Here is a 113,832-nt window from a genome sequence, read left to right as displayed (position 1 = left end):
CTCCCGAGGCGTTCGCGCGCGAGGCGCGCCCCGAGCGCGGGGCCCGTGCCGTCGTCGACCAGACGCGCGGCCGCCGTGGCGCGCACCCACAGGTCCGCGAGCACGGGAGGCGTCGCGGACCGCCCCAGGGCGCGGTCCGCGGCGACGAGCGCCTGCCGCGCAGCGCGCGCGTGCCCGCGGTCCGCGGCGACGAGCGCCTGCAGCAGCCGCACGGCCGCCTCGGACGCGGGCTCGCGCCCGCCGGCGTCCGCCGCGAGGGCGTGCGCGAGGTGCCGGTCGAGCCCGTCGTCCGACGCCCGGAGGTACCGCACCCACGCGCGCGCAGCGTGCGCGGGCCGCACGTGCGCGTACCCGTCCCAGCCGCGGCGCTCCGCCTCGACGAGCACGGCGCGCGCGGCGCCGTCCCCCTCGTCGAGCCGACCGGCCGCGACGGCGAGGAGCGCCGCGGCGGCGCGCGCCCCGAGGACGTAGAGCTGCGGGGCGCGCCACGACCGGCCACCGGGGGCGGCGAGCGTCCCCGACGTCGTCTCCCCTGCCGGCTCGGGGCCGACCGCGCACCACGCGAGGCCCGCCGCGCGGTGCGCCCGCGCGAGGCCCCGGTACGTCTCGAGGGCGGGGAACGGGTACGGCACCGCGTCCGCCGCGGCGAGCGCGGCGCCCGCGGCCGTCGCGAGGGCGCGCACGTCGCCCGTCGAGCGCGCCGCGGACGCGGCGAGCAGCTCGAGGAGCACCGCGGCGGCAGGGTCCGCGGCAGCGTCGAGGAGGTCGCGCGCCCGCGCGACGTGGAGCCGCACGGCGTCGAACCGCTCGTCGACGGTCGCGAGCGCGCCCGCGCACAGGTGCAGGCGGGCGTCGGGCCGCAGGGTCGCGTACGGCACGCGCCGTAGGACCTGGGCGACGGTCTCGCGGTGCGGCCCGGCGAGCTCCGCCGCCGCCCCCTCGACGAACACCTCGCCGAGCAGCGGCCAGTCCTCCGCGGCCGCCGCGTGCTCGAGCGCGCGCAGCGCCTGCCCGTCCTGCGCGAACCAGCGGGCCGCGGCCTGGTGCGCCTCGCGCAGCCCCGCCGGGTCCTCGGTGCGCAGCTGGTGCAGGAGCATCTCGCGCAGCAGCGGGTGGTAGCGGTACCAGGTGCGCCGGCCACCCGACGTCATGACGAAACCGTCCGCCGCGGCGAGACCGGGGAGCAGCCGGTCCGTCGGCGCCCCCGGGTCGAGGACGGCCGCGAGGTCGGGGCACACCGCCGACGCCACGCTCGTGCGCAGGAGGAAGCGCCGGGCCTCGGGCCCCTGGCTGTCGAGGACCTCGGCGAGGAGGAACTCCGCCGCCGAGCGGGCGGCGCGCGCCCGGCTCGTCGCGTCGTGCTCCTCGACGCGCAGCCGCACCCCGACGGCCCAGCCGCCGGTCTCGCCGACGACCCGCCCGGCGTCGTCCGCGGCCAGGTCGCGTCCCTGCGCCGTCGCCAGCGCCGCGACCGCGGAGGCGTCGAACGCGAGCTCGGCGGCGCCGACCTCCGTCATCTCGCCCTGCGCGCGCAGGCGCTGCAGGCGCAGGAGCGGGTCGACGCGCGTGAGGACCACGAGGTGCAGGGGCAGCCGGTAGCGCAGGAGGTCGTCCACCGTCGCCGCGACCTCGGCGCACGCGGCGTGGTGGAAGTCGTCGAGCACGAGGACCACGGGCTCGGGCAGCGCCTCGATCGCCGCGAGCATGCGGCGCAGGAGGGCGGGCGTGAGGCGCGGCGGCACGACGAGGGTCTCGAGCGGGTGCCCCACGGGCACCGCCCCGGCCGCACGCAGCGCCGCGAGCACGTCGGCCCAGAAGGCCGCCGGCTTGTCGTCGAACGGCTCGAGCGTCAGCCACGCGACCCGCGGGCCGGTGCCGCCGCGCGCCCACCGCGCCGCGACGGTCGTCTTCCCCCAGCCCGGGCCCGCCGACACGAGGGTGAGGCGGCGCGTGGCCGCCGCCGCGACGAGAGCCTCGACCTCCGGGCGGCCCACCGTGGAGGGCGGCAGGTCCGGGACGGTGGTGCGGGCGCGCGAGGTCCCGGAGGCGTCCGTGACGCGCGTGACGTCCTCCGGCTCGGCACGGGGCTCGACCGAGGCCATGGGGGCAGGGTATTCCCGGGGCCCCCGGACCGCAGGGCGAGCGGAGCGCACCCTCGCCACGCGCCTCAGGCCGGCCCGGCGCCGGGCGGCGAGGCGACGACGGCGGGCGGCCGGGCGAGGATCTCCACGACGACGAGCACGAGTCCCGCGACGAGAGCGACCCCGACGACGAGGCCCGGCGTCAGCGTGCCCGCGAGCAGCAGGACGAGCGCAGCCGCCGCCACGACGACGACGCGCACGAACGCCTTGTGCCGGCCGAGCCAGTCGCCGACGGGACCCGTCGAGACGCCCCGGCCCTCGCCCCAGCCGCGCACGGCGGCGCCCGCGCGCCCGAGCCCCGCGCGCAGGCTGCGGGCCGACGCGCTCGGCCCGCCCACGTACGCCGCGAGCGCGACCACGAGGCCCAGCACGCCGACGGTGCGCAGCGTGAGGCGCAGGTAGCCGACGGTCTGGTCGAACACGACCTCCGCGGCGTCGAGCCGCAGCACCTGCCCCGAGAGCGCGCCGAGGTACAGGCCCCGCGCGACGGCGAGCCCGACGCCCAGCGCGACCATCGCCCCCGTGAGGGCGAGCCCCGCCACGACGAGCGCGCGCGAGCGGTGGTTCGCGACGAGGACGCCCGCGGCCAGCAGACCGAGCACGACCCAGGGCAGCCACGTCGTGAGCGTCACGACCTGGGCGTACCGGTTCTGGAGCATGACGAGCTCGGCGGACTGCGCGACGGTGAACGTCGCGTCGACCGACGGGATGCGGGCCGCGACGTCCAGGCCGCGGTCCACGAGGCGTTCCTTGAGCAGGTCGATCAGGCCGGAGAGCTGGATGGACAGGCGGCCGTCGTCGCTCACCTGCAGGACGTCGCCGTCCTCGCCGCGCATCACGGCGACGAGCTGCTCGTGCGCCACCCGGTTCGCCTGGAGCCAGGCGCCCTCGAACGCGTCGCTCTCCACGAGCCGCGTCGCCGTCTCGTGCACGAGCGACTCGACGCCGCTCGTGAGCGGCGCCTCCAGCGCGGCGAGCGCGCGGGTCGCGCGCGGCGGGACGTCGCGCTCCTCGAGCCCGCTGACGAGGTCGTCGACGAGCGCGGCCACGTCGATGCGCGACATGACGACCTCGGTGAGCCGCCCGGCGACCGCGGACTGCACGACCGGGTCGCCCGCGAGCGGTCCGACCGTCGCGACGTAGCGGTCGGTGTCCGTGAGCTCGCGCTGCGCCCACGCCGACACCGCGCCGAGCGGCGCGAGGAGCGCCCCGAGCGTGATGAGGACCGCGCACGCGGCGGCGCGCAGCCCGCGCCGGGGCCGCCGCGCCGCCTCCGGCGCGGTCGCGTCGCCGTCCGGGCCCGCGGGCGCCGCGGCGGCCGGCCGCTCCTCGAGCCGGCGCCGCAGCTCCGCGTTCTCGCGCTCGAGCGCGGCGAGGCGCGCGGCGACGTCGGACGCCTCGCGGCCCGGCGCGGTCTCGTCGGCCATCGCGCGTCCTCAGGCGAGCGCTCGGGCCTTGAGCCGGGCGAACTCGTCGGCGTCGATCGTGCCGGCGTCGTACAGCGCCTTGGCGTCCGCGATCTCGCTCGCGGGCGACCTGCCGGTGCCGGCCGTGGCCCGCACGTAGTCGTCCATGACCTGCCGGCGCGCCTGCTGCTCCTCCGCGTGCCGCTCCGCCATACCCCGCCCGCGCGCGATGACGTAGATCAGCGCGGACAGGTAGGGGACGAAGATCAGCGCGATGATCCACAGCGCCTTCCACCAGCCGCTGAGCGTCTTGTCGCGGAACAGGTCCGCGACGATCTGGAACAGCACGACGAGGTAGGCGATGAAGAAGAACCACCACACCATGAGCCAGAACCAGTCCCAGAATCCGTCCATCGGGCACCCCTCGTGTCGGGTCACGGCGGTCCCGTGACGCTCCCACTGTGGAGCGGCCCCGGCGTCCGCGTGCTCACCCGTCGGGGGTAGTCGGTCGCCCGGCGCTGCGGGCCACCCCCGCCGGGTGATCCGGCCCGGGTCCGTGCCCGCGCATCCTGGACCGACGTGGGCGAGCCGGGAGAAGGACGCATGGACCGCACGACGCTGGTCGAGGTGACGGTGCTGGGGCCGGTGGTGCTGCCCGAGCCCGAACTCGCCGAGCTCGGCGTACGCCGGTCCGTGGAGTGCACGCGGCTGGAAGCGCGGGTCCGCGACCAGGCCGCGCTGTACGGCCTCCTCCAGCGGCTCGCGGCGCTGGGGCTCGACCTCGTCGAGCTGCGCACCGCGGCACCCGACGACCGGCCCGACGTCGAGCTCGTCGTCCGCGGCCCCGTGGGGGCGCTCGTGCAGCAGATGCTGGACGACGTCGGGCGCGCCCACCCGGCGTCGAGCACGACGTGCCGCGTGCAGGACTCCGACCTCGTCGGCGTGCTCGGCGCCGTGACCGGGCTGCCCGACGACGACCGGTCCGGCGCGCACGTCGGGCCGCACGGCGGGGCGCACGACCCCGGGCACGGCGGGACGGCCTCCGGCGGCGCGTCCGCGATGGACGTGCGCATCGCGCAGCTGCGCGACCTCGCCGCGCTGCGGGACCGGGGCGTCCTCACCGACGCCGAGCTCGCGGAGCAGAAGGCGCGCGTCCTCGGGCCGTGACGACGGCAGACCGGGCGGGCGGGCCGCGCACGGCCGGCCGATGCCCCGTTCGGGGTTCTTTCGCGTTACGTCGTCCCACTCAGCGAGACGATGGGGACCACGCTGGGGCCAACTGATGCACTAGCGCATAGTGGCAAGCACATCACGGCGCGCTTGCTCGTGTGTCAGACCCCAGGAGGACTCATGGCCATCTCACGCCGCTCGTCGGTCACCATCTCGCTCGTCGCGGCGGCAGGGATCCTGGCGGGCTGTGCGGGCGGGAGCGACCCGTCCGGCGGCGGGGACGACGCCGCGCCGCAGATCTCGTTCCTCTACTCCCCCTACGCGGACTACGCGCCGTTCTTCCTCGCGGAGGACAAGGGGTACTTCGAGGAGGCGGGCGTCGACGTCGAGCTCCTCGCCAAGGGCGGGACGTCGGGCGAGACCTACCAGCTCGTCAGCACGAACAACGTCACGGCCGGTGGCGCGACGTGGGGCGCGGGCCTGTTCAACGCGACCGAGGCCGGCGCGTCGCTCTCGGTCATCGCGAGCGTCTCGCGCGTGCCGGAGAGCGGGCCGAACCCGGCCCCGTTCGTCGTCGCGGCCGACTCCGGCATCACGTCGATCGAGCAGGTCGCCGGCAGCCGCGTCGGCATCCCCGGCGACGGCGGCTTCGGCATCTACTCGGTGGCCAAGGCGCTGGAGGCCGGCGGCCTCACGCTCGACGACGTCGAGCTCGTCAACGTCGGCCCGCCCGAGACGGGCCCCGCGCTCGTGGGCGGCTCGGTCGACGCCGCCTGGTCGATCGAGCCCATCTCGTCGTCGCTCGAGAGCGAGGGCATCGCGTCCGAGATCCTCCCGATCGACTACCACGCGGGCACCGAGCTCGGCGCCCTGGTGTTCAGCACCGAGTACGTCGACGAGCACCCCGACGCGGTCGTCGCGTTCACGGCCGCGTACCTGCGCGCCGCGGCGGAGCTCGAGGCGGGCGGCTGGGACGACCCGGCGAACCAGGAGATCATCGCGCGGTACACCGAGCTGCCGGTCGAGACGCTCACGTCGCTCGCGCTCACGGAGCAGGACCCGACGGGCGAGATCGACTGGGAGGACGTGCACGCCCAGGAGCAGTTCTTCCGCGACCGCGGCACGCTCGAGTACGAGGGCGAGGCGGACGTCGAGAGCATCTTCCGCGCCGACCTCCTCGAGCAGGCGCGCGAGCGGGCCGCGGAGCTCGGCTCGTGACGGCCGTCTCCGTCGAGGGCCTCTGGAAGGGGTTCCACGACCGTCGCCGGGACGACGTGCTCGTCGCGCTCCAGGACGTGTCGCTCACCATCGAGGACAACGAGTTCGTCTGCGTGCTCGGACCCTCCGGGTGCGGCAAGAGCACCCTCCTGCGCATCCTCGCGGGCCTGGAGGAGGCCGACCGCGGCACCGTGACGATGACCGAGCGCCCGTCCGTCGTCTTCCAGGACCACGGCGTGCTGCCGTGGCTCACGGTCGAGCAGAACGTCGAGTACCCCCTGCGCCTGCGCGGTGTGCGGCGCTCGGCCCGGCGCGAGCGCGTCGCCCCGCTCCTGGACATGGTGGGCCTCACGGAGTTCCGCGGCTTCTACCCGCACCAGCTCTCGGGCGGCATGCGGCAGCGCACGTCGGTCGCGCGGGCGCTGGCCGACGACGGCGCGACCCTCCTCATGGACGAGCCGTTCGGCGCGCTCGACGAGCAGACGCGCGTCGTGCTGCAGCAGGAGCTGCTGAAGATCTGGTCGCAGACCTCGCGGTCGGTGCTCTTCATCACGCACAGCGTCGACGAGGCGCTCGTGCTCGCGGACCGCGTCGTCGTCATGTCCGCCCGGCCCGGGCGCATCCTCGCCGACGTGCGGGTCCCCTTCGACCGCCCGCGCGACATCCTCGAGCTGCGCCGCGACCCGCGCCACGGCGAGATCACGTACGAGCTGTGGCGGCTCCTGCGGGACGCGGAGGCACAGGACGCCGCGGTGCAGGACGCGGCGGGGGCGGACGAGCGCTCCGCCGCGGGCGTCCGGGAGGCGGTCGCATGACGACCCCCACGGACGAGCGCGCCCCCGTCCGCCCGGGCGGCCACGCCGCGCCGGGCGGCGCCCCGGACGCGCCCCACGACGCCGACGACCGCACGGCCGAGATCACGCGCGAGCTGACCGAGGAGCTGCGCCGCCGGCGGACGGGTCGCCTCGTGCGGGTCGTCGGGCCCTTCACGCCGCTCCTGCTCCTCGCGGTGTGGGAGCTCGCGAGCCGGACGAACGTGCTCGACGCGCGGTTCTTCCCGCCGCCGTCGTCGATCGCCGAGACGTTCGCGCAGCTCGTCGGGAGCGGCGAGCTCTTCGAGCACGCGGGCATCACGCTCACGCGCATCGCGATCGGGTTCGTGCTCGGCGCCGTGCCCGGGCTGGTCCTCGGGATCGCGCTCGGGTCGGTCACGACCCTGCGCACGCTCCTCGGGCCGATCTTCGCGAGCCTGCTGCCCGTGCCGAAGGTCGCGATCTTCCCGCTGCTGCTCCTCGTGTTCGGCCTCGGCGAGGCGAGCAAGTACGTGATCGTCGCGATCGGCGTGTTCTTCTACGTCTTCTACAACGCGATGGGCGGCGTGCTCCAGACGCCGCAGATCTACTTCGACGTGGCGACCGCCAACGGCGCGGGCCGGCTCCAGCGCTGGCGCACGGTCGCGCTGCCCGCCGCGCTGCCGAGCATCTTCACCGGGCTCAAGCTCGCGGTGGGCGGCGCGTTCGTCATCATCGCGGCCTCGGAGTTCGTCGGGTCGCGCAACGGCCTGGGCTACCTCATCTGGAGCTCGTGGACGACGTTCGCCGTCGCGAAGATGTACGTGGGCATCGTCACCATCTCCGTGCTGGGCTACCTCTCCACGACCCTGGTCACGGTGCTCGAACGACGTCTCGTGCCCTGGTCCCGTCAGTAGGAGGCAGCATGAACCCACCCCACCACGACCCGTCCCGCGTGCCCGGGGCCGGCGCATGAGCGTCGTCCCGGCCGCGGACCGGATCTACCACGAGCTGCGGCGCCGGATCATCTTCACCGAGCTGCGCCCCGGCGAGGAGATCGACGTCACCGAGACGGCGTCCGAGTTCGGGACGTCGCGCACGCCGGTGCGCGACGCGCTGCACCGCCTCGACCACGACGGCCTCGTGGACGTGCGCCCGCGCGCGCTGTGCCGCGTCGCCCCGGTCACCCTCAAGACGCTCGTCGACGTGCTCGACGTGCGCGAGGCGACGGGGCCGATGGCGACGCGCCTCGCGGCCGCCCACGCGAGCCCGGCCGAGGTCGACGAGCTCGCGGCGATCGCCGAGGGCACGTACCCGCAGGCGCAGGACGTGCAGTCGATCCTCTCGGCGTCGCACCTGTTCCACTGCCGGGTCGCGAAGTACTCGCGCAACCCCCGGCTGCACGCGATCACCGAGCTCGCGCTCGAGGACCTGGAGCGGGCGTTCCGGCTCTGCGGGCGCCAGCCCCTGGAGCCCGGGCCTCCGCTCGACGACCACCGGCTCCTCATCGAGGCGCTCCGCGCGGGCGACGGCGAGCGCGCGGCTCGCCTCGAGCTCGAGCACATCCGCCGCGGTCGCAGCGTCGTCATGGGCCTCGCGATCGACTCCGGGGCGTTCTTCGGCGACGACTGAGCGTCTCTTCCGCGCGACGGCCCGCGCCCCGCCCCGCCCGCACGACCCGACCCATCCCCACCACCCGAGAGGACCGCCGTGCCCGCCACCTCGACCGTGCGCGTCGACGCCGCGGACGCCCGTGCCCGGGCCCGCGCGGCGCTCGCCGCCCACGACCCCGCCGACGCCGACCTCGCGGCCCGCGCCGTCGTCGCGGGGGACGCGTCGGGGTGGCCGGAGTTCGGCCTCGCGCTCCTCGTCCGCGAGCTGCGGGACGCGCGCGAGCGGACGACGACGGGGCGCGCCGGGACCGGGGCGCCGTCCGCCGTCGTGACCGGAGCGACCGCGACGCTGGACGCGTACGACCTCCCCGGGCCGGTCGCGCTCGCCGCGGCGGTCCGCCGGGCCGCAGGGCTCGCCCGCGCGCTCGGCGTCGGCGTGGTCGCCGTGCGCCACGCGGGCGGGACGGGGCGCGTCGGCGCGTACGTCCGCGCGCTCGCCGAGGACGGGCTGGTCGGGGTCGCGCTCGCCCAGTCCCCCGCGACCGTCGCCCCGTACGGCGGGACCGTCCCCGTGGTCGGCACGAACCCGCTCGCCGTGGCGGTGCCGCGGGCCGGGCAGGGTCGTGCGCTCGTCGTGGACGCCGCGACGAGCGCCGTCACGCTCGCCGACGCGCGGCGCCGCGCCCGGGAGGGCACGCCCCTGCCCGACGGCGCGGCGCTCGGCCCCGACGGCGAGGCCACCCGGGACGCGGGCGCCGTCGGCGCGCTGCTCCCGGCGGGGCTGCTCGGGTCCCTCCTCGGTCTCACGGTGGAGGCGCTCGCCGGGCTGCTGACCGGGGCGCGCGGCGACGCCGTGGGGCGCGGGCTCTGGGTGCTCGCGCTGGACCCCCGCGCGTTCGGCGCCGAGGACCTCGCCGACCGGGCCGACCGCCTCGGCGACGACTGGGAGCGCGCCGGGGGCCGTGTCCCGGGTGCCCGGCCGGACGCGGAGACGTTCGTCGTCGACCGCGACGTCTGGGACGCGCTGGCCCCGGCGACGGGAGGCACGCCGTGACGCTCCGGCTCACCGTCAGCCCCGCCGACGACCTGCTCGACGTCGCCCGCCGCATCGAGGTGAGCGGCGCCGCGCCCGGCGCGCTCGTCACGGTCCGCGCGACGACGGACCGCGCCGGGACCGCGTGGTCCGCCCGCGCGACCTACCGCGCGGACCGGTCAGGCACCGTCCGGCTCGACCGCGACCCGCCGATGACCGGCGACTACGGGCGCGTCGACGGGATGGCGCTCCTCACGTCGCAGCGGCCCGACCCGACGCCCGGCACGACGGCCGGCACGACGCCCGGCCGGCCGGCCGCGACCGACGTCTCGCGCCCGCTGCGCACGCGCCTCGAGGCGTGGGACGAGTCCGACGCCACGCAGCGCGCGACGGCCGACCTCGTGCAGCGCTGGACCGGGCCCGGGGTGCGACGGCGCGAGGTCCGCGAGGACGGGCTCGTCGGCACGCTCTTCGTGCCGCAAGGCGACGGTCCGCACCCGACGATCGTCGTGCTCAACGGCTCCGGCGGGGGGATCAACGAGCAGCGGGGCGCGCTCTACGCGTCGCGCGGCGTGCAGGCGCTCGCGCTCGGCTACTTCGGCGTTCCCGGGCTGCCCGACCACATCACCCGCACGCCGCTGGAGTACTTCGAGACCGCGCTGCGCCACGTGCACCGCGAGCTCGCGCCGCGCGCGGGCGTCGTCGTGGTGAGCGGCCAGTCGCGGGGCGGCGAGCTCGCGCTCCTGCTGGGCGCCACCTACCCGGGCCTGGTGGGCGCCGTCGTCGCCTACGTGCCCGGGGCCCACGTGCACGGCTCCCAGGGCGCCGCGGACCCCGCGCAGGGGTGGGACTCCCCCACGTGGACGCTCGACGGCGAGCCGCTCCCGCACCTGTGGCAGGACAACCCCGGCGTGACGTGGCAGCCGTGGACCGGCGGGCCGCCCCCGGACCGGTACCGCGACGTCTACGTCGACGGCCTGCGCGACCGCCGGTTCGCCGCCGCGTCGCGCATCCCCGTCGAGCGCGTCGCGGGCCCCGTCGCGTGCGTCTCCGGCATGGCCGACGGCCTGTGGCCCTCGAGCATGTACGCGCGCCAGGTCGTCGAGACGCTGCGCGCCGCGGGCCACGCCCACGAGACGCTGCTGCTCGACTACCCCGACGCGGGCCACTCGATCGCCCTGCCGCACCTCCCCGTCGCGCAGGGCCCGACGCGCCACCCCGTCTCCGGCATCGAGCTGTCGGCCGGCGGGACCCCCGCGGGCAACGCGTTCGCCGACGCCGACTCGTTCGCGCAGGTGTGCGCGTTCGTGGAGCGCGCGACGCGCGTGCCCTGACCTGCGCCCCGACCCTGTCCCGACCTGTGACCCGACCCGTGACCCGAAACATCGACGAGAGGACCGACATGCCCGCAGTGAGCGCCGAGTACCGCGAGGAGTGGGAGCGGTGGCACCGCGCCCGGATCGACGAGCTGACGAGCCCGTACGGGTGGATGTCCATGGTCAGCCAGGACTGGCTGACGGGCGACGAGCCGCTGCAGGTCGAGGGCGTGCCCGGCACCTGGTCGGTCCAGGACGACGAGGTCGTGTACACGCCCGACGGCAGCGGGGAGACGGTCACGCTCGACGGCGCCCCCGTGACCTCGCCGACGCCCGTGTCGACCGGCCACAAGTATTCCCTCGTGCCCGCGTTCTACGGCGACCTGCGCGTCGAGACCATCCGCCGCACCGACGCGACCGGCCGCCAGATCTTCGGCGTGCGCGTCCGCGACCCGCGCGAGGCGGCCCGCAAGCGCCTCGACGACATCGAGACGTTCCCGCTCGACGAGCGGTGGGTCCTCCCGGCGCGGTTCACGCGGACGGCCGAGCAGGCGTCGGACTACCCGACGGTGGAGCGGGGGGTGTTCGAGGAGCAGCGCGTGATCGGCACCGTGACGTTCACCCTGGACGGGACGGAGCACACGCTCCTCGTCGCCGGGCGCCCGGACGACGACACGGGCATCGAGCGCGGCAACGCGCACTTCACCGACACCACGAGCGGCAAGGAGACCTACGGCAACGGCCGGCTCGTGCGCATCCCCGACACCGAGCGGGACGGCGACACCGTGGTCGACCTCAACCGCGCCTTCTCCTTCCCGTGCGCGTTCACGAACTTCGTCACGTGCCCGCTCGCCCCGGCGCAGAACCGGCTGCCGGTCGCGGTGACCGCGGGCGAGAAGAAGCCGCCGCTCCAGATCGACCGCATCCAGACCTTCGCGCAGGCCTCCTGCCCTGTCCGCGCGACGCCCCCGACGGCGGGCGACCGGCACGTCCGGTCGCCCGCCGTCATCGTCCCGGCGGCCTCCCCGGCGTCAGCCGGCCGTCAGCACCGCCACGCCGCGCCGCAGGGCGAGCACGACCGCGCCCGCGACGAAGTAGTCGCGGTCGTCCTCGCGGCGCGCCGCCCGGACGCCGTCGTGCAGCGCCTGCGTCCGCGCGGAGAGCTCGCGGAGCGCGTCCGTGTCGGCGGGCTCCGTGCCGACGGACCGCAGCGCGCCGGCGTAGGCGTCCAGGGCGCGGGCCGCGAGCGGCCGCAGGCGCGCGCCGAGCGCGAGGTCGTCGCGGTCCTCGCGCTCCCACTCGACGAGCAGCCGTACGAGCGACCCGACGACGTCGGCCGACCCCTCGAGCTCCTGCGCGCGCCGCACCTGCGACGCGGCCCAGTCGCGGTGGCGACGCAGCCGGATGTTGGCGCGCGCGGCCTCCCGGGTCCGCGCGACGGCGTCGCGCGCGCGGGTGAGCGTGGGCTCCACCTCGCGCCGCCGCTCCTCCCACTCCTCCGCCGACGGCGGGCGCTCGCCCGCGAGACCGTCGCCGAGCGCCTCGACCTGGTCGACGAGCGTGTCGCGCAGCCCGTCGAGGGCCTCCTCGGTCGGGGTGAGGGGCAGCGGGGGCACGAGCAGGTTGATGACGACGCCGATGCCCGCACCCACGACGACGAGACCGGCGTACGCGCCGACGAACTCGACCTTCGCGTCGTTGCCGATGATGAGCACGAACAGGGCCGACGTCACCGCCCACGTGCCCATCTCGCCGAACCGCCGCCAGCCCGCGCACAGGAGCGCGAGGCCCACGACGACCGCCACGGACAGCGCGCTCGGGGCGAGGACGAGGTCGACGCCCCGGGCGATCGCGGCGCCGACGAGGATCGCGAGGATCGCCTGGGCCGACTCGCGGACGGAGCGCGCGAGCGTGCTCGTCGTCGCGACGACCGCGCCGAGCGGGGCGTAGTAGGGGTACTCGGAGAACGGGGCCGGGGCGAGCACCCCGACGTACCACGCGACGGCCGCCGCGAGCGCGCCCTTGACCGCCAGCGACCACCGGGGGTGGCGCACCCACTGCCGCTGCGCGGCCGTGACCGCGCGGCGCGCCCGTGTCCCGGCCGCCACCACCCGGGGCGCGGGCGGGGTCCGTCCCGTGCTGGTCTCGTCTCGTGCCACGGCACGAGGGTCCCCCGCCTGGCAGGCGCCCGCACGCGCGCCTGCCGGGCACGCGCCGCGCGCCGGGCGGGAGCAGCGGTTCGACGTGTGAGCGGGCAGAGCCGGTGCTTCACTGGCGGCGTCGGTGCAGCCAGACGCCGACGCCGTCGAGCACCACGGTGGCGTCGCGCACCCCTGCCGTCCGCCCCGTGGCTCCCACGAGGAGGCAGATGATGGTCCGCCGACGCGGCGCGGCAGCCGCAGGAACGAGCATGGTGGTCGCCGCACTGGCCCTGACGGGCTGTGCGCAGGGCACCGGTGACGACGGCTCGGACGTCGACTTCACGGCCGACGGGTCGCCCTCGGGCGAGCTCTCGGTCATGGGCTTCGGGACCGGTGACGAGATCGGCGAGGTCCGCTACGACCGCGCCGTCGAGGGCCTCGACGGCGTCGACGTGCGCCTCTCGGAGGGCGAGCTCGACATCCAGGCCTTCCTCTCGGCGGTCGCGTCGGGCAACCCGCCGGACGTGGTGTACGCGAACCGTGACCAGATCGGCACGTTCGCGTCGCGCGACGCGATCCTCCCGCTCGACGAGTGCGTCGCGGCCGAGGAGATCGACCTGGACGCGTTCGTGGACACCGCCGTCGACCAGGTGACGTTCGACGGCAGCGTGTACGGGATCCCGGAGTTCAACCAGGTCCAGGTGACGATGGCGAACGCCGACCTGCTCTCCGCGGCCGGGCTCACCGTCGAGGACGTCAACGGCTCGGACCGCGAGGCCGTCACGGCGGCGAACGAGGCGCTCCTGCGCACCGACGGCGGGGCGCTGAGCGTCATCGGGTTCGACTCGAAGCTGCCCGAGTTCCTCCCGCTGTGGTCGAAGGCGGTGGGCGCCGACCTCCTCTCCGAGGACGGCCGCACCGCGCAGCTCGACGCCCCCGAGGTCGTCGAGTCGCTCGAGTGGGCGGTGGGGATCTACGACGCCCAGGGCGGGTTCCCCGCGGTCAAGACGTTCCGCGACTCCGCCGACTTCTTCGGCGCCGGGAACCAGTTCGCGACCGACGCCCTCGGCGCGATGCCGATGGAGCAGTGGTACATCAACGTGCTCAACGAGTCGTCCCCGGACGCCCCCATGGCGTTCGACGCCGTGCGCACGCCCGACGGCGACGCGATCGCGTTCGCGTCCGGCTCCGCCTGGGCCGTCCCGCGCGGGAGCGAGAACCCCGCGGCGGCGTGCCGGTTCGCGCGCCTCATGACGGAGAAGGACGCCTGGGTCGAGGCGGCGCAGGCGCGCGCCGACGCGCGTGCGCAGGACGGCCTGGTCTTCACGGGCGTCCTCACCGGCAACGAGGAGGCGGACCAGCAGATCCGCGACGACCTCGTGCCCGACGACGCGCCCCAGCCGTGGCAGGACGCGATCGACGCGATGTACGAGGCGAACGACGCGACCTTCGCGCTCCCGGCGAACCCCGCGGACAACGAGTTCGAGACCGCCTGGCAGGACGCGGTGAACCGCGTCCTCAACGGCCAGCAGGAGCCGGCCGAGGCGCTCGCGCAGGCCCAGGACGAGGCGCAGAAGGCGCTCGACGACGCCTGGGCGCGGTGGGACGAGGAGGACTGAGGTGGCGGCAGCCGACGTCGCGCCGACCCTGCCGACCCCTCCCCCGGCGTCGGACGGCCCGCGCACGGCCCCGGGCGGTCGCCGCCCGCGCCTGAGCGCGTCCGCGCGGCGGGAGCGCAACGCGGCGCTGCGCTTCATCAGCCCGTGGATCGTCGGGTTCCTCGTGTTCACGGCGTGGCCGATCCTCTACAGCGCCTACCTGTCGCTCACGGACTACGACGTCATCAACGACCCGACGTTCGTGGGCCTCGACAACTACCGCGAGATGGCGCAGGACCCGAAGGTCGCGCTGTCGCTGTGGAACACGCTCGTGTACACGGTCGTCCAGGTGCCCCTCTACACGGTCGTCGCGCTCGCGCTCGCGCTGCTCCTCAACCAGGCGGGCTGGTCGGCCGGCTTCTTCCGCACCGCGTTCTTCATCCCCAAGATGACGCCGCCGGTCGCCGTCGGCGTGCTGCTCCTGCTGCTGTTCAACGGCCAGTACGGCGTCGTCAACCAGGTGCTGTCGTGGTTCGGCATCCAGGGACCGTCGTGGACGACCGACCAGGCCTGGATCAAGCCCGGGCTGGTGCTCATCAGCCTCTGGACCGTCGGGTCGGCCGTGATCATCCTGCTCGCGGCCCTGCGCAACGTGCCGAACGACCTGTACGACGCCGCGCGCGTCGACGGGGCGGGGTTCTGGCGCCGCACGCGCGCCGTCACGGTGCCGATGATCAGCGGCGCGCTGTTCTTCGTCGTCGTCATCAACACGATCGCCGGGTTCCAGATGTTCACCGAGGCGTACTCGGCCTACTTCGGCGCCGGCAACTCGACCTACCGCAACGACGCCGCGCTGTTCTACGTGATCTACCTCTTCCAGGAGGGGTTCCAGGAGCTCCACATGGGGTACGCGTCGGCGCTCGCGTGGCTGCTGTTCGTCGTCATCATGCTCGTCACGCTCGTCCAGCTCGTCGTGTCCCGACGGCTCGTCTACTACGAGGGGGAGCAGCGATGACCACCGCGCCCTCGTTCCCCCGCCCCGCCGTGAGCGGCCCGGGCGCCGCGCCGGACCCGGCGACGGGCGCGCCCGAGGCGCAGGGCCCGCCGCCCCCCGCCCGGACGCGCGGCGCCGGGCGCGGGCCGCGCCGCCGGTGGCTGCGCGCCGTCGTGCTCGCCGCCCTCGTGCTCGCCACGGCCGCGTTCGTGTACCCGCTGCTGTGGCTGCTCTCCGCGTCGTTCAAGCCGCGCGCCGAGGTGTTCGACAACCGGCTCGTGCCGCGCACGTTCACGCTCGACAACTACGTGACCGTCTGGCAAGAGGCACCGCTCGCGCTGTGGCTCGGGAACACCGTCGTCGTCACCGTGCTCGCCGCGGGCCTCGTCACGGTGTCGAGCGCGCTCGTCGCGTGGGGCTTCGCGTTCTTCCGCTTCCGCGGCCGCGGCGCCCTGTTCGCGCTCGTGCTCGCGACGATGATGCTGCCGGGCGCCGTGACGATGATCCCCACGTTCCTCATCTGGAACCAGCTCGGGCTCGTGGGGACGAACGTGCCGCTGTGGGCAGGGAACCTGTTCGCGAGCGCGTTCTACGTGTTCCTGCTGCGGCAGTTCTTCCTCGGCCTGCCGCGCGAGCCGTTCGAGGCCGCGCGCCTCGACGGCGCGAACAACTGGCAGATGTTCTGGCGCATCGCGGTGCCGCTGTGCCGGCCCGCCCTCGTCCTGACGCTCCTCTTCGAGGCCCAGGCGGCGTGGACGGACCTCATGCGCCCGCTCATCTACCTGCAGGACTCCTCGACGTTCACCATCCCGCGCGGCCTCAAGGCGCTCATCGACCAGTTCGGCCCCGGCGGCGAGTCGCAGTGGGAGGTCGTCGTCGCGGCCTCCGTCATCACGACCCTCCCGATGATCCTCCTCTTCTTCCTCGGCCAGCGGCACTTCGTCGAGGGGGTGGCGACGACGGGGAGCAAGGGCTGAGCCCGCGGTCCCCACCACGCACGCGCACCACGCACCACGCACACGCACCACCCACGGAAGGACGGCAGCACCATGCGAGCACTGACCTGGCAGGGACGCGAGAAGGTGAGCGTCGAGGACGTGCCCGACCCCCGGATCGAGCAGCCCACGGACGCGATCGTGCGCGTCACGTCGACCGCGATCTGCGGCTCCGACCTCCACCTGTACGGGGTGCTCGGGATGTTCCTCGACTCCGGCGACGTCCTGGGCCACGAGGCCATGGGCGTCGTCGAGGAGGTCGGGCCCGAGGCGGGGAACCTCCGGGTCGGCGACCGCGTCGTCGTCCCGTTCAACATCGCGTGCGGGCACTGCTGGATGTGCGAGCGCGGGCTGCAGACCCAGTGCGAGACGACGCAGGTCCGGTCGCAGGACAAGGGCGCCGCGCTGTTCGGGTACACCAAGCTCTACGGCCAGGTGCCCGGCGGGCAGGCCCAGTACCTGCGCGTGCCGCAGGCCCAGTACGGGCCGGTCGTCGTGCCCGACGACGGCACCCCGGACGAGCGCTACCTCTACCTCTCCGACGTCGTGCCCACCGCGTGGCAGGCCGTCGAGTACGCCGACGTGCCGCCCGGCGGCACGGTCGTGGTGCTGGGGCTCGGCCCGATCGGGCAGATGTCCGCGCGGATCGCGCTGCACCGTGGCGCGTCCCGCGTCGTCGGGATCGAGCGCGTGCCGGAGCGGCGCGCGATGGGCGAGCGTCACGGCGTCGAGACCCTCGACCCGTCGGCGGTCGACGACCTCGTCGGCGCGGTGCGCGACCTCACATCGGGCCGCGGTGCGGACTCCGTCATCGACGCCGTCGGGATGGAGGCGCACGGCTCCCCCGTCGCCGAGGCCACCCAGAAGGTCGTCGGCGTCCTGCCCGACGCGCTCGCCGCGCCCCTCACCGAGCGCGCCGCGACCGACCGCCTCGCGGCCCTGTACACCGCGATCGACCTGGTCCGCCGCGGCGGCACGATCTCGATCTCCGGCGTCTACGGCGGTGCGAAGGACCCGCTGCCCATGATGCAGCTCTTCGACAAGCAGGTGACGCTGCGCATGGGCCAGGCGAACGTGCGCCGCTGGACCGACGACGTCCTCCCCCTCGCCGCCGACGTCTCCGACCCGCTCGGCGTGCTGGACCTGCGCACGCACCGGCTGCCGCTCGAGTCGGCGCCCGACGCGTACCGCACGTTCCAGCGCAAGGAGGACGGCTGCATCAAGGTCGTGCTCGACCCGTGGGCCTGACCACCGTCGACGCCGTCGTGGTCGGGGCGGGGCCCAACGGCCTCGTCGCCGCGAACGCGCTCGCCGACGCCGGGTGGGACGTGCTCGTCCTCGAGGCGCAGGAGACGTACGGCGGCGCGGTCCGCTCCGCCGAGGTCGCGGCGCCGGGGTACGAGACGGACCTCTTCAGCGCGTTCTACCCGCTCGCGGCGGGGTCGCCCGTGATCCGGGGCCTGCACCTCGAGGAGCACGGCCTCACGTGGTCCCGCGCCCCGGACGTCCTGGCGCACGCCCTCGACGACGGCGGTGCCGCCGTCCTGCGCGCCCGCGCCGAGGACACCGCCGCCGGGCTCGACGAGGTCGCGCCCGGCGACGGCGACGCGTGGCTCGAGCTCGTGGCGGGCTGGGACCGCGTGCGCGACCCGCTCCTCGACGCGCTGTTCAGCCCGCTCCCGGCGGCCGGGCCGGTGCTGCGCGTGCTGCGCCGGCTCGGCGCGGCGGGCACGCTCGACCTCGCCCGGCTCGCCGTCCTGCCCGTGCGCCGCCTGGCCGACGAGACGTTCCGCGGGGAGGGGGGCGGCCTGCTGCTCACCGGCAACGCGATGCACGCCGACGTCCCGCCCGACGCCGCGGGCAGCGGCGTGTTCGGCTGGCTGCTCGCCATGCTCGGCCAGGACGTGGGCTTCCCCGTCCCGACCGGGGGTGCCGGACGGCTCCCCGACGCGCTCGTCTCGCGGCTGCGCGCCCGCGGGGGCGACGTCGTCACGGGCGCGCGGGTCGAGCGCGTGCACGTGGTGCGCGGTCGCGCGGTCGGCGTGAGCACGGCCGACGGGCGGCACGTGCGCGCCCGCCACGCCGTGCTCGCCGACGTCAGCGCGCCCGCGCTCTACCTCGACCTCGTCGGCGCCGACCGGCTCCCGGCGCGGCTCGTGCGCGACCTCGGCCGGTTCCAGTGGGACCACCCGACCGTGAAGGTGAGCTGGGCGCTCGACCGGCCCGTCCCGTGGACCGCGCCCGGGGCGCGCGGTGCGGGCACGGTGCACCTCGGCGTCGACCGCGCGGGGTTCGTCGACGTCGCGGCCTCGCTCTCGCGCGGCCACGTCCCCGAGCGGCCCTTCCTCGTCCTCGGGCAGATGACGACGTCGGACCCCACGCGGTCGCCCGCGGGCACCGAGTCGGCGTGGGCCTACACGCACGTGCCGCACGGCGTGCCGTGGACGCGCGAGCGCGTCGCGGACGAGGTGCGCCGCGTGGAGGACGCGGTCGAGCGGGTCGCGCCCGGCTTCGCCGACACGGTCGTGGGTCGCTTCGTGCAGACCCCGGCCGACCTGGAGGCGGCCGACGCGAACCTCGCGGGCGGGGCGATCAACGGCGGCACGTCGGCCGTCCACCAGGAGCTCTTCCTGCGCCCGACCCCCGGCCTCGGCCGCCCCGAGACGCCCGTCGCGTCGCTCTACCTCGCGAGCGCCTCCGCCCATCCCGGCGGCGGGGTCCACGGGGCGTGCGGGTGGAACGCGGCGCGGGCCGCTCTCGCCGCGGCCGGACCGCGCGGGTCGCTGCGCCGCGCGCTCGTGCGCACCGCGTGGGCACGGCTGCTGCGCGACCCCTGACGCGCGGGCGATGGGGGCACGGTGCCGCCGCGCTACGGGGTCCGGCGCTCCGCGAGGTACGCGAGCCGGCGCAGGGCCTCGACGTTCCGGGGGCCGATCACCGCGCTGCGCACCGGTCGGGGCACGAGCGTGCCCGGACCCTTCTCGGCGTCCTCCGTGATCCGCACCGTGCAGCCCTGCTCCGTCGGGCGCACCTCGATCCGCACGCGCGCCTCGCCCGCGGGCCAGCCGCGCGCCTGGAGGTCGATCCCCCGGTCCGGGTCCCAGGCGCGCACGACCGTCTCGTCGTCGAGCAGCGCGGGCCACAGCCCGACCGAGTGCAGGATCCGCGACCCGGGCGCGGGCCACGTGTCGTCGACGGCACGGATGCGGGCCGTCCCGACGACCCACGTCGAGTACGACCAGCCGTCCGCGAGGACGCCGAGCACCGCGTCGGAGGGGCATCGCACGGCCCGAGTGACGGTCACCATGAGGCGACGCTAGTCGCGCGCCCCGCACTGGCAACCGCTCGCGCACCCCGACGCGAGTGCGCGCGAGCGGGGGGCACCCGCCATAGCGTGAGGACCTGCCCGCGACAGCGCGGGCGCCGACCTCCAGGAGGGCACGATGGGCATCGCCAGCTTCCCGCAGGAGCTCGCGGACCGGGCCGCGACGATCCTCGGCCACGGCCTCGAGGTCAGCATCACGATGCGCCAGGCCGGCGTGAGCGTGCGCGCAGGGAGCAGCACCGACGCCGCGGCGCGCTGCGACCAGGCCGAGGCGCTCGACGACGCCGGCCCCTGCATCGACGCGATGGAGGACGGCGGCTCCCGGCTCGTGCCGTCCGTCGAGGAGTCGGCCGGCTGGGAGCGCTGGGCACGACAGTGCACCGAGGAGGGCTTCGTCTCCTCGGTGGCCGTCCCCGCGATCGTCACCGCGGACGTCGCCGTCGCGCTCAACCTGTACTCGCGCGCACCCGACCCGTGGACGCCGGAGCTCCTGACCGCCGCCGACGCGTACGCCCAGCTCGTGGCGTCCGCGGTCGGGCTGCGGCTCGAGCTCGCGGCGCTCGAGGACTCGACCGCGGGCTTCTACCGGGACATGTCCGACGCCGTCGCCACGGAGCGTGCCGTCGGCGCGATCATGCAGACGAACCAGTGCTCCGCCGACGAGGCCCGCCGCATCGTCGACTCGGCGGCCCGGCACCGGAACGTGAGCCCGCGCGAGGTCGCGGAGTCCCTCCTGCGCGCGCTCGTCGTCGAGGACGCGCCGGACGCCGCCGACGACGACCCGGGCCGCTCGTGAGCGGCCCGGCCGACGCGGCGCGCGCGCACGACCGCCGGACCGTCCTGTCGGGCGTCCTGTTCGGTGCCGGGATCGCGGCGTCGATCATCGATCTGTTCGTGTTCCACCTGGGCCTGCAGTGGCACCACTTCTACGACCTGTCGACGACCCAGGTGGCGCTCGCCGCCGACGGCGTCTTCCACGCGGTGGGCTGGTTCGTCACCGTCTGGGGGCTGTTCCTGCTCGCGGACGTGCGCCGCCGCACGGAGGTGTCGTGGTCGCGGTGGGTCGGTGGCGTGGTCGTCGGCGTCGGGGGCTTCCAGCTCCTGGACGGCGTCCTCAACCACAAGATCCTCGGGATCCACCAGATCCGGTACGGCGTCGACCTCCTGGTGTACGACGTCGTGTGGATCGGGACGGCGGTCGTCGCGCTCGTCGTCGGGCTGGTCGTCCTGCGCCGCGCGCGGCCCGCCCGTGCGGACGCCGCCGGGACCGCGTGATGCCCCCGCACCATCACGTCGCGTCCGGCGGGCCCGCCCTGCTGACGGTCGTCGCGGTCGTCGCGCTCGCCCTGGGCGCCGCCGCCTACGCCGCCGGGCTGCGGGCGGCCCGGTCGCGCAGCCCCTGGCCCGTGCGGCGCACGCTGTCCTGGTACGCGGGGCTCGCGTGCGCGGGCGTCGCGACCGTCGGGCCGCTCGCGGAGGCGTCGCGGTCGAGCTTCACGGCCCACATGGCCGGGCACGTCCTGCTGGGCATGCTGGCGCCGCTGCTCCTCGTGCTCGCCGCGCCCGTCTCGCTGCTCCTGCGCGCCCTGCCGCCCGTGCGGGCGCGTCGCGTCAGCGCGGTGCTGCGCTCCCCCGTGCCGCGCGTCGTCGGCCACCCCGTGGTGGCGGGCCTCCTCGACGCGGGCGGGCTCTGGCTCCTGTACACGACAGGGCTCTTCCACCTCGCCCACTCGTCCGCCGTCGTGAGCGTGGTCGTGCACGCGCACGTCCTGCTCTCGGGCTGGTTGTTCACCGCGTCGCTCGTCGGACCGGACCCGCACCCGTCCCGCGCGTCCTTCCGGGTGCGCGCGGGCGTGCTCGTCGCCTTCGTCGCCGCGCACTCCGTGCTCGCGAAGTGGCTCTACGCCCACCCGCCGGCGGGCGTCTCTCCCGCCGACGCGCGCACGGGCGCGCAGCTCATGTACTACGCGGGGGACGTCGTGGACGTCGCGCTCATGGTGCTCCTCGTGGCCGGGTGGTACACGGCGACGCGGCCCCGGGAGATCCCGGCCGCGCGCGTGCGCACGCGACCCGGGCTCGCGTGACGGCGCCGCTCCTCACGTGCCGTCGTCGCCCGCGTCGAACGCCTCCCGGTAGAGCCGGCCCGCCTCCTCGACGACCCGCGGGTCGAGCGACGCGGCCGGCACGACGTCCACGAGGAGCGGCTCGCTGTCCGGGCCGCGCCCCGCGACATCGCCCGTGAGGAGCCACGGGAAGCGCTCCGGCGTCATGAGGTGCGCGTACTGGCAGAGCTGGCGCGCCACCCAGTGCTCCACCGGGCGGTCCCACCACGGCTCGGGCGTCAGCGGGTTGACGCTGAGACCGGGCAGCAGGCACCCGCTCTCGTGGTCGCGGCTCACGCTCTCGGCGTCCTGCTCCGGACCGCCGCTGAACCGCACGTAGAGGGGGCGCACCACCTCCACGAGCTCGGCGACCTCCGCGAGGCTCCGCAGGCGGGGCAGCGTGTCGAGCGTGCTGGGCGCGTCGGGCATCGGGACCTCCTGGACTGGCGTCGTGCCGGCGGGGCCCCTTCTCGACTCTCCGTGACGGACGGGACCTGCCGGTCACGCCGCCGTCCCCAGGCTACGAGCGGGTCGGCGGCCAGGCATCCCCAGGCCTGCGAGCGCCGGGAGGTCGTGCGACGGTGGCAGGACGCGCCGCCCGTCCGGGGCGCGAGACCCGCACGAGAGCCCGACCGAGGAGGCCGACATGAGCGAGAACGACGAGCGCGGCTACGACCCCGCCGAGGACCCGGACGCCGACCCGCGGTCGCTCAACCCCCGCGAGGGGCGCCAGGCGAGCGGGTCGGGGTCGGAGGACGCGGACCCGGACGCCGAGCCGGGGAACGTCAACCCGCGCACGGGCGGGGAGGCGTCGGGCGACGCCTGACGCGCGGCAGCACGAGGGCCCGGGTGCGGCGCACCCGGGCCCTCGTGCTGCCTGGGCAGTGTCTAGGCGGTGTCTAGGCGGCCGCGCTCGGGGCGAGCTCGCCCTCCCGGCGGGCCGTCTCGCCGCGCAGCCCGAACCGCAGGCCGAGGTGGTCCATCGTCGGCGGGAGCGGGTCCCGGGCGAGGTAGCGGCCGCGCGCGACGGCCGGGTCGAGGCGCGCGACGCGCGCGAGCGTGTGCGACGCCAGGAGCAGCACGACGTTGCGGCCGGGGCACGACACGGGACCGCCGCTGAACGGGACGAGGCCCCAGTCGGCGTCGGCCCGGCCGTCGAGCCACGCCTCGGGCGTGAACGCGTCGGCGAACGACAGGCGGTCCGCGTCCCGGTGGAAGAACGCGCTGAGCACGACGAACCCGGTGCCCGCCGGGAAGGTGCGCGCGCCCCAGCGCACGGGGGCCGTCGCGTCGCGCAGGATCGCGAGCGTCGTCGGCCACAGCCGGACGGACTCGAGCACGCACCCGCGGGCGTACGGGAGGACGGCCGGACCCTCCCCGGCGGTCGTCGGCTCCGCGAGCAGCCGGTCGCGCACGGCGGGCCGCGCCGCGGCGACCGCGAGCGCGCGGAACGTCGCGGCGCCCGCCGCGTCGAACGCGAAGAGCCAGTGCGGGATCTGCCGACGCACGGCGTCCGCCCCGCCGGTGTCGCGGCCGCGCGCCGCGAGGGTCCCCGGCTCGGCGACGGCCACGTGCTCGGCGATCCGCCGTTCCAGGGCGGCGCGGAGCCAGGGTCGGCGCGGCCGGAACCACGACCAGTTCCCGTCGCGCCGCAGCGCGTCGAGGATCGCGACGAGGCGCTCGTCGTCGCGCGCCGCCCGGCCGAGGACGACCGTCCGCACGGTGCGCCACCACGACGCGGCGAACGTGTCCCAGTCCAGCCGGCCCGACGCCTCGACGGTCGCGACGAGCGCGCGGGTCTCGCGCTCGACCGCGGCGACGAACGCGTCCCCGTCGCGGTGCACGGGCTCGGACATGTCGAGCGCCGCCTCGTTGTACGGGCGGCGCACCAGCCGCTCCGGGAGCGGCGAGATCAGCACGCCGTCCGGCTGGAAGTGGGCGAGCGCGCCCCGCTTCTCCCAGGACGCCGGCGTGAAGGGATCGGGCGAGCCCGCGAGGACGCGCTCGACGTGCTCGGGCCGCGTGGCGAGCACGAGCCGCCGGCCCCCGAGGCGCACGACGAGCGGCGCGCCGTCGTACCGGGCGCGCAGCCGCTCGAGCACCCGGCGCGACGTGCGGTCGACCTGGCGTCGCTCCGCCCAGGCGGTCGCGCGGGGACGCCGCACGATGGCGCCCTGGGCGACGAGCGGACCGAGCACGTCCCGCAGGACGCGCCCGGTCTCGCTCGCCGTCAGGTCGACCGGGGTGTCGGTCACGCGGCCGTCCTCGTGGTCGGCGTCGCGGGACCGGTCTCCCGGCGCGCCGGCCACAGCGCGATGGCGAGGCCCGCGGCCGCGCTCACCGCGTGCAGCACGTTGTCCGCGCCGTTGATGTTGAGGACGTTCGCCTCCGGGTCGTTCACGACGACCAGCCCGTAGACGAACGCGGCCCCGTAGCCGATCGCGAGGATCCAGCCGTACGTCCGGGCGCTCGACGACCGGCTCCACAGCAGCACGCCGAGGAGGCCGATGACGAGGTGGACGACGTTGTGCAGCGGGTTGATCGCGAAGACCAGCAGGGTCTGCGAGTGGTCGTGCACGGTCCACCCGTCGAACCCCGTGACGGCGAACCCGACGACGCCCACCAGCAGGTAGACGATCCCGATGACGAGCGCCAGGTACTGGTGGACGCCCCGCGCCGGGCGGTCGGCCCGCGCGGCGCCCCGTGGTGCGGATGCGGCGGTCATGTCGGCCTCCCCTCTCAGTCCTTGTGCAGGGCGTCCTTGACGGCGCCCTTCGCCTTCTCGAGCGTCGAGGGCTTCCCGGTCGTGCCGTGGAAGCGCTCGTCCGGCGTCGTGGGCGGCGGCATCGGGACGCCCGCGGGCGGCTCGGCGACGTAGGTGAACTCGCCCTTGCCGTCGGGGGTCGGGCCGCTCGCCCAGCGCCCCTCGGACGCGTGCTCGCCGTCGGAGAAGTTGATGTACTGGTAGGACACGTCGCGGTCCTCCTTCGACAGCGGGAACGTGCTGGGCACCGGGAGCTCCTCGACGCCCTCGTCGCGCAGCTCCTGCGCCGCCGCGAGCCACTGGTTCTGGTGCATCGTGTCGCGCGCGAGCAGGAACGCCAGGAGGTCCTTCACCCCGGCGTCGTCGGTCATGTGGTAGAGCCGCGCCACCTGCACGCGGCCCTGCATCTCGGCGTTGGCGTTGGCCGTGAAGTCGGCGAGCAGGTTCCCGCTCGCGGTCACGTACCCGGCCGACCAGGGGTTGCCGTTCGAGTCGACGGGCCGTGCGCCGGCCCCCGCGACGATCGCGTGCTGCGGGTCCGTGCCGCCGATGATCGCCGCCACGGTGGGGTCGTTCTGGACCGCTCCCTCGACGGCGCCGACGGGCGCCTTCTCGAGGAGCTGCGCGATCATCGTCGCGAGCATCTCGACGTGCCCGAACTCCTCGGCACCGATGCCGTAGAGCAGGTCGCGGTACTTGCCGGGGATGTGGGCGTTCCAGGACTGGAAGCCGTACTGCATGGCCACGGTGATCTCGCCGTACTGCCCGCCCAGCACCTCCTGGAGCTTGCGGGCGTAGACGGCGTCCGGGCGGTCCGGCGTGGCCTGGTGCTGGAGCTCTTGACGGTGGAAGAACATGGTCTCTCCCTCGGGAGGTCGCCTCCCGGGCACGAGCGTGCACGGGAGGACCACGGCACGCGCCCCGTTCTCGACGCGTCGAGCGTCCTCCCACCCTGTGGCCGTCCGCCGCCGGTCGCATCTGGGGCGGCCGGACCACGACACGCCGGATTTCACCCCCGGCGGGGAAGGCCGCCGAGGGAGCCGAGCCCCTAGCGTGGTGCCCGTCGCGGGGCAGCCGGTGAAGAAGACCGCCGCACGCCTGCCCCGCGGCGAACCGCCCTCGTCCGGGCCCGCCGGGACGAGGGCGACGTGCGTCCGGGCCCACGCGCGCGAGCGCGCGCGAACGTGCCTACGGTCGACGCAGCTTCGAGAACGGGAGCTCGACGAGACCTGAGGAGCCACCATGCCCGACGCCCCCGGCACCGCCGCCCGCGACGACGACTCCCCCGTCCTCCTGCGCCTCGCCCGGCGGCTCGAGGACTCCCCCGCGCTCGACGGGCTCTCCGGCACCGTGCGCGGCGTCGCGCTCGCCCTCGTCCCCTCGCACGGACGGCTGCGCGAGGAGCTGCACGGCCGCTCGCTCGGCCACGCCCTGCACGCGACCCTCACCGACGTGCCCGTCGGTCTGTGGACGAGCGCCGCCGTGCTCGACCTCGTCGGGGGCGAGCGCAGCGCGCCCGCGGCGCAGCGCCTCGTCGGGCTCGGCGTGCTCGCGGTCGCGCCGACCGCGCTCACGGGCCTCGCCGACTACCTCGACGTCGACCGCCGCGCGCGCCGTGTCGGCGCGGTCCATGCCGCGCTCAACTCCGGCGTCTCGCTGCTCTACGGCGCGTCGTGGCTGCTGCGCCGCGGCGGCCGGCGCCGGTCGGGCGTCGCCGTGTCGCTCGCCGCCTACGGGCTCGCCGGGGCGAGCGCGTTCCTCGGCGGCCACCTGGCCCAGGCGCTGCGCGAGCCGCCCGCCGAGGTCGCGCTCGGCGACGACGACGTCCCGGACCTCCCGTGACGCCGCGTCCCCCGGCGGTCGTGCGGGACCGCGCGAACGCGCTCGTGACGGGCGCGACGAGCGGCATCGGCCGCGCGCTCGCGCACGAGCTCGCCCGGCGGGGGCACGACGTCCTGGTCGTCGCCGACCGCGACGTCGACGCGACCGTGGGCGATCTGGCCGCGCACGGCGGGACGCACGAGGGCCTCACGGTCGACCTCACGACGCCGCGCGGCGTCGAGGCCACCGCCCGGCGGGCGCGCGAGCTCGGCGTCTCGACCGTCGTCCTCAACGCGGGCGTCGGCGTGCACGGCGCCTACGCCCGCACCCCGCTCGAGGCGCAGCTGCGGCTCGTGGACCTCAACGTGCGCTCGGTCGCGCATCTGACGCACCTGCTGCTGCCCGACCTCCTCGCCGAGGGGCACGGGCGGCTGCTGGTCACGGCGTCCGTCGCCGGCGAGATGCCGGCGCCGCACTTCGCGACCTACGCGGCGTCGAAGGCGTTCCTGCGCTCGTTCGCGTGGTCGCTGCGCGGCGAGCTCGCCGGCACGGGCGTGACCGTCACCGCGCTCCTGCCCGGGCCCACCCGGACGCCGTTCTTCCGGGAGGCCGGCATGGAGCGCACGCACGTGGGGCGCCTGCCGAAGCCGAGCGCCGCCGCGGTGGCGCGGCAGGCCGTGGACGCGCTCGTCCACGGCCGGCCCGAGGTCGTCCACGGTCTCCAGGGCAAGGCCATGCTGGCGGTCGCCCGCGTCCTGCCCCAGCCGGCGCGGGCCGCGTTCCACGGCTGGTTCTACGCGCCCGTCCCGCCGTCGCTGGCGGTCCCGCGCGCCCCGTCGTCGGGCTCGCCGCTGCGGTAGCCGTTCACCTTGTGCGTCCCGTCGCACCACGGCGGGATGGCCGTGCCGCCGCAGCGGCACAGGGCGACCGTCGCGCGGTGCCGCTCGATCTCACGACCCTGCTGGTCGACGAGCCGCGCGGGACCGCGCACGAGGAGCGGCCCGTCCGGGCACGCCGTGACCGTGACCTCCTCCTCGCGCGACCCCGCCCGGGACTGCTCCTCGCGCGACGCGCGCCCGGCGCCCGTCACGCGGCCACCGCCCGCGTCGTCGCGCCGCGCAGCGCGGCCGTCGGGTGTGCGGCCCGGCGGATCCGCGTGCCGGCGTACGGCACGCCGCCGCGGACGCGCCAGACGACCGCGACCCACACGCACACCGCCCGTTCGACCAACCACGCGGGGGCCCACAGCGCCGACGACGCGGGCCACGCCGCGCTGCCCCCGGCACGCCGTCGTCCCGCCTCGGCGAGCGCGACGACGCCCGCGAGCAGCGCCACCAGCGTCCCCAGCCACGCCGCGCGCACCGGCCCGCGGCACCGCACCGCACCCGCGACGCACGCGCCGAGGAGCGGGGCGAGCGCGAGCTCCGCGGCGAGCCGCACGGGCTGCGCGAACGAGTCGTACGCCTGGCGCACGCGCTGCTCGACGAACTTCCGCGTCGGCGGCGGGCGCCGGGCCACGAGGAGGTCGGGACGGTGCACGACCGTCCCGCCGCGGGCGCGCACGGTGCGCTCCAGCTCGAGGTTCTCGAACAGCACGCGGGCGTCGTACCCGTCGGGGCCGAGCGCGTCGCGCCGCAGCACCACCGTGCCCGCCCAGTCGTGACCGAGCGCGCGGTTCACGAGCGAGCGCGCGGTGTCCCAGCGCGCGTGCCACGGCAGCGGGTCGAACACGTTCTGCGGCACGACGGCGTCGGCGTCGTCGAGCGCCGCGAGCGCCCGGTCGAGCGTCGCGGCGTCCCAGCGCACGTCGTCGTCCGCGACGACGACGCGCGGCGCGGTCGTCGCGGCCAGGGCGGCGAGGACGCCGACCACCTTCCCGTTGCAGCCCGGGGGCGGCGGGCCGACGGCGACGGTGCGCGCCGCGCCGCCCCACGCGGCGGCGTGGCGGTCGCGGACGGGACCGGGCGACCCGTCCGCCACGACGACGTCGACGTGGCGCGCGAGGTCGTGCAGGTAGGCGGACAGCTCGGCCGTCGCCGGCTCGTCGGGCTGCTCGCGGCGCAGCGGCAGCACGTAGGTCACGTCAGCCACGCGGCGCGTCGCCCTCCTGCGCCGCGGCGGGGCCGGTGCCCGGCTGCGGCTCGACGGCGGGGGCGAGCGGCACGCGCAGCGCCGACGCGCCCTGCTGCCAGCGCTCGAGCGCGTGGGCGGCCACGTCGCCCTCCACGGCCAGGCACGCGGCCGCGCCGAGCAGGACGTCGTCGCGCAGCGCGGGCTCCTGCTCGACGAGGCGCCCCGCGAGGTCGCGCGCCGCGATCTGCTCGTGCACCGCGTCCGCCTCGACGTGCTCGTCGAAGTACCAGGTGGTGTCCGCGTCGTGCCCGAGGCGGCGGAAGCCGTTGCCGTACAGGCGGCTCGGCACCGACGACGTCATCTCGAACGCGGCGAGGTGGCCGACGATCGCGCCCCGCAGGCGCCGGTGCAGGCCGAAGAGCGACATCGTGTTCAGGGCCGCGAGCACGACCGCGGGCACAGCGTCGACGTAGCGGCCGTACGTGTCGTCGAGCCCGACGCCGCGCATCGCCTGCGCGAACAGCTCGGCGTGCATGCGGCCGGGCCGACCGCCGCCGTACTCGTCCGCCTGGATCTCCACGAGCGCCGCCTTCGGCACGCCCGCGAGCCGCGGGACCGCCCACGTGTGCGGGTCGGCCTCCTTGAGCTGATAGAGGGACTTCAGCGCGAGGAGCTCGCGCGCCTGCCCCGCGTCGGCGCGCTTGGCGACGTACCGCGACAGGCTCGGGCCGTCGTCGGCCGCCGCGAGCTCGAACAGCCGTCGCGCGACGCCCGCCGCGTCGGTCGCGTCGCACGCCGGCCGGCCGGCGCGCCCGCGCACCGCGGCCTCGAACGGGGCCTCGAGACGTGCCCGCACCGCGAGCAGCGCCGGGTCCCACTCCCAGTCGTCGTCGACGCCCTCGACCCCGCGGTAGTGGAGCTCGTAGAGGAGGGTGAGGGTGAGCTGCACGTCCTCGTCGCGCAGGATCGTCCCGGCCGCGGCGTCGAGCGCCGGCCCGACGGCGTCCTCGACCGGCCGCAGGTCGGCCGCACCCGGGGGCTCGACGAGCGCGGCGAGGAGCGCGGCGCTCAACGGGCCCCGCGGACGGGGCCGCGGCAGGCGGCCCGACCCCGGTGCCGGCGAGGCTCCGGGCGCGGGCTCGTCCGCCGGTCCGGTGGTGGTCGCCGACCCGGCGGTGGGGACGTGGGCGGGGAGGGCGGTGGAGGTCATCACGTGTTCCTGACGCTCGCGCGGACGGCGCCCCTGCTCGACGCCACCGCCATGCTCCCCACGGACCGCCCGACTCGCGAGCCGAACCGGCTCCCGAGCGGGCGGCCGGCGGTGCATCAGCCCTGCTGGGAGCCCTGCGGGGACGTCGCGGACGTGCCGTCCTGGGTCAGGTCGGCGAGGAAGCGGTGGCACTGCTGGGCCCGCTCGGAGTCCTCCGCCATCACCTTCTCGAAGAACGCGGCGATCTCCTCCTTGCCCGCGTTCCGGGCGTCGCGCACGTACTGGCCGTAGTCGTGCCCGGCCTTGAGCGAGTGGTACTGCACCGAGATGAGGTCGAACGTGACGTCGTCGAACCCGGTCTCTCCTGTGGCCATGGTCGAAACCTCCTGCGCCCGGGGGCGCCGTCGTGCTGCCGGGCCGGGCCCGGCGGGGGCGGCCGGCTGCTGGACCTCCTCCCACGGTCGCAAGGCCCCGTCCGCTCGCAACCCGCGGGGCGACCCCCGTTCCAGTTGTGTGCGCGCGGCCCGCGCCTAGCGTGGGAGGTGGTCCAGGAGGTGGCCGTACCGGCGGAGCGAGAGCCCGGCACGGCTACCGCTCCGTCGCCAGTCACGCCGCACGAGCGGCGACGACGACGGGAGTCCGACCATGAGCGAGACGAACGTGCCGTACGGCTCGGGGCCCGGTTCGCCGGGTGTCGGGACGGCGCAGGGCACCGGGGACGGCGGCGGCGCCGCGTCCGGGGTGAAGCAGCGCGCGAGCGAGGCCGCGTCCCACGCGGGCGACGCCGGACGCGAGGTCGCGCAGGACGCGAAGGAGAAGGCGCGCGACGTCGCGCACGAGGCCACGGACCGCGCCCGCGGCCTGGTCGACCAGACGAGGACGGAGCTCAGCGACCAGGCGCGCACGCAGCAGGAGCGCCTCGCGAGCGGGCTGCGGTCCCTCGGTGACGAGCTCCGCCAGATGGCGGACGGCACCGAGGACCCGGGCTACGCGACCGACCTCGTGCGGCGCGCCGGGGACGCCACCGGGCAGGTGGCGCAGTGGTTCGAGGACCGCGAGCCCGCGTCGGTGCTGCACGAGGTCGAGGACTTCGCGCGGCGCCGCCCGGGGACGTTCCTCCTCCTCGCCGCCGGGGCCGGCCTGCTGGTCGGGCGCCTCGTGCGCGGGATGAAGGACGCACCGGACACCGGCTCCGACCGCGAGCAGAGCGGCGGCACCGGGTCGACGCCGTCCGCGACGCGCGGCGCGCACGCCGCACCGCTCGGCACGACCACGGGCACGGGCACGACCACCGGCGCGACGACCGGGACCACCGGGACCGTCGGCGGGACCGGCACGACCGGGACCACCGGCGTGCCGGGCACGACCGGCGGCACGGGCACGACGGGCGCGCCGGACATCGGCACGGCGGGCGCGTACCCGGGCCTCGCGAACGACCGCCTGGCGCACGACCCCGACGTCGCGACGTCGGCCGAGGGCGCTCCCCCGGCGCCGTCGTACCCGCCTACGACGCCCGGCTCGGGCGCCCGGCCGGGAGGTGGCCCCGATGTCGTACACCCCTGACCCGTTCGCCGCGGCGGGCACCGGTCGGCACACGACGGGCAGCGGCCCCGACCCGGGCCTCGCGGCCACGCCGCAGCCCGTGCCGACGTCGGCGGACCAGCAGGCCGAGCAGCAGAGCCTCGGCGAGCTCGTCGCCGAGGTGAGCCGCGACCTGTCGACCCTCATGCGTCAGGAGGTCGAGCTCGCCAAGGCGGAGGCCAAGCAGTCCGCGCAGCGCGCCGGGAAGGGCGCCGGGATGCTCGCCGGCGCCGGGGTGGCGGGCCACATGGTCCTGCTGTTCCTCTCCGTGGCGCTGTGGTGGGCGCTCGGCGCCGTCATGGGCCGGGGCTGGTCGGCCGTCGTCGTCGCGGTGCTCTGGGCGATCGTCGCCGCGGTGCTCGCGGCGCGCGGACGCAAGGAGCTGCGCACGGTCGAGGGCATGCCCGAGACCACGGACACCCTCAAGAAGATCCCGAACGCCGTCCGAGGACACGAGGAGAAGAACTCATGAGCACCAGCGATCCGGAGGAGATCCGGGCGGACATCGAGCGCACGCGGACCGAGCTGAGCCGCGACGTCGACGCCCTCGGGGAGAAGGTCAAGCCCGGCAACGTGGCGCGCCGCCAGGTGGACCGCGTGCGGTCGGGCGTGACGAGCGTCAAGGACCGCGTCATGGGCAGCGCGCACGACACGGTCGGCTCGGCCCGGGACACGTCGCACGGCGTCGCCGAGCGCGGGCGCGAGGCGGCCTCCTCGGTCGCCGACTCGGCGCGCAGCACGGCGTCCTCGGTCGCCGACACCGTGGGCTCCGCCCCGCGGGCGGTGCGCGAGCAGACGCAGGGCAACCCGCTCGCCGTCGGCCTCGTGGCCTTCGGCGTGGGCCTCGTCGTCGCCTCCCTCCTCCCGTCGAGCCGCGCCGAGCAGCGCGCCGCCGTCGGGGTCAAGGAGAAGGCGGCCCCGCTCGTCGAGGACGTGAAGTCCACGGCGCAGGAGGTCGTGCAGGACCTCAAGGAGCCCGCCAAGGAGGGCGCCGAGGCCGTCCGCGACGCCGCGAAGGACGCCGCGCAGTCCGTGGGGCAGCACGGCAAGGAGGCCGCGGCGGACGTCCGCGACCAGGTCAAGGAGGGCTGACAGGCCCGCACGACGGCGGCCCGGGTGACGCGTGCGTCACCCGGGCCGCCGTGCGTCCGGAGCGGGTCGGTGCCCGGACGCGCGAGCGCCGGGTGAGGCGGCGTCGGACGTCCGCCTCACCCGGCGCTCCTGCGCGTCAGGCCGGTGTCAGCCGCACGACAGCGCGTCGTGCTCGGCCGTGACCGTGGCCGTCCTCCCCTCGGCGTCGGTGGCGGTGACCGTGGCGGAGCCGGCCTCGACCTCGCCGGAGCGGACCGCGAACGACTGGTAGGCGTTCGCGCCCGGGGCGACGTTCTCGACCGTCTTCGTGCCGTACGGCGTCTCGAGCGTCACCGTGAGCGGGACGTCGTCCTCGTTGAGGGCGCGCACCGCGACGTAGGTCTTGCCCGCGAGGCAGCGCGCCTGCGCGGTCGCCGTGACGTCGGGCCCGGCCTCGCCGGCGGGGACGCCGGTGAGGTACTCGAAGCCGTGGGCCGCGAAGTCCTCGCCGTCGGGCGCCTGGTCCCACTCGAGGACGTAGTACGCGACGCCGGCCTCCTGCGCCGCCGTGAGGATCTCCTGGAGCGGCACCTCGCCCTCGCCCAGGTTGGTGAACGACGGGCGTCCGCCCGCGTTCAGGCCCGTGGCGTCCTTGACGTGGAGCAGCTCGATCCGGTCGCCGTACTGCTCGATGAGCGCCGGGACGTCAACGCCCGCGTGGGCGGCCCACGCCACGTCGAGCTGGAACGTGACGTACTCGGGGTTCGTCTCGCGGACCAGGATCTCCCAGGCCGAGAGCGTCTCCCCCTCGTGCTCGTACGTCGTGCGGAACTCGCCGTCGTGGTTGTGGCCGAAGAACTTCGTGAAGCCGGCGTCGACCGCCCGCTCCCCGAGCCGGTTCATGGCCTCGGCCGTCGCGAGCGTGTTCTCGTAGGTGCCGATCCCCGGTGCGGGCCAGCCGCCCGAGCCGACGTACTCCTGGCCGAGCGTCCCCACGTAGTCCAGGGTCGCGTCGAACGTGGCCTCGTCGACGTTGTAGTGCGACGACTTCACGCTCAGGCCGTAGGAGTCGGCCAGCGCACGGAACTCCTCGGCGGTGTATCCGGAGAAGTTGCCGCCGAAGGGCTCGATGTTCTTGAAGCCGATCTCCGACAGGCGCTCGAGGACGGCCGGGAGGCCCGCCTCGTTGACCCACGGGATGAGCGAGAACATCTGGATGGACACCTGCTCGGCCGGCACGACGACCGGCTCGGTGCCGCCCTCGCCCACGGCGAACGTCACCGTGTCGACGTCCACGCCGCCGGTGGTCGTCACGACGACCGAGCCGGAGCCCTCGGGCACGCTGCTCAGCGTCTGCGTGACGTCCTGCCAGCCCTCGCCCGTGAAGGCGAAGTCGGCCAGCGGCTCGGAGGACACGGCCCCCTCGCCCTGCCAGCTCAGCGTGACAGTGCCCTCGCCGCTGCCGCGGACGGTGACCTCGTCGACGGCCTCGCCCGTCGGGGCGTGCACGAGCGCGAGCGGCCGGTAGGTGAACGAGTCGCCCTCGTCGAACGAGGTGACGTAGCGGCCGGCGTTCGCCGCCGCGTCCTCGACGACCTCGACGCCCTCGGCCGCGTCGAACCACTCGGCCTGCTGCGCCTGGGGCTTGAGGATGTGCGTGGCCTCGCCGGTGATGGCGGGGACGTCACCCTGGGCCTGGTCCGTGTAGGTCACGACGAGCGTGCCGAAGATCTTCTCGCCCTCGCCGTGCTCGACGGCGTCGGGGCTCGTCTGGATCGTGAAGCCGCAGCCGTCCTCGGTGTCGGCGGCGCGACCGCTCACCTCGGGGTGGGCGTGCTCGTTGTGGCCGAGACCGAACGTGTACTGGATGTTCCGGCACACGGGGTCGTCGCCGTCCTCGGCGTCGTGCACCGCGACGGTGTAGGGGACCGCGTCGCCCCAGTCGAAGACCGCGCCGTCCGGCTGGCTCAGCGTGATCTCCGGCGCGGTGTTGCCGACGGTGATCTGCTGGATCGCGAGGCCGAAGTTGCCCTCCGGGTCCGTGACGCGCAGCTGCACGGCGAAGCGGCCGCGCTCGGTGAACGTGTGCGTCACGGTCTCGCCCTGGGCGTCGTACTCGCCGTCGGCGTCGAAGTCCCAGTCGAAGGTCAGGCCCTCGTTCGGGGTCTCCGCGTCCGTGGTGGCCGAGGCGTCGAACGTCACCTCGAGCGGCGCGTCGCTGCCCGAGACCGGGGAGGCGGAGATCGCCGCGCGCGGGGTCTTGTTCTCCGACCCGTAGGTGATGCGGTACAGCCCGGCGTCCGGGTTCTGGCGGAAGAAGCCGTCCCCGTACTCCAGGACGTACATCGAGCCGTCCGGACCGAACTCCATGTCCATGACGTTGTCCCAGATCGGCTGGTTCACCGTCTCCAGGTGCGCGTTCGGCAGGAAGTCCTCGACCGCGGTGACCTCACCGGCGGACGAGAGCTCGTCGAGCGTGAACGCGACGACGTAGTCCTGGGAGAACTCGGCCATGAAGGGCTTGCCGTCCCAGTACGCGGGGAACTTGCCCGGCGCGTCGGGGTAGTCGGCGGAGCGGAAGACCGGGCCGCCCATGGGCGCCTGGCCGGTGCCGCCGAGCTCGACCAGCGGGTCGAGCAGCTCCGGCTGGTCGCCGGGACGGTCGCCGTAGTAGACCTGCGGCGCGGTGGCCGGCGGGAGCACGTCCAGGCCGGTGTTCCACGTGGAGTTGTTCGTCGCGCCGGCCTCGCAGTCGAACCACTCGCCGGGCGTGCCCGTCGCGAAGTCCCACTCGTTGTAGTTCGCGTTGGGGCCGTGGCAGTAGGGCCAGCCACCGTTCATCGGCTCGGTCGTCAGCTGCCACTCGACGAAGCCCATGGGGCCACGGTCGGGGTTGGCGTTGGCCGCGTCGGGACCGTAGTCGCCCCAGACGAGCGCCCCGGACTCGACGTCGTAGTCGATCCGGAAGGGGTTGCGCAGCCCCATCACGTAGATCTCCTCGCGCACCAGGTCCTCCGACCCCGCGTACTGCGGGTCGTCGAAGAGGTTGCCCTCGGGGATCGTGTACGTGGTGCCGGGCCCGACCTCGGTCCCGGGGGCGATGTCCTCGATCGGGTCGATCCGCAGGATCGCGCCGCGCAGGTCGTTCGTGCTGCCCGCGCCACGACGGGCGTCGAACCCGGGGTTCATGCCGGGCGCGTTGTTGTTCGGCGCGTAGCCGTCGGCGCCGGGTGCGCCGGCCGGGGTGTTGTCACCCGTGGACAGGAAGAGGTTGCCCTCGGCGTCCCACGCGATGTCGGCCCCGACGTGGCAGCACTGGCCGCGCTGCGCGTCGACCTTGAGGATCGCGCGCTCGCTGTCCAGGTCGAGCGTGCTGCTCTCCGCGTCCCACGTGAACCGCGAGAGCTGGTTGTAGCCCAGCCATCGGTCCCAGTAGCTCTCGTCCTCGCCCGCGGGGAGCGAGTTCGGCGCGCTGCCCTGCGGCGTCGTCTCGGGGTACTCGACCCCGGTGGGCGAGGTGCCCTCCATGACGCGGGGCGCGTACACGAGGTAGACGAACCCGTTCTCCTCGAAGTCCGGGTCCAGGGAGATGCCCTGCAGCCCGTCCTCGGAGTTCGCGTAGACGTCGAGCTTCGCGATCTGCGTCGTCCGGCCGGTCGCGGTGTCGGTGAGACGGACGACGCCGTCGCGCGCGGTGTGCAGGACCCGCGAGTCCGGCAGCACGGCGAGGTCGATCGGCTCACCGGTGTCCTTGCTCAGCAGGACCTTCTCGTAGTTGTTCCAGTCGGGTGCCGCGTCGTCCTGCGCGGCCTCGGCGGCGGTCTCGCTCTCGTCTCCCCCGTGGCCGGGGTGCGCGCTCGCCCCGCTCATCGCGAGCGGGACGAGCAACGCGGCGGACAGCGCCGCCGCGGCACCTCGGGCGAGCCTGCGTCGGCTCGTGGATGGTCTGTGCACAACGTCCTCCTTGACGTGGATCGAGGAGCCCGTGGTCCCCGACCAGCAGCGCGGCACCTGTGCTCGGTGCCGCTGCTCGACGATCGCCGCTGATCGGTCGACCCGGATGGGTGGACGGCCCCAGGGACCGGGGCCTGCGCGGCGCCGTCCTGGCCCCGCGCTGCGTTCGACCCTAAGCGCGACTTTCGCTGATGCCAAGTCAGAAGTTGAAATATCCAGACGAAAAGTTGGGCCGGACCCCTCACGAAAACCGACCACAAGGTCGCTGTTCGTGGTGGGTCGCCGGGCGGGCCCCCACGGTGGGCATCCGCCCGTCAGTCGACCCGGAGGTCGACCGTCGCGCCCCGCGCCACGGGCCGGATCTCGACCCCGGGCAGCTCTGGCGACCGCGCGAGGAAGTCGCGCAGCGGGCTGCGGAACACGCCGTAGTCGTCGTGGTGGATCGGGACCACGAGCGGCACGCCGACGCGCCGCACGAGGTCCGCCCCCTGCACGTCGTCCATGGTCACGGTCCGGCCGAGGATGCGCGTCCCGCCCAGGTGCGCGACCACCGAGTCCAGGTGCGGGAACGCGTCCGCGACGACGTCCACGTGGTCGCCCGTGAGCGTGTCGCCCGTGACGTAGACCTGGGTCTGGCGGCCGCCGTCCACGCGGTGCGTGTAGACGGTGCCCATGACCTCCGGCAGCAGCGAGCGCATGACGCCGCGCGCATGGATCGCCGGGACCGACTCCACGTCGAGCGTCTCCTTCCCCGAGCGGAACGTCTCGATCGTGCCGGTCGGCATGCCGACCGTCGCGAAGTGGTACCGCGCCAGGCGCCGCGCCGCGGACGGCGTGGTGAGGAGCGGCACCTGTCGCGTCAGGCCGCGCCGCGCGACCCGGTCGAAGTGGTCCCCGTGCAGGTGGGACAGCACGATCGCGTCGAGCGGCGGGAGGCCCGTCGGCCCGAGCGCGGGCTGGGTGCGGCGCCGCGACGCGAGACCCTTGCCGAGGTAGGCCCACTGGCCGCGGTGCAGGAAGTTCGGGTCGGTGAGCACGGTGAAGCGCCCGAACCGCAGGAGCGCCGTCGCCGTCCCGCCGAACGTGAGCGTCGCGCTCGCACGGCGGCTCACGGCTCCCCCAGCGCTTCGAGGTGGACGGCCTTGCGCACGGTCATCTCGTCGAGCAGGTCCGGCCCGTACCCGGCCCCGCCGCCGCTGCCGCGCCGCGGGTCGGCCGACCCGCCCGGCGCGCCCCCGAACACCGCGTTCACCTTGACCGTGCCGACGTCGAGCACGTCCGCCGCGCGCAGCGCGTGGGCGAGCGACGGCGTGAGCACGGTCGCCGCGAGCCCGTACGCCGACGCGGACGCGCGGCGCAGGCCCTCGTCGAAGTCGGCGACGCGCACGACCGGCGCCACGGGGCCGAACGTCTCCGTCGTGAGCAGGTCCACGTCGTCCGGGCACCGGTCGAGGACCGTGGGCGCGTAGTACGACCCGGCCCGGTCGAGCCGCCGGCCGCCGGTCACGACCTCGGCACCCGCCGCGAGCGCCCCCTGCACGTGCTCCTCGACGACGGCGAGCTGCGCGTCGTCGACGAGCGGTCCCATGGTCGTCGCGCCGTCGGCCGGGTCGCCCACCACGACCGCGTCGGCGAGGCACGCGAGCTCGGCGACGACCGCGTCCGCGACCTCCTCGACGACGTACGCCCGCTCGACGGCGGTGCACAGCTGGCCGCCGTTGGTGAACGCGCCGGTCGCGATCTGTCGCGCGGCGAGCACCGGGTCGACGCCCGCGTCCACGACGAGCGGGTCCTTGCCGCCGTTCTCGAGCAGCACCTTCGCCCCGCGCGCGCCCGCGGCGGCGGCGATGCGCCGGCCCGCGGCCGTGGAGCCGACGTGCGCGACCAGGGCGACGTCGTCGTGCGCGACGACGGCCGCGCCCGTCCCGCCGTCGCCGCTGACGACGCGCAGGACGTCCGGCGGGAGCGCGCCCGCCACGATCTCGGCGAGGCGCACGCCGGGGGCGTCGCTGCGCTCGGACGGCTTGTGCACCACGGTGTTGCCGGTGACGAGCGCCGCGGCGAGCAGCCCGGCGGCCGCCGGGTAGGGGTCGTTCCACGGCGTGATCACCGCGACGACGCCGCGCGGCTCGCGGCGCACGACGTCCAGCGCCGCGGGGTCGCCCGCGAGCACACGCCCTGCACGGCCGAGACCCGCGACGGCGGCCTCGTCGAGCAGGTCGGCGGCGACCTCGGCCGACGCGCGCGCCTCGGCCCGCAGCCGTCCGGTGGTCGTGCACAGCAGGTCGCCGAGCTCGTCGACGGCGGCGCGCACCGCGCGGGCGGCGGCGCGCAGGGCACCGGCCCGCTCCCCCGGCGGGGTCGCGCGCCACGCGGGCCAGGCGGTCGCGGCGGCGCGCACGGCGGCGTCGACCTCGTCGGCGCCCGCGCAGCGGACCGGGGCGGCGGGCCGACCCGTGGCCGGGTCGGTCCGGTCGAGGCGGCGCTCGCCCGCGGCCGGCGTGGTCGGGTCGGGGTGGGTGGTGGGTGCGGTGGTCGTGGTCATGCAGGCCTCCCGGGAATCACACGAAGAGAACTACCCATGGGTGCGACGTCGGCGTGCGAGAACCGCTTCTCCGGGTCAGGGTGAAGTCGGGTTGCAGCAGAGCCGACCCGCACGCGTCAGGTCCAGTGCCCCCGGTTTCTCGAGGCGCACCACGAGCCTGACCCGAACGAGGAAGGCTCGCAGCCCATGCGCGTCCTCGGAGTCAACGCCCTGTTCCACGACCCGTCCGCCGCCCTCGTCGTCGACGGCCGGGTGGTCGCCGCCGCGGAGGAGGAACGCTTCTCGCGGCGCAAGCACGGCAAGCGACCGCTGCCGTTCGCGGCGTGGGAGCTCCCCGAGAAAGCCATGGCCTGGTGCCTCGAGGAGGGCGGGCTGCGCCCCCAGGACCTGGACGCCGTCGCGTACTCGTTCGACCCGGCGCTGGCCAAGCCCGCCGAGGAGATGGGCCTGCCGGACCCGTGGGACTGGCTGCGCGTGCAGTACGCCGAGCGCGCGCCGCAGTTCCTCGCCACCGCGCTGCCGGGCCTGTCCCCCTCGACGGTGCGGTTCGTGCCGCACGAGGTCGCGCACGCGGCGTCGGCCGCGCTGGCGTCGCCGTTCCCGGTCGCGAGCGTCCTGTCGCTCGACGGCCGCGGGGAGCGCTCGTCCCACCTCGCGGGCCGGTACGACCACGGCCGCCTCGAGGTGCTCGCGAGCCAGGAGCTGCCGCACTCGCTCGGGCTGGTCTACGAGTCGCTCACCGAGCACCTGGGCTTCCTGCGGTCGAGCGACGAGTACAAGGTCATGGCGCTCGCGTCGTACGGCGAGCCGCGCTTCCTCGACGACCTGCGCGAGGTGCTCTACGCGACCGGCGACGGCGGCTTCGTCGCCGAGGTTCCCGACTGGGAGCGCTGGGCGCCGCGCCGCACGGACGACGGCACCTGGGGCACCGCGCACGGCGGCCGGGCCGAGCACGCCGACCTCGCGGCGTCGGTGCAGGCGCGGCTCGAGGAGGTGCTCGTCGACCTCGCCACGTGGCTCCACGGGCAGACGGGCGACCGCGTGCTGACCATGGCGGGCGGCACGGCGCTGAACTGCGTCGCGAACTCGCGGGTCTGGCGCGAGTCGCCGTTCGAGGAGGTCTGGGTCCAGCCCGCGGCGGGCGACTCCGGCACGGCGCTGGGCGCCGCCCTCCAGCTCGCCGCGGAGGCGGGCGACACCGTCGAGCCGATGGGCTCGGCGGCGCTCGGCCGAGCGTGGGGCGACGAGGCGCTCGCCGGGTGGCTGCGCACCGCGCAGGTGCCGTTCACGACGCCCGACGACCTGCCCGCCGAGGTCGGACGCATCCTCGCCGACAACGGCGTCGTGGCGTGGTTCGACGGCCGCGCCGAGCTCGGACCGCGCGCGCTGGGGCACCGCTCCCTGCTCGCGCACCCGGGACCGGTGGAGAACCTGGAGCGCCTGAACGACGTGAAGGGCCGCGAGCAGTTCCGGCCCGTCGCACCCATGGTCCTGCTCGAGGACGCCGCGGAGATCTTCTCCGGCGGCCCCGTCCCGAGCCCGTACATGCTCTTCGTGCACGAGGTGGCGCCCGCGTGGCGCGACCGGATCGCTGCCGTCGTGCACGTGGACGGCACCGCGCGCATCCAGACCGTCGACGACTCGACCCCGCGCCTGCAGGCGACGATCCGGGCGTTCAAGGAGCTGACCGGGCTGCCGGTCGTCGTCAACACGAGCCTCAACACCGCGGGGCGCCCCATGGTCGACGACCCGCGCGACGCGCTCGAGCTCTTCGGGTCCGCCCCCGTGGACGCGCTCGTGCTCGGCCCGCACCTGGTGCGCCGGACCGACGTGTTCGCCGCTCCGTCCGGGGCGACGGCGTGAGCGCGCCCGCGGGACGCCCCGCTCCCCCGGTGCCGTACGCCGTCGTCGTGCCCTCCATCGGCCGCCCGTCGCTCGACCGGCTCCTGGAGACCCTCGTCGCCCAGGCCGACGGCCCGGGCTCCCCCGGGCCGGCCGAGGTCGTCGTCGCGGACGACCGCCGCCTGCCGCCGCCCGGCTCGACCGACCCGGTGCCCGACCCGCTCGACCTCGGGGACGCCGGCCGTGCGCTCGGCGCACGCGTCGTGCGCACCGGGGGCCGGGGCCCGGCCGCCGCGCGCAACGCCGGGTGGCGCTCGACGACCGCGCCGTGGGTCGTGCTCCTCGACGACGACGTCGAGCTCCCCGCCGGGTGGGCGCGCCTCCTCGCGCACGACCTCGCGGCGGCGACGCCCCGCACCGGCGGCGTGCAGGGCCGCCTGCACGTGCCGCTGCCCGCGCACCGCCGTCCGACGGACTGGGAGCGCGGGACCGCCGGGCTCGAGCGCGCGGCGTGGGCGACCGCCGACATGGCGTACCGGCGCGCCGCGCTCGAGCAGGTCGGCGGGTTCGACGAGCGCTTCCCCCGCGCCTACCGCGAGGACGCCGACCTCGCGCTGCGCGTGCGCGAGGCGGGCTGGGAGCTCGTGCGCGGCTCGCGCACGACGACGCACCCCGTGCGCCCCGCGGACGACGCGGTGAGCCTGCGCGTGCAGGCCGGGACCCGCGACGACGCGACGTTCCGCGCCCTGCACGGGCCGGGGTGGCGCGAGCGTGCCGAGACGGGCCGCGGCCGCCTCGCGTGGCACGTCGCGACCGTCGCGGCCGCCGCGGTCGGCGTCGGCGGGCTCGTCGCGCGGCGCCCGCGCGTCGCGGCGCTCGGCGCGCTCGGGTGGGCGGCCCTCACCGCGCAGTTCCTCGGGCGCCGCCTCGCGCCGGGGCCGCGGCCGGGCGACGACGCGTTCGGGCCCGAGCTGCGGCGCATGGCGTGGACGAGCGCCGCCATCCCGTTGGCCGCGGTGCGGCACCGCGTCGCGGGCACGCTCGCCGCCCGGCGCGGGCTCGAGCCGTGGCCGCCGCCGCTCGCGGCCGTGCTCCTCGACCGCGACGGCACGCTCGTGCACGACGTCCCGTACAACGGCGACCCGGCGGCGGTGCGTACCGTCGAGGGCGCCCGCGCCGTGCTCGACGACCTGCGCGCCCGCGGGGTCCGGCTCGGCGTGGTGTCCAACCAGTCCGGCGTCGGGCGCGGGCTCCTCACACGCGCGCAGGTCGACGCCGTGAACGCGCGCGTCGAGGAGCTGCTGGGCCCGTTCGACACGTGGCAGGTCTGCCCGCACGCGCCGGACGACGCGTGCGCGTGCCGCAAGCCCGGTCCCGGCCTCGTGCTCGCCGCGGCGGCCGACCTCGGCGTCGAGCCGTGGCGGTGCGCCGTCGTGGGCGACATCGGCGCCGACGTGGGCGCCGCGCTCGCCGCGGGCGCGGCCCCGGTCCTCGTGCCGACGCCCGTCACGCGCGCCGAGGAGGTCGCCGCCGCCCCGTGCGTCGTGCCGGACCTCGCCGCGGCGGTCCGCGCGCTCGACGACCGCCTGCCCGGCTCGCCCCGAGGGCACTCCCCCGACGCGTCGGTTCCCGGCGCGTCCGCAGCGGCGCCGGACGAGGAGCGTGCGGCATGAGCGCCGACGTGCTCGCCGTGCGCCTCGACAGCGACGGCGACGTCCTGCTCACGGGCCCCGCGGTGCGGGCGATGGCGCACGCGGCCGCGCGCGACGGCGGCCGCGTGGACGTCCTGGCGGCCCCCGCCGGGCGCGCGGCGGCAGAGCTGCTCCCGGACGTGCGCGACGTGCTCGTCTTCGACGCCCCCTGGTCCGGCTACCGGCCCCCGCCCGTCGACCGCGCGAGCGTGCTCGACCTCGTCGCGACCCTCGCCGAGAGGCGCTACGCCGCCGCGGTCGTCTTCACCTCGTTCCACCAGAGCCCGCTGCCCGCGGCGATGCTGCTCAAGCTTGCGGGCGTCGGGCGCGTCGCCGCCGTGAGCGAGGACTACCCGGGCTCGCTCCTCGACGTGCGGCACACCCGCGCGGACGGCCTGCACGAGGTCGAAGCAGCGCTCGACCTCGTCCGCGCTGCGGGGTTCGGCGCGCCGCCCGACGGCGACCGGCTGCGCGTGCGCGGGCCGCTGCCCGACGTGTCGTCGCTCGTGCCCGCGGGGCCCTACGTCGTCGTGCACCCCGGCGCGTCCGTCCCGGCCCGGGCGCCCGCGCCCGACCACGCGCGCGACCTCGTCGCGGCGCTGGTGCGCGCGGGCCACGAGGTGGTCGTCACGGGCGGGCCCGGCGAGACGGACCTCGCGGCGTACGTCGCCGCCGGGCGCGCGCGGGACCTGTCGGGGCGCACGGACCTCGCGGGCTTGGCCGCGGTGCTCGCCGGCGCCCGGTGCGTCGTCGTCGGCAACACGGGGCCCGCGCACCTGGCCGCCGCGGTGGGCAGGCCCGTCGTGTCCCTCTTCGCCCCCGTGGTCCCCGCGGAGCGCTGGGCGCCGTGGGGCGTGCCGACCGTCCTGCTCGGCGACCAGGAGGCCGCGTGCCGCGGCACGCGCGCCCGGGTGTGCCCGGTGCCCGGCCACCCGTGCCTCGGCGTCGACCCGGACGACGTCGTCGCGGCCGTCGACCGGCTCGTCGTCCCGCACGTCGTGGGGACGCCCGCGCCCCGCGCGACACCGCTCCGGACCGTGGGGGTGACCCGATGAGGATCCTCGTGTGGCACGTGCACGGGTCGTGGGCGACGTCGTTCGTCGCCGGCGGCCACGAGTACCTGGTCCCGGTCGTCCCCGACCGCGGGCCCGACGGCCGCGGCCGCGCGCGCACCTGGGACTGGCCGCCCGGGGCGCGCGAGGTCGCGCCGGACGAGCTCGCCGACCTCGCGGCGGACCGCGCGATCGACGTCGTGGTGCTCCAGCGCCCCGAGGAGGTCGAGCTGCTGCGGCGCTGGACCGGGCTCGTGCCCGGCCGCGACGTCCCGGCCGTCTACGTCGAGCACAACGCCCCCACGGGCCACGCGGCCGCGACCCGGCACCCGCTCGCCGACCTCGACGTCGTCGAGGAGGGCCTCGTGCCGATCGTGCACGTCACGGCGTTCAACGCGCTCATGTGGGACACCGGCGACGCGCGCACGCTCGTCGTCGACCACGGCATCCCCGACCCCGGCCCGCTGTACACCGGGGAGCGGGCGAGCGTCGGGGTCGTCGTCAACGAGCCCGTGCGGCGCTGGCGCGTCGCCGGGACCGACGTGCTCGTCGGGCTGGGGCGGCACGTGCCGCTCGACGTCTACGGCATGGGCGTCGGCAAGCTCGCCGAGCACCTCGCGGCGCCCGGCGCCGCGCCGCACGACCCGCCGCACGACCTGCCGCACGACCTCCCGCACGGCCTGCACGACGACGTCCCTCAGGCCGCGATGCACGCGCGGCTCGCGACGTCGCGCGCCTACCTGCACCCCTACCGCTGGACGAGCCTCGGGCTCTCCCTGCTCGAGGCGATGGCGCTCGGGATGCCCGTCCTCGCGCTGCCGACCACCGAGGCGCCCGTCGCGGTGCCCCCGGCCGCGGGGCTCCTCAGCGCCCGTCCCGACGAGCTCGCCGCGACCGCGCGGCGCTGGCTCGCCGACCCCGACGACGCCCGCGAGCACGGCCGGGCGGCCCGCGCCCACGTGCTCGAGCACTACTCCCACGCCGCGTTCCTGCGGCGCTGGGACACGGTCCTGACGGAGGTGACCTCATGAAGATCGCGATGATCTCGGAGCACGCCAGCCCCCTCGCCGCCCTCGGCGGCGTCGACGCCGGAGGGCAGAACGTGCACGTCGCGTCGCTCGCCACGCGGCTCGGCGCGCAGGGCCACCGCGTGGAGGTGTTCACGCGCCGCGACGACGCGTCCCTCCCGGAGCGCGTCCCGCTCGCGCGGGGCGTCGAGGTCGTGCACGTGGACGCCGGTCCGCCGGTGCCCGTGCCCAAGGACGACCTTCTGCCCCACATGGACGCGTTCGGCGCCGACCTCCTGCGGCGGTGGATCGAGCCCGGGCCCCGGCCCGACGTCGTGCACGCCCACTTCTGGATGTCCGGGATCGCGGGCCTGCTGTCCGCGCCCCCGCTCGGGGTCCCGCTCGTGCAGACCTTCCACGCCCTCGGCTCCGTCAAGCGCCGCCACCAGGGCGCGCACGACACGAGCCCCGCCGAGCGCGTGGCCCGCGAGCGCCTGCTGTGTCGCGCGGTCGACCGGATCGTCGCGACGTGCGCCGACGAGGTCGCCGAGCTCGTCGCGCTCGGCGCCGACCCCGACCGCATCGACGTCGTGCCGTGCGGCGTGGACCTCGGCCGCTTCCTGCCCGACCCGGACCGCACCGAGCACCTGCACCGTGAGCCCGGCCGCCTGCGCCTGCTCTCGGTGGGCCGCCTCGTCGAGCGCAAGGGCGTCGACACCGTCATCGAGGCGCTCGCCGCGCTGCCGGGCGCGGAGCTCGTCGTCGCGGGCGGCCCCGCGCCGGGCGCGCTCGACGACGACCCCGAGGTGCGGCGGCTGCGCGCCGTCGCGCTGGCCTCCGGCGTCGCGGGCCGCGTGCGGTTCGTGGGCAGCGTGACGCAGGACGACGTGCGCGACCTCATGCACGCCGCCGACGCCGTCGTGTGCGACCCCTGGTACGAGCCCTTCGGGATCGTCCCGCTCGAGGCCGCCGCGTGCGGGCGTCCCGTCGTGGGCGCGGCCGTGGGCGGGCTGCTCGACTCGGTCGTCGACGGGCGCACGGGCCTGCTCGTCCCGCCGCGCGACCCCGGGGCGCTCGCCGCCGCGCTGCGCCGGCTCGCCGACGACCCGGCGTTCGCGGAACGCCTCGGCTCGGCCGCGCGGCTGCGCGCCGAGCACCTGTACGGCTGGGTCACGGTCGCGGAGCGCACCGCCGAGTCGTACGAGCGCGTCACCGCGGCCCGCCGAGCCGAGCGCGGTCGCGCCCGGCCGGTGGCGGCCGGGCGCACCGCGCTGCGGGCGGTGAGCGCACCGTGACCGCGCCCCGGACGCCCTACGGCGACACCCCCGGTGCCGGGTCCGGCGACGGCCCGCACGACGCCGCGCGCCGCTGGCTGCGCGCGCACGCCGACGACCTGCACGACGGCCTCGACCTGCTCACCGCCGAGGCGGGCCGAATCGACGCGTGGGGGGCACGGCTCGCCGACACGGTGCTCGCGGGCGGGCGGCTGCTCGTCGCGGGCAACGGGGGCAGCGCCGCCGAGGCGCAGCACCTCACCGCCGAGCTCGTGGGCCGCTTCGACGGCGAGCGCACCCCGCTGTCCGCGATCAGCCTGCACGCGGAGACGTCGAGCCTCACGGCGATCGTCAACGACTACGGCATCGCCGAGATGTACGCGCGACAGGTCGCGGCGCACGGTCGCCCCGGCGACGTGCTCGTGCTCCTGTCGACCTCCGGCGAGAGCGAGAACGTCGTCGCCGCGGCCCGCCGGGCGCGCGAGCTCGGCCTCACGACGTGGGCGCTCACGGGCCCGCGGGACTGCGCGCTCGCCGCCGCGTGCGACGACGTGCTCGCCCTGCGCGGCGCGTCGACCTCGTCCGTCCAGGAGCTGCACCTCGTCGTCGTGCACGCGCTGTGCGCCGCGCTCGACGCGCACGTGCGCCACCGCGAGGCGCACGCCGCGGCAGACCTCCCGGGCGCCGGGTCGGCCGACGACCGGCCGGCCCCGGCACCCCCACCGGCCTCCGCGGCGGCGACCGGACCGCAGGTGGTCGTCGTCGGCGACGTGCTCCTCGACCTTGACGTCGACGGCCAGGTGACCCGCTTCTCCCCCGACGGTCCCGTCCCCGTCGTCGACACGCTCGGCGTGCGGCGCAGCCCCGGCGGCGCGGGGCTGACCGCGCTCCTCGCGACCGACGGCGCGGGCGTGCGCCTCGTCGCGCCGTTCGGCGACGACGACGCGGGCTCCGAGCTGCGGGCCCTGCTGCGCCCGCACCTCGACGTCGTCGCCCTGCCGCAGGTCGGCACGACGCGGCGCAAGACCCGCGTGCGCTCCGGCGGCCAGACCGTCGTGCGCGTCGACGACGGCGGCCCCGCCCGCCCTGGCGACCTGTCGGAGCGCGCGGCGCGGGCGGCGCTCGCGGGCGCGGACGTCGTGCTCGTGTCCGACTACGGCGCGGGGACGACCCACGCCGGGCCGGTCCGCGACGCGCTCGCGCACGCGGCCCGCACCGGGACGCTCGTGTGGGACCCGCACCCGCGCGGCGGCGCCCCGGTGCCCGGGACGGCGCTCGTCACGCCCAACCTCGCGGAGGCGCTCGACGCCGCGGAGGCGCTCGGCCTGGACGCGACGCCCGACGACCCCGGGGGCCTCGCGCGGTCGCTCGCGGCCGCGTGGGACGTGGGGGCGGTGTGCGTCACGGCGGGCGACCGCGGGGCGTTCGTCGCGCGCGCGGGCGGCGAGCCCGCGTACGTGCCCGCGACCGTGGCGCACGGCGACCCGTGCGGCGCGGGCGACCGCTTCGCCTCGACGGCCGCGGTCGCGCTCGCCCGGGGCGAGGGCCTCGTCCCGGCGGTCGTCGCCGCCGTCGCCTCGGCCTCGGCCTGGGTCGCGGCGGGCGGCGCGGAGGGCTACCGGCGCCGGGCCGACTCCCTCGCCGACCGCACGCCGGGCGCGGTACGGGAGCACGCGACGGGTCCCGCGTCAGGGGCCCCTGCGTCCTCCGGCGCGACGCAGGACGCCCCGCCGTCGGACCCCGACGCGCCCGAGGCCGTGGCCGCCCGGCTGCGCGCCGCGGGCGGCACCGTCGTCGCCACGGGCGGCTGCTTCGACATCCTGCACGCCGGGCACGTCGCGACGCTCGAGGCGGCCGCGCGCCTGGGCGACCACCTCGTCGTCCTGCTCAACGGCGACGCGTCGGTGCAGCGGCTCAAGGGGCCGCAGCGCCCCGTCGTCGGGCAGGCCGACCGGGCCCGGGTCCTCGCCGCGCTCGACTGCGTGGCCGCCGTCGTCGTGTTCGACGAGGACGACCCGCGCGCCGCGCTCGACCGCCTGCGCCCCGACGTCTGGGCGAAGGGCGGCGACTACACGGAGGAGACGCTCCCCGAGGCGGAGACGGTCCGGCGCCACGGCGGCCGGGTCGTCGTCCTGCCCTACGTCGACGGCCGTTCCACGACCTCGATCCTCGAACGCTCCGGGCGGTTCGCGCCCGGGGTCCCCACCCTGACGGAGGAGACCACCGCATGACCACCACCACGTCCGCCCAGCGGACCGACGTCCCCGTACCCCGCGAGCTCGGCACCGTCTACGTCACCGGGGGCGCGAGCGGCCTGGGGGCCGCGCTCGTCGAGGCGGTGACGGCGGCGGGCGGCAAGCCGGTCGTCCTGGACCGGGTCGCGCCCGCCGACGGCGTGCCGCACGCGGTCGTCGACCTGTCCGACTCCGCCGCCGCGGCCGCCGCGGTCGAGCGGCTCGCGCTCGAGGTCGGGCCGCCCGACGCCGTCGTCACGGCCGCCGGCACCGATGCGTGCGGGCGCCTCGACGAGATCGACGTCGAGACGTGGGAGCGCGTCGTGCGCGTCAACCTGTTCGGCACGGTCGCCGTCGTGCGCGCCGCGCTGCCGTTCCTCGAGGAGCGCCGCGGCACGGTCGTCACGGTGGCGTCGACGCTCGGCCTCAAGGGGGTCTCGGACGCGACCGCCTACTGCGCGTCGAAGTTCGCGGTGCGCGGGTTCTCCCAGGCGCTCGCCGCGGAGCTCGCGGGCCGCGTCGGCGTCACGTGCCTCGTGCCCGGCGGGATGCGCACCGCGTTCTTCGACGGCCGCACCGAGCAGTACAAGCCGGGGCCGGACGCCGACCTCAACGACCCGCGCGCGACCGCGGCCGCCGTCGTGACGGCGCTGCGCCAGCCGGTGGGCTGCGAGATCCGCGAGATGCTCGTCATGGCGTCCGGCGAGACGTCGTGGCCGTGACGGCGGGCGTGACGGAGCCGGCGCCCGACCTGCCGGGGCTCGCGGGGCAGGACGAGGGGACCGTCCTCGTGCTGCGCGCGCTCGGGCTCGGGGACGCGCTGACGGCCGTGCCCGCGCTGCGGGGCGTGCGGCGCGCGTGGCCCGGCCGGCGCGTGCTCCTCGCCGCGCCAGCGGAGGTCGGCGGCTGGCTCCGCGACCTCGGCCTCGTCGACGGCGTCGTGCCGACCCGCGGCCTGGAGCCGCTCGTCTGGGCGCAGGAGGCGCGGACGCTCACCGGTGCGGACCCCGGGCACGTGGCGGTGAACCTGCACGGCAGCGGCCCCGAGAGCCACCGGGTGCTGCTCGACACCGCCCCGGAGCGGGTCGTCGCGTTCGCGTCGGGCGACGCGGGGGTCGACGGGCCGGACTGGGACCCGGACGAGCACGAGGTCGACCGCTGGTGCCGGCTCGTCACCGCGGCGGGCGGCGCGTGCTCGCGCGAGGACCTGCGGCTCGACCCGCCGGGGTCGCGCGGGCGCCACGTCGTCGTGCACCCCGGCGCGGCGTCCGGCGCGCGCCGCTGGCCCGCGGACCGCTTCGCCGCGGTCGCGCGCGACCTCGCGGCCGCCGGTCACGACGTCGTCGTCACGGGCGGCCCCGACGAGCGCGACCTGTGCGCGCGGGTCGTGGCCGACGCGGACGCCGCCCTCGGCGGCCCCGCGGGGGCGCCGGACGGGACCGGCAGCGTGACCGACACGGCCGGGACGCTCGACCTGCCCGCGCTCGCCGACGTCGTCGCGACGGCCCGGCTCGTCGTCTGCGGGGACACGGGCGTGGCCCACCTGGCGACCGCGTACGGCACCCCGTCGGTGGTGCTGTTCGGCCCGACGCCGCCCGCCACGTGGGGCCCCGCCGTGGACCCGGAGCGGCACGCGGTGCTCTGGCACGGCGACACGGAGCAGAGGCCGGCGCACGCGCCCGACGACGCGGCGCGCGGCTACCGGGGTGACCCGCACGCCGCCGACCTCGACCCGGCGCTCGGCCGCATCACCGTCGCCGAGGTCGTCGCGGCCGCGCGGTCGCTCCTCGCGGGGCCGCAGGACCCCGCCGAGATGCGTGCGGGCGACGAGGCCCTGAGCGTCGAGGCATGACCTCCCCCGATCTCGACCCCCGCACCGACGGAAGGACCGCACCATGACCGGACCCGCCTCCCCCGACCCCGACCCGCTGGACGCCTCGCACCGCTCGTCCGCGGCCGACTTCTCGGCGAGCGGCGACGTGCAGCCCGGCGAGACCCCGCCCGCGGAGGACCAGGTGAGCGCGCCGCAGGGCCACGAGGAGCACGGCCCGCACCGGGCCGTGCCGTGGGTCTGGATCGGGGTCGTCGGCGTGGTCGCCGTCGTGACGGCCCTGTTCTTCGTGGGCTACGCCGTGGGGCTGCTCGGCTGAGGTCGGGCCGCGCGCGGCGCGGCGACCCCGAGCGCGCGCACGTCCCACCCGGCGGCACGCCACCGCGCGCCGTCGACGGCGTTGCGCGCGTCCACGAGGCGCGGCGACCGCACCACGTCGGCCAGAGCGCCGGGGTCGAGGTCGCGGTACTCGTCCCACTCGGTCGCGAGGACCACGACGTCGGCGCCGGTCGCCGCCTCGCGCGCGTCCGTGGCATACCCGAGCTCGGGGGCGGCCGCCTGCGCGAGCGCGAGGGCCTGCGGGTCGGTGACGACGACGTCGGCCCCCTCCGCGGCGAGCGCCCGGGCCAGCGCGAGGGCGGGCGAGCTGCGCACGTCGTCGCTGTCCGGCTTGAACGCGGCGCCGAGCACCGCCACGCGTCGCCCCGCGAGGGAGCCGCCGCACGCGGTGCGCGCGAGCACGACGGCGCGCTCCCGGCAGCGGTCGTTGATGGCGTCGACCTCGTCGAGGAACGACACCGCCGGGCCGACGCCGAGCTCGCGCGCCCGGGCCGCGAACGCGCGGATGTCCTTGGGCAGGCACCCGCCGCCGAACCCCAGGCCCACGCCCAGGTACTCGCCGCCGATGCGGCGGTCGAGCGCCATGGTGCCGACGAGCGCGACCGCGTCGCCGCCCGCGGCCTCGCACACCTCCGCGACCGCGTTGGCGAACGAGATCTTCGTCGCGAGGAACGCGTTGGCGGCCACCTTCGCGAGCTCCGCGGTCGCGAGGTCGGTCACGAGGCGGGGCACGCCGTCGTCGAGCAGCCGCGCGTAGACGGCGTCGAGGCGCTCGACGAGCGCGTCGCCGTCGTCGGGCACGCCGTAGACGAGCCGGTCCGGGTGCAGCGTGTCCGCGACCGCGTGCCCCTCGCGCAGGAACTCGGGGTTCCAGGCGAGCCGGACGCCGTCGGGCAGGTCCGTCGCGAGCCGGGCCGCCGTGCCGACGGGGACGGTCGACTTGCCGACCACCACCGACCCCGGGCGCAGGTGGGGGCGCAGCGCCGCGAGCGCCGCCTCGAGCTGCTGCAGGTCCGCGACACCGCTGCCCGCCGACTGCGGCGTGCCGACGCACAGGAAGTGCACGTCGGCGACGCCCGCGTGCGCGACGTCGGTCGAGAACGTGAGCGACCCCGCCCCGCCCGGGTCGGCCAGGAGCGCGGCGAGACCTGGCTCGAAGAACGGGGCCCTGCCCTCGGCGAGCGCCGCGACGCGCGCCGGGTCGACGTCGATGCCGACGACCTCGTGCCCCAGGCGCGCGAGGGCCGCCGCGTGGACCGCCCCGAGATAGCCGCAGCCGTGCACGGAGACCCTCATGCCGGCTCACCCGCCTCGTCGGTGGCGCCGCCGCGCGCCGCACCGACCGCGACGGGCGTCTCGCCGCCGCCGTCGGAGCGGAACCACTCGATCGTCCGGGCGAGGCCCTCGGCCCACGGCGTGCGGGCCCGCCAGCCGAGCGTGCGCTCGGCGAGGCTCGTGTCCGGTCGACGGCGGCGCGGGTCGTCCTCGGGCAGGTCGACGTGCACGATCCCGGCGTCGCTCCCCGTCGCCGCGAGCACGTCCCGCGCGACGCGCTCCACCGTGAGCTCCGTCGGGTCGCCGAGGTTCACCGGGCCCGGGTGGTCGGTGCGCGCGAACGCGAGGATGCCCTCGACGAGGTCGTCCACGAAGCACACCGACCGGGTCTGCGAGCCGTCACCCGCGACGGTCAGCGGCTCGCCCGCGAGCGCCTGCCGCACGAACGTCGGGACCATGCGGCCGTCGTGCCCCCGCATCCGGGGCCCGTACGTGTTGAAGATCCGCACGATCCCCGTGTCCACGCCGCGGCTGCGGCGGTACGCGGCGGTGGTCGCCTCCGCGAACCGCTTGGACTCGTCGTAGACGCTGCGCGGCCCGACGGGGTTCACGTGGCCCCAGTAGTCCTCGCGCTGCGGGTGCACCTCCGGGTCGCCGTACACCTCGGACGTCGAGGCGAGCACGAACCGCGCCCCGGCACGCTCGGCCAGCTCGAGGCCGTGGCGCGTCCCCGCCGAGCCCACGAGCAGGGTCTCGAGCGGGAGCCGGAGGTAGTCCACGGGCGAGGCGGGCGACGCGAGGTGCAGCACGAGGTCGACCCGCTCGGGGTCGGGCACGTCGATCCCGGCGCCGACGTCTCCCTCGACGAAGCGGAACCGCGGCTCGTCGCGCAGCGCGTCGAGGTTGCGGACCCGCCCGGTCGACAGGTCGTCGACGCACACGACCTCGACGCCCTGTCCCACCAGCGCCTCGCACACGTGGCTGCCCACGAACCCGGCACCGCCCAGCACGACGGCGCGGCGCACGGTGCGGGCCGCGCTCGAGGTCTCCGGGGTGTCGCTCATGCTCGTCTCCTCGCGACGGAGCGCGACGCAGGCACGCGGGGACGTTCCGTCCCGCCGGTCGCGCTCGTGCGGACGGGCTCGTGGCTGGACCCGGGGCTCCCACGCTCACACGCCTCCTGTCGGCTCGCACGGCGGCTCGCACGCCGTGCCCGCGCGGGTTCGTCCGGGCGCACGTGGCGGGCGCACGGTCCGGCACCGGGCGCGAGCGATCCGGGGCCGTGGCACGGTGACGCGATGAGCGCACCGACCGCACCCCAGCAGCAGGCCGCCGACCCGGACACCAAGCTGTCCCGTTCGGTCGGGGGACGGCTCCTGTACCTCTTCATCCTCGGCGACGTGCTCGGCGCGGGCGTCTACGCGCTCGTCGGCGAGATGGCCGGCGAGGTGGGCGGCGCCGTCTGGCTGCCGCTCCTCGTCGCCCTCGGCCTCGCCCTGCTGACCGCCGGGTCGTACGCCGAGCTCGTGACCAAGTACCCGCAGGCCGGCGGCGCGGCCGTGTTCGCGGACCGCGCGTTCCGCAGCCCGCTCGTGTCGTTCCTCGTCGGGTTCTCCATGCTCGCCGCAGGCGTGACGAGCGCCGCGGGCCTCTCCCTGGCCTTCGCCGGCGACTACTTCGCGACGTTCGTCGACGCCCCCGACCGCCTCGTGGCCGTGCTGTTCCTCGCCGTCGTGGCCGCGCTCAACGCGCGCGGCATCAAGGAGTCGCTGCGCGCCAACGTCGCGATGACCGCGATCGAGCTGTCCGGGCTCGTGCTCGTCGTCGTGCTGGCCGCCGTCGTGCTGGGGCGCGGCGAGGGGTCGCCGGGCCGCGTCACGCAGTTCGCGGAGGGCACGACGCCGGCGCTCGCCGTCCTCGCGGCCGCCATCCTCGCGTACTACTCGTTCGTCGGGTTCGAGACGTCGGCGAACCTCGCCGAGGAGGTCCGCGACGTGCGCCGCACCTACCCGCGCGCGCTGTTCGGCGCGCTCGTCACCGCGGGCGTCGTGTACGTCGCGGTGGGCGTCGCCGCGGTCGCGGTCGTCGACCCCGAGACGCTCGCCGGCTCGACCGGGCCCCTGCTCGAGGTCGTCGACGCGGAGGGGTCGGTGCCCGCCTGGGTGTTCTCCCTCGTGGCGCTGATCGCCGTCGCGAACGGGGCGCTGCTCACGATGATCATGGCGAGCCGGCTCGCGTACGGCATGGCCGAGCAGGGCCTGCTCCCCGCCACGCTCGGGCGCGTGCTCCCCCGCCGTCGCACGCCGTGGGTCGCGATCGTCGTGACGACCGTGGTCGCGATGGGGCTCGTGTTCACGGGCGACGTCGCGGGCCTCGCCGAGACCGTCGTGCTGCTCCTGCTGCTCGTGTTCGCCTCGACGAACGTCGCGGTCCTCGTGCTGCGCCGCGACCCCGTCGACGCGCCGCACTTCCGCGTCGCGACGGTCGTGCCGGTGCTGGGCGTGGCGTCGTGCGTCCTGCTCCTGACGCAGCAGGACGCCGTGACCTGGCTGCGCGCGGGTATCCTGCTCGCCGTCGGCGCGGTGCTGTACGTCGTGATGCGCTGGACCCGCCGGGCCGCGGACGCACGCGCGGCGTGACGGCGCGGCGCTCGGCTCGGCTCGGCTCAGAGGAGGACCGTGGACCCGATCGGCCGAGAGCGTCGCCTGGTCCGTGCCGCCCGGCTCCTGGCCGCCGGCGTCGTGCTGCCGCTCCTCGCCTGGTGGCTCACCACCTGGGAGGGGAACTACCACCTCGGCTCGGTCTGGCACTACGTCAACCAGGCGGAGAGCCGGGCCGAGCCGTGGAGCGCGGCGGCGATCGAGTCCAACCGGGAGCACCTGGTGGCCGCCGCCCTCCTGGCCGTCGCCGGCCTCGTGTGCCTCGTCGCCGGCCTGACGGTGGCCGTCCGGGCACGGCGCGTTCCCGCGGAGGACCGCGAGCAGGACCGCTAGGTGAACGGGACGAACGGCGGTTGCTCCGGTCCTGACAGCATCGACTGGAGCACGAGCGCCACGGTGAGCACCGCGACCGGGATCGCCGCACCGACGAGTGCGCACCGAGCCGCGACCGCGGCCGTCAGCCCGCCGCGAGCCCGGGCGCGGACGGCCAGGCCGACGGCGGAGAGCGCGACGACCAGCAACAGGACGGCACCGACCAGCGCGCGGACGACGACCGGCTGGTCGGGCACCCCGTCGAGCAGCTCGCTCGACCCGGCGTCCAGCCACCACAGCTCCCACAGGTACTCGCTGGCCGCCCGGCCCAGCAGCACGGCGGGCACGGCGGCGGCGAGCGCGGCACCTCCCACGACGAGCGCGGCACCCCGCCGACCTCGGCCCGGCCCGTGCTCCGACCCTGCGCGTGACGTCATGGCGGAAAGGTACCAACAGCGCAGAACGGACGAGCCGCGCTGTTCCCGCGACAGCAGACCTCCGTACCCCTGGGTGGCCCGACGTGCCGCCGTCAGAGAGGCGTCGCCCCGCCGACCGCCTTCGACGCGACGAGCTCGGCCTTGAACCCCGCAGAGTTCTCGAGCCATCCGGCGTAGTGGTCGGGACCGCCGGCGTGCGGGTAACGGTCGTGGTAGAGCGGGCGCCACCCGTGGTCGGGCGCGGCGACCATGAGCGCGTCGACCCTCGCGGGAGCACCGGCCCGGAACGCGAGGTGGTTGACCCCCGGGGCCCGGCGGTCGTGCGTCGCCCCGGTGAGGTTCGGGGACGTCGTGAACGTGAGGTAGGCCCCGCCACCGGCCCACGACTCACCGTCCGGCCACTCGCTGCGGCGCGAGAACCCGAGCGCGCCCAGCAGCCAGCCCCACTCGGCTCGGGCCGTCGCGAGGTCCGCGACCCAGATCTCGACGTGGTGCAGCCCGGTCACGGCACGCACTGCCCGCTCCCGGCGAGCACCCCTCAGCCGTCCGCGGGCCGGGCGACCGAGCCGCGCACGACGAGGTGCAGCGGCAGCACGGTGCGCGCGGGCGGGACCGCGGGCGGAGTGCCGGTCATCGAGCGCTCGATCGCGTCCATCGCCGCGAGCGCGAGCGCCGCGACGGGCTGCTCCAGCGTCGTCAGCTTGGGGCGCAGCCACTGGCCGACACGGATGCCGTCGCACCCGACGACCGAGAGGTCCTCGGGGATGGAGATGCCGTGCAGCTCGGCGGCGCCCAGCATCCCGACGGCCACGATGTCGCTGCCGACGAACACGGCCGTCGGCGCGTTCCCGGGCCGCGTGAGGTAGGGGAACGTCGAGGCGCCGAACTGCTCGGTGTACGGCCCGTGGCGCACGAGGTCCGGGTCGACGTCGAGGCCGGCGTCGTGCATCGCGTCGACGTACCCACGCAGGCGGTCCTGGGTCGTGGACAGCTCCGCGGGCCCGGCGACGTGGGCGATGCGCCGGTGCCCCTGCTGCACGAGGTAGCTCGTGGCCTGGTAGGCGCCGCCGTAGTTGTCGACGGTGATGGTCTCGACGGGCAGGTCGAGGTCGACCTCCTCGTCGATGACGACGACGGGCAGCCCGTCCGCGACGGCGCGCGCGAGCCGGTCGTCGGTGCGGGACATCCCCACGTAGACGACGCCGCCGAGCGAGCCGTCGCTCGCGAGGAGCTGCCCCAGTCCGGATTCGGCGTCGCCGTGCCGCGTCGACAGCGCGACGACGAGCGGGACGCGGCGGTCGCCCGCGAGGCGCGCGACCTCCTCGGCGAGAGCGGTGAAGAACGGGTTGACGAAGTCGGGCACGACGAGCGCGACCACCCCGGTGCGACGCTCGTCGTCGCGCGCGGCGGGACCGGGCGCGGGGACGACGTACCCCACCTCGCGGACCGCGGCGTCGATCCGCGCCGCCGTCTCCGGCTGGACGTTGAGCTGCCCGCGCAGGTAGCGCGACGCCGTCGAGGCCGACACGCCGGCACGTTGCGCAACACGCGTGAGCGTCATGGCTCCCCTTCCTCGGGGCGGTCCCCCAGATCCCCTGCACTCTACCGGGAGCGTCGGGCCGCGCACGGGTGTTGACAGCCGCGCCGCTCGCCCCCTACGGTCTTGCGCAACGCTACACAACGTTGCGCAACGTCGTCGAGGACGTCGCCGCGCGACCTGATCGCAAGGAGGCCGGGATGAGCCGGGTTCTGCTCGCCGGGGAGTCGTGGATCAACGCGACCACCGACTACAAGGGGTACGACGCGTTCCCCCACGCCCAGCTCGAGATCGGGTGCGCGCGCCTGCTCGAGGCGCTGGCCGCCGAGGGCCACGAGGTCACGCACCTGCCCTCGCACCTCGTCGCCGAGGACTTCCCCTCCACGCTCGACGAGCTCGACGCCTACGACGTCGTGATCCTGTCCGACATCGGCGCCAACTCGCTCCTGCTCCCGCCGGTCGTGTTCTCCCAGGGGCGCCCGTTCCCGAACCGGCTCAAGCTCCTCGCCGAGTGGGTGCGCCGCGGCGGCGGCCTCATGATGGCCGGCGGCTACCTCAGCTTCCAGGGCTTCCAGGCCAAGGCGAACTACCACGGCACCGCGGTCGAGGCCGTCCTGCCCGTCGACATCCTCCCGTACGACGACCGCGAGGAGACCCCCGAGGGCATCGGCGGCACCCTGACCGACGTCGAGCACCCCGTCACCGCCGGCCTCGACCGCGAGTGGCCGATCCTCCTCGGCTACCAGCGCCTCACCGCCAAGGCCGACGCGACCGTCCTCGCCACCATCGAGGGCCGCCCGCTCGTCGCCGTCCGCACCGAGGGCGAGGGGCGCACGCTCGCGTTCGCCTCCGACATCTCCCCGCACTGGGCCCCGCGCGAGTTCATGGACTGGTCCGGCTACGGCCCGCTGTTCGGCCAGGCCGTCACCTGGCTCGCGGGCTGATGACGCCCGAGGTGGTGGTCGTCGGCAGCCTGAACATGGACCTCAGGCTGACCGTCGAACGCCTGCCCCGCTCGGGCGAGACCGTCTCCGCGACGGGCCTCGTCCGCTCCCCCGGCGGCAAGGGCGCCAACCAGGCGGTCGCCGCCGCCCGGCTCGGCCGCCGCGTCGCCATGGTCGGCGCCGTCGGCGACGACGACGACGGCCGCGCGATCCGCCGCCGCCTCGCCGTCGAGGGCCTCGTCCTCGACGGGCTCGCGACGGCGGACCGCCCCACCGGCGTCGCCGTCGTGCTGTGGGAGCAGCCCGAGTCGACGATCGTCATCGAGCCCGGCGCGAACGCCGTCGTCGACGAGGCGTTCGTCACCGAGCGCGCCGACCTCGTCCGCGACGCGGCCGCCGTCCTGTGCCAGTGCGAGACGCCGCTCGGCGCCCTGCGCGCCGTCGCCGCCACCGCGACGGGCACCACGGTGCTCAACCCGGCGCCCGCCGTCCCGCTGCCCGCCCCCGTGCGCGCCGCGTTCCGCGTGCTCGTGCCCAACCGGTTCGAGCTCGCGACCCTCGTCGGCGCGAGCGACGAGCCCGTCGGCACCGACGCCGTGCTCGCCATGGTCCGCGCGCTCGACCACCCCGGGGACGTCGTCGTCACCCTCGGGGCCGACGGCGCGCTCGTCGTCCCCGCGGGAGGCGCACCCGTCACCGTCCCGGCGGAGCGCGTCGACGCCGTCGACACGACCGCCGCCGGCGACTCGTTCTGCGCGGCGCTCGCGGACGGCCTCCTCCACGGCGGCGACCTCGTCGAGTCCGCCCGCTGGGCGGCGCACGTCGCCGCCTCCACCACCACCCGCCACGGCGCCGTCGACTCCCTGCCGCGCGCCACCGACCTGGCCCCCGAGGGCACCAGGATTCCGCTCCACAGCTAAGTCCGACGTACCGTCGGAGGAAGGCACGGTCACGCAATGAAGCACACCACGCCGGCGACCACCGGTTCCCCGTCCGGCACTCAGGGAGGTGCTGTGAGCCCGTCAGCCCGCCGCAGCAGGGTCAAGGACACCGCGACCGCCCTGCTCGTCGTCGCGACCGTCCTCGCGGGGGCCCTCGGCCCCATGCAGGCGGCCGTCAACGGCCAGCTGGGCAAGACGATCGGCGACGGGCACGCCGCCGCCCTCATCTCGTTCGGGACCGGCCTGGTCCTCATGTTCGTCGTCGTGTTCGCGCGCCCCGCGACCCGGCGCGAGGCGCTCGCGATCCCCGGCCTGATCCGCTCGCGCACCATCCCGTGGTGGAACTACCTCGCGGGCCTGTGCGGGGCCGTCATCGTCCTGTCCGAGGGCGTGACCGTCGGCGTCCTCGGCGTCGCGACGTTCCAGATCTCGCTCATCTCCGGCCTCGTCATCTCGGGCGTCATCTGCGACCGCCTGGGCGTCACGGCGTCCGTCAAGCAGCCGCTCACCACCACGCGCCTGCTGGGCGCGGCGCTCGCCATCGCGGCGACCGTCGTCGTCATCTCGCCGAGCTTCTCCGTGCCGCACACGATCGTGCTCGCGATCATGCCGTTCGTGGGCGGTCTGCTCGCGGGCTGGCAGCCTGCCGGGAACGCGGCCGTCGCCGACGTCACCGGGTCGATGCTCGTCTCGATCGGCTGGAACTTCCTCGTCGGCTTCACCGCCCTGCTGATCGCCTACCTCGTGCGCGCGGCCGTGGGCGGCGTCGACTTCCAGCTCCCGAGCGAGTGGTGGATGTACCTGGGCGGCCCGCTCGGCCTGCTGTCGATCGCGCTCATGGCGCTCCTCGTGCGCGGCCTCGGCCTGCTCCTGCTCGGCCTCGCCTCGGTCGCGGGCCAGCTCGTCGGCTCGCTCGTCCTCGACGCCGCGATCCCGGCGCTCGGCCACACCGTGCACGTCGCGACCGTCGTCGGCACGGTCATCGCGCTCGTCGCCGCCGGGATCGGCATGATCCCGTCCGGCAAGGCGGCGCACTCCGACGGCCCGGACGGACCCGGCCCGGACGGCTCCGACGCGGGCGTCGCGGCGGCCGTCGCGGGCGGCGAGGCCGGCGAGACGAGCGCGCGATGAGCGTCACGCCCGCCGGTCACGTCCAGACGGTCACCGGCCGCGCCGCGGCTGCGGACCTCGGCCTCACGCTCCCCCACGAGCACCTCTTCAACGACCTGTCCGGGGTGCTCGACCCGCCGAGCTACCGCTTCTCCGAGGCGGTCGTCGAGGCACCGGTCTCCGCGTCGGTCGCGTGGGCGCTGCGCCAGGACCCGTACTGCTGCGCGGACAACATCGCGGACAAGCCGGTCGCCGCGGTCGCGGCGGAGCTCGAGAGCTTCGCCGCGCTGGGCGGGCGCACGATCGTCGACGCGACGTCGAGCGCCGCGATCGGGCGCAACCCCGAGCGCCTCGCGGAGGTCGCGCGCCGTACGGGCCTGCACGTGGTCGCGGGCTGCGGTGCGTACCTCGAGAAGTTCGAGGGCGACCGCATCGCCGCCGCGGCCGTGGACGCCCAGGCGTCCGCGATCGTCGCGGAGCTCGCCGACGGGATCGGCGGGACCGGCGTGCGGCCCGGCATCATCGGCGAGATCGGCGTCTCGCCGTCGTTCACGCCGGGCGAGGCGGCGTCGCTGCGCGCCGCGGCCCTCGCGCAGCGCGAGCACCCGCACGTCGCGCTCCAGGTGCACCTGCCCGGCTGGCAGCGCCGCGCGCACGAGGTGCTCGACCTCGTGCTCGACGAGGTGGGCGTGCGCCCGGAGAAGGTCGTGCTGTGCCACATGGACCCGTCCGCCGACGACCCGGGCTACCAGCGGTCCGTGGCCGAGCGCGGCGTCTGGCTCGAGTTCGACATGGTCGGCATGGACATCACCTTCCCGAAGGAGGGCGTGTCCCCCGACCCGCACACGACCGCGACCGCGGTGCAGCGCCTCGTCGAGGCCGGCCACGCGGGCCAGGTGCTGCTCAGCCACGACGTGTTCCTCAAGCAGATGTGGGTGCAGCACGGCGGCAACGGGTTCGCCTACGTCCCGACGGTGTTCACCGAGATGCTCGCCGCGCGCGGGGTGCCGCGCGACGTGCTCGCGCGCCTCACGCACGACAACCCGGTGGCGATGCTCACCGCGTGACGCGACGCCGTCCGCCACCCGCACGGCCGGGGCCCGCCAGGGTCCCGGCCGTCGGCGCGTCCGGGACCTCCGGCCCTGGTCAGGGCGTCGCGCTCTGAGAGGATCGGCGCATGAGACGACGTGCCCTCCCGACCCTCGTGGCCGCCGTGGCCGCCACGGCCCTCGTGCTCGCCGGCTGCTCCGGCGGGTCCCCGGAGCCCTCCGCGCTGGACGCCCTGCTCGACCGCCACGACCTCACCGGGCTCAGCGGCCAGGAGGTCGTCGACCGGCTCGAAGGACTCGAGACGGCCGACCGGCCGACCGACCTCGTGGCCTCCGTCCGCGCAGCGGAGCTCGTGCTCGCCGACGAGTCGTACGAGACCACGGTCCCGCTGCCCGAGGACACGTTCTATCTCTCCGTCGCGCCCTTCGTGGACGAGACGCACGAGTGCTTCTACCACTCGCTCACCACGTGCCAGGGCGAGCTCGCGGGCGAGCCGGTCTCGGTGACCGTGGTCGACGCGGCCACCGGCGACGTGCTCGTCGAGGAGGACACGACGCTCGGGGCCAACGGCTTCGTGGGCTACTGGCTCCCGCGCGACGTCGACGCGGAGCTGCGCGTCGAGCACGACGGCCGGGTCGGCACCACGACCGTCTCGACGCGCGACGACGACCCCACCTGCCTCACGACCCTCCAGCTCGCCTGACGAGGCCCACGCGCCCCCCGCGCCGTCACGGCGAGGCGTGCTCGCCGTGACGCCGCGGGGGCGCCACGGTCGCCTCAGCCGCGGGCGTGGCGCCGCACGACGACGGTGCCGGCCGCCACGAGCAGCGCCGCGAGGAGGACGGCGGCGCCGAGCCCGGCCCCGGTCGTCGCCAGGCCACCGCTCGGTGGCGTCGCCGCGGTGCCCGGCCGCTGCCCCTCGGCACCGGGCCCGTCGGGGACGACGGGCACGTCCGCGGTGTTCGTCAGCACGACCTCGACCGTCGTCCCGTCCCCGACGACGACGCGCGCGGAGCCGTCGTCGAGCACCTCGACCCCGTCGCCCGCGAACGCCGGCGCCCGCCACGCGACGCCGTCGAGGGCCGCGGGAGCCGCCTCGGTGAGCGTCACGACCGTCCCGGCCGGCAGGTCCGGGAGCACCTCGGTGCCACCGTCCGTGAGCACGAGCTCCCCGGTCACCTCGCCCTCGGGCCCGTCGTACGCGTAGCCGACCGGGTACGTGGTCCCCGTCGGCACCCCCGACGCGGCGGGCCCCGTCACGCGCTTGGTCACGGCCACCCCGCCGACGTGCGCGTCGAAGGTGTTCGTCGCGACGACGTCGATCGTCGCGGGCGACGCCGCCGTCACCTCGATCGGCCCCGCGGGGGCGAAGGCCACGCGGTCCGCGCCGCCGTCGTCGATCTCGGTCAGGGAGCACACGGACCCGACCGGCACGCCCGCGAACGTCGTGCTCGCCCCCGCCGAGACGGTGGCCGAGCGCGGGAAGCCGGCGAGCGCCTCGCCCTGCGCGCCCGTGCAGACGAGCTCGAACGCGAACGGTCCCGTCACGCCCTGCGCCGCGTCGCCGTCGACGCGCTTGGCGAGCCGGATCGTGCGCACGCCCTCGCCCCCGCCCGTGCCGCCGGCGCCCGCGTACTCCGCCGACGCCACGACGTCGCCGGACACCAGGCCGGTGACGGTGTTCTCGTAGCGGTCGCCGTCGCGCGCGTCGGCCGGGACCGTCGTCGCGTAGGACAGCACGTAGACGTGGTCGGCGCCGTGGGCGTCCGGCACGCTGAACCGGAACTGGTTCGCGCCCGGCCCCGCCTCGACGACGTAGTCCGCCGGGTCCAGCCAGAATCCCGAGCCCCAGAAGTCGCCGTCGTCCCACCGGTCGACGGGCACCGCGAGCACGCCGACGCTGTCCTCGACGAGCGTCAGGCGGGGGTCGAACGTGTCCGTGAGCACGACGGGCGAACCGTCCGGTCCCGTGAGGAACTGCCCGGGCACGTACACGTCCCAGCGCACGGCGCCCGCGGCGCGGTCGTACCAGCCGCCCTTGACCGGCGAGGTGGGCGGCTGCCAGCCGCCACCGCCCTCGCCCTCCCCGATGCCGCCGGGGACGTCGACGCGGATCTCCACGCCGCCGCCGGTGGTGAACACGAGCACCTCCGCGTCGCTCGTCTCCGTCACCTGGGCCCAGAAGTACACCGTCCCGCCGACGCCCGTGTGGTCGAGGACGTAGTCGCCGAGCGTGCACAGGAACTGCGTCTCGTCGACGGTGCACGTGCCGACCACGGCGCCCGCCGGGTCCGTCAGCTCGAACGTGTCGGCGAACCCGGCGACGCGCGGGCTCGTGGGCAGCGCGAGACGGAACGTGTCGCCCGGGCGCGCGTCGTCGGACACCGCCCACGTGGCGTCGAGACGGATCGAGTCCCCCTGGTGGATCGCACCGGTGGGACGGGTGATCTCGACGCCGGTGATGGCGTCGAGCTCGGCGGCGCTCGCGGTCGTCGGGACGGCGGCGAGGCCGAGCACGGCCAGCAGCAGCGTGACGGCGGCCGCGAGCGCGCGACGCACGGGTCGGCCGCGGTGACGCGGGGGTCGGGCGATGGGGGGCACGGGTTTCTCCTTCACTCCTGGACGGTCGTCCAGGAGTGAGGACGCGGTGCGCCCCGGATCATCACGCGACGTGCGCGAGATCACACCTCGCCCACCGCCCGCCCCGCGCACGACGACGCCCGCCGCACCGGGGTGCGACGGGCGTCGTGCCTGCTGGGCCGGGAGGCGTCAGGCGGTTCCGCTGAAGTCGACCACGAGCTCCTCGGTGACCGTCTCGCCGTCACGCTCGGCGGTGGCGGTGACCGTCACCTGCCCCGCGGGCACCTCGACGAGGCGCGTCGCGAAGGCCTGGTAGGCGTTCTTGGTCGGCGCGACGGCCGCGAACTCCTTGGTCCCGTACGGCGTGGTGACCGTGAGGTCCACGGCCGTGTCGTCCTGGTTGACCACCCGGACCGCGAGGTACTGCTTGCCGCCCATGGTGCGCAGCTCGGCCTCGGCCGAGAGGTCGAGCGCGGGGCCGTCGTCGACGAGCGCCGACTGCCAGTCGACGAGGTCGTCGATCTTCGTGCCGAGCAGCGCGCGGTCGCCCGCCGCCGCCGACAGGTGGTCGACGAGCGACCGCGCGCCGCCGAGCACCTGGACGGCCGTCGCGGGGTCGTCCGCGTCGGCCGCGCTGCGCGCGCTGCCGAGCAGCGACGAGATCGCGCCGGCGATGACGCCGTCGCCCACCGCGGAGGTGTTCAGGCCCGCCACGAGCTCGTCGACCTCGCCGAAGGTGACGCAGTTGCCGCCGCCCTCGACGACGCCCGCGGTCCACTCGACGCCCTTGAGGACGTGCTCGAGGAACAGCGGGTCGGTCCACGAGGCGTCGGTGTGCCCGGCGCCCTCGTACCAGGAGCGACCGCCCTCGAAGTTCTGGCACCACGCGATCGGGTGGTCCTCGCCCATCGCGTTGTTGCCCGGGTTGTACGTCGACTCGTCGAGCGTGATGAGGACGTGGACGTCCTCGCGCGGGTTGGTCGTGTAGTTGTACCACTCGTCGAACCGCTCCCAGACGGCCGGCAGGTGCGCCGTCGAGGGGTGACCCGGGCTCTCGACGCGCATCGTCGCCGTCTGCTGCTGCGGGTGGCTGACGAACCGCGCGCCGCCGCCCGTGAGCTGGCTGTACCAGGGCACGGTGTGCATCGTGTCCGTCGCCGCGTGCAGGCCCACGAACCCGCCGCCGCCCCGGATGTAGCCCTGGAACGCGGCGAGCTCGGCGTCGTCCAGGAGGCGCGGCGTGGCTGGGTTGAGGGAGTTGGTGTTGTCGACCGGCGACGCGAAGACGATGGTCGCGTACTGCGCGAGGTCCTCGGCGCTCGTGAACGGCGAGGAGTCCATCGTCAGGTCGGGCTGGCCGGGCGAACCGCTGCCCCACCACCCCGCCGAGCTGTTCGGCGGGTCCCACACGTCGACCGTGAAGCCGTTGTCGGCGCCGAGCTCGATGAGCGCGCGCGTGGTGTCGTCGATGTGCGAGTGGCGGAAGCCGAGCGTCTCCCCCACGACGAGGATCTTGTAGTCCTCCTCGTCGGCGGCCGCCGGGCCCGCGGTCATGAGCGTGGCACCGCCCACGAGCGGCAGCGCGGCGGCCGCAGCCACCGCCCGCCGGAACGTCATGCCGCTGAACAAATCCATGCGTGCTTCTCCCTCGTCGTCGAGAGCGCGAGCCGGAGGGTCGCCGACGGCGACCCCACGGGGCGACGCGCGCACTCCTGCGTGCGTGGACGTCGGCTGCTGCCGATGCAGCGAGTTTTGACGGCAGGCGCACAAAAGTCAAGGTTTCAACGACTCGCGACTGCGGTTTCTCACCCCGGCCCGCGGCGCGCGTCGGGCGGGCACCGGGCCCGCCTCGGGGCACAGCGAGCGCACAGGGTCACCACAGGCACGCCTCCGCGTCGCGCGCGACCCTGGGAGCATGACCGCAGCCCCCGCCCCCGTCGTCCGCCCGGACCAGCCGCGCCTCACGCGCCCGGACGGCTCCCCCGTCCGCGTGCTCGTGGTCGACGACGAGCCGAACCTCGCCGAGCTGCTCACCTCGGCGCTGCGGTACGAGGGCTGGGACGTCTCCACCGCGCTCGACGGGCACACCGCGATCCGCACCGCGCGGGAGACCGGGCCGGACGTCGTCGTGCTCGACGTCATGCTCCCCGACATGGACGGGCTCACCGTCCTGCGCCGCCTGCGCGAGCGCGGCGCCGACGTGCCCGTGCTGTTCCTCACCGCGCGCGACGCCGTCGAGGACCGCGTCGCCGGGCTCACCGCGGGCGGCGACGACTACGTGACCAAGCCGTTCAGCCTGGAGGAGGTCGTCGCCCGGCTGCGCGGGCTGCTGCGCCGCGGCGGCGCGACCGCCCAGCGCGAGGACTCGGTGCTCGTCGTCGGCGACCTCGAGCTCGACGAGGACGCGCACGAGGTGCGGCGCGGGGGCGAGGAGATCCGGCTCACCGCGACCGAGTTCGAGCTCCTGCGGTACCTCATGCGCAACCCGCGCCGCGTGCTGTCCAAGGCGCAGATCCTCGACCGCGTCTGGAACTACGACTTCGGCGGCCAGGCCAACATCGTCGAGCTCTACGTCTCCTACCTGCGCCGCAAGATCGACAAGGGCCGCGCGCCCATGATCCACACGCTGCGCGGGGTCGGGTACGTGCTCAAGCCCGCCGCCGACGCGGAGAGCGCCCGTGCCTGACCTCGGCACGACCCGCCCGACGGCCACCGGCAGGGAGCGGCGGCCCACCGCGCTGCGCCGGCGCCTCGTGCTCGTGCTCGCGGCCGTCGTGCTGCTCGTCACCGTCGGGCTCGCCGTCGCGTCCGCCGTCGTGCTGCGCACCCAGCTCGTCGCCCAGGTCGACCACGAGCTGCGCCAGGCGAGCGACCGGCTCGCCCGCGGCGACGGCCCCGCGCAGCCCCCGGACGGCACCGGCGACGCGTCCGGGCCGGAGCCCGGCGGGCCCGACGACCCGTCACGCTTCCCCGCGGGCACCGGCCCCGGCAGCGCCGTGCTGCGGTACGACGGCGGCGCGCTCGTCCTCGCGGAGTACGTCACCCCGGACCTCCGGCGCGAGGCGCTCGACGACGCCCAGGTCGCGGCGCTCGAGGCCGTCCCCGTCGACGGCGCCGCGCACGACGTCGACCTCCCCGACCTCGGGTCGTTCCGCGCCGTGCACCGCACCACCGCGGACGGGCAGCCCGTCGTCGTCGCGTCGAGCACCGCCCAGGTCGATGCGACCGTCGAGAGGTACGTGCTCGTCGAGGCCGCGCTCGGCGCGGCCGGAGTCCTCGCGGCCGTGCTCCTCGGCACCTGGCTCGTGCGGCGCTCGCTGCGCCCGCTCGACGACGTCGCCGCCGCCGCGGGCCGCGTCTCCGAGCTCGAGCTCGCGCAGGGCGAGATCGACGCCATCCCGCGCGTCCCGGACGACCTCACCGACGAGCGCACGGAGGTCGGCCAGGTGGGCGCCGCGCTCAACCGGATGCTCGAGAACGTCGAGACCTCGCTCCAGGCGCGCCACGACTCCGAGACCCAGGTGCGGCGGTTCGTCGCCGACGCGAGCCACGAGCTGCGCACGCCGCTCGCCTCCATCCGCGGGTACGCCGAGCTCGTGCGCCGCTCCCCCGACGACGTGCCGCCCGCGACCGCGCGCTCGCTCGACCGCATCGAGGCCGAGGCCGTGCGCATGACCGGCCTCGTCGAGGACCTGCTGCTCCTCGCCCGGCTCGACGCCGGACGCCCGCTCGACCGCGCGCCCGTCGACCTCGCCGTGCTCGCCGTCGACGCCGTCACGGACGCGCACGCCGCGGGACCCGACCACGACTGGGCGCTCGACCTGCCCGGCGCGGACGACCTCGACGTCGACCCGGCGTCCGGCGCCCCGGACCCGGACGACCTGCCGGACGACGCCGTCGACCTCGAGGTGACCGGCGACGAGGCCAGCCTGCGCCAGGTCCTCGCCAACCTCCTCGCCAACGCCCGCACGCACACCCCGCCCGGCACGCACGTGGACGTCCGGCTCACCGCGGACGCCGACGCCGTCGTGCTCGCCGTCGCCGACGACGGGCCCGGCATCCCCGCGCCCCTGCGGCCGACGCTCCTGCGCCGCTTCACGCGCGGCGACGACGCCCGCAACCGCACCGGCGGCTCCACGGGCCTCGGGCTCGCGATCGTCGACGCGATCGTCACCGCCCACGGCGGCACGATCACCGTGACGTCCGCGACGGCGGACGAGCCCGGCCCCACCGGCACCACCGTCGCGGTCCGCCTCCCCCGAACCCGCCTCTGACACCCCTCCGGCGCCGAGCAGGTGGTCCTGGCTCGTCCGGACCTCGGGACGCGCCAGAACCACCTGCTCGCCGCGCCCGGACCGCCTGGTCAGCCCTTGACGCAGAGGAGCGTCGTGAGCCGGGCGACGACCTCGACGAGGTCGGACTGGGCGCGGACGACCTCGTCGAGGTCCTTGTAGGCGGCCGGGATCTCGTCGAGCACCCCGGCGTCCTTGCGGCACTCCACGCCGGTCGTCTGGGCGGCGAGGTCGTCGAGCGTGAAGGTCTTCTTCGCCTTCGTGCGCGACATGCGACGGCCCGCGCCGTGCGACGCCGACCAGTACGACTCCGGGTTCCCGAGCCCGCGCACGATGTACGAGCCGGTGCCCATGGACCCCGGGATGAGCCCGAGGTCGCCCTTCCCGGCCCGGATCGCGCCCTTGCGGGTCACGACGAGCTCCTGGCCGTCGACGTGCTCGACCGCGACGTAGTTGTGGTGGACGTTCACGGCCTCGTCGAACGCGATCTCGCGGCCGGGGAACGACGCGCGCACGGCGTCGACGACGAGCGTCATCATGACCGCTCGCGAGCGCGCCGCGTACTCCTGCGCCCACCACAGGTCGGAGAGGTACGCGTCCATCTCCGGCGTGCCGCCGAGGAACACGGCGAGCTCGCGGTCGACGAGCCCCTGGTTGTGCTCCAGGCGCTTCGCGACCGCGACGTGCTGCTCCGCGAGCGTCTTGCCGATGTTGCGCGACCCCGAGTGCAGCTGGAGCCAGACCTGCCCGTCGGTGTCCGTGCACAGCTCGACGAAGTGATTTCCCCCGCCCAGGGTTCCGAGCTGACGGCGCGCGCGGCCCTCGATGTCCGACACGCGCCCGTGCAGCCCGGAGAACCGCGACCAGAACGCGTCCGCGCCGCGCGCGACCTCGGCCGGGCCGCGGCCGGAGATCGAGCGCAGCCGGTGCGGGTCGACCGGCTCGTCGTGCGCGTGGAAGCCGACGGGGATCGCGGCCTCGATGCGCGCGCGGACCGGTCCGAGGTCGTCGGGCAGGTCCTCCGCCGTGAGGGACGTGCGGACGCCGATCATCCCGCACCCGATGTCGACGCCGACGGCGTTGGGCGACACGGCGTCGCGCATCGCGATGACCGAGCCGACGGTCGCGCCCTTGCCGAGGTGGACGTCGGGCATGACCCGCACGCCCTCGACCCACGGCAGCGCGGCGATGTTGCGCAGCTGCTGCAGCGCGGCCGGCTCGACGGCGTGCTCGTGCGCCCACATGAGGGTGGGTGCCTTCGCGCCCGACAGCGGGACGGGGAACGTGTGGGCCTCGGTGCTCACGATGCTGACCTCCTCGGGTCGTCCTGACGATCATGACGCCGCCCCGGCTGGGGCGACGAGGTGCGCACGGGAGGACTCGAACCCCCGACGCCCGGCTCCGGAAGCCGGCGCTCTGTCCGCTGAGCTACGCGCGCTGGTGCTCCTTAACGTCGAGCAGACGGGACGCGAGCGTCCAGGTGCCCTCGGAGGGAGTCGAACCCCCGTCTCCGCTTCCGTAGAGCGGCGTCGTGTCCGTTGGACCACGAAGGCAGTGCTTTTCACCGCAGGCGCACGATAAATGCGCGCCGACGGCGGAGAGAGCAGAGAGGCAGCACGAGAAATGCACCCCGACCGGGTGCATTCCCGCACAAGAAAAAGGCCGCCCCGGCGATGTCCGGGACGGCCTGTCGTGACGACGCTGTGGTCAGACGACAGGACCGCCGGGGTAGCCGACGAGGAACGAGGACACGCTGAGATACGCCACGGGCAGCACGACGCGCGGCTGCTCGCAGGGCAGGACGGGACGTCGCCGGTCCTGCTGGACGGGTTCGCGCACGGCACTGCTCCTCTCGGTCGTGTCGGGTGGCCCACGCACCGGAATGTGGTCGACCGAGGAAGACCGTACGCGCCTTTCCTGGTCGACACAACCCCATTTCTCGAATTCGTGGAGGAATTCTCCGACCGAGGGCCGCCGCACCGCCCGGAGCGCCCACCGGCCGGCAGTCTTTCCTGCCCCCACGGGCGGCCTTTCCTGCCCGCGGACGAGCTCGCACCCGCGCCGGGCACGTCGGCGCTTGGCACACTTTTCTCCCGGCCGAAGGTCCTGGCTCCCGGCCTTCCGGGCGGTCGACCGGGACTGTCGGCGGCACCGGGTAGGGTTCCGGACGTTCCGGACAGACCTCCCGACGCCGACGAACCGCGCGCGGGCCCGACGACAGGAGATGCGCCGCCATGATGGGTGCCAACCACGCCGCGACGGGTGCGGCGGCGTGGATCGCCGTGACGTCGACGGCCCCGTTCGCCCTCGGCTGGCACCCCGTGTCGTCGGTCGGGGTCATGACGGGTGCGGTCGTGTGCGCCGGGGCCGCGCTCCTCCCCGACGCCGACCATCACAACGGCACGTTCGCGCACTCGCTGCCGCCCGTGAGCGAGTGGGTGTCCGACGCCGTGGAGACGGTCGCGGGCGGGCACCGCCAGGGCACGCACTCGTTCCTCGGCATCGCGGTGTTCACCGCGCTCGCCTGGCTCGCCGGGCTCGTCACGGTCGAGACGGGGAGCTTCGGCACGGTCTACGTCGGCGGCGGTCTGCTCGCCGTGCTGCTCGTCGCGCTCGCGCTCAAGGCGCTCAAGCTCACGCGGCGCGGCAAGCTCGTGCCGTGGGTGACGTCGCTCACCGTCGCCGTGCTCGTCGCCCTGTTCTCCCCGGAGGAGTGGAACTGGCTCCCCGTCGCGGTCGGGCTCGGCGTCACGATCCACATCCTCGGCGACGTGCTCACGACCAACGGCGCGCCCCTGCTGTGGCCGGTGAAGATCCGCTCGCCGCGCTGGGTGCGGCGCTCGCTCGTCGTCGACGACGTGTGGCGCCCGAGCGGGAGCTTCGCCCTCCCCCTGCTCGGCTCCACGGGGTCGGTGCGCGAGTGGACCCTCGCGACGGCCGTCGGGATGTACGCGACGGTCGGGTTCGTGTGGTCGGCGCTCGACCAGATGGGCTTCGACACCCTGGGCACGTACGAGCGCGTGGTGGCGGCGATCCAGGTACTCGCGTCCGGGGCGGCCTGAGCCCGTCCTCAGCCGGCGGCGCGGGCGCGGGGGACGCGCGCCGTCGACCACCGCAGCGCCTCGGTGAGGAGGATCGCGAGCGCGCCGCACGCCAGGCCGACGCCGAGCGTCGCGGGGTCGGAGACGTCGAGCGACAGGAGCTCCCGCGCCGCGGGGACGCTGAAGAGCGCCACGTAGAACACCGCGCAGAGGCCGACCAGGAGCACCTTCCACCCCGTGTACGGGCGCGCCACGACGGCGAGCACCCACAGGGCGCCCACGAGCAGGGTGACCAGGGCCGCGGTCGACGCCCGCACCTCCGCCGGGGCAAGCGTGTCCGTCGGGCCGCCCAACGACGCCCCGCCCGCGCCCGGGTCCACCACGAGGTAGCACAGGAAGGTCATGACGCCGATCGACACGCCCGCGGGCACCGCGAGCCGGAGCACCCTCGGCACGAAGCCCGGGCGCGCCCGCTCGTCGTTCGGCGCCAGGGACATGACGAACGCGGGGACCCCGATGGTGAACCACGCCGCGACGGTCACGTGGATCGGCAGGAACGGGTAGGAGACGGGCGCAGCCCCGAGGAGCCACGCGCCGACCCCGGCGAGGCCGACGAGGACGGCCAGCACCACCGCGTACACGGTCTTGGTGAGGAAGAGGTGCGCGACCCGTTCGATGTTCCCGATCACCCGGCGCCCTTCCCCGACGACGGACGGCAGCGTCGCGAAGCGGTCGTCCAGCAGGACGATCTGCGCCACGGACCGCGCGGCCGGGCTCCCCGACCCCATCGCCACGCCGATGTCCGCGTCCTTGAGAGCCAGCACGTCGTTCACGCCGTCCCCCGTCATGGCGACGGTGTGCCCGCGCGCCTGCAGCGCCCCGACGACGGCCCGCTTCTGGTCCGGTCGCACCCGGCCGAACGTCGTGGCGCCCTCGACGACCGTCGCGAGCTCCTCGCGATCGGCGGGCAGGGTCCGGGCGTCGACCGACGTCTCGGGACCGCCCAGGCCGAGGGACCGCGCGACCGCAGCGACGGACACCGGGTTGTCGCCCGAGACGACCTTCACCGTGACGCCCTGGGTGTCGAAGTAGTCCAGCGTCTGCCGGGCGTCCGCGCGCACCCGCTGCTCGAGCGCGACGAGCGCCCGCGGGGCGAGGTGCCCCGGGGCGCCTCCGTCCGGGGCGGCGGCGTCGACCGGGGCGTCGGTCGACGCGAGGAGCAGCACCCGCAGGCCGTCGGCGCCGAGGGCCGTCGCCTGCTGCGCCACGGCGGACCGGGGGTCCAGCAGCACGTCCGCCGCGCCGAGCACCCAGCTCCCCTGCGGGCCGTCGGCGTCCGCGAAGGACATGCCGGACCACTTCGTGGCCGACGAGAACGGGACGACGGCGGTCGCCCGCCAGCCCGGTGCATCCGGGAACGCCTCCGCGACCGCGGCGACGGACGCGTTGGGCCGCGGGTCGAGGGCGGCGAGCGCCGCCAGGGCGCGCTCCACCTCGTCCCGGGGGCCGTCGAGCACGTCCACCCGGGCGAGGCGCATCCCGTTCTCCGTGAGCGTGCCCGTCTTGTCCGCGCACACCACGTCGACGCGCGCCAGCCCCTCGATGGCCGGCAGCTCCTGGACGAGGCACCGACGCCGGCCGAGCCGGACCACCCCGATCGCGAAGGCGACGGAGGTCAGGAGCACCAGGCCCTCGGGGACCATGGGCACGAGGGCCGCGACCATGCCGAGCACGGACTGCCGGAACCCCTGCCGCGAGATGACGAGCTGGTTCACCACCGTGAGGACGCCCGCGGGCACCAGCAGCCACGTGATGACCCGCAGGATCGAGTCGATGCCGGACCGCAGCTCCGAGCGCACGAGCGTGAACGCGCTCGCCTCGTGCGCGAGCCGCGCGGCGTACGCGGCCGGGCCGACGTCCGTCGCCCGGTAGGCGCCCGAGCCGGCCACCACGAAGCTTCCGGACAGGAGCCGCTCCCCGGGCCTCTTCACGACGGGGTCGGCCTCGCCCGTGAGGAGGGACTCGTCGACCTCGAGCGAGGCGGACTCGACCACCGGGCCGTCGACCACGACCTGGTCCCCGGCGCCGAGCTCGACGACGTCGTCGACGACGACGTCCGCCTGGTCGACCTCCGTCACCGCCCCGTCGCGGCGCACGCGCACGGGCGCCCGCCCCACGATCGCCAGCGCGTCCAGGGTGCGCTTCGCGCGCAGCTCCTGGACGATCCCGATGCCGGCGTTGGCGAGGATCGCGAGACCGAAGAGGCTGTTGATGAGCGAGCCCGTGCTCAGCGCCAGCACGAGGAGCACCCCGAGCAGGGCGTTGATCCGCGTCGCGGTGTTGGCCCGGACGATGTCCCAGGTCGTGCGCCCCGAACGGGGCGGCAACCGGTTGACCCTGCCGTCGGCGACGCGCTCCGCGACGTCCCGCGACGTCAGTCCCGCAGCCCTCGTCGACGGCGCCGTCATGGGCGCGATCGTATCCGCCGTAATTCCGTTGCGCCGGGCCGCGCGGCGATGAGACGGTCGCAGCACGTCGCCCGCGTCGTCGGGCACCGGAGGAGAGGAGGAACGCCATGAGCTGGACGACCCCCGCTCGCGTGTCCACCACCCCCGGGAGCACCCACCGCCGCTGACCGGTCCACGACCGCTCGCGACGACCGTCCCCGACCGCCCACCCGGCGGCCACGGCGACGCGCGCTCCCCTCCCCCGAGGAGCCCCCGTGCCCGAGCACGACCTGCCGTACCCCGACCTCTCCCTCCCGCCCGCCCTGGCGCGCGACCCCCGCACTCCCCCGCCGCGCCGTCTGCGGCGCCTCGCCGACCTGGCCGACGCCGAGGCCGAGGCCGGCGTCCTCGACGCGGCGCTCGGCGACGACCAGCGCTGGTCCACGTGGTCCGCCGTCGAGAAGGGACAGCGCGGGCCGGAGCCGCGCCCCGACTGGGTGGTGACGGCCGACGCGGCCCTCGACACCGAGCTCGGCCTGCTCAAGACCGGCAAGGAGGCGGACGTCTTCCTCCTGGAGCGGGCCGTCCCCGGCGACCCCGCGCGCCGCAGCCTGCTCGCCGCGAAACGCTACCGCGACCTCGACCACCGCTCGTTCCGGCGCGACACCGTCTACACCGAGGACCGCCGCGTGCGCCGGACGCGCGACCGTCGCGCCCTCGACCGCAAGTCGCGCTACGGCCGCCAGGTCGCGGCCGGGCAGTGGGCCGCCGCCGAGTTCGCCGCGCTGTGCGAGCTGTGGTCGGCCGGTGCGCCCGTCCCGTACCCCGTCCAGATCGACGGCGACGAGATCCTCATGGAGTTCGTCGGCACGTCCGACGGCGTCTCGCACGAGGCCGCGCCCCGGCTCGCGCGCACGCGGCCCGACCGCGACCTCCTCGCGTCGTGGTGGGACCAGGTCCGCGACGCCATGGCCGTGCTCGCCCGGCTCGGTTACGCGCACGGCGACCTGTCGCCGTACAACGTCCTGGCGGACGGCGAGCGGATCGTCGTCATCGACCTGCCGCAGGTCGTGGACCTCGTGGCGAACCCGTTCGGCACCGAGCTCCTGCTGCGCGACTGCCGCACCATGGCCGCGTGGTTCGCCTCGCGCGGGCTCGAGACGGACGCCGACGAGCTCTTCGCGGTGCTCCTCGCCCAGGCGTGGTGACGACCGCGCCCGGACCAGCGTGCGACGATCGACCGCGTGCTGCGCCTCGCCCTCGTCGGTCTCGACTCGTCCCACGCCGACCACTACGTGCGGCTCGTGGCCGCCGAGCGGCGCTGGCCGGGCGTGCGGCTCGTGGCGCTCGTCGACGGGGAGCCCGGCCGCCGCGCGGAGCTCGCCGCGGCCGGCGGGCTGCTCCTGGACGCGGGCGACGCCACCGTGCCCGACGTCGTCGGGCGCGTCGACGCCGCGATCGTCGCCCACCGCGCGGGGCGGCGGCACGGCGTCGCGACCCGTGCGCTCCTCGCGGCGGGCGTCCCGGTGCTCGTGGACAAGCCGTTCGCCGCGTCGGTGGCCGACGCGCGGGCGACGCTCGACGTCGCGCACGCGCTCGGCACGGCCGTGACGACGGCGTCCGCGCTGCGGTTCGCGCCCGAGGTCGCGGCGGCGCGCACCGCCCTCGCGACCGTTGCCGAAGATCCCGTCGCGCCGCTCGTCGCCGCGGCACCGGCGTCGCCACCCGGGCCAGCGGCGTCACCGCCCCGGCCCGCCGTCGAGGTGTCCGGCCCGGCGGACCCGCACGACGAGCGCGACGGGCTGTTCTTCCTCGGCATCCACGTCGTCGAGGCGGCGCGCGCCGTCGTCGGTGCGCCGCCCGGGGCGGCGTGGTCGCCGCCCGTCGTGACGCGCTCGGCGGACGGGATCGTCGCCACGACGCGGCTGGGCGGTGTCGACGTCCGCCTGCTCCTCCTGGACCCGGGCACCCACCCCACCGCAGGGTTCGCGGTCGCGGTGCGCACGCCCCGCGGCGTCGAGCGCTCGGAGATCGTGCTCGACGCCGACTACCTCGCCCCGGTGGTCGAGCACGGGCTCGCGGTCCTCGCGCCCGTGACCACCACGACGACGCCTACCGCGGCGCGCACGACGGCGTACCCCGCCGACGACGCGGGCCGGATCGCCGACGAGCACGCGACGATCCTCGCCGACCTCGCGCTCCTCGAGCAGGTCGGGGCGGCCCTGCGGCCCTGACCCCGGGCCCCGGAGCTCCCGCCGCCCGCGCCGGGGCCCCGCGGACGGGGTAGAACGGGACCATGGAGACCTCCACCGAGTCCTTCGACGCCGACGACGTCCGCACGTTCCTCACGACCTACGGCGTCGCGCTCTCGACGGGCGACCTCGACACGATCGGCGAGAGCTACGCCTTCCCGGCGCTCGTCGTCGGCACGACGGGCTCGGTGCTCCTCGGCGACCCCGAGGACGTGCGCGCGTCGACGGCCGAGCTCGCCCGGGGGTTCCGCGAGCGCGGGCTCGTCGGCGTGGTCGCGCACCTCGTCGGGGTCGAGGAGGTCGGCGACGCGCTCGTCTGGGCGCACGCGCGCTGGAGCTACCGCGACGAGTACGCGAACGAGCAGGAGGCGCAGGAGGTGCGGTACCTGCTGCGCCGCGCACGGGACACGTTCGAGGTGTGCGTCGCGGTGCCGGTCGGCCCGTAGGCCGCGCCGACCGCGCCCGCACGACCAGCCCCCGCACGACTGTGCCCGTCCACCGGCCGCGAGCGCCCGGGTCAGGACAGCCGGTTGTCCCGGTCCTCCCACGGCGACGCGGCGGGCGACCGCCCGGGGGAGGCGACGTCGTCGGGCTGGAGCGCCCGCACGACGAACGACCCCGCGGCGAGCCCGACGCCCCCGGTGAACGCGACCTGCAGCACGGTGAGCAGCACGCCCACGAACCAGGTGCCCGCGAACGGGTAGGCGAGGTTCATGAGGCCGACGTTCTGGACGAGCGCGCTCCCGACGGTCAGGCCGAGCCCGGTCCAGAGCATCGTGCGGGCGGTGAGACGGGGCGGCATCACGGGTTCCTCTCGTCGGCGAGACGGTCCGGGCCCGGACGTCGGCGGACGCGCGGCACCCGGTCCGTTCCTACCACGCCGTGCGGGGCGCGGCGGTCCCGCCTCCCGCGTCAGCGGAAGTCGCGCGAGGTCGTGCCGACCTGGAGCGAGAGCGGCGCGAGGTGCTCCGCGACGAGGTTCGTGGCGCCGTCGGCCCGCTCGAGCCGCCCGCGCACGACGAGCGCCGCGGACCCGCGCGCGACCTTCCGGAACCGCTGCCACAGCCCGGGCGAGCACACGACGTTGAGGATGCCCGTCTCGTCCTCGAGCGACAGGAACGTCACGCCCCCGGCGGTCCCGGGCCGTTGCCGGTGCGTGACGACGCCGCCCACGGCGACGCGCGACGGCGGGTGCGGGCGCGTGCCCGGCACCTCGCCCGCCGCGCGCTCCGCCTCGTCGACCTGCTCGATCTCGCGCGACACCGCCACGGCGCCGACGACGGTGAGCACCCCGGCCGCGTTGAGGCCGTCGCGGACGTACTGCGTCGGGTAGGAGTCGGTGGACACGCCCGTGGCCCAGACGTCGGCGACGGCGTTCTCGACGTCGGTCATGCCGGGCAGCGCCGGCGCCTCGACGCCGACGCTCACGCCCGGCAGCGTCCCCGGACCCTCCTGCGCGAGCGCGCCGGCCGCCCACAGCGCCTCGCGTCGCGTCACGCCGAGGCCGTCGGTCGCGCCGGCGGTCGCGAGCCCCTCGAGCTGGGCGGTCGTGAGGTCGACGCGCCGCACGAGGTCGCGCAGGTCGCTGAAGGCCCGCCCCTCCCCCGGTGCCCCGCGCGCCGCGACGACGCGCTCGGCCGCGTCCTTCCCGAGCCCGCGCACGCTCGCGAGCCCGAGCCGCACCGCGAGCCCGAGATCGGGCGCCGGCCCGTATCGGGTGTCGACCCCCACCGCTCCGCCGAGCATGCGGCTGTCGCCCGTCCGGGCGCCATGACGGTCCTCACCCGCATGGTCGGCGGGCGCACCCGTATGGTCGGCGGGCAGCCGCTCGACCGTCGCCTCGACGTCGGACGCGTTGACGTCGGGGCGCAGCACGGTGACGCCGTGGCGGCGCGCGTCCGCCACGAGAGACTGCGGCGAGTAGAACCCCATGGGCTGCGCCGCGAGCAGCCCCGCGTAGAACGCCGCGGGGTGGTGCACCTTGAGCCACGAGCTCGCGTAGACGAGGAACGCGAACGAGTACGCGTGCGACTCGGGGAACCCGAAGTCGGCGAACGCCTTGAGCTTGTCGTAGATCTCCTCGCGCACGGCCGGGTCGGTGACGCCCTTCTCCCGCATCCCGTCCATGAGCCGGCCCCGCAGCTCCTCCATGCGCTCGACCGACCGCTTGGACCCCATCGCGCGCCGGAGCTGGTCGGACTCCTTCGGGGAGAAGCCCGCGACGTCGATCGCCATCTGCATGAGCTGCTCCTGGAACAGCGGCACGCCCTTCGTCTTGCCGAGCGACTTCTCCAGCAGCGGGTGCAGGAACGTCACCTCCTCCCGGCCCCGCGCCCGGTTGATGTACGGGTGCACGGAGCCGCCCTGGATGGGACCCGGGCGGATGAGCGCGACCTCGATGACGATGTCGTAGAACGTCCGGGGCCGCAGGCGCGGGAGCGTCGCCATCTGCGCGCGCGACTCGACCTGGAACACGCCGACGGTGTCGGCCGCGCACAGCAGGTCGTACACCGCCGGGTCGTCCTCGGGCAGCGTGTGCAGCGCGAGGCGCGGGCCGCCCTCGTGCCGTTCCACGAGGTCGAACCCGATGCGCAGCGCCGTGAGCATCCCGAGGCCGAGGAGGTCGAACTTCACGAGCCCCGCGTCCGCGCAGTCCTCCTTGTCCCACTGCAGGACGGTGCGGCCCTCCATGCGCGCCCACTCGACGGGGCACACCTCGATGACGGGGCGGTCGCACATGACCATCCCGCCCGAGTGGATGCCCAGGTGCCGCGGGAGGCGCAGCATCCGGTCGGCGAGGTCGAGCACCGCGTCCGGGATCTCGCCCTCCTGCGCGGCCGACGGCGGCCGGTGCGCGGGCACGACGTCGTGCGTGTCGTCCGCGCGCAGGACGTCGCCCTCGTCCACCGCGAGCGGGTCGACGACGCGCGCGCCCCGGCCGGTGAGGTCGGGCGACCAGTCCCGGCTCCCCCACAGGCGCGACGTCGCGGCGTCCTTCCGGGCGGTGCGCGTCGTGACCCGCGGCGCGGCCGGGCCGGTGGAAACCGGGGTCTTCGCCGCGATCGCCCGCTCCTTCGCCGCCCGGTCGGCCGCGGGCGACGACGGGTCGGGACCGCGCAGCGACCCCCACCGCTCGATCGACTTGCTCCACGCGTCGGCCTGCCCGACGTCGTACCCCAGCGCCCGGGCCGCGTCGCGCACCGCCGACTTCGGCCGGTAGGAGATGACGTTCGCGACCTGCGCGGCGTGCGTGCGCCCGAACGTCTCGTAGACGTGCTGGATGACCTCCTCGCGCCGCGCCGACTCGATGTCGATGTCGATGTCCGGCGGGCCGTCGCGCTCGGGCGCGAGGAAGCGCTCGAACAGCAGGCCGTGCTTCACCGCGTCGACGGCCGTGATGCCGAGCGCGTAGCAGACCGCGGAGTTCGCGGCCGAGCCGCGCCCCTGGGCGAGGATCCCGTTCCTGCGGCAGAACTCGACGAGGTCGTAGACCACGAGGAAGTACCCCGGGAAGTGCAGGTCCTCGATGACGCGCAGCTCGTGGTCGATCTGCGCCCACGCGCCCGTGATCTTCTCCTGGCCGCGCGGCCCGTACCGGTCCTCGCCGCCGCGCCGCACGAGCTCGCGCAGCCAGGTCGCCTCGGTGTGCCCGTCCGGCACCGGGTAGGGCGGCAGGTCGGGTGCGACGAGGTGCAGGTCGAACGCGCACTCGTCCCCCAGCGCGGCCGCGGTCGCGACGGCCTGCGGGTGCCGGGGGTGGCGCGCGAGCATCTCCGCCGCGGAGCGCAGGTGGGTCGTCGGGGCACCGGGCAGCCAGCCGTCGAGGTCGTCGAGCGACGAGCGCGCGCGCACGGCCGCGAGCGCCCCCGCGAGGTCGGCGTCGCGCGGGTGGGCGTAGTGCGCGGCGGTCGTCGCGACGAGCGGCAGCCGGGCGTCGGCGGCGAGGTCGGCGAGCGCCGCGTGGAGGTCGGCGTCGCGCGGGTCGTCGGTCGTGGTGATCTCGACGGCCACGTTGTCGGCGCCGAAGAGGGCGACGAGACGGTCGAGCTCGCGGCGGGCCGCGGCGCGCCCGGACGTGACGAGCGCGCGCCGCACCGCGCCCTTGCGGCACCCGGTGAGCACGAGCCACTGCCCGGCGGCCTCCGCCGCGAGCTGCTCGAGGCGGTAGTCGGCGGCGCCCTTGGTGCCCGTCGCGAGGTGCGCGGTCGCGATCGCGCGCGACAGGTTGCGGTAGCCCTGCGTGCCGCGCGCGAGCACGAGCAGGTGGGTCGAGCGCGGGTCGGGGACGCCGGTGGGCGGGTCGAGCACGGGCGCGCCGGTCGTGGTCGGCGCGGGCAGGTGCAGCTCGGACCCGAAGACGGTGGGGAGATTGACCTTGCGCGCGGCCTCGGCGAAGCGCACGACGCCGTACAGGCCGTCGTGGTCGGTGACGGCGAGCGCCGACAGCCCGAGCCGCGCGCCCTCGGCGGCGAGCTCCTCGGGGTGGGACGCGCCGTCGAGGAAGCTGAACGCGGAGTGCGCGTGGAGCTCGGCGTAGCGCGGGCCGGTGGTCCGGTCAGTCATACAGGCCCTCCACGGTCCACCGCCCGCGCGCGCTCGCGAGGAGCAGGCCGCGGCCGTCGTCGAGCAGGACCTGCACGTGCACGCGGCGCCGGGGCGCGGGCGTCCACCAGCGCTCGGCGAGCGGCCACGGCCCGGCCCAGTCCACGACGGCGCGCGCGGACCCGGGCCCGGGCAGCGCCGTCTCGTCCCGGGGCGGCACCGCACGGCGCGGGCCCTCCTCCGGCGCGGGGGCCGGCCACCGCACGGTCGCGGGCTCGCCGCTCATCGCGAGGCGCGCGTCGACGACGACGGGCCGCCCGGCGTCGTCGAGCACGACGACGTCCTGCGGCTCGACGGGCACAAGCGCGGGGGCCGGGCTCGGCAGCGCGCCGGGCCACGGCAGGGCCGGGTCGCGCGGGCGCACGACGTCCTCCCCGAACGGCACGAGGTGCACGCGGTCGGTCGCGTCGCGGCCGCCCTGGACCTGGACGCGCAGGACGGCGTCGCCGCCGAGGATGCCCTGCACGCGCCCGAGCGCGCGGTGGGCCCGCGCGTCCTCGCCGCTCGACGCGCCCCACAGGCGCGGCTGCTCCGCCCCCGCGGGCACGACCTCCTCGGCCGTGAGGGACAGGCGGGCCAGCGGCGCGACGCCCGGGACGACGTCGGCCCCGCCGGGCGAACCGTGCTCGCCGCCACGACGCCCGGCCCGGGCCGCGCGCCCGGCGCGGACGGACGTGGTGGTGAGCCAGCCCTCGAGCTGCCACCGGACCTTGTCCGTGAGGCGCGCCGGGCTCATCGCGCCCGGCCCGTCGAGCCGCCAGGTGCGCTCGAGGTCGTCGCCCTCGACGGTCCGTGCGGTGATGCGCAGGCGCCCGGCGACGAGCGAGCGCGCGACGAGCTGGTCGTGCAGGTCCTCGGAGAGCCGACGCGCGGCGAAGGTCGCGACGTCGACGCGCTCGGCGGGCGGGTCGAGCTCGGCGCTCACCGCGACGTCGGGCTCGACGCGGCGCCGCGCGGGCGGGCGCAGGTCCTCGCCGCGCGCGAGCCGGTGCGCCCACGCGCCGAGGTCGCCGAAACGCCCCTCGACGGTCGCGGACGGCAGGGCCGCGAGCGCCCCGAGGGTGCGCACGCCGAGCCGGCCCAGGAGGTCCACGAGCTCGTCGACCGCGACGGCGGCGTCCGGCCGGGCGGTGACGTGCACGAGGTCGCGCGCGGGCCGCGGCGCGAGGAACGCGGCGGAGCGGCCGGGCGGGACGACGGCGGCGTCCCGCGCGGCGAGCACGGCGGCGAGGATGCCGTCGGCGACGCCCACCTGGCTCTCGTGGCCGGTGCGCTCGGCGACGCGCGCGACGAGCGCCTCCGCGAGCGCGGCGTCGGACCCGTGGTACCGGCTCGCCCCGGCGGCGGGCAGGAGCAGCAGGCCGGGCCGGGTGATCTCCAGCCCCGCGACGACGGTCTCGGCCGCGAGCGCGACGGGCTCGAACTCGCGGGCGTCGCGCGCGTCGTCGACGTCGAGCAGCTCGAGCTCGGGGCAGCACTCGCGGGCCCGACGGCGGCGCATGCCCCGGCGCACGCCGTGGGCGCGCGCGGTCGCGGAGACGGCGACGACGCGGCGGCCGTCGTGCGTCGCGGCGGGGACGTGCGCGGGGACGTCGCGCACCGCCATCGCCGCGAGCACCGGCCAGTCCGGCACCCACAGGGCCGCCGTGCGGGTCGGGCTCGTGGTCATCCGACGAGCCGGAGCCGGGAGGGCCGGTCGGGGTCGTCGGCCCGGGCGGCCTCGTGGGCGGTCACGGCGGCCCCGGCCACGGTGGCGCCGGTCCCGGCCGCGGGCCGGGTGCCCCGGGCGTCCTCGGCGAGGAACGCGGGCCAGTCCTCGTGGACGAGCGGGAGCTCGACCTCGAGCCGCGCGGGGCGCGCGGCTCCCCCGCGGCCCGCGCGCTCGACGACGAGGGTGCGACGGCGCAGCCAGCCCGCGCCGCGGTCCGCCCCGGACCAGCCGCCACCCGTCACGGTGAGCGCGACGTGCGCGCCCGGCCACGTCCCCGCGGCGACGAGCAGCGCCCCGCGCTCGCGTGCCCGCGCGGCCAGGCGTCGTCGGTCGGGGTCGGTGAGGGCGGCGTCGGGCCCGACGACCACGACGTCCAGGCCGTCGACGAGCGCCGAGATCGCGAGCGCCGCGTCCGGGCCGGGCCGCGGGACGAGCACGACGCGGTCGAGGTCCGCGCCGGCGTCGGCGGCCGCGAGCAGCCCGACGGCGGGGAACCCGACGGCGGCGGTCCACGCCCCGGCCCGCGACGGCCGCGCGACGAGCGCGAGCAGGAGGCTCGTCGAGCCGCGCACCGCCAGCACGGTGCCGCGCTGGAGGGCGCCGAGCGGGAGGAGCGGCGCGAGCGCGTCGTGCACCGGCCACACCCGCTCGTCCGTGCCCGCGTCCCGGCTCGCGCCCGAGGTCCGGACGTGGCGGGTGCGGGCGCGTGCCGGAGGGTCGGGCGGCGCGGGGGCGGGCCGCACGACCGACGAGGCGGCGGCGCCCGCGAGCGGGGCGACCTCGGCGAGGAGGGCGGTGCCGGCGCGCGGGACGGTGTCGGTGCGCGGGACGGTGTCGGTGCGCGGGACGACGGTCGGTGCCGCCGGGGCGGTGAGCGGTTCCGGGGCCGCGGGGGCGACGACGGGACGGTGTCGGCGGACCCCCGTACGCTCCTCCGCACGGCGCAGGACGGCACGGGCGCGCTCGGCCTTGTCGACGGCCGCAGCCGTCGGGCCTGGTGCCCCCGCCCGTTCGGCGAGGTCGGCGAGAAGGGTCATCTCGCCTCCCGGGATGCTGCTCGGACGGGACGCGCACCGCGCGTCGACTGCTGCGGGCGGTGTGCTGCACCCGCTGGGTGTTCGAACAAACGTTCGAACACTTCCAGTGAACGACCGCCGCTCCGAGGTGTCAACTCCGCAGGTCGGAGGCGCCTGCTTCGTCCGAGATGCCCACCCCAACCTTCGACCACCACTGGAGACTTGCCCGAAACCCTCGACCTCTACCTGACCCTCCTCCCCCGCCGACCATGCAGCTGTCGCCCGTCCGGCGGGCGGCACGGGCCGCGACCGCATGCTCGGCGGGCTCGAGGGGCTCCGGGGGCGTGTTCGGCATCCGGCCTCTCCCGCGCGGCGGCCCGCCGGGGTGGCAGGCTGACGCCATGGACGCCCGCACGACCCTGCCCACGCTCGGCTCGCTCACCTGGGAGCCGGCGCTCGACCACCTCGACCTCGTCGCCCCCGTGACCGCCGACGCGCTGCGCCGGTGGGCCGACGTCGACCCGGACGTCGCGGCGCTCGTCGCCGTGACGGAGATCGACCCCGACCTCGCCGACACCGCGACGCTCAACGCCGCGTTCGACCTGCCCGTCGAGGCGTCGGCGAACTGCGTCGTCGTGGGCGGCGCACGGGCGGGCGACGAGCGCATCGCCGCCGCCGTCGTGCGGGCCCACACGCGCGCCGACGTCAACACGCGCGTCCGCAAGCTGCTCGACGTGCGCAAGGCGTCGTTCCTGCCGACCGACCGCGCGACGGCCGAGTCCGGGATGGAGTACGGCGGCATCACGCCCGTCGGGCTGCCCGAGGGGTGGCGCGTGCTCGTCGACTCCCGCGTCGTGACCGACGGCGCGCTCGCGCTGATCGGCAGCGGCGTGCGGCGCTCGAAGCTGCTGCTCCCCGGCGACCTGCTGGGCCGCCTGCCCGGTGTCGAGGTCGTCGAGGACCTGGCCGTCCCGGTCGCCTGACCCGTCCCCCTGCCGAGCACGACCTGGCGGTCGCCACGGGCGGCCTGACGACCGCCAGGTCGTGCTCGACGCCCGGTGCTCAGCGATCCAGGACGACGAGCCGCTGCGTCGCGCGCGTCATCGCGACGTAGCGGTCGACCGCGCCCTCGACGCCGTCGCCGAACGCCTGCGGCTCGACGAGCACCACGAGGTCGAACTCGAGGCCCTTCGCCGTCTCGGGCGTGAGCCACCGCACCCGCGCGGCCCCCTCGCCCTCGCCACCGACGCCACCGACGCCACCGACCCTGCCGTCCGACTCCTCGCCGGACGGCCCGGACGGCCCGGACGACTCGGTGGCACCGATGACGCACGCCGTGCCGTCCGCGTGCTCGGCGAGCCACGCGCCGAGGACCGCGTCGAGGTCCGCGACCGCCCCGTGGGCCACGGGCACGCCCATGCTGCGCACCGACGTCGGGACGTTCGCGTCCGGGATCGCGGCCCGGACGACGGGCTCCGCCTCGGCCATGATCTCCCGCGGCGTGCGGTAGTTGACGCTCAGCGACGCCTCCTCGACGCGGGCGAAGCCCACGCGCGCGAGCCGCTCGCGCCAGCCCTCGGGGAAGCCGTGGCGCGCCTGGGCCCGGTCCCCGACGACCGTGACGCTGCGCGACGGGCAGCGGCTGAGGACCATCTGCCACTCGGCGTCGGTGAGCTCCTGCGCCTCGTCGACGACGACGTGCGCGAAGGGCCCCGCGAGGCGGTCCGGCGTCGCGACGACGAGCGCGCCGTCGTCCACGAGCGCGTCGCGCAGGTCCTGGCCGCGGAGCATCTGCATGACCCCGAGCTCGCTGTCGTCGGTCGCCACGAGGTGGTCGACGACGTCGTCCATGCGCGCGCGCTCCGCCGCCACGGCGGCCTCGTTGCGGCGGCGTCGGCGCGACGCCTCCGGGTCGCCGAGCCGACGGCGCGCGGCGTCGAGCAGCGGGAGGTCCGCCGTCGTCCAGGCGTGCGCGTCCTCGCGCTGGAGCGCGCGCACCTGCTCGGGCGTGAGCGACGGCGCGCACAGGCGCAGGTAGGCGGGCACGGACCACAGGTCTGCCACGAGGTCCGTCGGCTCGACGAGCGGCCACGCGCGGTCGAACGCGGCGCCGAGCCCGCGGTGGCCGCGCAGGGCGCGGCGCACGTCGTCGGCCTCGACGTCGACGCCGTCCTCCGCGGCTCCCCCGCAGGCCTTGTCCACGAGGATCTCGACGAGCGCGGCCCAGACGTCGTCGCGCGCCTCGTTGTGCGGGGTGCCCGGGTCGACGGACTCGAACGCCTCGGCCCAGTCGGCCGGGGAGAGCCAGACGTCGGCCCACGGCGTCTCGACCTCCCTGCCCTCGGCGGGCGGGCGTTCGGAGAACCGCACGGCGGGCTCGATCGCGGCGACGAGCTCGGCGGACGCCTTGAGCCGGGCCACCTCGGGGTCGGCCTCCGCGCGCGCCGTCGCGCCCTCGGGGACGAGGTCGCGCAGCGTGCAGGTCTGCACGCCCTCCTCGCCGAGGCCGGGCAGCACGTCGGCCACGTACGCGAGGTAGGGACGGCTGGGCCCGACGACGAGCACGCCGCCGCGCCCACCACCGTGCCCGCCGCCATGCCCGCCAGCGTGCCCACCACCGTGTCGGCCCCCGTGCCCGCCGCCCACGTGCGGGTCGGCGTACAGCAGGTAGGCCGCGCGGTGCAGCGCCACGACCGTCTTGCCCGTGCCGGGGCCGCCGTCGACGACGAGCGCGCCGCGCGAGCCCGCGCGCACGATCGCGTCCTGGTCGGCCCGGATCGTGCCGAGCACGTCGCGCATCCGCGGCGATCTGCTCGCGCCCAGGCTCGCGACGAACGCCGACTGGTCGTCGAGCGCCGCGCTCGACCCCGCGCCGTCGGGCACGAGCTCCTCGTCCCAGTAGTCGGTGACGCGCCCGCGCGCCCACCGGTACCGGCGCCGCGCCGTGAGGCCGAGCGGCCGCGCGGGCGTGGCCGCGAAGTACGGCTCGGCGGCGGGCGAGCGCCAGTCGACGAGCAGGCGCTCCCCCGCCGGGTCGGTGAGGCCCACGCGGCCCACGTACACCGGGGCGGAGCCGTCGGCGAAGGTCATGCGGCCCAGGCACAGGTCGACGCCGTAGCGCCTCAGCAGCCGCAACCGGCTGCTGAGGCGGTGGATCTCCTGGTCGCGCTCGAGCGCCTCGGTGCCGCTCCCGCCCGGCGCGCGCCGGGCCGCGTCGAGACGCTGCGCGAGGTCGGCCACGGAGTGCTCGAGGCTCGCGGCGATCGCCGCGAAGTGGCGCTCGTCGGGGTCGACCAGCGCCGGGTCGGCCTTCGCGGCCAGCCGCGCGGGCAGGTCGAAGAACGGCGCGGGCCGCGGGTCCTGGTCCGCGGTCGGGCGGGCCGACGGGCGGCGGGACGGGTCGGTGGTGGCGGTCACGGGGGCGTCGGGCAACGTCATCAGCTCCGGTCCGGGTCCTGCGGAGGGACGCACGGGCCACGACGACCCGCGCACGAGCGGAGATTCTGCGCCCCCGAGGGGGCCTTGCCGCAAGACCCCCGGTGCGCTATACGTTGAAGAGGGAGGCCGGTCGAGCCTCCCTCTCTCGTTGCCCGACGTCGTGCCGGTGCGCTCGGTGCCGACGCTCTGGGTACCGACGTCGACCGCGCAGCATCTGTGCGGCGCCGCACAGCCGAGATGCGAGAAGTGGCCCCCTACCGTGCTCGGTGGGGGCCACTTCTCGTGTCTCGACGGGACCCTCGACAGGATCCCGGGAACGCCTCAGCTCTCGGCGCGGCCCTCGCGCCAGTAGCCCATGAACGCGACGGCGCGGCGGTCGACGCCGAGGTCGGCCACGAGGTGGCGGCGCAGCGTCTTGATGGCGCTCGCCTCGCCCGCGAGCCACGCGTAGAGGACGGTCTCCTCGTCGAGGAGCCCCGGGACCTCCCAGAGGATCGACGCGTCGACGTCGACGTCCTCGAGGTCCTCCGCGGTGCGGCACTGGACGGGCGGGTCCGTCCCGAGGACGCCCGCACCGAGCATGCGCGCGGCGGCCTCCTTGACGGCCGGCACGAGGCGCGCGCCGTGAGCGTCGTGGGGCCCGCCGGGGACGTCGTCGCGCGCGAGGAACGTCACGCGCACCCCGGGCGGGGTCACGAGGTCGCGCGCGTCGCCCACGTGCGGGACCTCGACGTAGACCTCGCCCCACGCGTCGGCGGGCAGGTCCTCGCAGATCGCCGCGAGGGCGGGCAGCGCGGTCTCGTCGCCCGCGAGCAGGAGCGCGTGCGGGCGGGTGGGCGGCCGGAACTCGATGCCGCCGGCCGGGCCGTCGAACGTGGCGTCGGGGCCGAGCAGGACGAGCGGCGTGCCGACCTCGGCGGCGAGCGCCCAGCGCGACGCGGGGCCGGCGTCGCCGTGCAGCACGACGTCGACGTCGACCTCGCGCGCCTCGGGGCGCACCGCGACGGTCGTGTAGGTGCGCAGCGGGTTGCGGCGCTCCTCGGGCTGGTCGCGCCACGCGGCGTACCAGGACTCGGCGTCGCGCACGAGGTGCGCGTAGCAGCCGTCAGGCGCGGGGAGCACGAACTTGATCCGGACGTCGAGACCCGGGTCGCCGAAGAGGTCGAGCTCCGGGCCGGTGAAGGTGAAGCGACGGAAGCTCGGCGAGAGCTGCTCGACCCGCGCCACCTCGACGTCGAAGAAGCGCCAGGGGGCGGTCGCACGGGCGACGGGACGACGAGCGCGGGTGCGGGGTGCGACGACGGTCTGGCTCACACAGGTGAGGCTAACCTACGCGCCCACGGCGGGGTCAACCCGTCCGGGATGCGGACCTGCGCCCGGCGGGGTGAGACACGTCACGCTCCGCGGCCGCGGCTGCGCCAGAGCAGGTAGACGAAGTACGGCGCGCCCAGCAGCGCGGTGCCGAGACCCGCGGGGATCTGCCCGGGCGCGATGACGACGCGGCCGAGCGTGTCCGCGACGGACACGAGGAGGGCCCCGAGCAGCATCGCGACGGGCACGACCCGGGAGTGCCGCGACCCGACGAGCGCGCGGGCGGCGTGCGGCGCGACGAGGCCGACGAACGCGAGCGCCCCGATGGCGCACACGGCCGCGGCGGTGAGCAGCGCGGCGACGCCGAGCAGGAGCAGCCGCGTGCGGTCGAGCGCGACGCCGAGGACGCGCGGCGTGTCGTCGTCGAGCGCCACGACGTCGAGGTCGCGCCGGAACACCGCGGTGAGCGGGGTGAGCACGAGCAGCGCGAGCGCGACGGGGATCAGCTGCTCGAGCGTGCGCCCATACGTGGAGCCCGACAGCCACGTGAGCGCGAGGTTCACGTCCCACGGCGCGACGACGACGACGAGCAGCGTGATGATCGCCATCACCCCGGCCTGGGCGCCGATGCCGATGAGCACGAGCCGGTCGGAGCTCAGCCCGCCCCGGTAGGAGAGCCCGTAGACGAGCCCGAACACGGCGAAGGCCCCGACCGCGGCGGCGGCGGACATCGGCCAGATCCCGACGCCGGGGACGAGCAGGATCATCGTCACGGCACCGAGGCCGGCGCCCGACGTCACGCCGAGCAGGCTCGGCTCCGCGAGCGGGTTGCGGCACACGGCCTGCACGATCGTGCCGGCGAGCGCGAGCGCGGCGCCCGCGAGGAGGGCTGCGAGCACGCGCGGGACGCGCTGGTCGAGCACGAACGTCACGTGCCGGCCGGCGACGCCGGCCCACCAGTTGGCGACGTCGCCCAGCAGCACGACCCGGTCGCCGAGCAGGAGGCCCGCGACGGCGGCCGCGGCGACGGCGAGCGACAGGACGACCACGACCACGACGACCGCGCGCCGCGAGCGCGGCCGGCTCAGCGCACCGTGCCCGCCGCGCGACGACGCGGGCCCCGAGTCGCGCAGGCGGCGCGCGAGCCACACGAGCAGGATCGCGCCGAGGACGGTCGTGACGATGCCGGTCGGCACCGCGATCGAGAGCGTCCCGGGCAGCAGGAGACGGAGCAGGACGTCGGCGCCGAGCACGACGACCACGCCGACGAGGGCCGCGAAGGGCAGGAGGAGCACGTGCCGCCCGAGCCCGGGCACGCGACGCGCGACGAGGCGGGCCACGACGGGCGCCGCGAGACCGACGAACCCGACCGGCCCGGCGACGGTCACGGCGATCGAGGCGAGCAGGACGGCGACGAGCACGGAGGCGACGCGCGTGCGGCGCACGTCGACGCCGAGGACGGTCGCGGCGTCGTCCCCGAGCCCGAGGAGGTCGAGCCGGCGCGCGAGCACGAGCGCGGCGAGGACGCCGACCACGACGACGGGCGTGGCCAGCGTGACCGTGCGCGTGCCCGACTGGACGATCGAGCCGCTCCCCCACGCGAACAGGCCCATCGTCTCCTGCTCGAACAGCACGAGGAGGACCGTCGTCAGCGAGTGGAGCGCGAGCATGATGGCCGAGCCGGCGAGCACGAGCCGGGTCGGCCCGTCGGCGCCGCCGCGCGCCAGGACGAGCACGAGCCCGGCCGCGGCGAGCCCGCCGAGGAACGCGAGGCCGCCCTGGAGGTAGAACGGGACGGAGAGGCCGAACGCGGCGACCACGACGACCGTGAGGTAGGCGCCCGCGTTGACCGCGAGCGTGTCGGGCGACGCGAGCGGGTTGCGCGCGACCGACTGCAGCACCGCGCCGGCGACGCCGAGCGCGACGCCCAGGAGGAGGCCGGCGAGGAGCCGTGGCACGCGCGACGCGACGAGGACCGCGACCGTCTGGTCGACCCCGTCTCCCCCGGTCGCGAGGCGCAGCAGGTCGAGCGGGCCGACGTCGGCCGTGCCCTGCGTGAGGTGCACGGCGGCGAGCACGAGCGCGACGACGGCCGCCGCGAGGAACGCGCCCGCGACCCCGAGGCGCGACGTCCGCGCGCGGGGGGCGGCCGCCGTCGGGCCCGGGGCGGTGCCGGTGCCCGGAGGGACGCCGCCCTCCGGGCCGTCCGCGCCGGGGACGACGGCCGGAGCCGGGTCCTCCAGGAGGAGGGTGTCCGGCTCCGGCGCGGTGCGCTGCTCTCGCCTGCTCACAGTGGGTCTCGTCAGCCTTCTCGTCGTCCTGGCGTGGTACGCGCCCGGGGGTGCCGCGTCAGGCCGTCAGGGCCTCGACGACCGCGTCGGCGTAGGCCGCGGCGGACAGCGGGCCGCCGAACATCCAGATGCCGTCGGGCAGACGGTGCACGTCGCCGGCCGTGACGAACGGGAGCTGCTCCCACACGGCGTTGCCGGCGAGGCCCTCCTCGAACGGGTTCGCCTCGGAGTCGCTCGCGACGTAGAGGAACTGCACGTCGCCGAGCTGGGTGAGGCCCTCGACGTCGGTCTGTGCGAGGCCGTAGTCGGGGTCGCCGCCCTCGGTCCAGGCGTTGACGAGGCCGATCTCCTCGCCGATGGCGCCGAAGAACGAGCCCGGCGTGTACATGCGGATCGAGACGGCGCCGTTCGTCACCCAGCCGTCGGCCATCGTGAACTCGGCCCCGGCGAGGCCCGCCTCGTCGAGAGCGGTGGTGGCCTCGGCGATCTTCGCGTCGTACTCCTCGAGCGCGGCGGCCGCCTCGTCCTCGCGGCCCGTCACGGTGCCGAGCGTCTCGACCGTGGAGCGCATGTAGCCGATGGGGTCCTCGCCGTCGGAGCCGCGCAGCGCGAGCACCGGCGCGACCTCCTCGATCTGCGCGATGACGTTCTCGGGCAGGTCCGTGGTCGTCACGACGAGGTCCGGCTCGAGAGCGGAGATCGCGTCGAGGCTCGGCTCGCCGCGCGTGCCGACGTCGGGCGTGCTCGCGTCGATCGGCGCGACGGTGTCCCACGTGTTGTAACCCTCGACGTCCGCCTGGCCGACGGGCTCGACGCCCAGCGCCACGAGGTTCTCCGTGAGGCCCCACTCGAGCGAGACGATGTCGGTGGCCGGGGCGTCGAGGGTGACCTCGCCGCGCTCGTCGGTGACGGTGACCGGGCCGGACGCGGCGTCGGTCGTCGCGCCGTCGGACGAGCCGCCGGTCGCGGGCTCCTCGGTCGTGCCGCACGCGGTGAGCGCGAGCGCGGTCGCGAGCGCGACGGCGCCCACGGCGAGGGAACGGGTGGTCGAGCGCATGGGTGTCCTTCGGGTTCGGTGCGGAGACGGTGCGGAGGAGTACGAAGAGGTGCGGAGAGTCGCGGCCCGGCGGCGGACGCCGCGGTCAGACGAGGACGGCCGCGTCCAGCCGGGCGGCGTGCCGACCGAGCGGCTCGCAGCACGTGCGCCCCGTGAGGGGGTGCGTGTAGACGTCGACGTGGATGCCGTAGACCTCGGTGAGGAGCTCGGTCGTGAGCACGTCCTCGGCCCGGCCCGTGGCGCGCACGACGCCGCCGTGGAGCAGGACGACGTGGTCGGCCACCGCGGCGGCCTGGTTGAGGTCGTGCAGGACGACGCCCACGGCCACGCCGTGCTCGCTCGCCAGGTCGCGGACCAGGTCGAGCAGCTCGACCTGGTAGCGCAGGTCGAGGTACGTCGTCGGCTCGTCGAGCAGGAGCACCTTCGTGTCCTGCGCGAGGCACGTCGCGAGCCACACGCGCTGCAGCTCGCCGCCGGAGAGCTCGTCGACGCCGCGGTCGGCCATCGCGGTGATGCCGGTGACGTCCATGGCGTGCGCGATCGCGCGCGGGCCGTCGGGGTCGTTCGAGCGGAACCGGCCGCGGTAGGGGTGGCGCCCGTAGGCGACGACGTCGCGCACGCTCACGCCCGACGGCGTGGGCCGGCTCTGCGACAGGAGCGTCACGCGCCGCGCGAAGTCCTTGGCGTGGAGCGCGAGCGCGTCGGGCTCGTCGTCCAGGGCGACGGTCCCGGCGTCAGGCCGGTGCAGGCGCGCGAGCGAGCGCAGGAGGGTCGACTTGCCCGAGCCGTTGGGCCCGATGAGGGCCGTGACGGCCCCCGGGGAAAGCTCGAGCGCGGCGCCGTGGACCACGGTGCGGTCGTCGTAGGACAGCCGCAGGTCGTGACCCGCGAGCGCCGGGGCGCCGGGCAGGCCCGGCGCGACCGAGGCAGCTGAGGTTCCACTCACAAAGGTGAGGCTAATCTATGTCGCCCGCCCGGAACCAGCCCCTCACGTCCGTGTGACGGGGCTCACGAACGGCCGCGCGGTCAGCCCTCGGCGGCCCGGCCGGTCCGCCGTCGCGGCTCTCCCGCGCCCGCGGTGGGCGGCGCGTGGTCCTCGTCCGCCGCGTGCGCGCGGGTCGGGGACGCGTGCCGCTCCCCGCCGAGCACGACGGGCACGACGAGCGCCCGGTGGTCCGACAGCCCCGTGTCGACCGCGACAGCGGGCGCCGTCGCCCGGACCGGGCCGTGGGCGAGCACGTGGTCGAGCTGGCGCGCGGGCTCGCCGACGGGGAACGTCGGCGCGGAGGCGAGCGGGCGCCACCCGCTCGTGCGCGCCGCCTGGGGCGCCTCGATGTTGAGGTCGCCGAGCAGGACGACGGGCTCGCCGTCGGGCACGTCGGCGGCGAGCTCCCGGGTGAGCCGCACGAGCTGCGTGAGGTTGCGCCCCGGCACGAAGGTCAGGTGCGTGCACACGACCGTCACCGGCCCGCCCGGCGCCTCGACGCGCGCGACGAGCGCCGCGCGCGGCTCGTCGCGCACGAGCGTCGGCAGCCGGCGCCCGGGGAAGCGCACGGGCACGCGCGTGCGCGGCGCGGGCAGCAGGACGGTGCGCCACGCGGTGACCGGGTACCGGCTCACGACGGCGATCCCGTAGGCGGCGCGCCCCGGCTGGTGCTCCCCCGTCGGCGCGGTCCACACGCCCGGCTCGCCGACGAGCGTCGCGACGAACCGGTGGTCGACGGCGCCCGCCGCCTCGGCCGCGACCGCGGTGAGGTCGGCGCGGTGCGAGCGGGGCTGGTCCCGGTCCACCTCCTGGAGCGCGAGGACGTCCGCGTCGAGGGCCCGGACGGCACCGGCGAAGCGGTCGACGTCGACGCGGTCGTCGACGAGCGACCGCCCGTGCAGGATGTTGAACGTCGCGAGGCGCACCCTCCCGATTGTGGGGACCACGGCCCGACGCCGCACGCGCTCCGCGGGGCGACCGCTCCCCCGTGGCGACGTGCCAGCACCCCCGGGGTGGTGTAGACCCTGGGCATGGTGGACGACAGGGACGCACTGCACGACGGCCTCCGGATGACCGCCGCGGCGCTGGCCGAGGCCGAGATCCCGCACGCGCTCGTCGGCGGCTACGCGGCGTGGGCGCGCGGGGCGCCGGAGCCGAGCCACGACGCCGACTTCGCGATCCGCGAGGTGGACGTGGACCGCGCGCGCGAGGTGCTGCGCGAGGCGGGGCTCGAGATCACGGAGCCGACGGAGAACTGGCTCTTCAAGGCGTACCACGGGGGCGAGCTCATCGACGTCCTGTACCGGATGGTCGGCGAGCCGATCGACGACGACCTGCTCGCGCGCACCGACGAGCTCGAGGTCCTCGCGGTCCGCATGCCTGTGCTGTCCGCGACCGAGATCATGGCGTCGAAGCTGCGCGTCCTCGGCGAGCACTACTGCGACTTCTCGCGGCTCCTGCCGGTCGCGCGGGCGATGCGCGAGCAGATCGACTGGTCCGACGTCCGGGAGCGCGTGGACGACAACCCCTACGCCCGCGCGTTCCTGTTCCTCCTCGACGAGCTCGCCGTCGTGGACGCGCAGGACATGGGCGACGACTCCCTCGGCTCGCGCACCGATGCGGCCGAGCCGGCGTCCGGGGACCCGTCGAGCGCGCTGGAGTGAGGCCGACCCCCGTTCGCCGCGCGAGCGGGACGGACCCCGGGAAGGGTGTGGTCGTACCGCCCGCCAACCACAGGAGGTATCACCGATGAGCACGGTCACCCAGTCGATCGACGTCGACGTCCCCGTCCGCACGGCCTACGACCAGTGGACCCAGTTCGAGGAGTTCCCCCGCTTCATGGAGGGCGTCGAGGAGATCCGCCAGCTCGACGCGACGCACACGCACTGGAAGACGAAGATCGGCGGCGTCGAGCGCGAGTTCGACGCGGAGATCACCGAGCAGCACCCCGACGAGCGGGTGGCGTGGAACAGCACGTCGGGCCCCGACCACGCGGGCGTCGTGACCTTCCACCGGCTGAACGACACGCAGACCCGCGTCACGGTCCAGCTCGACTGGACGCCGGAGGGGGTCGTGGAGAAGGTGGGCGACGTCCTCCAGCTCGACGAGCGCCGCGTCAAGGGCGACCTCGCCCGGTTCAAGGAGTTCATCGAGTCCCGCGGGGCCGAGACGGGCGCGTGGCGAGGAGACGTCAGCTGACGACCCGGAGCACGTCGTCGGCCACGGCCGACGACGACACCCAGCACGTCACGGAGCGGGTCCGGTTCGCCCGGGCCCGCTCCGGCGCGTCGTCCGCGCCGTCGACGGTGTCGGCGGCGTCGGCGGCGGCAGCGTCGGCGGGCACCGCGGAGGTGCGCTGCGCGGTCGGCGATCTCACCGCCGTCGTGCACGTGTCCGGGGCGGACGCGCCCGACGTCGTGGTCGTGCTCGTGCACGGCGTCGGGTCGTCGGCGCGCGCGTTCGACCCGGTGCGGCGCGCGCTCCTGCGGCCGGGCGCGCTCCCCCGGGTCGCCGTGCACGCGATCGACCTGCCCGGCTTCGGCGCGGCGCCCCGCGCGTCGCGCGACGTGTCGATCGAGGAGCACGCGGCGGTCGTCGCGGAGCACGTGCGCCGCCGCGTGCTCGACCTGCCCGACGGCGCCCCGCGCCCCGTCGTCGTGCTCGTCGGCCACTCGATGGGCGGGCAGGTCGTCGCCCAGGCGATGGCCGACCACCCCCGCGAGGCGCCCGCGGGCGTGCTCGTCGGGCCGACCGCGGACCGCGACGCCCGCAGCGCGCCGCGCCAGGCGCTGCGGCTCGCGCGCGACGCGGTGGGCGAGCGGCCGCGCGCGCTCGGGACGCTCGCCGTCGACTACGTGCTGCGCTGCTCGCTGCCGCACTACGCGCGCCAGGTCCGGCACATGCTGGCGCACCGGCTCGAGGACGTCGTGCCGCGGGTGCCGGGGCGTCTCGTCGTGGTGCGGGGCGCGCACGACCCGATCGCCCCGCGCCGGTGGTGCCGCGAGCTCGCGCTCGCCGCGCCGCGCGGCATGTTCCGCGAGGTCCGGGGACGCCACCACGCGATGGACGCCGATCCGGAGGGGATCGTCGCGGCCGTGCGCGATGCTGGTGGACTGCCGCGCGGACTGCTGCGAGACCTGCCGCGAGACCTGCCCGGGGACCTGCCGTGAGGGCGCCCCGCTGGCCCCGCTCGTTGCGGCTGCGCGACCGCGCGGTGGACTACGCGTACGTCGCCGCGCGCCAGGTCCAGGGCGCCCTGCGCGCGCGCCGACCCGTCCCGACCGGCCCCGGCGGTGCGAGCCCCGTCGTGCTCCTTCCCGGCGTCTACGAGACGTGGCAGCTCCTCGGGCCGGTCGCGACGGCCCTCGCCCGGGCCGGGCACCCCGTGCACGCCGTGCCCGGCCTCGGCTACAACCGGCGCCCGTTCGCCGAGGCTGCCGACCGCACGGCGGCGTTCCTCGAGCGGTCCGACCTGCACGACGTCGTCCTCGTCGCCCACAGCAAGGGCGGCCTCGTCGGCAAGCGCGTCATGCTGTCGGCCGCCGGGCCGCGCGTCGCCGGCATGGTCGCCGTGGCGACGCCGTTCCACGGCTCGCGCTACGCGCAGTACCTCCTCGGCCGCACCCTGCGCGCGTTCTCGCCGCGCGACGCCGCGCTGGTCGCGCTCGCCGCCGAGCGCGGGGTCGACGCCCGCATCACGGCCGTCTACCCGCGCTTCGACCCCCACATCCCCGAGACCGGCCGCCTCGAGGGCGGACGGAACGTCGAGCTGCCGCTCGCCGGGCACTTCCTCCCGCTCGGCGACCCGGCGCTCGTCGAGGTCGTGGTGCGGGAGGTCGACCGGTTCGCCCGGTCGGCGCCCTCGGACTGAGCGCGGCCCTCAGGCCGAGCGGGCGGACTCGCCCACCGCGACGCGGACGAGCTCCTGCGTGCACCGGGTCATCGCCACGTACAGCCCGTTCCACCCGCGCGGCTCGGCGGCGACGCCGTCGGGGTCCACGACGACGACCGCGTCCCACTCGAGGCCCTTCGCCTCGGACGTCCCGAGGACGGGCCCGCCCTGGACCGCCGCGCGCAGCGTCGCGAGGCGCGCGAGCGGCGCCACGACGCCCACGGTCCCGCCGTCGTACCGGGCCGCGAGGCGTGCGACCTCGGCGGCGACCGTCTCACCCAGTCGTCCCGGCGCACCGCCCGGGACGACGACGTCCCGCGGCTCGACCCCCGCGTCGCGGACCGCGCGCGGCGGGTCGTTCCGGCTGCCCGCCGCGCGCAGCACCGGGCCGACGAGCGCCATGACCTCGCGCGGCGTGCGGTAGCAGATGGTGAGGTCCGCGCGCTGCCAACGCTCACCGAGAACGGGGCCGACGGCGTCCGCCCAGTCCGTGTGGCGGTGCGGCGCCTCGGTCTGGTCGACGTCCCCGACGGCCGTCACGGACCGCGTCGGGCAGCGGCGCAGGACCATGAGCCACTGCATGGGCGAGAGCTCCTGCGCCTCGTCGACCACGACGTGCCCGTAGACCCAGTCGCGACGCGCGGCCGCGCGCTGCGCGAGGAACTCGCCCTGCTCGCCGGGCGCGTCGGGAGCCCCCAGCGCGTCGGCGAGCGCGTCGAGCAGCGGCACGTCGCTCGGTGCGAGCGCGGGCGGCCCGCTCGTGACGCGACGCACCTCGGCCGCCGTCAGGTCGGGCGCGTGGCGCGCGAGGAGCGCGGCGTCGCCCAGCAGGTCCGCGAGCGCGGTGCGGACGTCCGTGACGGGCCACCAGGCGTCGACGGCGGCCGCGAACCCGGCGTCGCGCGCGAGATCCTCCCGGAGCCGGTCGAGGTCCTCCTCGGTGAGCTCGCCGTCGACGTCGCCGCCGCGCGCGCCGGTCGTGGGGGCGCGGTCGTCGCGCGCGGCGAGCCCGGCGTCGAGCTTCCCGAGCACGTCCTCGAACCCCTCCTCGACCCGTTCGAGCAGCTCGGTGTGGCGTTCCGCGGCCTCGTCCACGAGAGCGTCGAGCAGCAGGTCCACGGCCCGGCCCCGCGCGGCCAGCACGCTGCGGCCTCCCGCGCGAGAGGCACGCAGGACCTGGGCGACGCGGGCCGGGTCGAGCGTGAGCGGCTCGCCGTCGAGGCGGACCGTCAGGGCTCGCGCGTCCGGGACGAGGGAGTCCGCGTACCGGGCGACGACGTCCTGCCACAGCGCGCGCCCCTTGATCTCCGCGACGTCGCGCCCCTCCTCCCGCTCGGGCGCGACGCCGGGCACGAGCGTGTCGCACGTCGCCGAGACGACCGCCGTCTCCCCGAGCGCGGGCAGCACCTGCGCCACGTACTCGAGGAAGCGCGACGACGGCCCGAGCAGGAGGACGCCCCGCTCGGCGAGGTGCGGGTGGGTGAACAGCAGGTATGCGACGCGGTGCAGCGCGACGACGGTCTTGCCCGTCCCCGGGCCGCCCTGCACGACGAGCACCTGGTCCGCCGGGGCGCGCACGATCGCGTCCTGCTCCGTCTGGAGGGTCGCGACGGCGGTGCCCATGCGCCCGGTACGGCGCTCCGACAGCGCCGCGAGCAGCGCGCCCTCGCCGACGAGCCCGCCCTCCTCCTCCGCCCCGGTCGCCGAGCCGTCGAGCGGCTCGTCGTCCACGCCGGTGACCCGGTCCCCCGCGGTCCGCACGTGCCGACGCCGCGCGAGACCCTGCGGCTCGCGCGCTGTCGCGGTGTAGAAGGCGCGTGCACCGTCAGCACGCCAGTCGAGCACGAGCGGGTCCGCGTCGTCCTCGGGCGCAGTGATCCCGACGCGCCCGACGTGGCGCGTGGCCCCGTCGACGGTGTCGACGCGGCCGAAGACGAGCCCGCTCTCCGCGCGCTCGAGCTCGGTGCGACGGCGGCGCAACCCAGCGCGCCGCGCGCGCTCGACGACGGACTCGGCACCGGCCGGGTCCGAGACCGCGTCCCGGTAGGCAGCGCCGTCGGCAGGAGCGGTGAGCTGTGCGTCCAGCTCGGCGAGCAGGTCCGCGCGACGGGCGAGCGCGGCGTCGAGGTGCTGCTGCTCCTCGGCGATGGCATGCGCCGCAAGGTCGCGCCCGTGGTGGGGGCGGGTGGTGGCAGGCAGGGACGGGGAGGGCTGGACCGGCACGGGACCTCTTCTCGTACGACGTACGGACACGGGCCCAACGCGTCGGGGAGCATCGTTGTTCCCGTCTCTCCCGCCGCGACCGACGAGTCAGGGGACGCGCGTCGCCCAGAACGCGACGGCCGACGCCGCGGCGACGTTGAGCGAGTCCACTCCCCCCGCCATGGGGATCGTCACGACCCGGTCGGCCGCCTCGATCGCGCCGCGCGACAGGCCGTCGCCCTCTGTGCCGAGCACGAGCGCGAGCCGCTCGGGCGGGTCGGCCACGACGTCGTCGAGGCTCACCGCGTCGTCGGCGAGGGCGAGCGCCGCGACCGTGAAACCCTCGTCGCGCAGCAGGTCCAGCCCGCCCGGCCACGTCTCGAACCGCGTCCACGGCACCTGGAACACCGTGCCCATGCTCACGCGCACCGAGCGGCGGTAGAGCGGGTCGGCGCAGCGCGGCGAGACGAGCACCGCGTCCACGCCGAGCGCAGCGGCGGAGCGGAAGATCGCCCCGACGTTCGTGTGGTCCACGATGTCCTCCAGCACCGCGACCCGCCGCGCACCCGTCCCGCCGCGCGCCGCGGAGAGCAGGTCGCGCACGGGGAGCAGCGGCGGGCGGTGCATCGCCGCGAGCGCCCCACGGTGCAGGTGGAACCCGGTGATCGCCTCGAGCACGTCGGGCGCGCCGACGTAGACCGGGACCTGCTCGCCCGTGCCGCCCGGGGCGTCGTCGACCGGCAGCGCGGCGATGTCGTCGGCGAGGTCGTCGAGCCAGCGCTCGGCCATGAGGAACGACCGGGGCCGGTGCCCGGCAGCGAGCGCCCGCCGGATCACCGTCGAGCTCTCGGCGATGTACAGCCCCTTCTCCGGCTCGTGCTTGGACCGCAGCGCGACGTCGGTCAGGCGGTTGTAGTCCGCGAGGCGGTCGTCGGCGGGGTCGGTGACGTGCACCACCCGCAGGCCGGCTCGGGTGCTGGTCTCGCTCACGTCGTCGATTCTCCCAGGCATGCCACGCGCCCTTGTCCCCCGGCTCCGTCCTGTCTAGTCTGTCCAGACAGGAAGAGGAGCGGGGGTCGCATGAGCTGGCAGGTGCAGGACGCGAAGCAACGCCTGAGCGAGGTCTTGCGAGCGGCCGAGAACGGTCCCCAGGTCATCACCCGGCACGGCAAGGAGATCGCCGTCGTCGTCGGGATCGACCTCTACCACGAGCTCGCCGGGGTCCGGGTGGAGCTCGCCGACTATCTCCTCGAGGCACCCACGGCGGACGACCTCGACCTCACCCGTGACCGGACTCCGTTGCGCGAGCTCGATCTCGGGGCCGACGCGTGAGGTACCTGCTCGACACGAACGTCGTGTCCGAGCTCGTGCGAACCCGACCGGACGAGCAGGTCGTCGCCTGGCTCCGCGGGCTGCGGACGGCTCAGATCTATCTCTCGGTGCTGACCGTCGGCGAGATCCGCACCGGGGTCCAGCGCCTCATGTCTCGCGACGCCGCGCGGGCGACCGCGCTCGAGACGTGGGTCCACGGTCTCGAGGAGACGTACGGGGACCGCATCCTCCCCGTCACGCTCGAGATCGCGCAGCGATGGCCGGTCGTGCACGCGGCGCGCCCGCTGCCCGTCGTCGACTCCCTGCTCGCGGCGACCGCGCTCGCCCACGGGCTCACGGTGGCGACACGGAACACCCGGGACTTCGTCGACAGCGGCGTCCCCGTCGTCAACCCGTTCTCCTCACCCTGACCGCTGACCGCCGGCCGCTGGCGTGTCGCGGGTCACGGTCCTTCGCCCCTCGCGCGATCCGGGCATCGGGGGTCGAATAGGGGCATGGGATCCGCGCCGGACGCTGCACCGACCCCCGCCACGGCGGCCTCCTCGACCTCGGCGAGCACGACCGAACGGTCGCTCGACGCGCCGTGGTCGCGCCCGCCCGACGCCGTCCTCGCCGAGCTCGGCACGGACGCAGGCGGCCTCTCCAGCGCCGACGCCGCGACACGGCTCGCGGAGGTGGGGCCCAACCGGCTGCCGCCGCCGCAGCGCGACCCGCTGTGGAAGCGGATCCTCGTCCACTTCGACGACATCCTCATCTACATCCTGCTCGTCTCGGCGGTGCTCAAGGCGATCCTCGGCGACTGGGTCGACTTCACGGTGATCCTCGCGGTCGCGGTGATCAACGCGGCGATCGGGTTCATCCAGGAGGGGCGCGCGGAGAGCGCGCTCGAGGGCATCCGGAACATGCTGTCCGTCAACGCCGAGGTGCGGCGCGACGGTGCGTGGGCCCGCGTGGACGCCGACGACGTGGTGCCCGGCGACGTCGTGCGCGTGCGCTCGGGCGACCGCGTGCCCGCGGACGTCCGGCTGATCCAGGCGACGAACCTGCGCGTCGAGGAGTCGGCGCTCACGGGCGAGTCGGTCGCGGCGGCAAAGTCGGTGGCCCCGGTCGGGGCGGACGCGGGCGTGGGCGACCGGTCGAGCATGCTCTTCTCGAGCACGCTCGTGGCCGCCGGACAGGGCGTGGGCGTCGTCACCGCGACCGGGACGGCGACCGAGATCGGCCGGATCCAGACGATGATCTCCGAGGTCCGCAGCCTCGCGACGCCGTTGACGCGCCAGCTCGACCGGTTCGGCAAGCTGCTCGCGGTGCTCATCCTCGCGATGGCCGTCGTCATGGTGATCATCGGCCGCGTCTTCCACGACTTCACCGTCCCGGAGCTCATCTCGGCGTCCATCGGCTTCGCGGTCGCCGCGGTGCCGGAGGGCCTGCCCGCGCTCGTGACGATCACCCTCGCGCTCGGGGTGCAGCAGATGGCCCGGCGTCGCGCGATCACGCGCAAGCTCCCCGCGGTCGAGACGCTCGGCTCGGTGACCACGATCTGCTCGGACAAGACCGGCACGCTCACCAAGAACGAGATGACGGCGCGCACGGTCCGCACGAGCGGGCGCACGTTCGCGGTCGCAGGCGCGGGGTACGCGCCCGTGGGAGACGTGACCGTGCCCGACGACGCACCCCGCCCCGGGGCGACCGGCGCACCCGGCGAGGTGGACGGCGCGGGCGAGGGACCGGCGTCGGGCACCCGGCACGCGGACCTCGCCGACGACCGCGACCTCGCGGCCCTCGCGACGGTCATGATGCTGTGCAACGACGCGCGGATCGTGCCCGACGGCGAGGACACCGACGGATGGCGGCTCGTCGGCGAGCCGACGGAGGGCGCGCTGCGCACGCTCGGCATGAAGGCCGGCGTCGACCCGACGGGGTGGCGGCGCGTCGCCGTCGTGCCGTTCGAGTCCGAGAACAAGTTCATGGCGACGCTCGACGCCGACCCCGACGGCGGCCTGCACGTGCACGTCAAGGGCGCACCGGACCGCGTCCTCGACCGCTGCGCGACCCAGCTCGGCCCGGACGGCGGCAGCGAGCCGCTCGACCGCTCGTTCTGGGACGCGCAGATCGACGCGCTCGGCGGGCAGGGTCTGCGCGTGCTGGCGGCCGCGCGACGCCCGACCACCGACGACACGGCGGACCTCGACGTCGCCGACGTCGCGGACGGCCTGGAGCTGTGCGGGCTCGTCGGCATCGTGGACCCGCCGCGCCCCGAGGCGATCGAGGCCATCGCCGAGTGCCGCGACGCGGGCATCCGCGTGAAGATGATCACCGGCGACCACGCGGGAACCGCGCTCGCGATCGGCCGCGAGATGGGCATCGTCGACGCCCACGACGGCTCGTCCGCGCCGGCCGTGCTCACCGGCCCCGAGCTCGAGGAGATGAGCACCGAGAAGCTGCGCCAGGTGGTGCGCGACGTCGACGTGTACGCGCGAACGAGCCCCGAGCACAAGATCCGGATCGTGTCCGCGCTCCAGTCGCACGGCGAGGTCGTCGCGATGACGGGCGACGGCGTCAACGACGCCCCCGCGCTCACCCAGGCGGACGTCGGCGTCGCGATGGGCATCAAGGGCACCGAGGCGACCAAGGAGGCCGCGGAGGTCGTGCTCGCCGACGACAACTTCGCGACCATCGAGCGGGCCGTCAAGGAGGGCCGGCGGATCTACGACAACATCCGCAAGTCCGTCCTGTTCCTGCTCCCGACCAACGGCGCGCAGTCGCTCGTCATCCTCGTCGCGGTCTTGTTCGGCCTCACCCTGCCGCTCCAGCCGGTCCAGGTGCTGTGGATCAACATGATCACCGCGGTCACGCTGTCGCTCGCGCTCGCGTACGAGAAGGCGGAGCCCGACGTCATGCGCCGCGCCCCGCGCGACCCGAAGGCGTCGATCCTCGACGGCGCGTACGTGCGCCGCATCCTGCTCGTGTCGCTCCTCATCGGCGGCGCGACCATCCTGCTGTTCTACGTCGAGCGGGCGCAGGGCGTCCCGCTCGCCGAGGCGCAGACGACGGCGGTCACGATGCTCGCGCTGGGCCAGCTCGCCTACCTGTTCAACTGCCGGTTCCTCGACCGGTCGAGCCTCACGCTCGACGTGCTGCGCGGCAACCGGGTGGTCTGGGTCTCGGCGGCGACGCTGCTCGCGCTGCAGGCCGTCTTCGTCTACGCGCCGTTCATGCACTCGTGGTTCGACTCGGCGCCCATCGCGCTCGCGGAGTGGGGCAAGACGCTCGGGCTCGCGCTCGTCGTCTTCCTGCTCGTCGAGGTCATCAAGTGGGTCGGCCGGCGCTGGACGGCGCGCGACCACGTGCCCGCCCTCGTCGAGCGGGACGCCGTTCAGCGCTGAGAGGCGCGAACACCACGCGCCGTTGCACCTCGTAGCTCGTCGCGACGAGCACGGCGTCGGTGCCGACCTTGGCCGCGAGGAGCGGCAGGCCGATCCCGGTCAGCAGCGCGAGCAGCCCGTAGCTCGCCGCGAGCAGCACGGCCGCGAGCGCCACGTACCGGGCCGCCGCGACGCGCAGCGGGAGATCGCGCCCGCCCGGGAACACCAGGCGGCGGTTCACGGCGAAGTTCACGCCCGCGCTGAGCAGGCGCGCGCCCACCACGGCCGCGAGGAGCGACCCGGTGACCGCGTGCAGCGCGAGCAGCGCGACGACGTCGACCGCGGCCGAACCGAGCGACGACGCCGCGAACCGCAGCAGCGGCGCCCACACGCGCAGCGAGTCGGCGACGGGCCGGAAGTGCGAGGACGCGTTGTCGTCGAGGTACACCGTCGCGACGTCCACCTCGACGATCCGGCGGCCCGCGCGGGTCGCCTCGAGGAGCGCGCGCAGCTCGTACTCGTACCGGTCCCCGCGCACGGCGAGGAGGTCGCCGAGCAGGCCCGGCCCGTAGGCGCGCAGCCCGGTCTGGGTGTCCCGGACACGCGTGCCGGTCGTCGCGGCGAACGCCCAGCGGGTCGCGGCGTTGCCGATGCGGCTGCGCACCGGCACGTCGCCCGCGAAGCGCCGCGCGCCGAGCACGACGGCCTCGGGCTCGGCCTGCGAGCGCGCAGCGACCCGCAGCACGTCGACCACGGTGTGCTGCCCGTCCGCGTCGGCGCACACCACGCCGCGGCCGGGCAGCCGGTCGCGCACCCACCGGATCCCGGTCCGCAGCGCGTAGCCCTTCCCACGGTTCACCGGGACGGTGAGCACCACGGCGCCCAGCGCCCGCACCGCGCGGAACACTCCCCCGCACCGCCGGTCGCTGCCGTCGTCGACCACCACGACCGGGGACTCGGGGACGGCCGCCTGCAGCGCATCGACGAGTGCGACGAGCCGCGCGTCGGGCTGGTACGCAGGCACCACGACGGCGGTCCGCGCGACGCTCGTCGCCGGGTCCGCGGGCTGCTCGCGCGTGGTCGCGGCGGCCATCAGGCACCGTCCGCGACGTAGAGGACGTCGGACGTGCCCCGCTCACGACCCTGCGACGGGCTGTTGACGACCTCGCCGTCGAACCAGAGGGTCGAGGACCCGCCGCCGTCGATGTTGTAGGCGGTCGTCGCGCCGAGATCCTGCAGGATCCCGGCGAGCTCGGTCGTCGTCGCGCCGCGCGAGTAGCCCTCCTGATGGCCGTCCACGACGACGAGGACGAGGTGGTTCTCGTCGACGACCCCGATCGCCGTGCGCGGCTGCTCGCCCTGGATCGAGTGGTTCCCGACGTTCGTGTCGACCTCGACGTCGTCGATCCCGGCCACGACCTCGCCGTCCTCGACGAGCGCGGGCCCGAACGACAGCGTGTTCCACACCCCGGCGTCGACGAGGTTCTGCGCGTCCGTCGTCGTCTCGTCGTAGACCTCGACGTGGCCGTCGCGGTAGATCGCGAGGCCCTCGCGCGCGCCCTCGTCCCGGTACACGACGCCGTTGCGGATGACGATGCCGGTGTCACGGAACCCGTAGTAGTCGCCGTTGACCGCGAGGACGGCGCCGTTGTCGGCAGCGATGTCCGACGTCGTCTCCGTGATGTTCGTGCCGAACGCGTCCTGCGCGAACGCGGAGCGCAGGTCCGTCATGTCGGAGAGCACGACGTCGGCCACGTAGTACGTCAGGGTGTCGTCCCCCGACCCGGTGGTGACCCGGGAGACCGTGATGCTCGTGCTGTCGGACGTGTACGTGTCGCCGTCGACCGTCCCGGTGCCCGCGGAGGTGCCCGCAGAGGTCCCGGTCGAGGCGCCCGCGCCGTCGTCCGCGGTCGCCCCCTGGCCCGACGCCCCGCTCGCGTCGAGACCCTGCGAGGCCTCGTACGCCGACACGTCGGCGATCTCGACGTGCTCGACGACGAACCGGTTCAGCGCCCACGCCGTGGCGCCACCCAGCGGGAGCAGCACGGCAAGGGCCGTGACGATCGCGGCACGCCACCGTCGTCGGCGTCGGGACACGGGCGGCGTGGACGAGGCGGGAGGGGCGGGGTGCGGGACAGGGGTGCTCATGGGCCGTGTCTACGGAGCGGGCGTGTGCTGTCCGGATGCCACGGCTGTCCGTCCGCTGTGAGCGGCCGCGCGGCGCCCGGGGCGTCCCGTGACCGACCTCTCAGCCCGTCGGCTTGCGTCGACCGATACCCCGGGGGGTATCGTCAGAGCATGATCCCCTCGACCCCCGGCTCGACGACCCACCCGTCCGACCCCGACGGCGCCCGCCGCATCGTCGTCGTCGGCGGCGTCGCGGGCGGCATGAGCGCCGCCGCGCGCGCCCGCCGCCTCGACGAGCGCGCGTCGGTCATCGTGCTCGAGCAGTCCGACCACGTCTCGTTCGCGGGCTGCGGCCTGCCGTACCAGGTGGCGGGCGAGATCGCGGAGCGCGACGCCCTCCTGCTGCACACGCCCGCCTCGCTCCGCGCGAGCCTCGACCTCGACGTGCGGACGCGCCACCGCGTCACCGCGGTCGACCGCGCGGCGCGCACGGTCACCGTCGCCGCCGAGGACGGCACGTACGAGCTCGGTTACGACGCGCTCCTCCTCGCGCCCGGCGCGACCACCGTCCTCCCGCCCGTCGCGGGCCTCGACCACCCGGCCGTGCACACGCTGCGGACCATGGCGGACCTCGACGCCCTGGCGGCCCGGCTCGCGCAGCTCGAGGCGGAGGTCGTCGCTGGCCGCACGGCCCCGCTGCGGGCCGTCGTCGTCGGCGCGGGCTTCATCGGGCTCGAGGCCGTGGAGGCGCTCGTCGGCCGCGGTCTCACGGTCGACGTCGTCGAGCGCGCCGACCAGGTGCTCCCGCCGCTGGAGCCCGACCTCGCGCCGCTGCTCGCGGACGAGCTCCGCGACCACGGCGTCGGTCTCCACCTCGGGACCTCCGCGAGCGCCGTCGTGCCGCAGCCCGAGGGCGCGGACCACGCCGTCGCGCTCGAGCTCGCGGACGGCACCGTCCTCGACGCCGACGTGGTGCTCGTGAGCGTCGGGGTGCGGCCCGCGAGCGACCTCGCGGCGGCGGCCGGGCTCGCGCTCGGCGAGCGCGGAGCGATCCGCGTCGACGCCGACCAGCGCACGTCCGACCCGCACGTGTGGGCCGTCGGCGACGCCGTCGAGGTCGTGCACGCGGTCACCGGCGCGACAGGCCCCGTCCCGCTCGCCGGCCCGGCCAACCGCCAAGGCCGGCGCGCCGCGGACGCGATGACCGGGCACCGCACCACACCGCAGGCGCCCGTGCTCGGGACGGCGATCGTGCGCGTGTTCGGCCTCACCGCCGCCGTGACCGGGCCGAGCCACGCGACCCTGGCGGCGGCCGGCGTCGCGCACGAGCAGGTGCGCGTCCACGCGGCCCACCACGCGGGCTGGTTCCCCGGCGCCGAGCCGGTCCACGTGACGGCGAGCTTCGCGCCCGACGGCCGCCTGCTCGGCGCGCAGGCCGTGGGCCGCGCGGGGGTGGACAAGCGCATCGACGTGCTCGCGACCGCGCTGCGCGCCGGGCTCACGGCCGACGACCTCGCGGAGCTCGAGCTCGCGTACGCCCCGCCCTACGGCGCCGCCAAGGACGTCGTCAACATGCTGGGGTTCGTCGCGCAGAACGTGCTCGACGGCACCATGCCGCAGTGGCACGCGGCCGACCTCGACGAGGTCGTCGCGACGTCGCTCGTGCTCGACGTCCGGTCGCCCGCCGAGCACGCCGGCGGCCACCTCGACGGCGCCCTCAACGTGCCGCACACCGAGCTGCGCGAGCGGCTCGACGAGGTGCGCACCGCCGCGGCGGGGCGCCCCGTCGCCGTGCACTGCGCGAGCGGCGTGCGGTCCTACCTCGCCACCCGTGTCCTGATCGCCGCCGGGCTCGACGCGCGCAACCTCTCCGGCGGCTGGCTCACCCTGACCACCACGCCGCGCGCCGCGCGCACCCTCGAAGGAGTCCCCGCATGATCGACCGTCTCCGCCGCCTGTTCTCCCGCTCGTCCGACGACGGCGGCGTGCGCCCGACCGTCGACGCCGCCACCGCGGTGCAGCTCGTCCGCGACGGCGCGACGCTCCTCGACGTGCGCGAGCGCGACGAGTGGCGCGCCGGGCACGCGCCCCAGGCCGTGCACGTGCCGCTCGCCGACGTCCCCTCCGCCGCGCCGCGGCGGCTGAAGGACGGCGCGACCGTCGTCGTCGTGTGCGCGTCGGGGATGCGCTCGCGCACCGCGGCGCGCCAGCTCCGCTCGCTCGGCTACGCCGCGACGAGCCTGTCCGGCGGGCTCGGCGCGTGGCAGGCCGCGGGCGGAGCCGTGCGACGCTGATCCTGCGCCACCACGCGCGGGCCGCCCCCGGCCCCGCCAGACCCCGACCCTCGCACCACCGATCGACCCCCACACCCGAGGAGACCCACCATGTGCAGTCCCGCCCTGTGCCGCACGTGCGGCAAGACCACCTGGACCGGCTGCGGCATGCACGCCGACGAGGTCATGGCCGAGGTGCCGCCCGAGCAGCGCTGCACCTGCGCCTGACCAGGCACGCCACGACGAGAACCGACAAGAACACCGACGAACGCAGGAGGACGACCGTGGAGCTCGACCCCACCGACATGAGCAAGGTCGCCAACCGGCTCAAGCGCGCCCAGGGCCAGCTCGCGGCCGTCGTGCGCATGCTCGACGAGGGGCGGGACTGCGAGGACGTCGTCACGCAGCTCTCCGCCGTCTCGCGCGCCCTGGACCGGGCCGGGTTCGCGATCATCGCGTCCGGCATGCGCCAGTGCCTCACCGAGCCGACCGAGGACGGCGAGGACCCGACGCTCGACGTGGCCAAGCTCGAGAAGCTCTTCCTCTCGCTCGCCTGAGCGCGACGGCACCGGGACGCACGCGGCCCGCACCTCGCCTCACCCCTCGGGGTGGGCGTGGTGCGGGCCGCGGCGTGTCAGCGTCCCGCGGGAGCGCCCACGCCCTCCGGGTCCTCCGCCTCGGCGTCGAGCGGCGCCGCGAACTGGCTCTCGTACAGCCGGGCGTACGCGCCGCCGGCCGCGAGCAGCTCGTCGTGGGACCCCTGCTCGACGATCGAGCCGTGCTCCATGACGAGGATCGTGTCCGCGTCGCGGATCGTCGACAGGCGGTGCGCGATGACGAACGACGTGCGGCCCTCGCGCAGCGCGTTCATCGCCTGCTGCACGAGCACCTCCGTGCGCGTGTCGACGGAGCTCGTCGCCTCGTCGAGCACGAGGATCGCCGGGTCGGCGAGGAAGGCACGCGCGATGGTGAGGAGCTGCTTCTCCCCCGCGCTCACGCTCGAGCCCTCGTCGTCGATCACCGTGGCGTACCCGTCGGGCAGCGTGCGCACGAACGGGTCGACGTGCGTCGCGCGCGTCGCGGCGAGGAACGCCTCGTCGTCCACGGTGCGACCGTCGCGGACGCCGTAGCGCAGGTTCTCCTCGATCGTGCCCTGGAACAGCCACGTGTCCTGCAGGACCATCCCGATGTCGGAGCGCAGGTCGTCGCGCGTCATGTCCCGCGTGTCCACGCCGTCGAGCGTGATCCGGCCCCCGTCCACGTCGTAGAACCGCATGAGCAGGTTGACGAGCGTCGTCTTGCCCGCACCCGTCGGCCCGACGATCGCGATCGTCTGCCCCGGCTCCACCACGAGGTCGAGGTGCTCGATGAGCGGGACGTCCGGGTCGTAGGAGAACGAGACGTCCTCGAACGCGACGCGGCCGCGCACCGGCTCGACCGTCTTCGCGGGCGACGGGTCCGGCGTCTGCTCCTGCGCGTCGAGCAGGTCGTACACGCGCTCCGCCGACGCGACGCCCGACTGGAGCAGGTTCATCATCGACGCGATCTGGGTGATGGGCTGCGTGAACTGCCGCGAGTACTGGATGAACGCCTGCACGTCACCGAGGGTCATCGTGCCCGACGCGACCCGCAGGCCGCCCACGACCGCGACGATCACGTAGTTGAGGTTCGCGAGGAAGCCCATCGCGGGCTGGATGGTGCCCGAGATGAACTGCGCGCGGAAGCTCGCGTCGTAGAGCGCCGCGTTCTCCCGCTCGAAGTCGTCGATCGCGGCCTGCTGGTGGCCGTACACCTTGACGAGCGTGTGGCCGGTGTACATCTCCTCGATGTGCGCGTTGAGGCGGCCCGTCGCGGCCCACTGCCGGATGAACTGCGGCTGGGAGCGCTTCGCGATCTGCGCCGTGACCAGGACGGACAGCGGCACGGTCACGAGCGCGACGACCGCGAGCAGCGGCGAGATCCAGAACATCACGCCCAGCACGCCCACCACCGTGAGCACCGACGTCACGAGCTGCGACAGCGTCTGGGTGAGCGTCTGGGAGATGTTGTCGATGTCGTTCGTCACGCGCGAGAGGATCTCGCCGCGCGCGTTGCGGTCGAAGTACGACAGCGGCAGGCGCGCCAGCTTGGCCTGCACCTCGCCCCGCAGCCGGTAGACCGTGCGCTGCACGACGATCGCCGTGATGCGCCCCTGGAGCCAGCCGAAGAGGAACGAGCCGACGTACACGGCGAGCACCCACGCGAGCACGGTCGCGAGCGCGGTGAAGTCGATGCCCTCTCCCGGCACGAGCCCCGGCACGCCCGAGACGAGGTCGGCGACCTGGTCCTGGCCCTGCGCCCGCAGCGCCTCGACGGCCTGCTCCTGGGTGACGCCGGCCGGGAGCTGCGAGCCGACCACGCCCGCGAAGATGATGTTCGTCGCGTTGCCGAGGAGCTTCGGCCCGGCGACCGCGAGCGCCACGGACACCACGCCGAGGATCACGACGGCGACGATCGGCACGCGCTCGGGGCGCAGCGATCCCACGAACCGGCGCAAGGAGCCCTTGAAGTCGAGCGCCTTCTCCCCGGGGACGCCCATGCCGCCCATGGGGCCGTGCCCGCCGCCACCGCGGGGTCGGCCCGCGAGCCGGGTCGCGGCGACGTCGCGCCCGCCGGCCGCCGCGGGTGTGCCGGTCTCGGGAGCGCCGTCGCCCGACGTCGCGGGCGTGCGCGAGGCGTCCTGCTCGCCGCTCATGCTGCCTCCTCGATCGAGAGCTGGGAGTAGACGATCTCCTGGTACGTCTCGTTGGACTCGAGGAGCTCGGCGTGCGTGCCGCGACCGACGATGCGGCCGTGGTCGAGCACGAGGATCTGGTCGGCGCCCCGGATCGTCGCGACGCGCTGCGCCACGACGATCACGGTCGAGCGCCGGGTGCGGGGCGCGAGCGCCGCGCGCAGGCGGGCGTCCGTCGCGTAGTCGAGCGCGGAGAACGAGTCGTCGAACAGGTAGACCGCCGGGTCGCGCACGATCGCGCGGGCGATGGCGAGCCGCTGACGCTGCCCGCCCGAGAAGTTCGTGCCGCCCTGCGCGACCGGTGCGTCGAGGCCGCCGTCGAGCGCCTCGACGAAGTCGCGCGCCTGCGCCACCTCGAGGGCCTCCCACATCTGCTCCTCTGTGGCGTCCGGTCGGCCGTAGCGGAGGTTGTCGGCGACCGTCCCGGAGAACAGGTAGGCCTTCTGCGGCACGAGGCCGAGGAGGGAGCCGAGGTCTGCGCCGGTGAGGTCGCGCACGTCGGTCCCGTCGATCCGCACGGCGCCGCCCGTCACGTCGAACAGCCGCGGGACGAGGTTGAGGAGCGTGGTCTTGCCGGAGCCGGTCGAGCCGATGATCGCCGTCGTCCGCCCGGGCTCGGCGACGAACGAGACGTCGTGGAGCACGGGCTCCTCGGCCCCCGGGTAGCGGAACTCGACGCCGTCGAGCTCGACACGGCCCGTCCGCGTGGTGAGGGCGACGGGCCGCTCGGGCTCGACGACCGTCGCGCGGGTCTGCATGACGTCGGTGATGCGCTCCGCGGAGACGGCCGCGCGCGGCACCATCATGAACATCATCGTCGACATCATCACGGCCATGAGGATGTACATGAGGTACGACAGGAACGCGGTGAGCGCGCCGACCTCCATGTCGCCGGCGTCGATCTGGCGCCCGCCGAACCACAGCACCGCGATGCTCGACGCGTTCATGACGAGCATGACCGTCGGGAACATGAGCGCCATGAGCTTGCCCGCCTTGAGCGAGACGTCGAACAGGGCGTCGTTCGCGACGTCGAACCGCTCGGCCTCGCGACGCTCGCGCACGAACGCGCGGATCACGCGGATGCCGGTGATCTGCTCGCGCAGCACGGCGTTGATGCCGTCGATCTTCTTCTGCATCTGCCGGAAGTAGGGGACCATCCGCCAGATGATGAGCCCGACGCTCACCCCGAGGACCGGCACGATGACGAGCAGCAGGCCGGAGAGCTCGACGTTCTCCTGCAGCGCCATGACGACGCCGCCGACCAGCATGATCGGCGCCATGACCATGATGGTCAGCGAGAGCAGCACGAGCATCTGCACCTGCTGCACGTCGTTCGTCGTGCGGGTGATGAGGGACGGCGCCCCGAACTGGCCCATCTCCTGGGCCGAGAAGCGCTGCACGTTGGTGAACAGCCCGGCGCGCACGTCGCGGCCGAACGACATGGCGACCCGCGCGCCGAAGTAGACGGCCGCGACCGCGCACACGACCTGGCCCAGGCTCACGAGGAGCATGAGGCCGCCGGTCCGCATGATGTAGGCGGTGTCGCCCTGCGTGACGCCCTGGTCGATGATGTCGGCGTTGAGGCTCGGCAGGTAGAGCGACGCGAGCGTCGCGAGGAGCTGGAGCACGAGGAGGACGACGATAGGCGTCCGGTAGGGACGCAGTCGCGTCCGCAAGAGGCTGACGAGCATGGGCTTCCTGTCCGGGAGGGGGCTGCGGGACGAGGGCGCGAGCCGCGGGACGCGGGTGCGCGGGGCGGGCGGCACCGGGCGAGGGTGCGCGCGCGTCGTGGACGGGCCGCCGGTCAGGGCGACGGGTCGGTCGTGACGTCCGCCCCGATGCCGCCGAGGATGAGGTCGGCGAGCTGCACGGCGTCGAGCCTGTCACCGCCCGAGAGGTGCGGCAAGGCGTTTCCGAAGACGAGCGAGAACAGCGCCCGCGCGGCCAGCGCCGGGTCCACGCGCAGCTGCGTCCGGTGCGCCGCGAGCTTGCTCTCGATCGCCGCGACGATCTCGCGCGCCGAGCGCTCCCGGGCGTCGAACCCGGCCCGACGAGCGTCCCGGCTGCCCCCGGCCCGCATCCGGCGCACGGCCTCGGCGCGGTCCGCCGTCGCGCGGTGCGGGTCGAGCACCTGGTGCGCCGCGGCGAAGATCCGCATCCCGACGCGCTGCGCCTCGAGCAGGAACTCGACGATGCTCACGACGAGCGGGCGCAGCCCGTCGTCGTCCGGGAGCGTGCCGATCGCGGCGACGGCGGGCGCCGGGTCGAGCGAGCGCACGACCGCGGCGTGGAGGATCTCGTCCTTGTCCGCGAACGCGCGGAACAGCGTGCCCTCCGCGACGCCCGCGGCGTCGGCGATCTGGCGCGTCGTCACGGCGGCGCCGTGCTGGACGAGCAGCGGGATCGTCGCGGCGGCGATCGCGTCGCGGCGCTCCTCGCGCGAGAGCGGCCGTGCGCGCATGCGCTCCGGGGTGGACGCCGCAGACGGCGCGCCCGAGGGCGCGTCGAGAGGAGCGTCGGAGGGTACGGAGACGGGGACCACGCCTCGACGGTAACTGAGTGAGCACTCACTCTCAAGGTCGTCCGCTCCCGGCGAACCGCTGGCGGGCGGCACGACGACGCCCCCGCACCCGGGTGGGCGCAGGGGCGTCGTCGTGCGGGGCCGGGGCCACCACGGCCGCTCGGGCTGCGCGGTGGCGCCCCGTCAGTGCCGCGGCGAGAAGGACGGCGGCGGGCCGCCGGCGGGCGGCTCGTCGCGCGGGGGCTCGTCCGTGGTCGGCGCGTCCTCGACGATCGGCTGCGGAGGCGGCGGCGCGTACTGCGACGGCCCGCCCAGCGGACGCGGCGTGGCGGTCCCGGGCTCCGGCGCGGCCGCGTGGTGCTCGCCGGGGCCGCCCGGGTGCTGGCCCCGCTCGGTCTGCGGGTCGAACGGCAGGCCGGACCGGGTGCCCGAGCTCGTCGCGTCCGCGGTCGCGGCCTCCGCCTGACGCCGCGCCTCGGCCAGGGCCTCGGCGGGGTCGGTCAGCGACGGGACGCCGAACCTCACGCGGTCGCGGTCGCGCTCGCGACGCGCCTCGGCGCTCGCCTCGGCCGCCTCCGCGTCCTCGGCGGGGCCCCCGCTCGGCACTCCTCCGCCGTCAATCCCCGGCACGCCGCCGAATCCCTTGGCGATCGAGCCGAGCGCCGCGGTGAACTCCGTCGGCACGACCCACAGCTTGCTCGCCGTGCCGTTCGCGATCTGCGGGAGCATCTGGAGGTACTGGTAGGCGAGCAGCTTCGGGTCCGCGTCGCCCTCGTGGATGGCGTCGAAGACCTGGAGGATCGCGCGCGCCTCGCCCTCGGCCCGGAGGATCTGGGACTGCGCGTCACCCTCGGCCCGGAGGATCGCCGCCTGCTTCTCACCCTCTGCCGTGAGGATCTGCGACTGCTTGACACCCTCCGCGGTGAGGATCGCGGCGCGGCGGTCACGCTCGGCGCGCATCTGCTGCTCCATCGAGCCCTGCACGCTGGGGGGCGGGTCGATCGACTTGAGCTCGACGCGGTTCACGCGGATGCCCCAGCGGCCGGTCGCCTCGTCGAGGACGCCGCGGAGCTGGCCGTTGATCTGGTCGCGGCTCGTGAGCGTCTGCTCGAGGTCCATCGAGCCGATGACGTTGCGCAGGGTCGTGACGGTGAGCTGCTCGATCGCGGTGATGTAGTTCGCGATCTCGTAGACCGCGGACTTCGGCTCGGTGACCTGGAAGTAGATCACCGTGTCGATGCTCACCACGAGGTTGTCGGACGTGATGACCGGCTGCGGCGGGAACGACACGACCTGCTCGCGCAGGTCCACCGAGGCGCGGACGCGGTCGATGAACGGCACCAGGAGGTGCAGGCCCGGCTCGAGCGTGCGCGAGTACCGGCCCAGGCGCTCGACGATGATCGCGACCGCCTGCGGCACGATGCGCACCGCCTTGACGAGCGCGACGATCACGAAGATCAGGATCAGCGCGAGGACGACGTACGCGAGGATCGTTCCGGGACTGGGGTCGTTCATCGACTGCCTCCTGGTCGTCGGTCGCGCGACCGGTCGCCCGGCGGCGCGGTGCGGGTGTGCCGGCTGGTCACGACCCGGTGGGGTGCTGGGCGGGAAGCGGCGCGACGACGGCCGTCGCACCGTCGATCCGGACGACGCGCACCTCCGTGCCCACGGGGATCTGCGGCGCGTCGGGCTCGGTCCGCGCGGTCCAGACCTCGCCGACGAGCTTCACGCGGCCGCCGAACTCGCTCACGCGGTCGACGGCGAGCGCCGTGCGGCCGACGTGCGCCGCGACGTTCGTCTCCGTGAGCGGGACGCGCGAGCGCAGGTGCCGCAGGAGCCACGGGCGCAGCGTGAGCAGCAGGATGACGCTCACGACCGCGAACGCGACGATCTGGAGCCAGAGCGGCCCGCCGGCGGCGTTGACGC

General features: G+C 75.8%; 100 protein-coding genes, 2 tRNA genes and 1 pseudogene (2 of these 103 cut by a window edge). 55 read left to right on the top strand and 48 right to left on the bottom strand.

Going from position 1 to position 113,832, the window contains the following annotated elements; genetic code table 11:
* From BXA05_RS08900 to BXA05_RS08890, 3 genes are all read right to left on the bottom strand, one after another.
* Positions 1-2,102 carry the 5' portion of a winged helix-turn-helix domain-containing protein gene (locus BXA05_RS08900; protein ID WP_076404755.1) on the bottom strand. The gene continues 568 nt to the left of window position 1, outside the view, so 2,102 of the gene's 2,670 nt are visible here — the first part of the coding sequence; the start codon lies at positions 2,100-2,102; its stop codon lies off the left edge, out of view.
* Between the two features lie 65 nt (positions 2,103-2,167).
* Positions 2,168-3,568: a hypothetical protein gene (locus BXA05_RS08895; protein WP_076404754.1), complete on the bottom strand. Its 1,401-nt coding sequence runs from the start codon at positions 3,566-3,568 to the stop codon at positions 2,168-2,170.
* Positions 3,569-3,577: 9 nt separating this feature from the next.
* A complete protein-coding gene (locus tag BXA05_RS08890) occupies positions 3,578-3,961 on the bottom strand; it encodes an SHOCT domain-containing protein (protein ID WP_076404753.1) in 384 nt (127 codons plus the stop codon).
* Positions 3,962-4,150: 189 nt separating this feature from the next.
* Here BXA05_RS08890 and BXA05_RS20535 point away from each other — a divergent pair, with 189 nt between their 5' ends.
* The 8 genes and pseudogenes from BXA05_RS20535 to BXA05_RS20780 all read left to right on the top strand — a co-directional run.
* Positions 4,151-4,714 (top strand): DUF8691 family protein, encoded by a 564-nt coding sequence (locus tag BXA05_RS20535; RefSeq protein WP_076404752.1) that lies wholly within the window; start codon positions 4,151-4,153, stop codon positions 4,712-4,714.
* A 183-nt stretch (positions 4,715-4,897) separates the two neighbouring features.
* Positions 4,898-5,935 carry an ABC transporter substrate-binding protein gene (locus tag BXA05_RS08880; RefSeq protein ID WP_021482976.1) on the top strand — a complete coding sequence of 346 codons (1,038 nt, stop codon included), beginning with the start codon at positions 4,898-4,900 and terminating at the stop codon, positions 5,933-5,935.
* Complete coding sequence (locus BXA05_RS08875; RefSeq protein ID WP_061267424.1) at positions 5,932-6,750, top strand: ABC transporter ATP-binding protein; 819 nt, start codon at positions 5,932-5,934, stop codon at positions 6,748-6,750. The genes BXA05_RS08880 and BXA05_RS08875 overlap by 4 nt, the downstream gene beginning before the upstream one ends.
* Positions 6,747-7,643: an ABC transporter permease gene (locus BXA05_RS08870; RefSeq protein WP_081600323.1), complete on the top strand. Its 897-nt coding sequence runs from the start codon at positions 6,747-6,749 to the stop codon at positions 7,641-7,643. Before BXA05_RS08875 ends, BXA05_RS08870 begins: the two co-directional genes overlap by 4 nt.
* A gap of 55 nt (positions 7,644-7,698) precedes the next feature.
* Positions 7,699-8,358, top strand: a complete 660-nt coding sequence (locus BXA05_RS08865) for a GntR family transcriptional regulator (protein ID WP_021483335.1) — start codon at positions 7,699-7,701, stop codon at positions 8,356-8,358.
* Positions 8,359-8,436: 78 nt separating this feature from the next.
* Entirely contained in the window at positions 8,437-9,393 is a 957-nt protein-coding gene (locus BXA05_RS08860; RefSeq protein ID WP_083711756.1) for an Ldh family oxidoreductase, read from the top strand.
* Positions 9,390-10,706, top strand: coding sequence for an acyl-CoA thioesterase/BAAT N-terminal domain-containing protein (locus tag BXA05_RS08855; protein ID WP_076404751.1), 1,317 nt, complete (start codon positions 9,390-9,392; stop codon positions 10,704-10,706). Before BXA05_RS08860 ends, BXA05_RS08855 begins: the two co-directional genes overlap by 4 nt.
* Positions 10,707-10,774: 68 nt before the next feature.
* A pseudogene (locus tag BXA05_RS20780) lies at positions 10,775-11,527 on the top strand (DUF1684 domain-containing protein); the annotation flags it as partial.
* Between the two features lie 192 nt (positions 11,528-11,719).
* On the opposite strand, the gene BXA05_RS20525 reads toward BXA05_RS20780, so the two are convergent.
* Together BXA05_RS20525 and BXA05_RS20520 are read right to left on the bottom strand one after the other, a co-directional pair.
* Entirely contained in the window at positions 11,720-12,847 is a 1,128-nt protein-coding gene (locus tag BXA05_RS20525) for an FUSC family protein (RefSeq protein ID WP_170963163.1), read from the bottom strand.
* 109 nt (positions 12,848-12,956) lie between these two features.
* Positions 12,957-13,100, bottom strand: a complete 144-nt coding sequence (locus tag BXA05_RS20520; RefSeq protein WP_163187287.1) for a hypothetical protein — start codon at positions 13,098-13,100, stop codon at positions 12,957-12,959.
* Between BXA05_RS20520 and BXA05_RS08845 the strand changes: the two genes are divergently transcribed.
* The 5 genes from BXA05_RS08845 to BXA05_RS08825 all read left to right on the top strand — a co-directional run bounded on the left by BXA05_RS08845 (position 13,099) and on the right by BXA05_RS08825 (position 19,253).
* Positions 13,099-14,448 carry an extracellular solute-binding protein gene (locus BXA05_RS08845; RefSeq protein WP_244550424.1) on the top strand — a complete coding sequence of 450 codons (1,350 nt, stop codon included), beginning with the start codon at positions 13,099-13,101 and terminating at the stop codon, positions 14,446-14,448. The two genes, BXA05_RS20520 and BXA05_RS08845, sit on opposite strands and share 2 nt — an antisense overlap.
* 1 nt (position 14,449) lies before the next feature.
* Positions 14,450-15,442: a carbohydrate ABC transporter permease gene (locus BXA05_RS08840; RefSeq protein WP_244550423.1), complete on the top strand. Its 993-nt coding sequence runs from the start codon at positions 14,450-14,452 to the stop codon at positions 15,440-15,442.
* Entirely contained in the window at positions 15,439-16,398 is a 960-nt protein-coding gene (locus BXA05_RS08835; protein WP_083711754.1) for a carbohydrate ABC transporter permease, read from the top strand. The genes BXA05_RS08840 and BXA05_RS08835 overlap by 4 nt, the downstream gene beginning before the upstream one ends.
* A gap of 72 nt (positions 16,399-16,470) precedes the next feature.
* Entirely contained in the window at positions 16,471-17,664 is a 1,194-nt protein-coding gene (locus BXA05_RS08830; RefSeq protein ID WP_076404748.1) for a zinc-dependent alcohol dehydrogenase, read from the top strand.
* Positions 17,655-19,253: a phytoene desaturase family protein gene (locus BXA05_RS08825; protein WP_244550422.1), complete on the top strand. Its 1,599-nt coding sequence runs from the start codon at positions 17,655-17,657 to the stop codon at positions 19,251-19,253. Before BXA05_RS08830 ends, BXA05_RS08825 begins: the two co-directional genes overlap by 10 nt.
* Before the next feature lie 32 nt (positions 19,254-19,285).
* Here BXA05_RS08825 and BXA05_RS08820 read toward each other — a convergent pair whose 3' ends face one another.
* On the bottom strand, positions 19,286-19,723 hold the full coding sequence (locus BXA05_RS08820; protein WP_043659384.1) for an SRPBCC family protein: 438 nt from the start codon (positions 19,721-19,723) through the stop codon (positions 19,286-19,288).
* 136 nt (positions 19,724-19,859) lie between these two features.
* Here BXA05_RS08820 and BXA05_RS08815 point away from each other — a divergent pair, with 136 nt between their 5' ends.
* The 3 genes from BXA05_RS08815 to BXA05_RS08805 are packed head-to-tail and all read left to right on the top strand — an operon-like array spanning position 19,860 to position 21,825.
* On the top strand, positions 19,860-20,537 hold the full coding sequence (locus BXA05_RS08815; protein WP_076404747.1) for a GAF and ANTAR domain-containing protein: 678 nt from the start codon (positions 19,860-19,862) through the stop codon (positions 20,535-20,537).
* Positions 20,534-21,016, top strand: a complete 483-nt coding sequence (locus BXA05_RS08810; RefSeq protein ID WP_076404746.1) for a DUF2243 domain-containing protein — start codon at positions 20,534-20,536, stop codon at positions 21,014-21,016. Before BXA05_RS08815 ends, BXA05_RS08810 begins: the two co-directional genes overlap by 4 nt.
* Positions 21,016-21,825, top strand: coding sequence for a cytochrome c oxidase assembly protein (locus BXA05_RS08805; RefSeq protein ID WP_083711753.1), 810 nt, complete (start codon positions 21,016-21,018; stop codon positions 21,823-21,825). Before BXA05_RS08810 ends, BXA05_RS08805 begins: the two co-directional genes overlap by 1 nt.
* Before the next feature lie 12 nt (positions 21,826-21,837).
* Here the strand turns inward: BXA05_RS08805 and BXA05_RS08800 are convergent, their stop codons facing one another.
* Positions 21,838-22,272: a DUF6098 family protein gene (locus BXA05_RS08800; protein WP_021482206.1), complete on the bottom strand. Its 435-nt coding sequence runs from the start codon at positions 22,270-22,272 to the stop codon at positions 21,838-21,840.
* A gap of 217 nt (positions 22,273-22,489) precedes the next feature.
* Here BXA05_RS08800 and BXA05_RS08795 point away from each other — a divergent pair, with 217 nt between their 5' ends.
* A complete protein-coding gene (locus BXA05_RS08795) occupies positions 22,490-22,669 on the top strand; it encodes a hypothetical protein (RefSeq protein WP_061267414.1) in 180 nt (59 codons plus the stop codon).
* Between the two features lie 73 nt (positions 22,670-22,742).
* Here BXA05_RS08795 and BXA05_RS08790 read toward each other — a convergent pair whose 3' ends face one another.
* From BXA05_RS08790 to BXA05_RS08780, 3 genes are read right to left on the bottom strand one after another with little or no spacing between them, the layout of a single operon-like run.
* Positions 22,743-24,098 (bottom strand): cytochrome P450, encoded by a 1,356-nt coding sequence (locus tag BXA05_RS08790; RefSeq protein WP_211435848.1) that lies wholly within the window; start codon positions 24,096-24,098, stop codon positions 22,743-22,745.
* The gene (locus BXA05_RS08785; protein WP_076404745.1) at positions 24,095-24,568 is read right to left on the bottom strand and encodes a DUF4383 domain-containing protein; all 474 of its coding nucleotides are present in this window, start codon (positions 24,566-24,568) and stop codon (positions 24,095-24,097) included. The genes BXA05_RS08790 and BXA05_RS08785 overlap by 4 nt, the downstream gene beginning before the upstream one ends.
* Positions 24,569-24,582: 14 nt before the next feature.
* Positions 24,583-25,464 (bottom strand): manganese catalase, encoded by an 882-nt coding sequence (locus BXA05_RS08780; protein WP_076405000.1) that lies wholly within the window; start codon positions 25,462-25,464, stop codon positions 24,583-24,585.
* A 385-nt stretch (positions 25,465-25,849) separates the two neighbouring features.
* Here BXA05_RS08780 and BXA05_RS08775 point away from each other — a divergent pair, with 385 nt between their 5' ends.
* Complete coding sequence (locus BXA05_RS08775) at positions 25,850-26,449, top strand: DUF2231 domain-containing protein (RefSeq protein ID WP_076404744.1); 600 nt, start codon at positions 25,850-25,852, stop codon at positions 26,447-26,449.
* Positions 26,446-27,288: an SDR family NAD(P)-dependent oxidoreductase gene (locus BXA05_RS08770; RefSeq protein ID WP_083711752.1), complete on the top strand. Its 843-nt coding sequence runs from the start codon at positions 26,446-26,448 to the stop codon at positions 27,286-27,288. The genes BXA05_RS08775 and BXA05_RS08770 overlap by 4 nt, the downstream gene beginning before the upstream one ends.
* On the opposite strand, the gene BXA05_RS08765 is transcribed toward BXA05_RS08770, so the two are convergent.
* The 4 genes from BXA05_RS08765 to BXA05_RS08750 form a co-directional block, all read right to left on the bottom strand.
* Positions 27,222-27,518 (bottom strand): CDGSH iron-sulfur domain-containing protein, encoded by a 297-nt coding sequence (locus BXA05_RS08765; RefSeq protein WP_076404743.1) that lies wholly within the window; start codon positions 27,516-27,518, stop codon positions 27,222-27,224. The two genes, BXA05_RS08770 and BXA05_RS08765, sit on opposite strands and share 67 nt — an antisense overlap.
* Positions 27,515-28,519, bottom strand: coding sequence for a glycosyltransferase family 2 protein (locus BXA05_RS08760; protein ID WP_076404742.1), 1,005 nt, complete (start codon positions 28,517-28,519; stop codon positions 27,515-27,517). Before BXA05_RS08760 ends, BXA05_RS08765 begins: the two co-directional genes overlap by 4 nt.
* Complete coding sequence (locus tag BXA05_RS08755; protein ID WP_083711751.1) at positions 28,512-29,711, bottom strand: iron-containing redox enzyme family protein; 1,200 nt, start codon at positions 29,709-29,711, stop codon at positions 28,512-28,514. The genes BXA05_RS08760 and BXA05_RS08755 overlap by 8 nt, the downstream gene beginning before the upstream one ends.
* 116 nt (positions 29,712-29,827) lie before the next feature.
* A complete protein-coding gene (locus BXA05_RS08750) occupies positions 29,828-30,085 on the bottom strand; it encodes a hypothetical protein (protein WP_034654615.1) in 258 nt (85 codons plus the stop codon).
* Positions 30,086-30,356: 271 nt separating this feature from the next.
* On the opposite strand from BXA05_RS08750, the gene BXA05_RS20285 reads away from it, so the two are divergent.
* Genes BXA05_RS20285 through BXA05_RS08735 form a run of 3 tightly spaced genes read left to right on the top strand, consistent with a single transcriptional unit; the run spans position 30,357 to position 32,384 of the window.
* Positions 30,357-31,274, top strand: a complete 918-nt coding sequence (locus tag BXA05_RS20285) for a hypothetical protein (RefSeq protein ID WP_076404741.1) — start codon at positions 30,357-30,359, stop codon at positions 31,272-31,274.
* Entirely contained in the window at positions 31,258-31,764 is a 507-nt protein-coding gene (locus BXA05_RS08740; protein ID WP_081600158.1) for a phage holin family protein, read from the top strand. The genes BXA05_RS20285 and BXA05_RS08740 overlap by 17 nt, the downstream gene beginning before the upstream one ends.
* Positions 31,761-32,384 (top strand): DUF3618 domain-containing protein, encoded by a 624-nt coding sequence (locus tag BXA05_RS08735; RefSeq protein ID WP_034654612.1) that lies wholly within the window; start codon positions 31,761-31,763, stop codon positions 32,382-32,384. The genes BXA05_RS08740 and BXA05_RS08735 overlap by 4 nt, the downstream gene beginning before the upstream one ends.
* 147 nt (positions 32,385-32,531) lie before the next feature.
* Here BXA05_RS08735 and BXA05_RS08730 read toward each other — a convergent pair whose 3' ends face one another.
* The 3 genes from BXA05_RS08730 to BXA05_RS08720 all read right to left on the bottom strand — a co-directional run bounded on the left by BXA05_RS08730 (position 32,532) and on the right by BXA05_RS08720 (position 38,862).
* Complete coding sequence (locus tag BXA05_RS08730) at positions 32,532-36,317, bottom strand: PQQ-dependent sugar dehydrogenase (RefSeq protein ID WP_143311107.1); 3,786 nt, start codon at positions 36,315-36,317, stop codon at positions 32,532-32,534.
* Between the two features lie 314 nt (positions 36,318-36,631).
* Entirely contained in the window at positions 36,632-37,429 is a 798-nt protein-coding gene (locus BXA05_RS08725) for an MBL fold metallo-hydrolase (protein WP_076404739.1), read from the bottom strand.
* Positions 37,426-38,862, bottom strand: coding sequence for an aldehyde dehydrogenase family protein (locus BXA05_RS08720; RefSeq protein ID WP_076404738.1), 1,437 nt, complete (start codon positions 38,860-38,862; stop codon positions 37,426-37,428). The genes BXA05_RS08725 and BXA05_RS08720 overlap by 4 nt, the downstream gene beginning before the upstream one ends.
* 186 nt (positions 38,863-39,048) lie before the next feature.
* Here BXA05_RS08720 and BXA05_RS08715 point away from each other — a divergent pair, with 186 nt between their 5' ends.
* The 9 genes from BXA05_RS08715 to BXA05_RS08670 are packed head-to-tail and all read left to right on the top strand — an operon-like array spanning position 39,049 to position 50,112.
* Positions 39,049-40,725, top strand: a complete 1,677-nt coding sequence (locus BXA05_RS08715; RefSeq protein ID WP_076404737.1) for a carbamoyltransferase family protein — start codon at positions 39,049-39,051, stop codon at positions 40,723-40,725.
* Entirely contained in the window at positions 40,722-42,377 is a 1,656-nt protein-coding gene (locus BXA05_RS20750; RefSeq protein ID WP_342065181.1) for an HAD-IIIA family hydrolase, read from the top strand. The genes BXA05_RS08715 and BXA05_RS20750 overlap by 4 nt, the downstream gene beginning before the upstream one ends.
* Positions 42,374-43,450: a glycosyltransferase family 9 protein gene (locus tag BXA05_RS08705; RefSeq protein ID WP_076404735.1), complete on the top strand. Its 1,077-nt coding sequence runs from the start codon at positions 42,374-42,376 to the stop codon at positions 43,448-43,450. The genes BXA05_RS20750 and BXA05_RS08705 overlap by 4 nt, the downstream gene beginning before the upstream one ends.
* Positions 43,447-44,478 (top strand): glycosyltransferase, encoded by a 1,032-nt coding sequence (locus BXA05_RS08700; RefSeq protein ID WP_061267403.1) that lies wholly within the window; start codon positions 43,447-43,449, stop codon positions 44,476-44,478. The genes BXA05_RS08705 and BXA05_RS08700 overlap by 4 nt, the downstream gene beginning before the upstream one ends.
* Positions 44,475-45,749, top strand: a complete 1,275-nt coding sequence (locus BXA05_RS08695) for a glycosyltransferase (RefSeq protein ID WP_076404734.1) — start codon at positions 44,475-44,477, stop codon at positions 45,747-45,749. Before BXA05_RS08700 ends, BXA05_RS08695 begins: the two co-directional genes overlap by 4 nt.
* Complete coding sequence (locus tag BXA05_RS08685) at positions 45,746-47,959, top strand: PfkB family carbohydrate kinase (RefSeq protein ID WP_083711750.1); 2,214 nt, start codon at positions 45,746-45,748, stop codon at positions 47,957-47,959. Before BXA05_RS08695 ends, BXA05_RS08685 begins: the two co-directional genes overlap by 4 nt.
* On the top strand, positions 47,956-48,684 hold the full coding sequence (locus BXA05_RS08680) for an SDR family oxidoreductase (protein WP_034652895.1): 729 nt from the start codon (positions 47,956-47,958) through the stop codon (positions 48,682-48,684). Before BXA05_RS08685 ends, BXA05_RS08680 begins: the two co-directional genes overlap by 4 nt.
* Complete coding sequence (locus BXA05_RS08675) at positions 48,681-49,814, top strand: glycosyltransferase family 9 protein (RefSeq protein WP_244550421.1); 1,134 nt, start codon at positions 48,681-48,683, stop codon at positions 49,812-49,814. The genes BXA05_RS08680 and BXA05_RS08675 overlap by 4 nt, the downstream gene beginning before the upstream one ends.
* A gap of 43 nt (positions 49,815-49,857) precedes the next feature.
* Positions 49,858-50,112 carry a DUF6480 family protein gene (locus BXA05_RS08670; protein ID WP_240696585.1) on the top strand — a complete coding sequence of 85 codons (255 nt, stop codon included), beginning with the start codon at positions 49,858-49,860 and terminating at the stop codon, positions 50,110-50,112.
* On the opposite strand, the gene BXA05_RS08665 is transcribed toward BXA05_RS08670, so the two are convergent.
* The gene (locus BXA05_RS08665) at positions 50,088-51,428 is read right to left on the bottom strand and encodes a UDP-glucose dehydrogenase family protein (protein ID WP_076404733.1); all 1,341 of its coding nucleotides are present in this window, start codon (positions 51,426-51,428) and stop codon (positions 50,088-50,090) included. The two genes, BXA05_RS08670 and BXA05_RS08665, sit on opposite strands and share 25 nt — an antisense overlap.
* Complete coding sequence (locus BXA05_RS08660; RefSeq protein WP_076404732.1) at positions 51,425-52,471, bottom strand: NAD-dependent epimerase/dehydratase family protein; 1,047 nt, start codon at positions 52,469-52,471, stop codon at positions 51,425-51,427. The genes BXA05_RS08665 and BXA05_RS08660 overlap by 4 nt, the downstream gene beginning before the upstream one ends.
* A 234-nt stretch (positions 52,472-52,705) precedes the next feature.
* On the opposite strand from BXA05_RS08660, the gene BXA05_RS08655 reads away from it, so the two are divergent.
* Positions 52,706-54,046 (top strand): APC family permease, encoded by a 1,341-nt coding sequence (locus BXA05_RS08655; RefSeq protein WP_076404731.1) that lies wholly within the window; start codon positions 52,706-52,708, stop codon positions 54,044-54,046.
* 39 nt (positions 54,047-54,085) lie between these two features.
* Entirely contained in the window at positions 54,086-54,400 is a 315-nt protein-coding gene (locus BXA05_RS08650) for a hypothetical protein (protein ID WP_076404730.1), read from the top strand.
* Here the strand turns inward: BXA05_RS08650 and BXA05_RS08645 are convergent.
* From BXA05_RS08645 to BXA05_RS08635, 3 genes are all read right to left on the bottom strand, one after another.
* Entirely contained in the window at positions 54,397-54,816 is a 420-nt protein-coding gene (locus BXA05_RS08645) for a hypothetical protein (RefSeq protein WP_143311106.1), read from the bottom strand. The genes BXA05_RS08650 and BXA05_RS08645 overlap by 4 nt on opposite strands.
* 92 nt (positions 54,817-54,908) lie before the next feature.
* Entirely contained in the window at positions 54,909-55,322 is a 414-nt protein-coding gene (locus BXA05_RS08640; protein ID WP_076404995.1) for a VOC family protein, read from the bottom strand.
* Between the two features lie 32 nt (positions 55,323-55,354).
* Positions 55,355-56,377 carry a LacI family DNA-binding transcriptional regulator gene (locus BXA05_RS08635; protein ID WP_076404728.1) on the bottom strand — a complete coding sequence of 341 codons (1,023 nt, stop codon included), beginning with the start codon at positions 56,375-56,377 and terminating at the stop codon, positions 55,355-55,357.
* A 176-nt stretch (positions 56,378-56,553) separates the two neighbouring features.
* Here BXA05_RS08635 and BXA05_RS08630 point away from each other — a divergent pair, with 176 nt between their 5' ends.
* The 5 genes from BXA05_RS08630 (at position 56,554) to BXA05_RS08610 (ending at position 61,101) form a co-directional block, all read left to right on the top strand.
* Positions 56,554-57,297, top strand: coding sequence for a glutamine amidotransferase (locus BXA05_RS08630; protein ID WP_043653991.1), 744 nt, complete (start codon positions 56,554-56,556; stop codon positions 57,295-57,297).
* Positions 57,297-58,217: a ribokinase gene (locus BXA05_RS08625; protein ID WP_076404727.1), complete on the top strand. Its 921-nt coding sequence runs from the start codon at positions 57,297-57,299 to the stop codon at positions 58,215-58,217. Before BXA05_RS08630 ends, BXA05_RS08625 begins: the two co-directional genes overlap by 1 nt.
* Positions 58,218-58,310: 93 nt before the next feature.
* Complete coding sequence (locus tag BXA05_RS08620) at positions 58,311-59,369, top strand: DMT family transporter (RefSeq protein ID WP_211435847.1); 1,059 nt, start codon at positions 58,311-58,313, stop codon at positions 59,367-59,369.
* Complete coding sequence (locus BXA05_RS08615; RefSeq protein ID WP_043653986.1) at positions 59,366-60,415, top strand: phosphotriesterase family protein; 1,050 nt, start codon at positions 59,366-59,368, stop codon at positions 60,413-60,415. Before BXA05_RS08620 ends, BXA05_RS08615 begins: the two co-directional genes overlap by 4 nt.
* A 110-nt stretch (positions 60,416-60,525) precedes the next feature.
* On the top strand, positions 60,526-61,101 hold the full coding sequence (locus BXA05_RS08610; RefSeq protein ID WP_021483840.1) for a CueP family metal-binding protein: 576 nt from the start codon (positions 60,526-60,528) through the stop codon (positions 61,099-61,101).
* Between the two features lie 74 nt (positions 61,102-61,175).
* On the opposite strand, the gene BXA05_RS08605 is transcribed toward BXA05_RS08610, so the two are convergent.
* Positions 61,176-62,999, bottom strand: a complete 1,824-nt coding sequence (locus BXA05_RS08605; protein ID WP_143311105.1) for a DUF5979 domain-containing protein — start codon at positions 62,997-62,999, stop codon at positions 61,176-61,178.
* A gap of 168 nt (positions 63,000-63,167) precedes the next feature.
* Entirely contained in the window at positions 63,168-64,613 is a 1,446-nt protein-coding gene (locus BXA05_RS08600; protein ID WP_081599940.1) for a ThuA domain-containing protein, read from the bottom strand.
* 280 nt (positions 64,614-64,893) lie between these two features.
* On the opposite strand from BXA05_RS08600, the gene BXA05_RS08595 reads away from it, so the two are divergent.
* The gene (locus tag BXA05_RS08595) at positions 64,894-65,664 is read left to right on the top strand and encodes a response regulator transcription factor (RefSeq protein ID WP_076404725.1); all 771 of its coding nucleotides are present in this window, start codon (positions 64,894-64,896) and stop codon (positions 65,662-65,664) included.
* Positions 65,657-67,252: a sensor histidine kinase gene (locus BXA05_RS08590; protein WP_076404724.1), complete on the top strand. Its 1,596-nt coding sequence runs from the start codon at positions 65,657-65,659 to the stop codon at positions 67,250-67,252. Before BXA05_RS08595 ends, BXA05_RS08590 begins: the two co-directional genes overlap by 8 nt.
* Positions 67,253-67,341: 89 nt before the next feature.
* On the opposite strand, the gene BXA05_RS08585 is transcribed toward BXA05_RS08590, so the two are convergent.
* The 4 genes from BXA05_RS08585 to BXA05_RS20700 form a co-directional block, all read right to left on the bottom strand.
* Positions 67,342-68,514, bottom strand: coding sequence for an RtcB family protein (locus BXA05_RS08585; RefSeq protein ID WP_076404994.1), 1,173 nt, complete (start codon positions 68,512-68,514; stop codon positions 67,342-67,344).
* A 121-nt stretch (positions 68,515-68,635) separates the two neighbouring features.
* Positions 68,636-68,708: transfer RNA gene (locus tag BXA05_RS08580), tRNA-Arg, on the bottom strand.
* Positions 68,709-68,751: 43 nt separating this feature from the next.
* A tRNA-Arg gene (locus BXA05_RS08575) sits at positions 68,752-68,823 on the bottom strand.
* A 154-nt stretch (positions 68,824-68,977) separates the two neighbouring features.
* Complete coding sequence (locus BXA05_RS20700; protein ID WP_255376401.1) at positions 68,978-69,109, bottom strand: hypothetical protein; 132 nt, start codon at positions 69,107-69,109, stop codon at positions 68,978-68,980.
* A 395-nt stretch (positions 69,110-69,504) separates the two neighbouring features.
* On the opposite strand from BXA05_RS20700, the gene BXA05_RS08570 reads away from it, so the two are divergent.
* The gene (locus BXA05_RS08570) at positions 69,505-70,332 is read left to right on the top strand and encodes a metal-dependent hydrolase (RefSeq protein WP_076404723.1); all 828 of its coding nucleotides are present in this window, start codon (positions 69,505-69,507) and stop codon (positions 70,330-70,332) included.
* Positions 70,333-70,340: 8 nt separating this feature from the next.
* Here BXA05_RS08570 and BXA05_RS08565 read toward each other — a convergent pair whose 3' ends face one another.
* Positions 70,341-72,779, bottom strand: coding sequence for an HAD-IC family P-type ATPase (locus BXA05_RS08565; protein ID WP_076404722.1), 2,439 nt, complete (start codon positions 72,777-72,779; stop codon positions 70,341-70,343).
* Between the two features lie 356 nt (positions 72,780-73,135).
* Between BXA05_RS08565 and BXA05_RS08560 the strand changes: the two genes are divergently transcribed.
* The 3 genes from BXA05_RS08560 (at position 73,136) to BXA05_RS08550 (ending at position 75,456) form a co-directional block, all read left to right on the top strand.
* Positions 73,136-73,966 (top strand): serine protein kinase RIO, encoded by an 831-nt coding sequence (locus BXA05_RS08560; protein WP_076404993.1) that lies wholly within the window; start codon positions 73,136-73,138, stop codon positions 73,964-73,966.
* A gap of 36 nt (positions 73,967-74,002) precedes the next feature.
* Complete coding sequence (locus tag BXA05_RS08555) at positions 74,003-74,992, top strand: Gfo/Idh/MocA family oxidoreductase (protein WP_076404721.1); 990 nt, start codon at positions 74,003-74,005, stop codon at positions 74,990-74,992.
* A 62-nt stretch (positions 74,993-75,054) separates the two neighbouring features.
* Positions 75,055-75,456 (top strand): DUF6841 family protein, encoded by a 402-nt coding sequence (locus tag BXA05_RS08550; protein ID WP_076404720.1) that lies wholly within the window; start codon positions 75,055-75,057, stop codon positions 75,454-75,456.
* A gap of 71 nt (positions 75,457-75,527) precedes the next feature.
* On the opposite strand, the gene BXA05_RS08545 is transcribed toward BXA05_RS08550, so the two are convergent.
* The 4 genes from BXA05_RS08545 to BXA05_RS08530 all read right to left on the bottom strand — a co-directional run bounded on the left by BXA05_RS08545 (position 75,528) and on the right by BXA05_RS08530 (position 82,360).
* Entirely contained in the window at positions 75,528-75,812 is a 285-nt protein-coding gene (locus BXA05_RS08545) for a hypothetical protein (protein ID WP_076404719.1), read from the bottom strand.
* A gap of 110 nt (positions 75,813-75,922) precedes the next feature.
* A complete protein-coding gene (locus BXA05_RS08540) occupies positions 75,923-79,573 on the bottom strand; it encodes an error-prone DNA polymerase (RefSeq protein WP_076404718.1) in 3,651 nt (1,216 codons plus the stop codon).
* Positions 79,566-81,281 (bottom strand): DNA polymerase Y family protein, encoded by a 1,716-nt coding sequence (locus BXA05_RS08535; RefSeq protein WP_076404717.1) that lies wholly within the window; start codon positions 81,279-81,281, stop codon positions 79,566-79,568. The genes BXA05_RS08540 and BXA05_RS08535 overlap by 8 nt, the downstream gene beginning before the upstream one ends.
* Complete coding sequence (locus tag BXA05_RS08530) at positions 81,278-82,360, bottom strand: DnaE2-dependent mutagenesis accessory factor ImuA' (RefSeq protein WP_076404716.1); 1,083 nt, start codon at positions 82,358-82,360, stop codon at positions 81,278-81,280. The genes BXA05_RS08535 and BXA05_RS08530 overlap by 4 nt, the downstream gene beginning before the upstream one ends.
* A gap of 380 nt (positions 82,361-82,740) precedes the next feature.
* Between BXA05_RS08530 and BXA05_RS08525 the strand changes: the two genes are divergently transcribed.
* Entirely contained in the window at positions 82,741-83,322 is a 582-nt protein-coding gene (locus tag BXA05_RS08525; RefSeq protein ID WP_076404715.1) for a YbaK/EbsC family protein, read from the top strand.
* A gap of 79 nt (positions 83,323-83,401) precedes the next feature.
* Here the strand turns inward: BXA05_RS08525 and helR are convergent, their stop codons facing one another.
* The 6 genes from helR to BXA05_RS08495 form a co-directional block, all read right to left on the bottom strand.
* Positions 83,402-85,672 carry an RNA polymerase recycling motor ATPase HelR gene (gene helR / locus BXA05_RS08520; RefSeq protein ID WP_076404992.1) on the bottom strand — a complete coding sequence of 757 codons (2,271 nt, stop codon included), beginning with the start codon at positions 85,670-85,672 and terminating at the stop codon, positions 83,402-83,404.
* A gap of 426 nt (positions 85,673-86,098) precedes the next feature.
* Positions 86,099-87,091 (bottom strand): siderophore-interacting protein, encoded by a 993-nt coding sequence (locus BXA05_RS08515; protein ID WP_076404714.1) that lies wholly within the window; start codon positions 87,089-87,091, stop codon positions 86,099-86,101.
* Between the two features lie 80 nt (positions 87,092-87,171).
* The gene (locus BXA05_RS08510) at positions 87,172-89,379 is read right to left on the bottom strand and encodes an iron ABC transporter permease (RefSeq protein ID WP_240696584.1); all 2,208 of its coding nucleotides are present in this window, start codon (positions 89,377-89,379) and stop codon (positions 87,172-87,174) included.
* A 58-nt stretch (positions 89,380-89,437) separates the two neighbouring features.
* A complete protein-coding gene (locus tag BXA05_RS08505) occupies positions 89,438-90,436 on the bottom strand; it encodes an ABC transporter substrate-binding protein (protein WP_043656895.1) in 999 nt (332 codons plus the stop codon).
* 85 nt (positions 90,437-90,521) lie between these two features.
* Entirely contained in the window at positions 90,522-91,382 is an 861-nt protein-coding gene (locus tag BXA05_RS08500; RefSeq protein WP_076404713.1) for an ABC transporter ATP-binding protein, read from the bottom strand.
* 80 nt (positions 91,383-91,462) lie between these two features.
* Positions 91,463-92,347, bottom strand: a complete 885-nt coding sequence (locus BXA05_RS08495) for an endonuclease/exonuclease/phosphatase family protein (RefSeq protein WP_076404712.1) — start codon at positions 92,345-92,347, stop codon at positions 91,463-91,465.
* A gap of 105 nt (positions 92,348-92,452) precedes the next feature.
* Here BXA05_RS08495 and BXA05_RS08490 point away from each other — a divergent pair, with 105 nt between their 5' ends.
* The 4 genes from BXA05_RS08490 to BXA05_RS08475 all read left to right on the top strand — a co-directional run bounded on the left by BXA05_RS08490 (position 92,453) and on the right by BXA05_RS08475 (position 95,292).
* Positions 92,453-93,085 (top strand): nucleotidyltransferase family protein, encoded by a 633-nt coding sequence (locus BXA05_RS08490; RefSeq protein WP_076404711.1) that lies wholly within the window; start codon positions 92,453-92,455, stop codon positions 93,083-93,085.
* An 85-nt stretch (positions 93,086-93,170) separates the two neighbouring features.
* Complete coding sequence (locus BXA05_RS08485) at positions 93,171-93,620, top strand: SRPBCC family protein (protein WP_021483430.1); 450 nt, start codon at positions 93,171-93,173, stop codon at positions 93,618-93,620.
* Positions 93,599-94,591: an alpha/beta fold hydrolase gene (locus BXA05_RS08480; protein ID WP_083711746.1), complete on the top strand. Its 993-nt coding sequence runs from the start codon at positions 93,599-93,601 to the stop codon at positions 94,589-94,591. Before BXA05_RS08485 ends, BXA05_RS08480 begins: the two co-directional genes overlap by 22 nt.
* Complete coding sequence (locus BXA05_RS08475) at positions 94,588-95,292, top strand: esterase/lipase family protein (RefSeq protein WP_076404709.1); 705 nt, start codon at positions 94,588-94,590, stop codon at positions 95,290-95,292. Before BXA05_RS08480 ends, BXA05_RS08475 begins: the two co-directional genes overlap by 4 nt.
* 9 nt (positions 95,293-95,301) lie before the next feature.
* On the opposite strand, the gene BXA05_RS08470 is transcribed toward BXA05_RS08475, so the two are convergent.
* The gene (locus BXA05_RS08470; protein ID WP_244550420.1) at positions 95,302-97,536 is read right to left on the bottom strand and encodes a HelD family protein; all 2,235 of its coding nucleotides are present in this window, start codon (positions 97,534-97,536) and stop codon (positions 95,302-95,304) included.
* An 87-nt stretch (positions 97,537-97,623) separates the two neighbouring features.
* On the bottom strand, positions 97,624-98,505 hold the full coding sequence (locus BXA05_RS08465; RefSeq protein ID WP_244550419.1) for a TrmH family RNA methyltransferase: 882 nt from the start codon (positions 98,503-98,505) through the stop codon (positions 97,624-97,626).
* A 90-nt stretch (positions 98,506-98,595) separates the two neighbouring features.
* Here BXA05_RS08465 and BXA05_RS08460 point away from each other — a divergent pair, with 90 nt between their 5' ends.
* The 3 genes from BXA05_RS08460 (at position 98,596) to BXA05_RS08450 (ending at position 102,233) form a co-directional block, all read left to right on the top strand.
* Positions 98,596-98,847, top strand: a complete 252-nt coding sequence (locus tag BXA05_RS08460) for a type II toxin-antitoxin system Phd/YefM family antitoxin (protein WP_021483664.1) — start codon at positions 98,596-98,598, stop codon at positions 98,845-98,847.
* Complete coding sequence (locus BXA05_RS08455; protein WP_076404707.1) at positions 98,844-99,257, top strand: type II toxin-antitoxin system VapC family toxin; 414 nt, start codon at positions 98,844-98,846, stop codon at positions 99,255-99,257. The genes BXA05_RS08460 and BXA05_RS08455 overlap by 4 nt, the downstream gene beginning before the upstream one ends.
* Positions 99,258-99,341: 84 nt before the next feature.
* Positions 99,342-102,233 (top strand): cation-translocating P-type ATPase, encoded by a 2,892-nt coding sequence (locus tag BXA05_RS08450; protein ID WP_076404706.1) that lies wholly within the window; start codon positions 99,342-99,344, stop codon positions 102,231-102,233.
* Here BXA05_RS08450 and BXA05_RS08445 read toward each other — a convergent pair.
* Positions 102,157-103,305, bottom strand: a complete 1,149-nt coding sequence (locus tag BXA05_RS08445) for a glycosyltransferase (RefSeq protein ID WP_083711745.1) — start codon at positions 103,303-103,305, stop codon at positions 102,157-102,159. The two genes, BXA05_RS08450 and BXA05_RS08445, sit on opposite strands and share 77 nt — an antisense overlap.
* Positions 103,305-104,360: a phosphodiester glycosidase family protein gene (locus BXA05_RS08440; RefSeq protein WP_076404705.1), complete on the bottom strand. Its 1,056-nt coding sequence runs from the start codon at positions 104,358-104,360 to the stop codon at positions 103,305-103,307. The genes BXA05_RS08445 and BXA05_RS08440 overlap by 1 nt, the downstream gene beginning before the upstream one ends.
* Before the next feature lie 150 nt (positions 104,361-104,510).
* Here BXA05_RS08440 and BXA05_RS08435 point away from each other — a divergent pair, with 150 nt between their 5' ends.
* The 3 genes from BXA05_RS08435 (at position 104,511) to BXA05_RS08425 (ending at position 107,169) form a co-directional block, all read left to right on the top strand.
* Complete coding sequence (locus BXA05_RS08435; RefSeq protein WP_076404704.1) at positions 104,511-106,277, top strand: FAD-dependent oxidoreductase; 1,767 nt, start codon at positions 104,511-104,513, stop codon at positions 106,275-106,277.
* Entirely contained in the window at positions 106,274-106,633 is a 360-nt protein-coding gene (locus BXA05_RS08430; protein WP_076404703.1) for a rhodanese-like domain-containing protein, read from the top strand. The genes BXA05_RS08435 and BXA05_RS08430 overlap by 4 nt, the downstream gene beginning before the upstream one ends.
* A gap of 263 nt (positions 106,634-106,896) precedes the next feature.
* Positions 106,897-107,169: a metal-sensitive transcriptional regulator gene (locus BXA05_RS08425; protein ID WP_021482683.1), complete on the top strand. Its 273-nt coding sequence runs from the start codon at positions 106,897-106,899 to the stop codon at positions 107,167-107,169.
* 77 nt (positions 107,170-107,246) lie between these two features.
* On the opposite strand, the gene BXA05_RS08420 is transcribed toward BXA05_RS08425, so the two are convergent.
* The 5 genes from BXA05_RS08420 to BXA05_RS08400 all read right to left on the bottom strand — a co-directional run.
* Positions 107,247-109,346 (bottom strand): ABC transporter ATP-binding protein, encoded by a 2,100-nt coding sequence (locus tag BXA05_RS08420; RefSeq protein ID WP_076404702.1) that lies wholly within the window; start codon positions 109,344-109,346, stop codon positions 107,247-107,249.
* Positions 109,343-111,076, bottom strand: a complete 1,734-nt coding sequence (locus tag BXA05_RS08415) for an ABC transporter ATP-binding protein (RefSeq protein WP_021483161.1) — start codon at positions 111,074-111,076, stop codon at positions 109,343-109,345. The genes BXA05_RS08420 and BXA05_RS08415 overlap by 4 nt, the downstream gene beginning before the upstream one ends.
* Before the next feature lie 113 nt (positions 111,077-111,189).
* Positions 111,190-111,846, bottom strand: a complete 657-nt coding sequence (locus BXA05_RS08410) for a TetR/AcrR family transcriptional regulator (RefSeq protein WP_143311104.1) — start codon at positions 111,844-111,846, stop codon at positions 111,190-111,192.
* Positions 111,847-112,089: 243 nt separating this feature from the next.
* Complete coding sequence (locus tag BXA05_RS08405) at positions 112,090-113,421, bottom strand: SPFH domain-containing protein (RefSeq protein ID WP_061267369.1); 1,332 nt, start codon at positions 113,419-113,421, stop codon at positions 112,090-112,092.
* Between the two features lie 67 nt (positions 113,422-113,488).
* Positions 113,489-113,832 carry the 3' portion of an NfeD family protein gene (locus tag BXA05_RS08400; protein WP_306303300.1) on the bottom strand. 127 nt of this gene lie beyond the right edge of the window, so only the last 344 of its 471 coding nucleotides appear in the window; its start codon lies beyond the right edge, outside the window — the gene reads right to left on this strand; it ends in the stop codon at positions 113,489-113,491.

The sequence above is a fragment of the Cellulosimicrobium funkei genome (assembly GCF_900155925.1).
GTDB classification, from domain to species: domain Bacteria; phylum Actinomycetota; class Actinomycetes; order Actinomycetales; family Cellulomonadaceae; genus Cellulosimicrobium; species Cellulosimicrobium funkei.
This window is presented reverse-complemented; position numbering and strand designations above follow the sequence as displayed.

Excerpts from the sequence above, each read along its gene's own strand:
- BXA05_RS08550 (WP_076404720.1), top strand. The coding sequence starts at position 75,055 with ATGGAGACCTCCACCGAGTCCTTCGACGCCGACGACGTCCGCACGTTC.
- BXA05_RS08570 (WP_076404723.1), top strand. The coding sequence starts at position 69,505 with ATGATGGGTGCCAACCACGCCGCGACGGGTGCGGCGGCGTGGATCGCC.
- BXA05_RS08460 (WP_021483664.1), top strand. The coding sequence starts at position 98,596 with ATGAGCTGGCAGGTGCAGGACGCGAAGCAACGCCTGAGCGAGGTCTTG.
- BXA05_RS08775 (WP_076404744.1), top strand. The coding sequence starts at position 25,850 with ATGCCCGACGCCCCCGGCACCGCCGCCCGCGACGACGACTCCCCCGTC.
- BXA05_RS08410 (WP_143311104.1), bottom strand. The coding sequence starts at position 111,846 with ATGCGCGCACGGCCGCTCTCGCGCGAGGAGCGCCGCGACGCGATCGCC.
- BXA05_RS08755 (WP_083711751.1), bottom strand. The coding sequence starts at position 29,711 with ATGACCTCCACCGCCCTCCCCGCCCACGTCCCCACCGCCGGGTCGGCG.
- BXA05_RS08805 (WP_083711753.1), top strand. The coding sequence starts at position 21,016 with ATGCCCCCGCACCATCACGTCGCGTCCGGCGGGCCCGCCCTGCTGACG.
- BXA05_RS08700 (WP_061267403.1), top strand. The coding sequence starts at position 43,447 with ATGAGGATCCTCGTGTGGCACGTGCACGGGTCGTGGGCGACGTCGTTC.
- BXA05_RS20535 (WP_076404752.1), top strand. The coding sequence starts at position 4,151 with ATGGACCGCACGACGCTGGTCGAGGTGACGGTGCTGGGGCCGGTGGTG.
- BXA05_RS08405 (WP_061267369.1), bottom strand. The coding sequence starts at position 113,421 with ATGAACGACCCCAGTCCCGGAACGATCCTCGCGTACGTCGTCCTCGCG.
- BXA05_RS08595 (WP_076404725.1), top strand. The coding sequence starts at position 64,894 with ATGACCGCAGCCCCCGCCCCCGTCGTCCGCCCGGACCAGCCGCGCCTC.
- BXA05_RS08780 (WP_076405000.1), bottom strand. The coding sequence starts at position 25,464 with ATGTTCTTCCACCGTCAAGAGCTCCAGCACCAGGCCACGCCGGACCGC.
- BXA05_RS08835 (WP_083711754.1), top strand. The coding sequence starts at position 15,439 with ATGACCACCGCGCCCTCGTTCCCCCGCCCCGCCGTGAGCGGCCCGGGC.
- BXA05_RS08795 (WP_061267414.1), top strand. The coding sequence starts at position 22,490 with ATGAGCGAGAACGACGAGCGCGGCTACGACCCCGCCGAGGACCCGGAC.
- BXA05_RS08545 (WP_076404719.1), bottom strand. The coding sequence starts at position 75,812 with ATGCCGCCCCGTCTCACCGCCCGCACGATGCTCTGGACCGGGCTCGGC.
- BXA05_RS08525 (WP_076404715.1), top strand. The coding sequence starts at position 82,741 with ATGGACGCCCGCACGACCCTGCCCACGCTCGGCTCGCTCACCTGGGAG.
- BXA05_RS20285 (WP_076404741.1), top strand. The coding sequence starts at position 30,357 with ATGAGCGAGACGAACGTGCCGTACGGCTCGGGGCCCGGTTCGCCGGGT.
- BXA05_RS08435 (WP_076404704.1), top strand. The coding sequence starts at position 104,511 with ATGATCCCCTCGACCCCCGGCTCGACGACCCACCCGTCCGACCCCGAC.
- BXA05_RS08615 (WP_043653986.1), top strand. The coding sequence starts at position 59,366 with ATGAGCGTCACGCCCGCCGGTCACGTCCAGACGGTCACCGGCCGCGCC.
- BXA05_RS08680 (WP_034652895.1), top strand. The coding sequence starts at position 47,956 with ATGACCACCACCACGTCCGCCCAGCGGACCGACGTCCCCGTACCCCGC.
- BXA05_RS08645 (WP_143311106.1), bottom strand. The coding sequence starts at position 54,816 with ATGACGTCACGCGCAGGGTCGGAGCACGGGCCGGGCCGAGGTCGGCGG.
- BXA05_RS08715 (WP_076404737.1), top strand. The coding sequence starts at position 39,049 with ATGCGCGTCCTCGGAGTCAACGCCCTGTTCCACGACCCGTCCGCCGCC.
- BXA05_RS08440 (WP_076404705.1), bottom strand. The coding sequence starts at position 104,360 with ATGAGCACCCCTGTCCCGCACCCCGCCCCTCCCGCCTCGTCCACGCCG.
- BXA05_RS08600 (WP_081599940.1), bottom strand. The coding sequence starts at position 64,613 with ATGGATTTGTTCAGCGGCATGACGTTCCGGCGGGCGGTGGCTGCGGCC.
- BXA05_RS08420 (WP_076404702.1), bottom strand. The coding sequence starts at position 109,346 with ATGAGCGGCGAGCAGGACGCCTCGCGCACGCCCGCGACGTCGGGCGAC.
- BXA05_RS08740 (WP_081600158.1), top strand. The coding sequence starts at position 31,258 with ATGTCGTACACCCCTGACCCGTTCGCCGCGGCGGGCACCGGTCGGCAC.
- BXA05_RS08665 (WP_076404733.1), bottom strand. The coding sequence starts at position 51,428 with ATGAGGGTCTCCGTGCACGGCTGCGGCTATCTCGGGGCGGTCCACGCG.
- BXA05_RS08490 (WP_076404711.1), top strand. The coding sequence starts at position 92,453 with ATGGTGGACGACAGGGACGCACTGCACGACGGCCTCCGGATGACCGCC.
- BXA05_RS08415 (WP_021483161.1), bottom strand. The coding sequence starts at position 111,076 with ATGCTCGTCAGCCTCTTGCGGACGCGACTGCGTCCCTACCGGACGCCT.
- BXA05_RS08815 (WP_076404747.1), top strand. The coding sequence starts at position 19,860 with ATGGGCATCGCCAGCTTCCCGCAGGAGCTCGCGGACCGGGCCGCGACG.
- BXA05_RS08450 (WP_076404706.1), top strand. The coding sequence starts at position 99,342 with ATGGGATCCGCGCCGGACGCTGCACCGACCCCCGCCACGGCGGCCTCC.
- BXA05_RS08845 (WP_244550424.1), top strand. The coding sequence starts at position 13,099 with ATGGTGGTCGCCGCACTGGCCCTGACGGGCTGTGCGCAGGGCACCGGT.
- BXA05_RS08565 (WP_076404722.1), bottom strand. The coding sequence starts at position 72,779 with ATGACGGCGCCGTCGACGAGGGCTGCGGGACTGACGTCGCGGGACGTC.
- BXA05_RS08655 (WP_076404731.1), top strand. The coding sequence starts at position 52,706 with ATGAGCGCACCGACCGCACCCCAGCAGCAGGCCGCCGACCCGGACACC.
- BXA05_RS08865 (WP_021483335.1), top strand. The coding sequence starts at position 7,699 with ATGAGCGTCGTCCCGGCCGCGGACCGGATCTACCACGAGCTGCGGCGC.
- BXA05_RS08505 (WP_043656895.1), bottom strand. The coding sequence starts at position 90,436 with ATGCGCTCGACCACCCGTTCCCTCGCCGTGGGCGCCGTCGCGCTCGCG.
- BXA05_RS08720 (WP_076404738.1), bottom strand. The coding sequence starts at position 38,862 with ATGACCACGACCACCGCACCCACCACCCACCCCGACCCGACCACGCCG.
- BXA05_RS08445 (WP_083711745.1), bottom strand. The coding sequence starts at position 103,305 with ATGGCCGCCGCGACCACGCGCGAGCAGCCCGCGGACCCGGCGACGAGC.
- BXA05_RS08880 (WP_021482976.1), top strand. The coding sequence starts at position 4,898 with ATGGCCATCTCACGCCGCTCGTCGGTCACCATCTCGCTCGTCGCGGCG.
- BXA05_RS08870 (WP_081600323.1), top strand. The coding sequence starts at position 6,747 with ATGACGACCCCCACGGACGAGCGCGCCCCCGTCCGCCCGGGCGGCCAC.
- BXA05_RS08535 (WP_076404717.1), bottom strand. The coding sequence starts at position 81,281 with ATGACCACGAGCCCGACCCGCACGGCGGCCCTGTGGGTGCCGGACTGG.
- BXA05_RS08485 (WP_021483430.1), top strand. The coding sequence starts at position 93,171 with ATGAGCACGGTCACCCAGTCGATCGACGTCGACGTCCCCGTCCGCACG.
- BXA05_RS08800 (WP_021482206.1), bottom strand. The coding sequence starts at position 22,272 with ATGCCCGACGCGCCCAGCACGCTCGACACGCTGCCCCGCCTGCGGAGC.
- BXA05_RS08670 (WP_240696585.1), top strand. The coding sequence starts at position 49,858 with ATGACCGGACCCGCCTCCCCCGACCCCGACCCGCTGGACGCCTCGCAC.
- BXA05_RS08430 (WP_076404703.1), top strand. The coding sequence starts at position 106,274 with ATGATCGACCGTCTCCGCCGCCTGTTCTCCCGCTCGTCCGACGACGGC.
- BXA05_RS08705 (WP_076404735.1), top strand. The coding sequence starts at position 42,374 with ATGAGCGCCGACGTGCTCGCCGTGCGCCTCGACAGCGACGGCGACGTC.
- BXA05_RS08750 (WP_034654615.1), bottom strand. The coding sequence starts at position 30,085 with ATGGCCACAGGAGAGACCGGGTTCGACGACGTCACGTTCGACCTCATC.
- BXA05_RS08660 (WP_076404732.1), bottom strand. The coding sequence starts at position 52,471 with ATGAGCGACACCCCGGAGACCTCGAGCGCGGCCCGCACCGTGCGCCGC.
- BXA05_RS08735 (WP_034654612.1), top strand. The coding sequence starts at position 31,761 with ATGAGCACCAGCGATCCGGAGGAGATCCGGGCGGACATCGAGCGCACG.
- BXA05_RS08530 (WP_076404716.1), bottom strand. The coding sequence starts at position 82,360 with ATGACCCTTCTCGCCGACCTCGCCGAACGGGCGGGGGCACCAGGCCCG.
- BXA05_RS08820 (WP_043659384.1), bottom strand. The coding sequence starts at position 19,723 with ATGGTGACCGTCACTCGGGCCGTGCGATGCCCCTCCGACGCGGTGCTC.
- BXA05_RS08625 (WP_076404727.1), top strand. The coding sequence starts at position 57,297 with ATGACGCCCGAGGTGGTGGTCGTCGGCAGCCTGAACATGGACCTCAGG.
- BXA05_RS08630 (WP_043653991.1), top strand. The coding sequence starts at position 56,554 with ATGAGCCGGGTTCTGCTCGCCGGGGAGTCGTGGATCAACGCGACCACC.
- BXA05_RS08890 (WP_076404753.1), bottom strand. The coding sequence starts at position 3,961 with ATGGACGGATTCTGGGACTGGTTCTGGCTCATGGTGTGGTGGTTCTTC.
- BXA05_RS20520 (WP_163187287.1), bottom strand. The coding sequence starts at position 13,100 with ATGCTCGTTCCTGCGGCTGCCGCGCCGCGTCGGCGGACCATCATCTGC.
- BXA05_RS08540 (WP_076404718.1), bottom strand. The coding sequence starts at position 79,573 with ATGACTGACCGGACCACCGGCCCGCGCTACGCCGAGCTCCACGCGCAC.
- BXA05_RS08830 (WP_076404748.1), top strand. The coding sequence starts at position 16,471 with ATGCGAGCACTGACCTGGCAGGGACGCGAGAAGGTGAGCGTCGAGGAC.
- BXA05_RS08895 (WP_076404754.1), bottom strand. The coding sequence starts at position 3,568 with ATGGCCGACGAGACCGCGCCGGGCCGCGAGGCGTCCGACGTCGCCGCG.
- BXA05_RS08610 (WP_021483840.1), top strand. The coding sequence starts at position 60,526 with ATGAGACGACGTGCCCTCCCGACCCTCGTGGCCGCCGTGGCCGCCACG.
- BXA05_RS08785 (WP_076404745.1), bottom strand. The coding sequence starts at position 24,568 with ATGACCGCCGCATCCGCACCACGGGGCGCCGCGCGGGCCGACCGCCCG.
- BXA05_RS08695 (WP_076404734.1), top strand. The coding sequence starts at position 44,475 with ATGAAGATCGCGATGATCTCGGAGCACGCCAGCCCCCTCGCCGCCCTC.
- BXA05_RS08635 (WP_076404728.1), bottom strand. The coding sequence starts at position 56,377 with ATGACGCTCACGCGTGTTGCGCAACGTGCCGGCGTGTCGGCCTCGACG.
- BXA05_RS08585 (WP_076404994.1), bottom strand. The coding sequence starts at position 68,514 with ATGTGGGCGCACGAGCACGCCGTCGAGCCGGCCGCGCTGCAGCAGCTG.